Source organism: Streptomyces sp. NPDC008092 (assembly GCF_042957285.1).
GTDB lineage: Bacteria > Actinomycetota > Actinomycetes > Streptomycetales > Streptomycetaceae > Streptomyces.
Window position 1 is genome coordinate 56556 of the sequence record NZ_JBIBHY010000021.1, and the last position, 98523, is coordinate 155078.

General features: G+C 71.9%; 76 protein-coding genes and 4 pseudogenes (1 of these 80 cut by a window edge). 55 read left to right on the top strand and 25 right to left on the bottom strand.

The genetic code is table 11. The features are described from left to right. Nucleotides 1-606: the beginning of an oxaloacetate-decarboxylating malate dehydrogenase gene (locus ACFZB3_RS44710; protein WP_391388421.1), read on the bottom strand. The gene continues 1098 nt to the left of window position 1, outside the view; only the first 606 of its 1704 coding nucleotides appear in the window; it begins with the start codon at nt 604-606; its stop codon lies beyond the left edge, outside the window. Between the two features lie 96 nt (nt 607-702). Further along, the gene (locus ACFZB3_RS44715) at nt 703-1179 is read right to left on the bottom strand and encodes a MarR family transcriptional regulator (protein WP_391388422.1); all 477 of its coding nucleotides are present in this window, start codon (nt 1177-1179) and stop codon (nt 703-705) included. Between the two features lie 357 nt (nt 1180-1536). Between ACFZB3_RS44715 and ACFZB3_RS44720 the strand changes: the two genes are divergently transcribed. The 3 genes from ACFZB3_RS44720 to ACFZB3_RS44730 all read left to right on the top strand — a co-directional run bounded on the left by ACFZB3_RS44720 (nt 1537) and on the right by ACFZB3_RS44730 (nt 4019). Continuing rightward, nucleotides 1537-2637 (top strand): MBL fold metallo-hydrolase, encoded by a 1101-nt coding sequence (locus ACFZB3_RS44720; protein WP_391388424.1) that lies wholly within the window; start codon nt 1537-1539, stop codon nt 2635-2637. A 164-nt stretch (nt 2638-2801) separates the two neighbouring features. Next, nucleotides 2802-3503 carry an SDR family oxidoreductase gene (locus tag ACFZB3_RS44725; protein ID WP_391388427.1) on the top strand — a complete coding sequence of 234 codons (702 nt, stop codon included), beginning with the start codon at nt 2802-2804 and terminating at the stop codon, nt 3501-3503. Between the two features lie 99 nt (nt 3504-3602). Then, nucleotides 3603-4019 (top strand): nuclear transport factor 2 family protein, encoded by a 417-nt coding sequence (locus ACFZB3_RS44730; RefSeq protein WP_391388429.1) that lies wholly within the window; start codon nt 3603-3605, stop codon nt 4017-4019. A 15-nt stretch (nt 4020-4034) separates the two neighbouring features. Here ACFZB3_RS44730 and ACFZB3_RS44735 read toward each other — a convergent pair whose 3' ends face one another. The 6 genes from ACFZB3_RS44735 to ACFZB3_RS44760 all read right to left on the bottom strand — a co-directional run bounded on the left by ACFZB3_RS44735 (nt 4035) and on the right by ACFZB3_RS44760 (nt 10040). Then, nucleotides 4035-4763: a LuxR C-terminal-related transcriptional regulator gene (locus tag ACFZB3_RS44735; RefSeq protein WP_391388432.1), complete on the bottom strand. Its 729-nt coding sequence runs from the start codon at nt 4761-4763 to the stop codon at nt 4035-4037. 79 nt (nt 4764-4842) lie between these two features. Further along, nucleotides 4843-5502, bottom strand: coding sequence for a response regulator (locus ACFZB3_RS44740; protein WP_391388435.1), 660 nt, complete (start codon nt 5500-5502; stop codon nt 4843-4845). After that, on the bottom strand, nt 5499-6875 hold the full coding sequence (locus tag ACFZB3_RS44745; protein WP_391388438.1) for a histidine kinase: 1377 nt from the start codon (nt 6873-6875) through the stop codon (nt 5499-5501). Before ACFZB3_RS44745 ends, ACFZB3_RS44740 begins: the two co-directional genes overlap by 4 nt. Before the next feature lie 49 nt (nt 6876-6924). Continuing rightward, the gene (locus ACFZB3_RS44750; RefSeq protein ID WP_391388441.1) at nt 6925-7749 is read right to left on the bottom strand and encodes an ABC transporter permease; all 825 of its coding nucleotides are present in this window, start codon (nt 7747-7749) and stop codon (nt 6925-6927) included. Beyond that, nucleotides 7749-8678, bottom strand: a complete 930-nt coding sequence (locus ACFZB3_RS44755; RefSeq protein ID WP_391388443.1) for an ATP-binding cassette domain-containing protein — start codon at nt 8676-8678, stop codon at nt 7749-7751. Before ACFZB3_RS44755 ends, ACFZB3_RS44750 begins: the two co-directional genes overlap by 1 nt. 195 nt (nt 8679-8873) lie before the next feature. Further along, the gene (locus tag ACFZB3_RS44760; RefSeq protein ID WP_391388446.1) at nt 8874-10040 is read right to left on the bottom strand and encodes a serine hydrolase; all 1167 of its coding nucleotides are present in this window, start codon (nt 10038-10040) and stop codon (nt 8874-8876) included. Nucleotides 10041-10342: 302 nt separating this feature from the next. Between ACFZB3_RS44760 and ACFZB3_RS44765 the strand changes: the two genes are divergently transcribed. After that, nucleotides 10343-12043 (top strand): sigma-70 family RNA polymerase sigma factor, encoded by a 1701-nt coding sequence (locus ACFZB3_RS44765; RefSeq protein ID WP_391388449.1) that lies wholly within the window; start codon nt 10343-10345, stop codon nt 12041-12043. Here ACFZB3_RS44765 and ACFZB3_RS44770 read toward each other — a convergent pair. Together ACFZB3_RS44770 and ACFZB3_RS44775 are read right to left on the bottom strand one after the other, a co-directional pair. Beyond that, complete coding sequence (locus ACFZB3_RS44770; protein ID WP_391388452.1) at nt 12025-12720, bottom strand: glycerophosphodiester phosphodiesterase family protein; 696 nt, start codon at nt 12718-12720, stop codon at nt 12025-12027. The two genes, ACFZB3_RS44765 and ACFZB3_RS44770, sit on opposite strands and share 19 nt — an antisense overlap. Before the next feature lie 22 nt (nt 12721-12742). Further along, a pseudogene (locus ACFZB3_RS44775) lies at nt 12743-13966 on the bottom strand (adenosine deaminase). Between the two features lie 26 nt (nt 13967-13992). Between ACFZB3_RS44775 and ACFZB3_RS44780 the strand changes: the two are divergent. Beyond that, nucleotides 13993-14733, top strand: coding sequence for a DUF4190 domain-containing protein (locus tag ACFZB3_RS44780; protein WP_391388455.1), 741 nt, complete (start codon nt 13993-13995; stop codon nt 14731-14733). A gap of 60 nt (nt 14734-14793) precedes the next feature. Here ACFZB3_RS44780 and ACFZB3_RS44785 read toward each other — a convergent pair whose 3' ends face one another. Further along, nucleotides 14794-15366: an NADAR domain-containing protein gene (locus tag ACFZB3_RS44785; protein ID WP_391388457.1), complete on the bottom strand. Its 573-nt coding sequence runs from the start codon at nt 15364-15366 to the stop codon at nt 14794-14796. Nucleotides 15367-15574: 208 nt separating this feature from the next. On the opposite strand from ACFZB3_RS44785, the gene ACFZB3_RS44790 reads away from it, so the two are divergent. The 8 genes from ACFZB3_RS44790 (at nt 15575) to ACFZB3_RS44825 (ending at nt 25340) form a co-directional block, all read left to right on the top strand. Continuing rightward, on the top strand, nt 15575-17110 hold the full coding sequence (locus tag ACFZB3_RS44790) for an aminobutyraldehyde dehydrogenase (protein WP_391388460.1): 1536 nt from the start codon (nt 15575-15577) through the stop codon (nt 17108-17110). Between the two features lie 52 nt (nt 17111-17162). Next, a complete protein-coding gene (locus tag ACFZB3_RS44795) occupies nt 17163-18398 on the top strand; it encodes an extracellular solute-binding protein (RefSeq protein WP_391388463.1) in 1236 nt (411 codons plus the stop codon). Between the two features lie 7 nt (nt 18399-18405). Then, the gene (locus ACFZB3_RS44800) at nt 18406-19551 is read left to right on the top strand and encodes a polyamine ABC transporter ATP-binding protein (RefSeq protein ID WP_391388466.1); all 1146 of its coding nucleotides are present in this window, start codon (nt 18406-18408) and stop codon (nt 19549-19551) included. Continuing rightward, on the top strand, nt 19551-20483 hold the full coding sequence (locus tag ACFZB3_RS44805; protein ID WP_391388469.1) for an ABC transporter permease subunit: 933 nt from the start codon (nt 19551-19553) through the stop codon (nt 20481-20483). Before ACFZB3_RS44800 ends, ACFZB3_RS44805 begins: the two co-directional genes overlap by 1 nt. After that, nucleotides 20484-21284 carry an ABC transporter permease subunit gene (locus tag ACFZB3_RS44810; protein ID WP_391388471.1) on the top strand — a complete coding sequence of 267 codons (801 nt, stop codon included), beginning with the start codon at nt 20484-20486 and terminating at the stop codon, nt 21282-21284. 32 nt (nt 21285-21316) lie between these two features. Further along, the gene (locus ACFZB3_RS44815) at nt 21317-22744 is read left to right on the top strand and encodes an FAD-dependent oxidoreductase (RefSeq protein ID WP_391388473.1); all 1428 of its coding nucleotides are present in this window, start codon (nt 21317-21319) and stop codon (nt 22742-22744) included. A 157-nt stretch (nt 22745-22901) separates the two neighbouring features. Further along, the gene (locus ACFZB3_RS44820; RefSeq protein ID WP_391388475.1) at nt 22902-23348 is read left to right on the top strand and encodes a hypothetical protein; all 447 of its coding nucleotides are present in this window, start codon (nt 22902-22904) and stop codon (nt 23346-23348) included. A 216-nt stretch (nt 23349-23564) separates the two neighbouring features. Continuing rightward, entirely contained in the window at nt 23565-25340 is a 1776-nt protein-coding gene (locus tag ACFZB3_RS44825) for a carbohydrate binding domain-containing protein (RefSeq protein WP_391388619.1), read from the top strand. Here the strand turns inward: ACFZB3_RS44825 and ACFZB3_RS44830 are convergent. After that, nucleotides 25279-26136 carry a phosphatase PAP2 family protein gene (locus tag ACFZB3_RS44830; protein ID WP_391388478.1) on the bottom strand — a complete coding sequence of 286 codons (858 nt, stop codon included), beginning with the start codon at nt 26134-26136 and terminating at the stop codon, nt 25279-25281. The two genes, ACFZB3_RS44825 and ACFZB3_RS44830, sit on opposite strands and share 62 nt — an antisense overlap. 222 nt (nt 26137-26358) lie before the next feature. Beyond that, a complete protein-coding gene (gabT, locus tag ACFZB3_RS44835; RefSeq protein ID WP_391388481.1) occupies nt 26359-27693 on the bottom strand; it encodes a 4-aminobutyrate--2-oxoglutarate transaminase in 1335 nt (444 codons plus the stop codon). Nucleotides 27694-27998: 305 nt separating this feature from the next. Here gabT and ACFZB3_RS44840 point away from each other — a divergent pair, with 305 nt between their 5' ends. The 3 genes from ACFZB3_RS44840 to ACFZB3_RS44850 all read left to right on the top strand — a co-directional run bounded on the left by ACFZB3_RS44840 (nt 27999) and on the right by ACFZB3_RS44850 (nt 33495). Then, a complete protein-coding gene (locus ACFZB3_RS44840) occupies nt 27999-30176 on the top strand; it encodes an ATP-binding protein (RefSeq protein WP_391388484.1) in 2178 nt (725 codons plus the stop codon). A gap of 149 nt (nt 30177-30325) precedes the next feature. Further along, nucleotides 30326-31894, top strand: a complete 1569-nt coding sequence (locus ACFZB3_RS44845) for a PucR family transcriptional regulator ligand-binding domain-containing protein (RefSeq protein ID WP_391388487.1) — start codon at nt 30326-30328, stop codon at nt 31892-31894. 152 nt (nt 31895-32046) lie between these two features. Continuing rightward, on the top strand, nt 32047-33495 hold the full coding sequence (locus ACFZB3_RS44850) for an aldehyde dehydrogenase family protein (protein WP_391388490.1): 1449 nt from the start codon (nt 32047-32049) through the stop codon (nt 33493-33495). Nucleotides 33496-33664: 169 nt separating this feature from the next. Here the strand turns inward: ACFZB3_RS44850 and ACFZB3_RS44855 are convergent, their stop codons facing one another. Then, a complete protein-coding gene (locus ACFZB3_RS44855; protein WP_391388494.1) occupies nt 33665-36508 on the bottom strand; it encodes a glycoside hydrolase family 3 C-terminal domain-containing protein in 2844 nt (947 codons plus the stop codon). Between the two features lie 363 nt (nt 36509-36871). Here ACFZB3_RS44855 and ACFZB3_RS44860 point away from each other — a divergent pair, with 363 nt between their 5' ends. The 7 genes from ACFZB3_RS44860 to ACFZB3_RS44890 all read left to right on the top strand — a co-directional run bounded on the left by ACFZB3_RS44860 (nt 36872) and on the right by ACFZB3_RS44890 (nt 48043). After that, nucleotides 36872-38563: an extracellular solute-binding protein gene (locus ACFZB3_RS44860; RefSeq protein WP_391388498.1), complete on the top strand. Its 1692-nt coding sequence runs from the start codon at nt 36872-36874 to the stop codon at nt 38561-38563. A gap of 28 nt (nt 38564-38591) precedes the next feature. After that, nucleotides 38592-39629, top strand: a complete 1038-nt coding sequence (locus tag ACFZB3_RS44865) for an ABC transporter permease subunit (RefSeq protein WP_391388500.1) — start codon at nt 38592-38594, stop codon at nt 39627-39629. Further along, complete coding sequence (locus ACFZB3_RS44870) at nt 39626-40570, top strand: ABC transporter permease subunit (RefSeq protein WP_391388503.1); 945 nt, start codon at nt 39626-39628, stop codon at nt 40568-40570. Before ACFZB3_RS44865 ends, ACFZB3_RS44870 begins: the two co-directional genes overlap by 4 nt. Nucleotides 40571-40899: 329 nt before the next feature. Next, a complete protein-coding gene (locus ACFZB3_RS44875) occupies nt 40900-43095 on the top strand; it encodes a 1,4-beta-glucanase (protein ID WP_391388506.1) in 2196 nt (731 codons plus the stop codon). Then, the gene (locus ACFZB3_RS44880) at nt 43092-45077 is read left to right on the top strand and encodes a beta-galactosidase (protein WP_391388508.1); all 1986 of its coding nucleotides are present in this window, start codon (nt 43092-43094) and stop codon (nt 45075-45077) included. Before ACFZB3_RS44875 ends, ACFZB3_RS44880 begins: the two co-directional genes overlap by 4 nt. Then, nucleotides 45074-47293, top strand: coding sequence for a glycoside hydrolase N-terminal domain-containing protein (locus ACFZB3_RS44885; protein ID WP_391388511.1), 2220 nt, complete (start codon nt 45074-45076; stop codon nt 47291-47293). The genes ACFZB3_RS44880 and ACFZB3_RS44885 overlap by 4 nt, the downstream gene beginning before the upstream one ends. A gap of 36 nt (nt 47294-47329) precedes the next feature. Beyond that, the gene (locus tag ACFZB3_RS44890) at nt 47330-48043 is read left to right on the top strand and encodes a hypothetical protein (RefSeq protein WP_391388513.1); all 714 of its coding nucleotides are present in this window, start codon (nt 47330-47332) and stop codon (nt 48041-48043) included. Nucleotides 48044-48088: 45 nt separating this feature from the next. Here the strand turns inward: ACFZB3_RS44890 and ACFZB3_RS44895 are convergent, their stop codons facing one another. From ACFZB3_RS44895 to ACFZB3_RS44905, 3 genes are all read right to left on the bottom strand, one after another. Next, on the bottom strand, nt 48089-49276 hold the full coding sequence (locus ACFZB3_RS44895) for a sulfotransferase (RefSeq protein WP_391388515.1): 1188 nt from the start codon (nt 49274-49276) through the stop codon (nt 48089-48091). Between the two features lie 127 nt (nt 49277-49403). Further along, a complete protein-coding gene (locus ACFZB3_RS44900; protein ID WP_391388520.1) occupies nt 49404-51458 on the bottom strand; it encodes a TIM-barrel domain-containing protein in 2055 nt (684 codons plus the stop codon). Between the two features lie 66 nt (nt 51459-51524). Next, nucleotides 51525-52538 (bottom strand): substrate-binding domain-containing protein, encoded by a 1014-nt coding sequence (locus ACFZB3_RS44905; protein WP_391388523.1) that lies wholly within the window; start codon nt 52536-52538, stop codon nt 51525-51527. A 234-nt stretch (nt 52539-52772) separates the two neighbouring features. On the opposite strand from ACFZB3_RS44905, the gene ACFZB3_RS44910 reads away from it, so the two are divergent. Beyond that, the gene (locus tag ACFZB3_RS44910; RefSeq protein ID WP_391388525.1) at nt 52773-53582 is read left to right on the top strand and encodes an endo-1,4-beta-glucanase; all 810 of its coding nucleotides are present in this window, start codon (nt 52773-52775) and stop codon (nt 53580-53582) included. A gap of 144 nt (nt 53583-53726) precedes the next feature. Further along, nucleotides 53727-55661 carry an acyl-CoA dehydrogenase family protein gene (locus ACFZB3_RS44915; RefSeq protein ID WP_391388528.1) on the top strand — a complete coding sequence of 645 codons (1935 nt, stop codon included), beginning with the start codon at nt 53727-53729 and terminating at the stop codon, nt 55659-55661. 47 nt (nt 55662-55708) lie between these two features. On the opposite strand, the gene ACFZB3_RS44920 is transcribed toward ACFZB3_RS44915, so the two are convergent. Continuing rightward, nucleotides 55709-56167: a lamin tail domain-containing protein gene (locus ACFZB3_RS44920; protein ID WP_391388531.1), complete on the bottom strand. Its 459-nt coding sequence runs from the start codon at nt 56165-56167 to the stop codon at nt 55709-55711. A 190-nt stretch (nt 56168-56357) separates the two neighbouring features. On the opposite strand from ACFZB3_RS44920, the gene dxr reads away from it, so the two are divergent. The 11 genes from dxr to ACFZB3_RS44975 all read left to right on the top strand — a co-directional run bounded on the left by dxr (nt 56358) and on the right by ACFZB3_RS44975 (nt 67456). After that, on the top strand, nt 56358-57629 hold the full coding sequence (gene dxr, locus ACFZB3_RS44925) for a 1-deoxy-D-xylulose-5-phosphate reductoisomerase (RefSeq protein ID WP_391388534.1): 1272 nt from the start codon (nt 56358-56360) through the stop codon (nt 57627-57629). Nucleotides 57630-57637: 8 nt separating this feature from the next. Beyond that, nucleotides 57638-58930 (top strand): site-2 protease family protein, encoded by a 1293-nt coding sequence (locus tag ACFZB3_RS44930; RefSeq protein ID WP_391388622.1) that lies wholly within the window; start codon nt 57638-57640, stop codon nt 58928-58930. A 170-nt stretch (nt 58931-59100) separates the two neighbouring features. Then, complete coding sequence (gene ispG, locus ACFZB3_RS44935; protein ID WP_391388538.1) at nt 59101-60258, top strand: flavodoxin-dependent (E)-4-hydroxy-3-methylbut-2-enyl-diphosphate synthase; 1158 nt, start codon at nt 59101-59103, stop codon at nt 60256-60258. Between the two features lie 364 nt (nt 60259-60622). Further along, on the top strand, nt 60623-61471 hold the full coding sequence (locus ACFZB3_RS44940; protein WP_391388539.1) for a GNAT family N-acetyltransferase: 849 nt from the start codon (nt 60623-60625) through the stop codon (nt 61469-61471). Between the two features lie 107 nt (nt 61472-61578). Beyond that, nucleotides 61579-62109: a GNAT family N-acetyltransferase gene (locus tag ACFZB3_RS44945; protein ID WP_391388541.1), complete on the top strand. Its 531-nt coding sequence runs from the start codon at nt 61579-61581 to the stop codon at nt 62107-62109. Between the two features lie 87 nt (nt 62110-62196). Further along, complete coding sequence (locus ACFZB3_RS44950) at nt 62197-63903, top strand: proline--tRNA ligase (RefSeq protein WP_391388546.1); 1707 nt, start codon at nt 62197-62199, stop codon at nt 63901-63903. Between the two features lie 168 nt (nt 63904-64071). Continuing rightward, the gene (locus ACFZB3_RS44955; RefSeq protein WP_391388549.1) at nt 64072-64497 is read left to right on the top strand and encodes a hypothetical protein; all 426 of its coding nucleotides are present in this window, start codon (nt 64072-64074) and stop codon (nt 64495-64497) included. Continuing rightward, entirely contained in the window at nt 64494-65465 is a 972-nt protein-coding gene (locus ACFZB3_RS44960; protein ID WP_391388552.1) for an FAD:protein FMN transferase, read from the top strand. Before ACFZB3_RS44955 ends, ACFZB3_RS44960 begins: the two co-directional genes overlap by 4 nt. Continuing rightward, nucleotides 65462-66037, top strand: a complete 576-nt coding sequence (locus ACFZB3_RS44965; protein WP_391388555.1) for a ferric reductase-like transmembrane domain-containing protein — start codon at nt 65462-65464, stop codon at nt 66035-66037. Before ACFZB3_RS44960 ends, ACFZB3_RS44965 begins: the two co-directional genes overlap by 4 nt. Next, entirely contained in the window at nt 66037-67254 is a 1218-nt protein-coding gene (locus ACFZB3_RS44970; RefSeq protein WP_391388558.1) for an NADH-ubiquinone oxidoreductase-F iron-sulfur binding region domain-containing protein, read from the top strand. The genes ACFZB3_RS44965 and ACFZB3_RS44970 overlap by 1 nt, the downstream gene beginning before the upstream one ends. Nucleotide 67255: 1 nt before the next feature. After that, nucleotides 67256-67456 (top strand): ferredoxin, encoded by a 201-nt coding sequence (locus ACFZB3_RS44975; protein WP_217554884.1) that lies wholly within the window; start codon nt 67256-67258, stop codon nt 67454-67456. An 89-nt stretch (nt 67457-67545) separates the two neighbouring features. Here ACFZB3_RS44975 and ACFZB3_RS44980 read toward each other — a convergent pair whose 3' ends face one another. From ACFZB3_RS44980 to ACFZB3_RS44990, 3 genes are read right to left on the bottom strand one after another with little or no spacing between them, the layout of a single operon-like run. After that, a complete protein-coding gene (locus tag ACFZB3_RS44980) occupies nt 67546-68442 on the bottom strand; it encodes an aminoglycoside phosphotransferase family protein (protein ID WP_391388560.1) in 897 nt (298 codons plus the stop codon). 23 nt (nt 68443-68465) lie between these two features. After that, on the bottom strand, nt 68466-68996 hold the full coding sequence (locus tag ACFZB3_RS44985; protein ID WP_391388563.1) for a DUF4439 domain-containing protein: 531 nt from the start codon (nt 68994-68996) through the stop codon (nt 68466-68468). After that, on the bottom strand, nt 68993-69565 hold the full coding sequence (locus tag ACFZB3_RS44990) for a hypothetical protein (protein ID WP_391388566.1): 573 nt from the start codon (nt 69563-69565) through the stop codon (nt 68993-68995). Before ACFZB3_RS44990 ends, ACFZB3_RS44985 begins: the two co-directional genes overlap by 4 nt. Before the next feature lie 257 nt (nt 69566-69822). On the opposite strand from ACFZB3_RS44990, the gene rimP reads away from it, so the two are divergent. From rimP to ACFZB3_RS45035, 9 genes are all read left to right on the top strand, one after another. Continuing rightward, on the top strand, nt 69823-70332 hold the full coding sequence (gene rimP / locus ACFZB3_RS44995; RefSeq protein WP_391388569.1) for a ribosome maturation factor RimP: 510 nt from the start codon (nt 69823-69825) through the stop codon (nt 70330-70332). A 2-nt stretch (nt 70333-70334) separates the two neighbouring features. Then, a complete protein-coding gene (gene nusA, locus ACFZB3_RS45000; protein WP_391388571.1) occupies nt 70335-71321 on the top strand; it encodes a transcription termination factor NusA in 987 nt (328 codons plus the stop codon). 150 nt (nt 71322-71471) lie between these two features. After that, a complete protein-coding gene (locus tag ACFZB3_RS45005; protein WP_294004377.1) occupies nt 71472-71741 on the top strand; it encodes a YlxR family protein in 270 nt (89 codons plus the stop codon). 154 nt (nt 71742-71895) lie between these two features. Continuing rightward, nucleotides 71896-75042 carry a translation initiation factor IF-2 gene (gene infB / locus ACFZB3_RS45010; protein ID WP_391388576.1) on the top strand — a complete coding sequence of 1049 codons (3147 nt, stop codon included), beginning with the start codon at nt 71896-71898 and terminating at the stop codon, nt 75040-75042. A gap of 411 nt (nt 75043-75453) precedes the next feature. Continuing rightward, entirely contained in the window at nt 75454-75747 is a 294-nt protein-coding gene (locus tag ACFZB3_RS45015; protein WP_046732584.1) for a DUF503 domain-containing protein, read from the top strand. Nucleotides 75748-75793: 46 nt separating this feature from the next. Beyond that, the gene (rbfA, locus tag ACFZB3_RS45020; RefSeq protein ID WP_391388580.1) at nt 75794-76252 is read left to right on the top strand and encodes a 30S ribosome-binding factor RbfA; all 459 of its coding nucleotides are present in this window, start codon (nt 75794-75796) and stop codon (nt 76250-76252) included. Further along, nucleotides 76249-77154, top strand: coding sequence for a tRNA pseudouridine(55) synthase TruB (gene truB / locus ACFZB3_RS45025; protein WP_391388582.1), 906 nt, complete (start codon nt 76249-76251; stop codon nt 77152-77154). The genes rbfA and truB overlap by 4 nt, the downstream gene beginning before the upstream one ends. A 292-nt stretch (nt 77155-77446) precedes the next feature. Continuing rightward, nucleotides 77447-81223, top strand: coding sequence for a trypsin-like peptidase domain-containing protein (locus tag ACFZB3_RS45030; RefSeq protein ID WP_391388585.1), 3777 nt, complete (start codon nt 77447-77449; stop codon nt 81221-81223). 118 nt (nt 81224-81341) lie between these two features. Next, nucleotides 81342-82292: a bifunctional riboflavin kinase/FAD synthetase gene (locus tag ACFZB3_RS45035; protein WP_391388588.1), complete on the top strand. Its 951-nt coding sequence runs from the start codon at nt 81342-81344 to the stop codon at nt 82290-82292. Nucleotides 82293-82369: 77 nt separating this feature from the next. On the opposite strand, the gene ACFZB3_RS45040 is transcribed toward ACFZB3_RS45035, so the two are convergent. Continuing rightward, a complete protein-coding gene (locus tag ACFZB3_RS45040) occupies nt 82370-85894 on the bottom strand; it encodes an SCO5717 family growth-regulating ATPase (RefSeq protein WP_391388591.1) in 3525 nt (1174 codons plus the stop codon). Nucleotides 85895-86321: 427 nt separating this feature from the next. Next, entirely contained in the window at nt 86322-86615 is a 294-nt protein-coding gene (locus tag ACFZB3_RS45045) for a DUF397 domain-containing protein (RefSeq protein WP_181804473.1), read from the bottom strand. Nucleotides 86616-86884: 269 nt separating this feature from the next. On the opposite strand from ACFZB3_RS45045, the gene rpsO reads away from it, so the two are divergent. The 5 genes from rpsO to ACFZB3_RS45070 all read left to right on the top strand — a co-directional run bounded on the left by rpsO (nt 86885) and on the right by ACFZB3_RS45070 (nt 92350). Beyond that, nucleotides 86885-87172, top strand: a complete 288-nt coding sequence (gene rpsO / locus ACFZB3_RS45050) for a 30S ribosomal protein S15 (protein WP_004924725.1) — start codon at nt 86885-86887, stop codon at nt 87170-87172. Between the two features lie 327 nt (nt 87173-87499). Further along, nucleotides 87500-89725 (top strand): polyribonucleotide nucleotidyltransferase, encoded by a 2226-nt coding sequence (locus ACFZB3_RS45055; RefSeq protein ID WP_391388595.1) that lies wholly within the window; start codon nt 87500-87502, stop codon nt 89723-89725. Next, entirely contained in the window at nt 89722-91101 is a 1380-nt protein-coding gene (locus ACFZB3_RS45060; RefSeq protein ID WP_391388598.1) for an insulinase family protein, read from the top strand. The genes ACFZB3_RS45055 and ACFZB3_RS45060 overlap by 4 nt, the downstream gene beginning before the upstream one ends. A gap of 29 nt (nt 91102-91130) precedes the next feature. Next, a complete protein-coding gene (gene dapB / locus ACFZB3_RS45065; protein ID WP_391388601.1) occupies nt 91131-91883 on the top strand; it encodes a 4-hydroxy-tetrahydrodipicolinate reductase in 753 nt (250 codons plus the stop codon). A 14-nt stretch (nt 91884-91897) separates the two neighbouring features. Next, a complete protein-coding gene (locus tag ACFZB3_RS45070) occupies nt 91898-92350 on the top strand; it encodes a hypothetical protein (RefSeq protein ID WP_388923912.1) in 453 nt (150 codons plus the stop codon). Nucleotides 92351-92452: 102 nt separating this feature from the next. Here ACFZB3_RS45070 and ACFZB3_RS45075 read toward each other — a convergent pair whose 3' ends face one another. Then, on the bottom strand, nt 92453-93007 hold the full coding sequence (locus tag ACFZB3_RS45075; protein WP_391388604.1) for a hypothetical protein: 555 nt from the start codon (nt 93005-93007) through the stop codon (nt 92453-92455). A gap of 90 nt (nt 93008-93097) precedes the next feature. Continuing rightward, the gene (locus tag ACFZB3_RS45080; protein ID WP_391388607.1) at nt 93098-93334 is read right to left on the bottom strand and encodes a hypothetical protein; all 237 of its coding nucleotides are present in this window, start codon (nt 93332-93334) and stop codon (nt 93098-93100) included. Between the two features lie 214 nt (nt 93335-93548). Here ACFZB3_RS45080 and ACFZB3_RS45085 point away from each other — a divergent pair. From ACFZB3_RS45085 to ACFZB3_RS45105, 5 genes and pseudogenes are all read left to right on the top strand, one after another. Beyond that, nucleotides 93549-93839: pseudogene (locus ACFZB3_RS45085) on the top strand (FAD-dependent thymidylate synthase); the annotation flags it as partial. Next, nucleotides 93819-94745: pseudogene (locus tag ACFZB3_RS45090) on the top strand (HNH endonuclease); the annotation flags it as partial. The pseudogenes ACFZB3_RS45085 and ACFZB3_RS45090, both read left to right, overlap by 21 nt. Beyond that, nucleotides 94746-95198 (top strand): annotated as a pseudogene (thyX, locus tag ACFZB3_RS45095) (FAD-dependent thymidylate synthase); the annotation flags it as partial. Nucleotides 95199-95433: 235 nt separating this feature from the next. After that, nucleotides 95434-96333 (top strand): 4-hydroxy-tetrahydrodipicolinate synthase, encoded by a 900-nt coding sequence (dapA, locus tag ACFZB3_RS45100; protein ID WP_391388610.1) that lies wholly within the window; start codon nt 95434-95436, stop codon nt 96331-96333. A 163-nt stretch (nt 96334-96496) separates the two neighbouring features. Continuing rightward, on the top strand, nt 96497-98182 hold the full coding sequence (locus ACFZB3_RS45105) for an RNase J family beta-CASP ribonuclease (protein WP_391388613.1): 1686 nt from the start codon (nt 96497-96499) through the stop codon (nt 98180-98182). The last annotated feature ends 341 nt before the right edge of the window (nt 98183-98523 follow it).

The window sequence follows — 98523 nt, forward strand, 5'->3', positions numbered from 1 at the left end:
GGTGCCGACGTCCAGCATGACCGCCAGGGTGCGGTTCGGGTCGATGCCGGCGGCGGCGGTGTAGACGGCGAGCTTGCCCACCGAGATGTCGATGCCGCCCACCCCCCAGTCGCCGATGCCGAGGATCGCCTCGCCGTCCGTGGCCACGATCAGGTCGACGTCGTCCGGGCCCAGACCGGCGGCCGACAGCGCGCCCTCGATCTCCTCCGGGGCGTCCACCGACAGGTACACGCCGGCCGGGCGCCGGTACTCGTTGCTGTAGTGCTGGATCGCCTTGCCGACGGTCGGGGTGTAGACGATGGGCAGCATCTCGTCGAGGTGGTCGCAGAGCAGGCGGTAGAAGAGCACCTGGTTGCGGTCGTGCAGCGCGGTGAGGTTGACGTTCTTGGCCAGGTCGGTCGGCTGTGCCGCGTACTGCCGGTACGCCCGCTCGGCCTGCTGCTCCAGGGTCAGCACCGCCGGCGGCACGAGGCCCACCAGGCCCAGCATCCGCCGTTCCTCGGGGGTGAAGGCAGTGCCCCGGTTGAGGCGGGGCTGGGACAGTACGGCACGGCCGCGGGCGGTGGTCTCGATGTGCCCCTCGCCGGCATTCCACTGGGTCGTCATGATCGGCTCCTTGCCGTTTCCGGATCGCTTCCAGGATCGCCTGCGGGACGCTACGGGTCGCTCCGGGGGCGCTAAGGGTCGCTTCCGGGGAGCCGGTCAGCCGCGGCGGGCCGTGGCGTAGGCGCGTTCGAGTTCCGCGACCGTGCTGAGGAAGTCGGCGCCCTTGAGCCGGTGCAGGGTCTCGGTGGCGAGGCGGTCCAGGGTGGTCCAGAGGTCGGCGAGCGGCTCGCGCAGCGCTTCGCCGCCGGCGGTGAGCGAGACGATGAAGGCCCGGCGGTCGTGCTCGGCGCGGGCCCGGGCGACCAGTCCGGCGTCCTCCATGCGGCGGATCGACCGCGAGACCGTGGAGTGGTCGAGCCCGACCGCCTGCTGCAGCTCGGCCTGCGTCTGGCCGTCCCGGTCGAAGAGCCGCATCAGGATCAGTTCCTGGCCGGGGTGCAGGCCGAGCTTCAGGAGCAGCTCGGCGCCGTAGCCGTGCAGTTCCCGGGAGAGCGCGAAGAGCCCGAAGCTGACCGGGGCACGCTCGACGAGGCTGGGCCGAGGCATCACCGGGTCGGGCTTCGCGGCAGGCATGGCGCTCCTCTTCTGGCGGGCGATGTCGGGCACTGGCGAACCGTGGCGTGCGTGCGTGCGTGCGGGCGTGCGGGCGTGCGGGCGTGCGGGCGACGGCGGCGATGCGGGCGGCGGGCGGTGGGAACTCGCCGCCAGGCTGCTGCCGGGGCTGGGAATACCTTAGTCGCAGCGGGTGTTGAGGGCCGGTTCTGCCCCGCTCCTCCCAGGGGTGCCGCATGTCCCGGGCGCCGCGAGCGCCAGAAACAAGTTGCTTGCTTAGGCAAGCTATTCGCCGTTACGGTGAACGCGTTGCGCCGGGCGGGAGCCGACGGGGTGGACCGCCCTGCCCTGCCCGGAACCGTTCCGAAAGGAATCGACATGTCATCCAGCTCCGCATCCGGAACCGACCGCCGTTCGTTCCTCGCCAGAGTCGCCGCGGCCACCGCCGTACCGGCGGCCGCGGCCCTGGTCGCCGGCGGTGCCGCGGCGCCGGCCTCGGCGGCCGCGCCGCACGCCTCGGCCGCCGGATCCGCCGGCGCCGGCCTGCCGGACTACGCGCCGGTGCCCGCGGGCTCCCTCGGTCCGGCGGTGAACAGCCAGGGCTACTACGTCGGCCGGGTCGAGGACAATCTCTACTGGGTGACCGACGGCGACTACCAGGCCGCCTTCCTCACCACCCGGGACGGGGTCGTGCTGTTCGACGCCCCGCCGACCATCGGCCACAACCTGCAGCGCGCGGTCGACGAGATCGCCGCCGCCAACGGCACCAGCAACAAGGTCACCCACATCGTCCACTCCCACCACCACTCCGACCACGTCGGCGCGTCCGGGCTCTTCGGCAAGCACGTGGTCCGGATCGGGCACGAGGAGAACCGCCGGCTGCTGCGGCGCGACAACGACCCGAACAAGCCCGCGCCCGACGTCACCTTCGCCGACCGCTACACCCTGCACGTCGGCGGCGAGCGGGTCGAACTCGCCCACCACGGCAGCAACCACGCGCCGGACAACATCTACATCCGGTTCCCGCACCACGACACGCTGATGCTGGTCGACATCACCATCCCGGGCTGGGCCCCCTTCGGCGCCCTCAACTACAGCGAGGACATCCAGGGTTACCTCGCCGCCCCGGCCAAGGCGCTGTCGTACCCGTGGAAGCACCACATCGCCGGTCACATGGGACGCCTCGGCACCCGGGCCGACGTCACCGTGCACCAGCAGTACATCGACGACCTGACCGCCTCGATCAAGCAGGCCCTCGGGACCGTCGACTACGGCGTCTTCGCGGCCAGGTACGGGAACAACATCTGGGCCGTCGTCAAGACCTGGCTCGACGAGGTCTGCCGGCAGGCGGCGGCCCCGGTCGCGGCCAAGTACACCGGCACCCTCGCCGCCGCCGACGTCTTCACCGAGAGCAGCGCCTTCTCGCTGGTGGAGTCCCTCCGGCTGGACCTCGGCCTGGGCAGCGCCATCCATGACTGACGGGGTTGCGCATCCCTAAGTAATTGCTCGCGCGAGCAATAAAAAACCAAGAGTGCTGCGGTACGCCGACGGTCAGGGGCAGCCGTCGGCGTACCGCACCGGCGCGACCGCCGCCGTCCGCCGTCCTCCGTCCGCCCCACCCCCACCATGATCGGGAGCGCTTGATGCCTGAGAACCCCACCAGCCCCAGGGTCGCCGTCGTCGTGGGCGGCGCCGGGGCCATCGGCGGCGCCGTCGTGCGCGAACTGGCCGCGCGCGGCCATGTCGTACGGGTCCTGGACCGGGCCGGCGACATCGTCTGCGACCTGTCCGACGCCGAGGACGTACGGGCGGCCGCGCGCCGCGTGCTGGCCGAGAACGGGCGGTGCGACGTGCTGGTGCACGCGGCCGCAGCGACCGACCTGATGGACGTGGAGAGCGTGGACCTGGACGCCTGGCGCCGGGTCCAGGCGGTCAACGTCGAGTCCGCGGTGCTGCTCGCGCAGGCCTTCGTGCCCGGGATGCGGGAGCGCGGCTTCGGCCGGATCGTGCACGTCGTCTCCGACACCTTCTGGAAGCCGCCGAGCCCGGACCTCCTCGCCTACGTGACCAGCAAGGGCGCGCTGGTCGCCGTCACCCGGTCGCTCGCGGCCGCGCTCGGGCGGCACGGGATCGCGGTGACCGCGGTGGCGCCCGGCCTGACCCGGACCGCCTCCACCGCGTACCAGCCGGACGCCGCCTTCGAGGCCTCGCGGGCCGGCCAGGCGCTGCCCCGCGCGCTGACGCCCGAGGACGTGTCGGCGACGGTCGGCTTCCTGGCGAGCGACGCCGCCGAGGCGCTGACCGGCCAGATCCTGACCGTGGACGGCGGCGGCGTCTTCGCCTGAGCCGCCGGACCGCTTGACTTATGTGGCTAGCCAAGTAATTATTTGGCTAGCCACATAAATTCGTGGCCCACTGCGGAACGCGATGAGAACGGACGAATCATGACCGAGACCCTTACGGCCGCCGACCTGGTGCGGCGCAGCCTCGACATCTTCCTCGCCAAGGACATGAAGGCCTGGGCGGACCAGTGCGACGAGAACGTCGTCGTCGAGTTCCCCTTCGCCCCGGAGGGCAGCCCCGCCCGGCTGGAGGGCCGGGCGGCCGTCTACGAGTACCTGAAGGGCTACCCCGACCTCATCGACGTGCACCGGATCACGTCGGCGACCGTCCACGCCACCGACGACCCGGACACGGCCGTCGCCGACTGGTCCGTCACCGGCCGGGTGCTCGCCAACGGGAACCCGTACGACATGAGTTACGCGACCTTCGTGACGTTCAAGGACGGAAAGATCGTCAAGTACCGCGAGTACTGGAACCCGCTGGCGTTCCTCAAGGCGCTCGGCGGCGAGAGCTTCTGAGCGTTCCGCTGCCGCTCAGGCCGCCGGCCGGATCAGCCCCGACTCGTAGGCGAAGGCCACCGCCTGCACCCGGGCGCGGGCGCCGATCTTCGCGAGGACGTTGCTGACGTGGGTCTTCACGGTGGTCGGGGCGATGGACAGCCACTGCGCGATCTCGGCGTTGGTCCAGCCCGAGGCGACCGCGATCAGGACGTCGCGCTCGCGGTGGGTGAGGGTGCCGAGCCCCGAGGTGCGGGGCAGGGGGCGGACGGTGTGCTGCTGGCGGACGGCGTCGATGAGCGCGCGGGTCAGACCGGGCGTGATGACGGCGTCGCCGGCGGCCACCACCCGGATGGCCGCGGTCAGTTCGGCCGGGTCGGCGTCGTTGAGCAGGAAGCCGCCGGCCCCCGCCCGCAGGGCCGCCCAGGCGTCCGCCTCCTGCTCGGCCGCGGTCAGCATCAGCACCCGGGAGGTGCGGGAGGCGGCCGCCGCCTCGCCGGTGAAGCCGGGTGCGGGGGTGCGGGTCCGGGCGGCGGGGCGGGCGATGCGCCGGATGGTGTCGATGGCGTCCGCCCGGGACGGCTGGCTGTCCATGAGGACGACGTCGGGACGGAGCGCGGCGCTCGCACGGATCGCCTCGTCCCCGTCCGCCGCCTCCCCGACGACCGTCAGCCCGGGCTCGGCGGCGAGGAGCATGCGCAGGGCGAGCCGCTGGAGGGATTGGTCGTTGACGACGAGTACGGAGACCGTGCCTGTCTTCTCCATGCGAGGTCCGTTCCGTGAACGAAACTGTTTCGTTCACATGCTACGCCTGGAGCCGCCGCACCGGGAGAGGGGGGTCCGACTACTTGGCCCGGACCAGTCCGGCGTCGTACGCCGTGATCACGGCCTGGATCCGGTCGCGCGCCCCGATCTTGGCGAGGACCCGGCCGACGTGCTTCTTCACGGTCGACTCGGTGAGGACGAGGCGCTCGGCGATCTCGGTGTTGTTCCAGCCCAGGCCGATGGCGACCAGCACCTCGCGCTCGCGGTCGGTCAGCGAGCGCAGCCTGGGGTCCTCGTCGGGGGCGGCGGGCGCCAGGACCCGGTGGGCGTAGGCGTCCAGGAGACGCCGGGTCAGCGAGGGGGCCACCACGGCCTCGCCGCTCGCCACCGCGTGGATGCCCGCGACCAGCTCCTCCGGGCGGGCGTCCTTGAGCAGGAAGCCGCTGGCCCCGGCGCGCAGCCCGTCGTACGCGTATTCGTCGAGGTCGAAGGTGGTCACGATGAGGACGCGGGTGCGGCCGCCGGTGGCGACGATCCGCCGGGTCGCCTCCAGGCCGTCCATGCCGGGCATCCGGATGTCCATGAGGACGACGTCGGGCCGCAGTTCGGCGGCGAGCCGTACCGCCGCCGCGCCGTGCTCCGCCTCGCCGACCGGCTCCAGACCGGGGGTGCCCTCCAGCAGCATCCGCACGCCCATCCGCTGCAGGGGCTGGTCGTCGGCGATCAGTACGGTCGTCACAGCTGCTCTCCCGGAGCCGACGGGGCGGGTGGTACGGGCGGAACGGGTGGTACGGACGGTCCCGAGGGCACGTCGAGGACGACGTCGACCAGCCAGCCGGGGCCGCCCCCGCGCGGCCCGGCGACGACCGTGCCGCCGTACATCGCGGCCCGCTGCCGGATGCCGACCAGGCCGTGGCCGGCGGTCTCGTCGGACCGCTCCGGCTCCGGCGCCGTGCCGGTGTCCGCGACCCGGACCCGCACCTCGCCCGGCGCCACGGCCACCGTCACCTCGGCCGACGCGCCCGGCCCCGCGTGCTTGAGGGTGTTGGTCAGCGACTCCTGGACGATCCGGTAGACGGTGAGCTGGACACCGTCGCCCAGCGCGTCCGGGTCGCCCACCGTCCGGTACGTCACCGGCAGCCCCGCCGCCCGGACCCGGGCCAGCAGCGGGTCCAGGTCCCCGACGCCCGGCTGCGGCGCGAGCGGCCGTTCGTCGTCGGCGCCCTCGCGCAGCACGCCGAGGACCCGGCGCAGCTCGCTCATCGCCTGCCGGCCGGTGTCGCCGAGGATCCGCAGGGCCTCCGCGGACCGCTCGCCCCGGTTGCCGGCGAGGACCGCCGCGCCGTCGGCGACGCTGACCATCACGGAGAGGTTGTGGCCGACGATGTCGTGCATCTCCCGGGCGACCCTGGAGCGCTCGGCGGCGGCGGTGAGCCGCACCCGCTGCTCCTGTTCGACCTCCAGCTGCCGGGCGCGGTCCTCCAGGGCCGCGAGGTACAGCCCGCGGATCCGCACCGTCAGGCCGACGGCGACCGCCGCGGTCATCGTGCCCAGCAGGAAGAACGCGCCGAGCAGCGGATGCTCGATCGGGGCCAGGGCGTAGACGGCCAGCGCCAGCGAGCCGACGCTCAGCCCGACCGCCCAGCCCAGCACGCGCAGGGAGCCGTTGCGGGCCAGGGTGTACAGGGCGACGAGGGTGGCGGTGCCCGCCCGCAGCCAGACCCCCGCCGACCACTCGACGAGGTTCACCGCGAGGATCGTGAAGTACACGGTGGCCGGGGCCCGGCGCCGCCACCACAGCGGAACGACCAGCGCGGCGACGAAGGCGTACAGCACAGCGGGCCGCAGCGCGTCCCGGGCGGCCTCGTCCCCGAAGGGCGACCCGTGGTCGACCATCAGCAGGTCGGGCAGGCTGACCAGCAGCATGAACAGCACCGTCGCGGTGTCGAGCAGCCACGGATGCCGCCGGTCCAGCTGCCGCCGGCGGCTGCGGTCGCGCAGCATCCGGCCCAGCAGCGGATGCGCCCAGGCCGCGTCGAACCCGGGGGACGGCGTGCTCGCCGTCCCCCGGGCGGTGTCCCCGGCGGCTGCCGCGCGGTGCGGCGGACTCATGCCGTCCATTGTCCTCGGTCGCCGTCGTCGTCCGGTGCGCCGGCCCGGGTCAGACGTCGGTCCTGACCAGCCGGTACGCCGCCCCGGCCAGGGTCAGGGCCACCCAGCCGGCGAAGACGGCGATGCCCGCGCCGGGCGACAGGGCGTCGGAGGACTGGTGCAGGGCGTACACCGCCTGGCCCGCGTTGCTCGGGAAGTACGGGCTGAGGGTGTCGTACCAGGAGTCGGGCAGCAGCGAGGCCAGACCGGGCAGGATCAGCAGGATGCCGACCAGGGAGGCGATGGCCCCGGCGGAGTTGCGCAGCAGCACGCCCAGGGCCACGCCGAAGACGGCGACCAGACCGAGGTAGAGGCCCGCCCCGGCCAGGCTGCGCAGCACCCCGTCGTCGCCGAGCGACAGGGAGATCTTCTCCCCGTCCAGGCCCGGCGAGCCGAGACCGAACGCGGCCAGCGCGCCGAGCGTGGCGAGGACCAGCGCGATCGGGCCGATCACGGCGGCCTTCGACCACAGCACCGGCAGCCGGCGCGGGACGGCGGTGAGCGTGGACCGGATCATGCCGGTGCTGTACTCGCCGGCCGACAGCAGCACCCCGAGCACGCCCACGGCCAGCGACGCGAACGTCACCCCGGTCAGGGCCAGGCTGACCGCGTCGCTGTCGCCGGTGTTCCGGCCGGGCGGGCCGCCCGCCGCGGCGCCCGCGGTGTAGGTGTAGCTGGCGATCGTCCCGAACAGGACCAGCAGGAACACGGCGACCGCGAGGGTGATCCAACTGGAGCGCAGCGACCAGAACTTGGCCCACTCCGAGCGCAGCACCCGGCCGCCGGAGACCTTGTACGCCGTCGGGCGGGCGGGGGTGATGCTGGTGACGGTCATCAGGCGGCCTTTCGTGCGGTGCCGGCCGGAGCGCTCTGGTACTCGACCACGTCCCGGGTGAGGTCCATGAACGCCGTCTCCAGGGAGACGGCCTGCGGGGTGAGTTCGTACAGCGGTACGCCGTGCAGGGCGGCGAGCGTGCCGATCTCCCGGGCCTCCCGGCCCGCGACCAGCAGCTCCTCGGCGGACGAGGAGGTGATCGTGACGTCGGGCCCGGCCAGCAGCGAGCGCAGCTTCGCGGGCTCGCCGGTGACGACCTTCACGCCACCGCCGCCCGCCTCCCGGGTGAAGTCCTCGACCGTGGTGTCCGCGAGCAGCCTGCCCCGGCCGATGATCACCAGGTGGTCGGCGATCAGCGCGGTCTCGCTCATCAGGTGCGAGGAGAGCATCACGGCCCGCCCCTCGTCGGCCAGTTGGCGCAGCAGGTTGCGGACCCAGAGCACGCCCTCGGGGTCGAGGCCGTTGACGGGTTCGTCGAGCATGACTATCGCCGGGTCGCCGAGCAGCGCGGAGGCGATGCCGAGCCGCTGGCCCATGCCGAGCGAGAAGGCACCGACCCGCTTGCCGGCCACGCTCGTCAGCCCGGCCAGCTCGATGACCTCCTCGACCCGGCTGCGCGGGATGCCGTGCGTGTACGCGAGCGCCATCAGGTGGTTGACCGCGCTGCGCCCCGGGTGGACGGACTTGGCCTCCAGGAGGGTGCCGATCTCGTGCAGGGGCGCCGAGTGCCGGGCGTAGGAACGGCCGTTGACGGTGACCGAGCCGTGCGTGGGGGCGTCCAGGCCGACGATCATCCGCATGGTGGTGGACTTGCCGGCGCCGTTGGGGCCGAGGAAGCCGGTCACCTCGCCCGGCTTCACGGTGAAGCTCAGCCGGTCGACGACGGTCTTGTCGCCGTAGCGCTTCGTCAGTTCGCGCGCTTCGATCATGGATCTGGGCCTTCCTGCCTCGCACTCGGCCGCGGCCGGTCCCGGCGCGGTGTCCGTTGTCGACGGTAGGAGCGGGCAGGCCCCGGGCCCTGGGACCCCGGGGGAATCTTCGGCGGGGGACTGGTACCGGGGTACCAGGGCGGCGTCCTCACTGCGGCGGACGGTGCGCCGCTTCCCCCGGCACCCCGGCCCGGCCTACTTGAGCGCGGCCAGCGCTATCCGCTCGGCGACCGGGTTGGTGTCCTCGCCCTTCGCGTCGGTCGCGTTCACGGAGTAGACGAGGGTCCGGCTCAGGTCCCGGGTCCCGGCGACGACCGCGCTGTAGCCGTACCGGGAGCCCGACTTGACCCAGTACACCCGGCCGCCGTAGGCGAAGCGCTGGAGCCCGGCGCTGTAGGTGGCGCCCTCGATGCCCGCCGGGACCGTGAACATCTCCTCCAGCTGCGGTCCCGGCGGCACGATCCGTCCCCGGAAGAGGGAGGTGAGCAGCCGCTCCAGGTCCGCGGTGGTGGAGATCATGTCCCCGGCCGCGAACCGGTCCGCCTGGTTCCACTCGGTGACGTCCAGGAACGCCGTCGTCCCGTCGGCCTTCGTCACCTTCTGGTAGCCGTGGTTGTGCGGGCCGCGGATCCGCGGATCGGTGCCCGGGAAGTAGGTGTCCCGCATCCCGGCGGGCCGCAGGACCAGCCGCTCGGCCACCGAGGCGTACGACCGCCCGGTCACCTTCTCGATCAGCAGCCCCAGCACGGTGTAGTTGATGTTGAGGTAGTCCTGCTGCGTTCCCGGCGCGAACTCCGGCCCCTTCGCCACCGCCGACCGCACGACCTGCTCCGGCGTGAGCGTGTCGAAGCGGTGCGCGTACTGCGCCTCGAAGGAGTCGCCCCAGCCGTCGCCCGCCCGGATGCCGCTGGTGTGGTTCAGCAACTGCCGTACGGTGATGGGCCGGAAGGCCCGGGTGAACAGGCCGGGCAGGTAGCGCTGGACGGGCCGGTCGAGGTCGATGCGCCCCTGCGCCGCCAGTTCCAGCACGGTGGCCGCGGTCACCACCTTCGTCGTGGAACCGGCCCGGAAGCGGGCGTCCGGGTCGGCCGGCCGGCCGCTCGCCAGGTCGTGCACGCCGGCGCTGCCGCGCCAGACACCGTCGGTGCCCCCGACCCGCACCAGCGCGGCGGTGGCGTCCGCGTCGGGCAGCCCGGCGAGAGCGGCGCGCAGCGCGTCCGCGTCCGGGCCGGTGCCGTCCGGGGCGGTGGCGGGGGCGGCGGCGGGGACCGATGCCGCGACGGCGGGGACCGCCAGCGGTCCGGCCGCGAGGGCCAGCACGAGCGAGGCGGCGAGGACGGTACTCCGGGTACGGACACGCATGCGCGGGCTCCAGGGGAGAGGAGGAAAGGGGCAGGGGGGGAGAGCACGGGTGGGGGGACCCGGCCATCCTCCGGGGGCACGGAGGCCGGCCGGATCGTCGGTGAGGAGGGCGTGCGCCCCTGAGACGTCACCCATCAACTGCTCCTGAAAATAGGGGAGTTAATGGGGGCGGCCCCTAGGGGGAAGGAGTCGGTGCGAGAACCGGGGCGAAAAAAAGTGTTATCGCGGAGCCCCGTACTCCGTCTCCACACTGTGATCCCCGACATTGCCAAGGCCGCCGCTCCGGCTGAGAGGGTGCGGTCATGAGGACGGACGTGCCGGTGTCACGGCAGTGGCGGGCCACGGTCGCGGCCGCGCAGGCCGGCGACCGGCGCGCGCTGGACGAACTGGTCGAGGGCTGGCTGCCGTTGGTCTACAACGTGGTCGGCCGCGCCCTCAACGGCCATGCCGACGTCGACGACGTCGTCCAGGAGACCATGCTGCGCGCCGTCGACAACCTCGGCACCCTGCGCGACCCGGACAGCTTCCGCTCCTGGCTGGTGGCCATCGCCATGCGGCAGATCCGGGACCGGGCGCGCCGCAGACAGGACCGGAAACTGGACGAGGCGGTCCCGGACGGTGCCGCCGACTTCGCCGAACTCACCGTGCTGCGGCTCCAGTTGGAGGGCCAGCGGCGGGAGGTCGCGGAGGCCGTGCGCTGGCTGGACGCCGAGGACCGGCAGCTGGTGTCGCTGTGGTGGCTGGAGGTCTCGGGCGAACTCACCCGCCGCGAACTGGCCGCGGCCGTCGGCATCAGCCGGCAGCACGCCGCCGTGCGCGTCCAGCGCATGAAGGAGCGGCTGGAGACCTCGCGGGGGATCGTGCGCGCGCTGGACGGGGCCTGCCCCGCACTGCGCGAGCTGACCGGCCGCTGGGACGGGCGGCCCGACTCCGTCTGGCGCAAGCGGCTGGCCCGGCACATCCGCGGCTGCGGCTACTGCGGCGACGCCCGCGGCTCCGTCGTACCGGCGGAACGCCTGCTGGTCGGGATCGCCCTGGTGCCGGTCCCGGCCGGTTTCGTCCTGTCGCCGGCGCTCGGCGCGAAGACGGCGGCCGCGGCCGCGGGCGGTTCCGCGTCCGCCGGCTGGTCGGCGAAGGTGCTGGGCGCGCTGGCCAAGCCTGCGGTGGCGGTGACCGCCGGGGCGACGATCGTGGCGGGCGGCGCGTACGTCGTCGTACGGACGCCGCACGACCCGGCGCCGCGGGCCGCGGTGTCGCCGACGGCGGCGGGCACGCGCGCGGTGCCGCAGGCCCCGGTCACCGCGCCCTCGCCGTCCCCTTCCACTCCGCCGTCCGCGCCCGCGTCCGCGTCCCCGTCGGCTTCGGCGAGCGCGGGGGTCTACGGCTCGGTCGTCGACGCGGTCGACCCGGCGCCGGACCCGGACGCGAAGCCCGGTGCGCTGCCGCATCGGCCGGAGGCCGGGATCACCAGCACGGGCGGGGCGCACGCCGTCCTGAACCACCGCGGGGACAACGTCACCCTCTCCGGTCAGGGCTATGTGCTGGTCCGCTGGCAGATCTCACCGCAGTACCGGTCCGGGAGCCTGGTCGTGCCGAGCTGGACCGGGCTGAAGGGGAGGATCTTCCATGTGGCGTCGGGAGGCGGGCGGCGGATGGACGACCGGGTGAGTTCGACGGACACGTCCGCGACGGGGATGGGCAGCTCGGCGACCGGGTACGACGTGCTGCCCGCCGGCGCCCAGCAGATGTGGCAGAACGAGTACTACTACGTGGACGGCAGCGTGACGCTCACCGTGAACGAGCGGGGGGCCGACTACGGGGTGAGCGTCTTCCCGTCCTCCTGGGACGCGGTGGAGAAGGACGTGCTGTCCGGGCCTCCGGAGGGGGCGATCCGGTACGGGCTGGTGCGGGACGACGGGACGGATGCGGCGCCGGTTCCGCAGTATGTGACGCGGGAGACGCCGGACGATCCGGCGACGGTGCCTCAGAAGTCGGTCGTGTAGCCGCGCACGGCGTTGAGCACGTCCACCCGGTTCGTGGTGATCGAGTCGACGCCCATGTCCAGCAGGCGGCGCATCGAACGGCGGGTGTCCGGGGTCCAGCAGGAGACCAGGCAGCCGCTGCGGTGGACGTGTTCGGTCAGGGCGCGGTCGAGCAGGGCGAAGCGGTAGTTCAGGTAACGGGGGCGGATCACGTCCAGGAGCGCGGGGCGGACCGGTGCCAGGGTCTTGCGGGTCAGGGCGATCTCGGCGGACGGGGCGGCCGCCCGGACCGCCAGCATCGCGACGGCGTCCCCCGTGTAGTAGACGCGGTCCGTCGCGTCGCACTCCCGGGCCACGGCCACGATCCTCGCCACCGCCCGCTCGCCCGGGTCGCCGGGCAGGTCGAGCATCACCCGGCTGCCCTCCGTCGCCGCCAGCGCCTCGGCGAGGGTCGGGACACCGCCCGCGGTGAGGCCGCGCACCTCGTCGGCCGACAGGGAGCGCAGCGGGCGGTCGTGCTCCCACAGACGCTTGAGCGTGTCGTCGTGCAGGAGGACGGGAACGCCGTCACGGGTGAGGCGGACGTCGGTCTCCACCGCGTCCGCGCCCCGGCGGAGCGCGGAACGCAGGGAGTCGAGCGTGTTCTCGCGGAAGCGGTAGGGGTCGCCGCGGTGGGCCACGGCGGTCACGGTCTGCATGAGCCCATGGTCTCAGGGCTCGTCAGGGGGCGAGCCACGCCTTCGTGTAGGCGTCGATCTCGGCCGAGATCCTCGCCTTGCCCGCGAGGTCCAGGAACGACGCCTCCACCGCGTTCTTCGCGAGGTCCGCGAGGCCGCGCTCGTCGAGGGCGAGGAGACGGGCGGCGACCGCGTACTCGTTGTCGAGGTCGGTACCGAACATCGGCGGGTCGTCGGAGTTGACCGTGACCAGCACACCGGCGGCCACGAAGTCCTTGATCGGGTGCTCTTCGAGGGTGCGGACCGCGCGGGTGGCGATGTTGGAGGTCGGGCACACCTCAAGGGCGATGCGGTGCTCGGCGAGGTGGGCGAGGAGCTTCGGGTCCTGCGCGGAGCTGGTGCCGTGGCCGATGCGCTCGGCGCGCAGGTGGGTCAGCGCGTCCCAGACCGTGCCGGGGCCGGTGGTCTCGCCCGCGTGCGGGACGGAGCGCAGGCCGGCCGCGATCGCCCGGTCGAAGTACGGCTTGAACTGCGGCCGGGGCACGCCGATCTCGGGGCCGCCGAGACCGAACGAGACCAGGCCCTCCGGGCGCAGCCGGTCGTCGGTCGCCAGCCGGACCGTCTCCTCGGCGGCCTCCAGACCCGCCTCGCCCGGGATGTCGAAGCACCAGCGCAGCACCGTGCCGAACTCGGCCTCCGCCGCCTTCCGCGCGTCCTCGATCGCGTCCATGAAGGCCCGCGCGTCGATCCCGCGCCGGGTGGAGGAGAACGGGGTGACCGTCAGCTCGGCGTAGCGCACCTGCTGGCGGGCGAGGTCGCGGGCCACCTCGTAGGTGAGCAGCCGTACGTCCTCGGGCGTGCGGATCAGGTCGACCACCGACAGGTAGACCTCGATGAAGTGGGCGAAGTCGGTGAACGTGAAGTAGTCGGCCAGGGCCTCGGGGTCGGTCGGGACCCTGGAGTCGGGGTGCCGGGCGGCCAGTTCCGAGACGATGCGGGGGGAGGCGGAGCCGACGTGGTGGACGTGCAGTTCGGCCTTGGGCAGTCCGGCGATGAAGGCGTGCACATCGTTCGTGCCGCGTGCGTCGCGCAGGACGGCGGGGTCGGTGTGGCGGTCGGTCAAGGGTTCCTCCCCGGAACGGCGCGGGCCGCCCACGGCGGGGTACGGCCGTGGGGTCCGACGCGGTGATCGGCTGATCGGTGATGCGAGGTCATCGTAGGCCGGACCGGAGTTCGACAGGACAGAGCCGTAGCATGACGGCGGCATGCGGTCGGGAGAGGGGACATCGCGAGATGGCTGACGAAGCGCCGGAGACTCCGCAGGTACGGCTGGACAAGGGGGAGGGAGCCGGGGAGGGGGCCGGGCCGGAGGCGCCGGTGGTACCGCCGTCGGTCCATGACCAGCGGACGGTCGCGGCGGTCCCGGGGCCGGACGGCTCCGCAGGCGCGGCGCCGCAGGGCTGGGCCAACCCCTTCGCCGCGCCCTCCGACACACCCCCGGCTCCGCCGGTGAACCCCTTCGCGGCGCCGGACCCCGCCGGACCGCCGCCCAACCCCTACGCCCCGCCGGCACCGCAGCGGCCGCAGAGCGCGGCGGTCCCGCCACCGCCGATCGCCCCGAACGGGCCGGGACCGGTCCCGTACGGCTACCCCGGCGCCGCCGCGCCCGGCGCCCCGGTGCCGGGGTACGGCTATCCCGGGCAGCCGCTGCCGTCCTATCCGGCCGGGCCCGGAGGCTACGGGGGGTACGGCGGCTGGGCCGGGATGCAGCCGATGCCGAACAACGGGCTGGGGACGGCCGGCATGGTGACCGGGATCATCAGCGCGATCGGGTTCTGCCTGGCGCCGGTGGCCCTGGTGATGGGAGTGCTGGCGATCGTCTTCGGGTCGATCGGGCGGGCCCGGGTGAAGCGGGGGGAGGCGACGAACGGCGGACAGGCGCTGGCCGGGATCATCTGCGGGTCGGCGGGGCTGGTGCTCGCGGGCGCGTTCATCACGCTGATCGTGGTGGCGGGGAGCCAGGGGAACCAATAGAGGCCGTCGTCCGGGTGCGGGTGCGGGTGCCTGGGGGTCGGGCACAGGCCCCCGCGCCTCTCAGACGGAACCAGTCCCCTCTCTCACCAACCGCTCCCGCGCCTCCATCAACGCGAATCCCAGCAGGTTCAGCCCCCGCCACCGCTCCGGATCCTCCGCCCCCGCGTCCTTCGCCGCCAGGCCGATCCCCCACACCCGGTCCACCGGGCTCGCCTCCACCAGGACCCGGTCGCGGGTCGCCAGCAGAAAGTCGCGCAGACCGGCCGCGGCGGCGAACTTGTGGACGCTGCCCTCGGTGACGATGCCGAAGCGCTCCCGCTGCCATGTCGCCTCGTCGAAGCCCCGGACCAGTCGGCCCGCCTTCTTCGCCTCGGCGGGGTGTCCCGCCGCCAGGACCGCGCGCTCCGCCTCCGCGTCCCCGAAGAGCCGGGCCTTTCCCGCCATCATCCAGTGCTCGGCAGTCGCGTACTCCACACCGTCGACCACGAAGGGTGACGGCCACCACTGGCTCAGGCAGCTCGCCGAGACCTGCCCGTCCGGCCTCGGCCGGTGTCCCCAGAAGTGCAGGTACCTGATCCTGGCCCCCGCCCGGACCGCCCTGATCAGGGCCTCCACAGAATCGATCTCCGCCATGCACGCCAGTCTGGCAGCCACCACTGACACTCCGTCCTGCCTTTTCACTGCCGACTCGACACCTGGTCGACAGATTCCGTCGCGTAACCAAAAGGCAACAACGGAATCACTTGTTGGTCGCCCCCTGCTCTGTCAGGATCGGCAGTCAAATCGAGCTGGAGCTACGCCACCCGCCTCTCGGACGGGGTGACGGCGGAGGAGAAGCGACATGGACAACCCGGGCACCGCCACCCCGGAGACCTTCCCCGCGCAGGAGCGGCTCGCGGGCGGCGCGCAGTACATCGCGGGCCGGTTCGCCAAGGGCACGTCAGGCCGTACGCACGCCGTCGTCGACCCCGCCACCGGCGCGGAGGTGTACACGTACGAGCTGGCCGGCACCGAGGACGTCGACCGGGCCGTGGCCGCCGCACGGGAGGCCTTTCCGGGCTGGGCCGCGACGACCCCCGGCGACCGGTCCGACGCGCTGCACCGGTTCGCCGCCGTGCTCGCCGACCGCGCCGAGGAATTCGCCCGCGCCGAGTCCCTCCAGTGCGGCAAGCCGCTGAAGCTCACCCGCGAGTTCGACGTGCCCGGGACCATCGACAACACCGCCTTCTTCGCGGGTGCCGCCCGGCATCTGCAGGGCCAGGCCGCCGCCGAGTACTCCGGCGACCACACGTCGTACATCCGCCGTGAGCCCATCGGTGTCGTCGGTTCCATCGCGCCCTGGAACTATCCGCTCCAGATGGCCGCCTGGAAGATCCTCCCGGCGATCGCCGCCGGCAACACCATCGTGCTCAAGCCGGCCGAGCTCACCCCGCTCACCTCGCTGCTCTTCGCCGAGGCCGCCACCCTCGCCGGTATCCCGGACGGTGTGATCAACATCGTCACGGGGACGGGCAAGGAGGCCGGTGAGCACCTCGTCGGGCACCCCGACGTCGCCATGACCTCCTTCACCGGGTCCACCGGTGTCGGCAAGCGGGTCGCCGAGGTCGCCACCGCGACCGTCAAGCGGCTCCACCTGGAGCTCGGCGGCAAGGCGCCCTTCGTGGTCTTCGACGACGCGGATCTGGAGGCGGCCGTCAACGGGGCCGTCGCCGGTTCGCTCATCAACACCGGGCAGGACTGCACCGCCGCCACGCGCGCGTACGTGCAGCGGCCGCTCTACGAGGCCTTCGTGGAGCGGACGGCCGCCCTGATGGAGACCGTGCGGCTCGGGGACCCGTTCGCGCCCGGCACCGACCTCGGACCGCTGATCTCGCACGCCCAGCGGGACCGGGTCGCCGGATTCGTCGAGCGGGCGCGCGGCTACGCGCGCGTGGTGACCGGCGGGGAGGCTCCCGGAGGGGAGCTGAAGGCCGGCGCGTACTACCGGCCGACCCTGGTCGCCGACGCGCCGCAGGACAGCGAGATCGTCCAGTCCGAGATCTTCGGACCGGTGCTGGTCGTTCTGCCGTTCGACAGTGATGATGAGGGGATCCGGCTGGCCAACGACACCCCGTACGGTCTGGCCGCCTCCGCGTGGACCGGTGGCGTCTACCGGGCGAACCGCGCGACCCGAGAGATCAAGGCGGGGTGCGTGTGGGTCAACGACCACATCCCGATCATCAGCGAGATGCCGCACGGCGGCTACAAGGCGTCCGGCTTCGGCAAGGACATGTCGGCGTACTCGTTCGAGGAGTACACCCAGGTCAAGCACGTTATGTTCGACAATACGGCGGTGTCGCGGAAGGACTGGCACCGCACGATCTTCGGGGACCGATAGTCACAGCTCCGGCCGCTGACCCCGGCCACCTTCCCGAAAGGGCATCAAGCGTATGAGGCAGTACGAGCCCGACCGCCTGACACCGGTCGAAGTGACCGCCATGCGGCGCAGTCTCCGTCATGGCAGGGCCGCCCTGGCCCGCCGGTCGTTCCTGGGCGGCGCGCTCGCGGTGGGCGGCGCCGGGGCGCTGAGCGCCTGCGGCATCCCCGCGGCCGGCAAGTCCCAGGGCGGGGTCTCCGCCGACGACCACTCGGCCACGGAGAAGGTCGTCAACTTCTCCAACTGGCCCGAGTACATCGACGTCGACGACAGCGGGAAGAACCATCCGACCCTCGACGCGTTCCGCAAGCGGACCGGGATCACGGTCAAGTACACCGAGGACATCAACGACAACGACGAGTTCTTCGGCAAGATCCAGCCGCAGCTCGCCGCCGGCCAGGACACCGGCCGGGACCTGATCGTCCTCACCGACTGGCTGGCCGCCCGCATGATCCGGCTCGGCTACGTCCAGAAGCTGGACGCGTCCAACCTGCCGCACGCCTTCGCCAACCTGTCGGACCAGTTCCGCAGCCCCGACTGGGACCCGGGCCGCGCCTACTCGTACGTGTGGCAGGGCATCTCCACGGTCGTCGCCTTCAACAAGAAGGCGCTGAACGGCGTCGAGGTGAAGTCGGTCTCCGACCTGCTCGACAACCCCGCGCTCAAGGGCCGGGTCGGCCTGCTGACCGAGATGCGCGACACCGTCGGCATGACCATGCTCGACATGGGCATCGACCCGGCGAAGTTCACCGACGACAACTACGACGCGGTGATCGCCCGCCTCCAGAAGGCCGTCGACAAGGGCCAGATCCGCCGCTTCACCGGCAACGACTACACCTCGGACCTCAGCAAGGGCGACCTGGCCGCCTGTGTCGCCTGGGGCGGCGACATCGTGCAGCTCCAGGCCGACAACCCGGACGTCTCCTACGTCATCCCGGACAGCGGCTACATGACGTCGACCGACAACCTGCTGATCCCCAACAAGGCGCGCCACAAGACGAACGCCGAGCGGCTCATCGACTACTACTACGAGCCCGAGCAGGCCGCGGAACTCGCCGCCTACATCAACTACGTCAGTCCGGTCGCGGACGTGCAGCCGTACCTTGCCAAGATCGACAAGACGGCGGCGACCAACCCGCTGATCGTTCCCGACAAGGCCATGCAGGCCAAGTCCCGTGCCTTCCGCTCCCTGAGCTCGAAGGAAGAGACGGCCTACCAGCAGAAGTTCGCGAAGCTCACAGGGGCGTGACGACACCATGACGACAGACAGCAGCGGCGACGTCCGCCTCACCGGCATCGGCAAGACCTACGACAACGGCTTCACCGCCGTACAGCCGATGGACCTGACCGTGCCGCAGGGCTCCTTCTTCGCCCTCCTCGGCGCCTCCGGCTGCGGCAAGACCACCACCCTGCGCATGATCGCGGGGCTGGAGGAGCCGACCACCGGCACCGTGCACCTCGGCGACCAGGACGTGACCCATCTGCCGCCGTACAAGAGGCCGGTGAACACGGTCTTCCAGTCCTACGCCCTCTTCCCGCACCTCGACATCTTCGAGAACGTCGCCTTCGGCCTGCGCCGGCGCGGCATCAAGAGCGTGAAGAAGCAGGTCGAGGACATGCTGGAGCTGGTCCAGCTCGGCGAGCAGGCGCGCAAGAAGCCGCACCAGCTCTCCGGCGGCCAGCAGCAGCGGGTCGCGGTGGCCCGGGCGCTGATCAACCACCCCAAGGTGCTCCTCCTTGACGAGCCGCTCGGCGCCCTCGACCTCAAGCTGCGCCGCCAGATGCAGCTGGAGCTCAAGCGGATCCAGACCGAGGTCGGCATCACCTTCGTGCACGTCACGCACGACCAGGAGGAGGCCATGACCATGGCCGACACGGTCGCCGTGATGAACGCGGGACGCGTCGAGCAGCTCGGCTCGCCGGCCGACCTCTACGAGAACCCCAACACCACGTTCGTCGCCAACTTCCTCGGCACCTCGAACCTGATCGAGGCCGAGGTCGACACGAAGAACGGCGACGACATCATCCTGAAGGCGGGCGGCGGCAAGCTGGTGCTGCCCGAGGCGCGATGTTCGGCGCCGACCGCGACCGGCGGCAAGGTGCTGGTCGGGGTCCGGCCGGAGAAGATCTCCCTCACGCACGCGGACGACGCGGGCTCCATCCCCGAGGGCCGCAACCGCATCACCGGCAAGGTCGCCGACGCCAGCTTCATCGGCGTCTCCACGCAGTACGTCATCGACAGCGCGGTCTGCCCCGAGTTCGCGGTGTACGTGCAGAACGTCGAGCGCGACGGGCGGCTCGTCCCCGGTGCCGACGTCGTCCTGCACTGGAGCCCGGCCCACACCTTCGGCCTCGACGCAGCCCAGGACATCGACGCCGGCACCGAGGAGGAGGCCGCCTGATGGCCACGCTCTCCGAGGCGCCCCCGCCGCCGGCGGTCGCCGAACCCGAGACGAAGAAGGCCCCGCGCAGGCGCGGCAAATGGACTCCCTACTGGCTGCTGCTGCCCGGCATCCTCTGGCTGGTCGTCTTCTTCGCGCTGCCGATGATCTACCAGGGGTCCACGTCCATCCAGACGGGCTCCCTGGAAGAGGGCTACAAGGTCACCTGGCACTTCGCGACCTACTGGGACGCGCTGAGCGAGTACTGGCCGCAGTTCCTCAGGTCCGTCTTCTACGCCGCCGCGGCCACGGTCCTGTGCCTGGTGCTCGGCTACCCGCTGGCCTACCTCATCGCCTTCCGCGCGGGGCGCTGGCGGAACCTGATCATGATCCTGGTGATCGCGCCGTTCTTCACCAGCTTCCTGATCCGCACCCTGGCCTGGAAGACGATCCTCGCCGACAACGGTGTGGTCGTGCACACGCTGAACTCGCTGCACATCCTGGACCTCACCAACTTCCTCGGCTGGACGGCCGGTGACCGGGTCCTCGCCACCCCGCTCGCGGTGGTCTGCGGCCTGACCTACAACTTCCTGCCGTTCATGATCCTGCCGCTCTACACCTCGCTGGAGCGGATCGACGGACGGCTCCACGAGGCCGCCGGCGACCTGTACGCCAAGCCGTGGACGACGTTCCGGAAGGTCACCTTCCCGCTGTCGATGCCGGGCGTGGTCTCCGGCACGCTGCTCACCTTCATCCCGGCCGCCGGTGACTACGTCAACGCCGAACTCCTCGGCTCGACCGACACCCGCATGATCGGAAACGTGATCCAGACGCAGTTCCTGCGCATTCTCGACTACCCGACGGCCGCCGCGCTCTCCTTCATCCTCATGGCCGCGATCCTCGCCATGGTCACCCTCTACATCCGCCGGTCCGGGACGGAGGATCTGGTCTAAATGCCCTTCGTCAAGTGGTTCAAGAAGAATCTCGTCGTCATCGCGGGAATCCTCACCCTCGGATATCTCCTGCTGCCGAACGTCGTCGTCACGGTGTTCTCCTTCAACAAACCGAAGGGGCGCTTCAACTACGAATGGCAGCAGTTCTCGCTGGACGCCTGGAAGCAGCCGTGCGGGGTCGCCGACATGTGCGGCTCGCTCTCCATCAGCCTCCGGATCGCCGCCCTGGCGACGATCGGCGCCACCGTCCTCGGCACGATGATCGCCTTCGCACTGGTCCGCTACCGGTTCCGCGCCCGCGGCGCCGTGAACTCGCTGATCTTCCTGCCGATGGCCATGCCCGAGGTCGTCATGGCCGCCTCGCTGCTCACCCTGTTCCTCAACATGGGCGCCCAGCTGGGCTTCTACACCATCCTGATCGCCCACATCATGTTTTGCCTCAGCTTCGTCGTCACCGCGGTCAAGGCGCGTGTGATGTCGATGGACCCGCGCCTTGAGGAGGCGGCCCGCGACCTCTACGCCGGACCGGTGCAGACGTTCGTCAGGGTCACCCTCCCCATCGCGGCCCCCGGAATCGCGGCGGGCGCGCTGCTGTCCTTCGCGCTCTCCTTCGACGATTTCATCATCACCAATTTCAACGCGGGCTCCACCGTCACCTTCCCCATGTTCGTCTGGGGTTCGGCACAGCGCGGCACGCCCGTCCAGATCAACGTCATCGGTACGGCCATGTTCCTGGTCGCCGTACTGTTCGTCCTGGCATCCATGCTCATCAACAACCGCCGCAACAGGCAAAAGGCATAACCCTTAGTTGACTCTGTAGGGAGTTGAAAATCATGGCCCCAAGCGCCATGAGCCGTCAGGCAGATTGGACCAAGTCTCTTTCCGAAGCACAGCCGGTCCCGTACTGGCTGGAAGACCCCGGCAAGCCCCACCCCGAGCCCGCGCTGACCGGCGCCGACACCTGCGACCTGCTGGTCGTCGGCGGCGGCTACAGCGGGCTGTGGACCGCGCTCAACGCCAAGGAGCGCGACCCCGGGCGCGAGGTCGTCCTGCTGGAAGGCCACGAGGTGGGCTGGGCCGCCTCGGGACGCAACGGCGGCTTCTGCGCCGCCTCCCTCACCCACGGGCTGCCCAACGGGCTCGCCCGCTGGCCCGAGGAGATCCACCGGCTGCAGGAGCTGGGCCGGCGCAACCTCGACGAGATCGAGGCCGCCGTCGCCCGGCACGGCATCGACTGCGAGTTCGAGCGCACCGGCGAGATCGACGTCGCCACCGAGACCTACCAGGCGTGGGAACTCCGCGACTGGCACAAGCAGCTGGAGCAGCGGGGCCTCGCGGACGGCATCGAGTTCCTCGACGCCGACGCGGTCCGCGAGCAGGTCGCCTCGCCCACCTTCGAGGCGGGCCTGTACGACCGGCGCGGCGTGGCCATGCTGCACCCGGCCAAGCTCGCCTGGGGCCTCAAGCAGGCCTGCCTCGCGCTCGGCGTCCGGGTGTACGAGCACACGCCCGCCCTCGCCCTGAAGGCCTACGGCGCCGGCATGGCCGTACGCACCCCGTACGGGGCGGTCCGCGCCCGGCAGGTCGCGCTCGCCACCAACATCTTCCCGAACCTGCTCAAGCGGGTCCGCGCCTACACCGTCCCGGTCTACGACTACGCCCTGATGACCGAACCGCTCACCGCCGAGCAGCTCGGCGCGATCGGCTGGAAGAACCGGCAGGGCCTCGGCGACTCCGCCAACCAGTTCCACTACTTCCGGCTGTCCGCCGACAACCGCATCCTGTGGGGCGGTTACGACGCCGTCCACCACTACGGCGGCCGGGTGCGCCGGGAGTACGACGACCGTCCGGAGACCTACGCCAAGCTCGCGGGGCACTTCTTCACCTGCTTCCCGCAGCTGGAGGGCGTCCGCTTCACGCACGCGTGGGGCGGCGCGATCGACACCTGCTCCCGCTTCTCGGCGTTCTTCGGCACCGCGCACCAGGGACGGGTCGCGTACGCGGCCGGGTACACCGGCCTGGGCGTCGGCGCCAGCCGGTTCGGCGCCGACGTGATGCTGGACCTGCTGGCCGGGGAGGAGACCGAGCGCACCCGCCTGGAGATGGTCCGCAAGAAACCGCTGCCGTTCCCGCCCGAGCCGTTCGCCTGGACCGGCATCGCCCTCACCAAGTGGTCCCTGGCCCGCGCCGACGCGCACGGCGGCCGCCGCAACCTGTGGCTGCGGACGATGGACCGGCTGGGGCTGGGCTTCGACAGCTGAGCCCGGCAGAGTGGTCCGGTCCGGCCGCGGTCCGGGCCGGAGTGTGATCCAGTTCACTCCAACGGGGCGGGGAAACCCGCGTAATGCCCCCGGAAGACCTCCCTCTCTCCTCGTGACGCGAAGCCCGCGTCGACGACTGAGATGGGGAGGTCTTCTGATGACTGGGGCGAAGACGGCGGTCGAGTGGCTGGTATCCGTGGCGCCGGATCCCGAGGCCTGCCGCTGGGAATGGGAGCGCAACCCGCGAGGGGTCGCGCTGCTGCCCGCCGGCAGGGCCTGGGACGTACTGATCCTGCCGGGCGAGCTCGGCTATCCGACCCTCGACGTGCTCACCCGCGTCCTCGACCAGCCGGGGCCCGTCCTGGCCGACTTCGGGGACAACCGGGTGGGCTTCTTCGTGCCGCCCGGCACGGCCGCCCGCTGGCTCGGCACCGGGATCCGCACGGCGGGCGCCGGCACCTGGATCGTCGTGCCGTATCCCGGGCGGTCGACCCAGGGGGTGCGATGGCTGGTGGCGCCGGACGGGTCGGGGACGCTGACGGATCCGGCGTTGCTGGAGCTGGCGATGCATGAGGCTGCCGCCGGCTTGGCCGACGGTGACTAGGCGCCGTTCGTGTCCGGGCCGGTGGGTGGGTGCGGCGCCGTTGTGGCTGGTCGCGCAGTTCCCCGCGCCCCTGAAGGGGCGCGCTGTCTCCGGGCGGTTGTAAAGAGCCGCAGCTCTTGACAGGTGAATTGGTCTGGACCAAGTTGAGTGCGCACCCCACCTCCAAATCCCCCATCCCCGGAGGCACTTGTGGTTCGCGCGAGACCTGTCCTCACCATGCTCACGGCCGCGTTGCTGGCCGTGCCCGGTATCACCGCGCTCTCGTCGGCCGCCCGTGCGGCCGACGCGGACCTCGCCGTCAACGGCGGGTTCGAGGCGGGCCTGTCCGGCTGGACCTGTACGGCGGGCAGCGGTACGGCGGTCAACTCACCCGTGCACAGCGGGGCTTCTGCGCTGCAGGCGACCCCGGCCGGCAGTGACAACGCCCAGTGCGCGCAGACCGTGACCGTCAAGCCGAGCTCGCAGTACACGCTGTCCGGTTACGTCCGCGGCTCCTACGTCTACCTCGGCGCGAGCGGCACCGGCACCACCGACGTCTCCACCTGGACCCAGTCCGCCCCCGACTGGCAGAAGCTCACGACCACCTTCACCACTGGCGCCTCGACCTCCAAGGTCACCATCTACACCCACGGCTGGTACGGCACCGGCGCCTACTACGCCGACGACGTGTCGCTGGTCGGGCCGGGCGCCTCCGCGGGCCAGCCGCCGGCCGCGCCCACCGGCCTCACCGCCGGCACGGTCACCTCCTCCAGCGTGGCCCTCGCCTGGACCGCGGTCACCGGCGCGACGAGCTACGCGGTCTACCGGGACGGGGTGAAAGTCCAGACGGCGACCGGGACCTCGGCCACCGTGGCCGGGCTGAACCCGTCGACGGCGTACAGCTTCCAGGTCACCGCCGTGAACGACGCCGGCGAGTCCGCGAAGTCGGCCGCGGTGACGGCCACCACGACCGCCGGCTCCTCCGGGGGCTCGGGCAGCCTGCCCACGCACGCCCTGGTCGGCTACCTGCACGCCTCCTTCGCCAACGGTGCCGGGTACACCCGGCTCGCCGACGTCCCCGACAGCTGGGACGTCATCGACCTGGCCTTCGGTGAACCGACCTCGGCCACCTCCGGGGACATCCGCTTCAACCGCTGCCCGGTCACCGAGTGCGCGAACGTGGAGAGCGACGCCGACTTCAAGGCGGCGATCAAGGCCAAGCAGGCGGCCGGCAAGAAGGTGCTGATATCCATCGGCGGCGCCAACGGCCAGGTGCAGCTGACCACCGCGGCCGCGCGGGACACCTTCGTCTCCTCCGTCTCGAACATCATCGACACCTACGGCCTGGACGGCCTGGACATCGACTTCGAGGGCCACTCCCTGTCGCTGGACGCGAGCGACACCGACTTCAAGAACCCGACGACCCCGGTGATCGTCAACCTCATCTCCGCGCTCAAGACCCTGAAGGCCAAGTACGGGTCGAAGTTCGTGCTGTCGATGGCGCCCGAGACGTTCTTCGTGCAGATGGGCTACCAGTACTACGGCACCGGCAAGTGGGGCGGCCAGGACCCGCGCTGCGGGGCGTACCTCCCGGTCATCTACGCCCTGCGCGACGACCTGACCCTGCTGCACGTCCAGGACTACAACTCGGGCTCGATCATGGGCCTGGACAACCAGTACCACTCCATGGGCGGCGCCGACTTCCACATTGCCATGACCGACATGCTGCTGACCGGCTTCCCGGTGGCGGGCGACGCCAACAACGTCTTCCCGCCGCTGCGCCCCGACCAGATCGCGATCGGCATGCCGGCGTCGACCAACGCGGGCAACGGCTACGTGGCCCCGTCCGAGGTCACCAAGGCCCTGGACTGCCTGACGAAGAAGACCAACTGCGGGTCGTACGCCACCCACGGCACCTGGCCGGCCCTGCGCGGCCTGATGACCTGGTCGATCAACTGGGACCGGTTCTCGAACTGGGAGTTCCAGAAGAACTTCGACGCGTACTTCGGCTGAGCAGCAGCCGCAGGGACGTCAGCAGGACGGTGGCCAGGCACCAGCTGGCCACCACGTCCAGCGGCCAGTGGTAGCCGCGGCGGACCAGGCCGTAGGAGACGCCGAGGACCAGGGCCGCGCAGACGGCGACGGTGGTCCGGCGGGCGGCGGCGGACGTGAGCCAGGGGAGGAGGAGCAGGGTCGCGGAGCCGTACGCGATCGCCGCCGTCGCCGTGTGGCCGGAGGGGAAGTAGCCGACCGCCGGGGGGACGACAGGGGTCCCCGGGCGGGCCGTCCAGTCCTTCACCGGCACGATGATCGCCGGGACCACGGCCATCAGGACGGCGGCGGCCGTGGGCGGCAGCCACCAGCGGTCTGTACCAGTGGCGCGGCCGCGCCGGGCGGCGTACGCGATGACGAGCACCAGGACCGGGACCGCGACCTGCACGTTCCCGAGGTCGGAGAGGAGCTCGGAGAACCGGTCCGGGTGGACGAGTGCGCTGCTCAGGCGGCTGTCCAGGCGGAGCAGCGGGCCATGGGCCACGACCTGCCAGGTGATCAGCGCGAAGAGGAGGGCCGGCAGGCCCAGAAGTCCCAGGAGTCCCAGGAGGGGAAAGCGAAGGAAGGAGGTCGGCCGCCCCGGAACAGGGGGGGTGGTTCCGGGGCGGCCGTCCGGATCGGAACGCCGCGCGCCCCGGGGGGTTTGGGGCGGGCGACCGTCCGATCGGTGAGGAGATCCGGAGCCGGTGGCCCCGGTTGTGTGCGCGAGGGCACGACCAGGTCGAAGCTGGGGAGGCCCCGGCCTGAAATCGCCCACAGTCCCCTGTGGGCGGGGTGTATCTCTCATCTGAGTAGAACCTACGGCAGGGTCCGGTGCGGCGACAGGCGGATTCGCGTCCCGTCATGCACCTCGCACACCTTCTTCACACGGCCTGACGGGGGCCGCCCCAGCCTCCCGTATCACGCCAGGTGGGAGGGGCGGGGCGGCGGTGGCACACGGGTTCGAGACCCTTTGCGCGCGCTGTGGGAAGCCTGTGGCTCAGATCCGCGCGAAAGCCTGCTCGATGATGTCGAGGCCCTCGTTGAGGAGGTCCTCGCCGATGACCAGCGGGGGCAGGAAGCGGAGCACGTTGCCGTAGGTGCCACAGGTCAGGACCAGCAGTCCCTCCTGGTGGCAGGCCTTGGCGAGGGCCGCGGTGGCCTCCGGGTTCGGCTCCTTGGTGGTGCGGTCCTTGACCAGCTCGATGGCGATCATCGCGCCCCGGCCGCGGACGTCGCCGATGACGTCGAACTTCTCGGCCATGGCGGTCAGCCGCGGCTTCATGATCGACTCGATGTGCTTCGCCTTGGCGTTGAGGTCGAGCTCCTTCATCGTCTCGATGGCCCCGAGCGCACCGGCGCAGGCGACCGGGTTGCCGCCGTAGGTGCCGCCCAGGCCACCGGCGTGCGCGGCGTCCATGATCTCGGCACGGCCGGTCACGGCGGCCAGCGGCAGACCGCCGGCGATGCCCTTGGCGGTGGTGATCAGGTCCGGGACGATGCCCTCGTCCTCGCACGCGAACCACTGGCCCGTACGGCAGAACCCGGACTGGATCTCGTCCGCGACGAAGACGATCCCGTTGTCCTCGGCGAACCGGCTGATCGCCGGCAGGAAGCCCTTGGCCGGCTCGATGAAGCCGCCCTCGCCGAGCACCGGCTCGATGATGATCGCGGCGACGTTGTCGGCGCCGATCTGCTTGCTGATCTGGTCGATGGCCTGGGCGGCGGCCTCCGGCCCCGCGTTCTCCGGGCCGGTGAGCCAGCGGTAGGCGTAGGCGACCGGGACGCGGTAGACCTCGGGGGCGAACGGACCGAAGCCGTTCTTGTACGGCATGTTCTTCGAGGTCAGCGCCATCGTGAGGTTGGTGCGGCCGTGGTAGCCGTGGTCGAAGACGACGACGGCCTGGCGCTTGGTGTAGGCGCGCGCGATCTTCACGGCGTTCTCGACGGCCTCGGCGCCGGAGTTGAACAGCGCGGACTTCTTCGCGTGGTCACCCGGGGTGAGCTCCGCGAGGGCCTCGGCGACCTCCACGTAGCCCTCGTACGGGGTGACCATGAAACAGGTGTGGGTGAAGTCGGCCAGCTGGGCGCTCGCGCGGCGTACGACGGCCTCAGCGGAGGCACCGACGGAGGTCACGGCGATGCCGGAACCGAAGTCGATGAGACGGTTGCCGTCGACGTCCTCGATGATCCCGCCACCCGCGCGCGCGGTGAAGACGGGCAGCACCGAGCCCACACCCTGCGCCACCGCGGCGAGACGGCGGGCCTGCAGTTCCTGCGACTTCGGGCCGGGGATGGCGGTGACGACGCGGCGCTCCTGCGGAAGTGCGGTCATGAGGGCTCCCTGATGAGTGGTGCGAACCGATGCGTGCCGGGCGCGTCCCGTCCGGTTGCTCCGGTGGTGCGTTTTCGGACGCTTTCCTTCTTTCTTCGCAGGCTAGGGCCGGGTGTGGGAGGTGGGCATGCTCCATGTGGGCGTTGTCGGAGAGTGACGTTGTCCGCGGTGGACATAGTGCGGGCGGGGGGCCGGTGCCCGGCCGGACGGCTCCTCGGCCGCGTAAGCGGTGAACTCCCCTTGCGAGGGCGTTAGATTGGCCGCTGACGGTGGACGGAAGAACGGCTGGTCAGGGAGCGAGAGCGATGGACAGCGACGGGACGCGGGACACGCGGCGTACGCATGCGAATCCTGTACCGCGTCCGGCGGGACCGCAGGACGCGGACGCGGTGCCTGTCGAGGCGCCCGCGGTGCCGCCCCGGCCCACGGCACCGCCGTCGGCGGTGCCGCCGCTGCCGGACGGCTCCGCCTTCCTGACCTGGCTGCGGGCGCCCAGGCCGGAGGCGGCGCCGGGGGTGTGGCGGTTCGGGTACCGGCCCCGGGCGGAGCAGGAACCCGAGGAGCTGCCCACCCGGCAACTGCTCAGCGGCGCCCTGATCGCCTTCCTGGTGGGGTGGCTGGTCTGGTCGCTGCTGACGCACGGGTACCTGGGAGCGTGGTGGGGGCTGCCGCTCCAGCTGCTCCTCCCCGCCTCGTGGCAGGGCGCGAACGCGACGATCTCACCGACCGCGACCCGCTTCATCTACGAGGGATACACCTACCTCGTCGCCCTCACCATCATGCTCGTGGTGGGCAAGCTGGGCCGCTGGGGTGAGGTGTGGCGGCGGTTCGTGGCGCCCCGGTTCAGGGCCGCGGCGTCCGCGGGGTCCCGCCAGGAGGCTCCGGCGCCGTCGGACGACCCCGCCCAGTGGCCCCACCTCCGGGCCGCCGGGGCCGACGCCGCCGCCGACCGGCTCGCCGGTGAGGCGCGCAGCGGGCTGATGCGGGACGTGGACCACGCCCGGATCGCCCGCGCCTGGCAGGGCGTACGCAGCGGCCGGCACAGCATGGCCACCTTCACCACCGCCGTCGTCAAGGACGGCGCCGCCGCCTGCCTGCACCCTTCCGGCGAACGCGACCTGCCCGCCCGGCACGCCCGCCACGACCTGGTCACCGGCCAGGTCCGGCTCGGCACCACCGCCGACGACCCCCGCAATCCCTACCGGTACCGGGGCACCGGCCTCGCCCTCGGCCCCGAACTGCTCGGCACCTCGCTGCTCGCCGTCGGCCCGGCCGGCTCCGGCAAGACCGGCTCCCTGGTCCGCCCGCTCGCCGAGTCGCTCTGCCTGCACGCGCTCGCCGGCCGCGCCTCCGTGGTCGTCGTCGGCGCGGCCGGCGCCGGCCTCGGACCCGCCGACGCCTACGACGTCGTCATCCGCATCGCCCACCCCGAGTCCGTCTACGACCTCGACCTGTACGGCGGCACCACCGACCCCGACGAGGCCGCCGCCATACTCGCCGAGGCGCTCGCCGGCGACCTCGCCGACCCGCACCCCGGCAGCGACAGCCGCCGCTCCACCACCGTCCTCGCCCAGCTGCTCGGCCCGTTCCGGGCGGTCCACGGCCGCTTCCCCTCCGTCCCCGAACTCCGCCGGCTCCTCGACGGCGCCCCCGGCCCGCTCGCCGCGCTCCGCAAGGCGCTCACGACCACCGGCCACGAGTCGCTGCTGCGCGAACTCGACGCACGGGAACGCCAGATGGGACACCCGGGCGACGTCGGCGCGGTGCTGGCCGACCGCATCGCGCTCCTCGACCGCCCGGCCTTCGCCGGCTTCTTCGACACCTCAGGCCAGTCCCGCCCCTTCTCCCTCAAGGCCCTCGACCACCCGGTCCGGGTCCGCATCGACCTGCCCGAGCGCGGCCACGCGGACGCCTCCCGCATCCTGGCCCGCCTGGTCCTCGCCCAGTTCACGGCGAGCGTCGCGGTACGGGACGACCGCTCGCTCTTCTCCTGCCTGCTCCTGGACGACGCGACGGGCGTGGTGACCCCGGAGGCGGTCCGTGCCGTCCAGCGCCTGCGCTCGGCCAACGCGGGCGTGGTGCTGACCCTGCGCACCCTGGACGACGTCCCCCGCCCGCTCCGCGGCCCGCTGCTCGGCGCCACCGGCTGCCGGATGGCCTTCGCCGGGCTCACCCCCTGGGACGGGCAGGACTTCGCCGAGGTCTGGGGCAAGGAGTGGACCGAGACCCGGGACGTCACCGACCGCCAGATCATCGCGGAGACCCCGGCGGGCAAGGCGCTGCACGTGGTACGCCGGGTGATCACCGGCAAGGCGCCCACGGCACGGGCGGTCACCGTCCGGCAGGTGGAGCGCGAGCGCTGGTCGGCCTCGGAACTGGCCCACGGGGTGCCGCCGGGCCACGCGGTCCTCTCCCTGACGACGGTCAAGGGCGAGTACGCGCCCCCGCTGCTGGTGGACCTGAGGGCCGGCGGCCGGGGCTGAACACGGAGGCGCGAGCGACCGTACAGTGAGGCAGAATCGACAGAGGCCGTTCATACGGCACGGCCAAAGACGGTTCCCCTTGCCGACGACGCCTACGGCGCCCACGACGCCCACGGTGCCTACGACCCAAGAGAAGATCTGACGGCCTGATGCCACCGACGCTCGCCTCGCTCGTCCACCACTCCGCGCTCAAACTGACCGTGCGCGCGGGCGAGGACCGCCTCGACGTGCCCGTGCGCTGGGCACACGTCAGCGAACTCGCCGACCCGGTGCCGTACATGGAGGGCGGGGAACTGCTCCTGATCACCGCGCTGAAGCTGGACGCGGAGGATCCGGAGGCGATGCGGAAGTACGTGAAACGGCTGGTCGGAGCCGGTGTGGTGGGCCTCGGCTTCGCCGTCGGCGTCAATTACGACGAGATCCCCAAGGCCCTGGTCGACGCCGCCGAGCACGAGGGCCTGCCCCTCCTTGAGGTCCCGCGCCGCACCCCCTTCCTCGCCATCAGCAAGGCGGTCTCGGCGGCGATCGCGGCCGACCAGTACCGGGCGGTGACCGCGGGCTTCGCCGCCCAGCGCGAACTGACCAGGCAGGCGCTGACCGCGGGCCCGGAGGGCCTGCTCACCGCCCTCGCGGCGCAGGTGGACGGCTGGGCGGCGCTGTACGACGCGTCGGGCGCGGTGGTCGCGACGGCACCGGAGTGGGCGGGGCGCCGGGCGGCGCGCCTGACGGCGGACGTGGAGCGGCTGCGGGAACGCCCGGCACCGGCCTCCTCGGTGGTCGGCGGCCCCGACAACGAGGACCGGGTGGAACTGCACTCGCTCGGCACCGGCCGCCGCTCGCGAGGGGCCCTGGCGGTCGGCACGGCCTCGGCGCTCGGCACGGCGGAGCGCTACGCCGTCCACTCCGCGATCGCCCTCCTCACCCTCACGACGGAACGCTCCCGTTCGCTGCACGCCGCCGAGCAGCGGGTCGGGGCGGCGGTGCTGCGCATGCTGCTCGCCGGGCAGCCGGACCATGCGCGCGGGGTCGCCGGGGACCTGTACGGCGGGCTGCTCGACGCCCCGTTCCGGATGATCGTCGCGGACACCACGGGCGAGCAGTCGGCCGGTCTCACGGAGGCGGTGGAGTCGGCCGCGGCCCGTGCCGGGGAGGCGGTGCTGGTGGTGCCCGAGGGGGAGCGGCTGGTGGTGCTGGCCGCGGACGGGGGCGCGGCGGTGGCGGCGTGCGTGGAGTACGCGGCGGCGCGGGAGGCGGCTCGGGCGGTGCCGGCGGAGCAGGGCGGCGGCGAGGACGACGAACTGGTCGTGGGCCTCTCCGCCCCGTCCGGCCCGATCGCGGCGGCGGCCGCCTACAAACAGGCCGAGCAGGCGCTGTCCGTGGCCCGGCGCCGGGGCCGGGTCCTGGTCGAGCACGACCAGCTGGCGTCCGGCTCGGTCCTTCCGCTCCTCGCCGACGACGCGGTGAAGGCGTTCGCCGACGGTCTGCTCAGGGCGCTGTACGAGCACGACGCGACCGGCCGGGGAGACCTCGTGGCCTCCCTCCGGGCCTGGCTCTCCCGGCACGGCCAGTGGGACGCGGCAGCGGCAGACCTCGGCGTCCACCGCCACACGCTCCGCTACCGGATGCGCAGGGTGGAGGAGATCCTGGGCCGCTCCCTGGACGACCCGGACGTCCGGATGGAGCTGTGGCTGGCGCTGAAGGCGACGTCGGCGGACTGAACGGTTCCCACTCGCCTGCCATCGTGCCAATCCGGCGCACCCCCCGCCCCCACCACTACACCCCGGACAAACGCACCCCCGCCCCCGCCGACCTACCGTGGACCCGAACACCCTGCACACCCACCCCCAACGCGGAAGGGCCGGGACTCGCAATGACCGCCACCCACGCCTTCTGGCTCGCCGGCCGCCAGGCCACCGGCGAGGACACCTTCGACGTCACCAACCCGTGGGACGCCCGTCTCGTCGGCAAGGTCAGCGTGCCCACCGACGCCCAGGTCGAGGAAGCCGTCGCCGCCGCGTACGCCGTACGGGACGAGTTCGCCGCCACCCCGGCCCACGTACGCGCCGCCGCCCTGGACCACGTCAGCCGCCGCCTCGCCGAGCGCACCGAGGACATAGCCCGGCTGATCTCCGCCGAGAACGGCAAGCCGATCAAGTGGGCCCGCGGGGAGGTCGGCCGTGCCGTCTCCGTGTTCCGGTTCGCCGCCGAAGAGGCCCGCCGCTTCAACAGCGGCGAGGCCCAGCGCCTCGACACCGACCTCGGCGGCCAGGGCCGGCTCGCGCTGACCCGCCGCTTCCCGAAGGGCGTCGTCCTCGGCATCGCGCCGTTCAACTTCCCGCTGAACCTGTGCGCCCACAAGATCGCCCCGGCGATCGCGGCCGGCGTGCCGATCATCCTGAAGCCGGCGCCCGCGACCCCGCTCTCCGGCCTGATCATCGGCGACCTGCTCGCCGAGACGACCGGCCTGCCGGCCGGCTCCTGGTCGGTCCTCCCGGTCGCCAACGACAAGATGGCCGCCCTCGTCCAGGACGAGCGCCTCCCGGTCATCTCCTTCACCGGTTCCGAGAAGGTCGGCTACTCGATCATGGACTCGGTGCCCCGCAAGCACTGCACCCTGGAGCTCGGCGGCAACGGCGCGGCCGTCGTCCTCGGCGACTACGCCTCCGACGCCGACCTGGACTGGGCCGCGACCCGCATCGCGACCTTCTCCAACTACCAGGGCGGCCAGTCCTGCATCTCCGTGCAGCGGGTCATCGTCGACGCCGCCGTCTACGACCGTCTGCTCCCGCGCATCGTCGCCGCCGTCGAGGCCCAGGTCACCGGCGACCCCGCCGACGACAGGACCGACGTCGGCCCGCTGGTCAGCGAGGCGGCGGCCGAGCGGGTCGAGGCGTGGGTGAAGGAGGCCGTCGAGGACGGCGCCACCCTGGTCACCGGCGGCGACCGCGACGGCGCCAGCTACGCGCCGACCGTCCTCACCGACGTCCCGGCCGAGGCCACGATCTCCTGCGAGGAGGTCTTCGGCCCCGTCCTCACCGTGCAGAAGGTGAACGGCGAGGACGAGGCCTTCGCCGCCGTCAACGCCTCCAAGTACGGCCTGCAGGCAGGCGTGTTCACCCACGACCTCCAGCTCGCCTTCCGCGCCCACCGCGCCCTTGAGGTCGGCGGCGTCGTCATCGGCGACGTCCCCTCCTACCGCGCCGACCAGATGCCGTACGGCGGCGTCAAGCAGTCCGGCGTCGGCCGCGAGGGCGTCAGGTTCGCGATGGACGACTACACCTACGAGCGCGTCCTGGTCCTCACCGGCCTCGCCCTCTGACCCACCCCGGTTCACACACCACGGCCGGAGCCCGCTGTGCGGGGGCTCCGGCCGTGGTGTACCCGCCGCCCGTGTCTGCTGCCCTGACAGGTAGCCACTCCTTCGGAGGGGCCCGGCACCGATGCCTACCGGTGCCGGGCCCCTCCTCCGTGCCGGCCTCCCCGGACCCTCAACCGAAGAAGCCGACGTGCGCGAGCCGCAGCGGGCCGCGCAGTCCCAGGTGGAGGTCGTGTACGCCGTCCGTGGTGAGGGGAGCGGTGAGCGAGGTGTAGGTGTACGCGTCGGTGGTCGGTCCGTCGAGGGTCAGTACGGCGAGCGGCGGGGCGCCGTCGAGGGACAGTTCCAGGGTGCCCCGGCCCGCCACCCTGGCCGTGACCTCCGTCGTGCCGGTGCCGAAGTCGCAGTTCCGGTAGACGAGTTCGGCCGTACTGTCGTCCGCCGGGGTGACCGCGTCGCCTTCCGTCCGGGTGCGGTCCACGATCGCGATGCCCGACTGCTCGTCGAAGCCCGCCGGTTCCAGGCCCGACGCGGAGGTGACGGGCCGCGGCGCCGCGGGCTCGCCGTCGAGGACCACCGTCGTCCGCAGGCGGACGTCCGCGCTGGACGCACCGGCGAAGAGGTCGTACGGCCCCGGTTCGCGGCGCCGGCCACCTCGCGCCACGTCCCAGAACTCGAAGGCGGAGAGCGGGACTTCGAAGGTGAGAGCGGTCCGTTCGCCGGGGCGCAGGGTGAGCCGGCGGTGGGCGAGGAGTTCGCGGCGCGGGCGGGCCGTCGACGGTTCGGCGGCCCGGGTGTAGAGCTGGGCCACCTCGTCCGCCGGCACGTCGCCGGTGTTGGCGACCGTGAAGGAGACGCGGAGCGCGCCGTCCGCCACCTCGGCCGTCAGGTCCGCGTAGGAGAAGGACGCGTAGGACAGGCCGTGGCCGAACGGGAAGAGCGGGGTGCCCTCGAAGTAGAGGTAGGTCTGGCGGGCGCCGAGCACGTCGTAGTCGAGCAGGTCGGGGAGGTCGGCGTCGGCCGCGTACCAGGTCTGCGGGAGCCGGCCCGCGGGGGAGACGTCGCCGGCCAGGACGCGGGCGAGGGCGGTGCCGGCCGCCTGGCCGCCGTGCGCCGTCCAGAGCAGGGCGGGCAGCCGGGCCGTGTCCACCGCGTACGGGTACGACGACACCAGCGCCAGCACCGTGCCCGGGTTCGCCGCGCGGGCGGCACGCAGCAGGCGCTCCTGGTGCGGGGGCAGGGCCAGGGTCGTACGGTCCTCGGTCTCACGGCCGTTGATGTGCGGGTCGTTGCCCGCGACCACCAGGACCGCGTCGGCCGCGGCGGCCACCCTGGCGACGGCGTCCGTACCGCGTTCGACGATGATCAACTCGAAGATGGAGGCGTTCCCGGCGGCAACCTTCACGCCGTCGGCGGCGACAGAGACGTGGCGACCCGTGCCGAGGTGCCGGAGGAGGTGACCGTTCTCGTGGGGTTCCAGGCGGAACGTCTCCTGGACGACCCAGCCGCCGGGCTGGTCCGCGGCGGCGCGGACGAAGCCGTCCTCGGCGACGGACAGGTAACGGCCGTCCGGGGCACGGAGGGTGAGGACACCCTCGCCCCAGTCGGCGAGGGCGAACTCGGTGCCGGTGGCGTCGGTGGTGAGCGGCGGGAGGTCGGTGCGGCCCGCGAGCAGCGCCGGGTCCAGGGCGCCCGCCGCGCCGCGCACCTCCTCGGCGGCCTCGGGGGCGGGGGCCACGTGCAGGAAGGTGCCGTCCGCGAGCCGCAGCCGGACCCGGTCCACCCCCTCCGCGAACTCCACGCGCTCCGCGCCGAACCGCTCGTACAGGCCCTCCAGGGGAGTGGAGCGGTGGATCAGGGTGCCGCTGTACCAGTCGAGTTTGCACTCGTCGGCGAGCAGACCGACCACGGCGATCCGGGCGTCGGGCGCGAGCGGCAGCAGGTCGCCGTCGTTCTTGAGGAGCACGACCGCCTGCTCGGCCGCCTCCCGGGCGAGGACGCGGTGCGCCGGGGTGTCGAACTCGGCGGTCCCCGTGTGCGGGTCGTCGTGCGGGTCGAACTCGCCGAGGCGGAAGCGGACCGAGAGCTGGCGGCGGACCGCCGTGTCGACGTCCTTCTCCGTCAGCAGCCCCTGGGCCAGCGCCCCGGCGACCCGGGCGATGATCTGCGTGCTGTCCGTGCCGTGGTCGGTGAAGCTGTCGACGCCGGCGAGCAGGGCGGCCGCCGTGGCTTCCTCGTGCGTGGCGAAGTAGTGCTCGTGGTCGACCAGGTTGCTGGGCGCGCCGGCGTCCGAGCAGACCAGCAGCTCCTCGTCCGTCCAGGTCCGCAACTGCTCGCGCAGGTACGGGGAGACGTGGTTGGGGCGGCCGTTGACCAGGTTGTACGCGGGCATCACCCCGGCCACCGCGCCCGCCTCCACGGTCTCCCGGAAGGCGCGCAGGTCGTACTCGTGCAGGACCCGCGGGCGGACCGAGGAGGAGGAAGTGGCCCGGTCCGTCTCGTTGTTGTGGGCCAGCCAGTGCTTCAGGACGGGGGCCGTGCGCCAGTACACCGGGTGGTCGCCGCGCAGCCCCCGGGTGTAGGCGGTGGCGATGGCGGAGGTCAGCTTCGGGTCCTCGGAGTAGCCCTCCTCGTTACGGCCCCACAGCGGGTGGCGCAGCAGGTTCACCGTCGGCGCCCAGACGTTGAGGCCGACGCGCTCGTCGCGGGCGCGCATCGCCCGGACCTCCTTGGAGACCGCCTCGCCGACCCGTCGGACGAGGTCGGTGTTCCAGGTCGCGCCCAGGCCCACCGCCTGCGGGAACACGGTCGCCGGACCCATCCAGGCCACGCCGTGCAGGGCCTCCTGGCCGGTACGGAAGGCGGCGAGGCCGAGGCGTTCCACGGCGGGTGCGAACTGGTGCAGGAAGGAGACCTTCTCGTCCAGGGTGAGCCGGGCCAGCAGATCGTCGATGCGCTTCGCGAGCGGCAGCTGCGGATCGCGGAAAGGTGGCGCGGGCGGCGTTTTTGCGGTCACGTGCGGTTCCCCTTGCGATGGAGCGACGAGGAGCTTTCGAAGCGCTTCGATGCTCATTCGACGCGGGGGTGGGTGTCAAGGGATGTTCGGCGATATTTCAAGTGGCGCATACGAAGAGGTCAACCCCTATACCTCGGAGGAATCTTGGAAGCGACCCTTGTGCACCCCCGGGTGTTCACTTAACCTCGCAGCAACATCGAAGCGCTTCGACTATCCGGTCCGCCCCAGGAGCACGCGACATCCCAGGGGCACGCGACATGGGTCGCGGGCCGGAGGGCCGCTTCCGCTCAGCCAGTTCCACTCAAGACACCGCAGCCGACGGCCACCGCCGGGTGTCCTGGTGCGCCACGAAGGGTTGACGCAATGACGCCGAACGCCGCTTCCGCCCCCTCCGGGCCGAGCCGGAGAACTTTCCTCGCCTCCACGGCAGTCGCCACCGCAGCGGTGGCGGGCGGGATGCCGCTGCTCGCCGCCTGCGGGGCGTCGGACAGCGGGTCGGGAGGGGGTTCCTCCTCGGGCAAGGACGCGAAGAAGCTGTTGCCGTCGTACGTCGCCGGCAACGTGGTGACCCCGGACATCCCCTCGAAGTACGGCTCGTCGATCGGCTTCACCGGCAAGCTCGACCTCGCGACCCTGAAGACCTCGGTCCCGAAGAAGCTCGGCAAGGGCGGCAAGGTCACCGTCATGTCGCCGTTCTGGGGGTCCCCGCCCAAGCAGGACAACCCCTACTACCACGCGATGAACGACATGATCGGCGTCGACGTCGAGTGGCAGAACCAGGACGGCAACACCTACGACCAGAAGCTCGGCGCGGTCCTCGCCTCCAGCGACGTGCCGGACGTCGTCGTCATCCCGAACTGGAACATGGGCGGCAAGATACCCACCGCCATCATCAGCAAGTTCGCCGACCTCGGTCCGTACCTGTCCGGCGACAAGGTCAAGGACTACCCGAACCTCGCCGCCGTCCCGACCGACGCCTGGCGGCGCTGCATCTTCGGCGGCAAGCTGCGCGGGCTGCCGATGCCGTCCTCGTACGTCACCAACATCGTGCCCTTCTACCGCAAGGACATCTTCGACAAGGAGGGCTACGACGTCCCGCGCTCGGCGGACGAGTTCCTGTCCCTCGCCAAGGAGATCACCAACGCCAAGGCCAAGCGCTGGGCCTGCATGGACATGAAGTGGACGGCCTGGCAGATGTTCGGCGTGCTGTCCGGCAGCGAGAAACCGCTCGGCTGGAACCTCGTCGACGGCAAGCTGATCAACCGCATCGAGACCGACGAGTACCTCGAAGCACTGGAGTGGACCCGCAAGCTCTTCGCCGCCGACGTCGTGCACCCCGACGCCATGCTCGGCAAGAACGCCCCGGACGCGGGCCCCAAGTTCGCGGCCGGCGAGTTCCTGATCTACCCCAACGACATCAGCCAGTGGTGGAGCCGCACCGCCGAACAGGCCACCCAGAACCCGGACTACAAGATCTGGGGCATGGACGTCTACGGCCACGACGGCGGAAACCCGCAGGTCTGGGCCGAACAGCCGGCCGGCATCTTCGCCTTCGTCAACAGGAAGGCCTCCGAGTCCGTCGTCCGCGACGTGCTGGCCGTCGCCAACACCACCGCCGCGCCGTACGGCACCAAGGAGTACATGGCCACCAACTACGGCGTCGAGGGCACCCACTACACCGTCAAGAACGGCGTGCCCACCAAGACCACCCGGGGCAACAACGAGGTCCTCAACGCCTACGTCATGATCGCGAGCCCCGCCGCCACCATCGCCCACCCCGACTTCCCCGACGTCGCCAAGGCGCAGGTGGAGTGGCAGCAGCGGATGGGCTCCTTCACCCGGAAGTCCAGCTTCTTCGGCCAGATGATCACCGAGCCGTCCCGCTACACCAACCTCATGGACGACTTCGAGACGCTGGAGGACGACATCACCCGCGGCCGCAAGAAGATCAGCGACATGCAGCAGGCCGTCGCCGAATGGAAGAGCAAGGGCGGCGACAAGCTGCGCGACTGGTACCAGAAGCTGCTCGACGACAACGGTTCGACGGCGAGCTGACCCGGCACCGAGGCAAGGGAGAACGGCCGTGTCCCACAGCACGGTGCCTCGCAGCAGAGCCGAGGCAGACGACGACGGTACGGGGCGGACTCCGGTGACGACCGGCGCCGCCGCAACCACGAAGAAGGCGAACACCGGGAAGCTCGGCCTGCGCCTCAGGTTCAGACGCGACCGCGCCCTGATCCTGATGACCCTGCCGGCGGTCCTGCTGCTCCTGGTCTTCAACTACCTGCCGATCCTCGGCAACATCGTCGCCTTCCAGGACTACGACCCGTACGTCAGCGACAACGGCGTCGTCTCCATGCTGCACAGCGCATGGGTGGGCCTGGAGAACTTCCAGCAGATCTTCGCCGACTCCGCCTTCTGGAACGCGGTGAAGAACACCCTGGTGCTGTTCTTCCTGCAACTCGTGCTGTTCTTCCCGATCCCGATCGCCCTCGCGCTGCTCATCAACAGCGTGCTCCGGCCCCGGGTACGGGCGATCGCCCAGGCGGTCCTGTACCTCCCGCACTTCTTCTCCTGGGTGCTGGTCATCTCCGTCTTCCAGCAGCTCTTCGGCGGCGCGGGCCTGCTGTCCCAACTGCTGCGGCAGCACGGCTACGACGGCCTCGACATCATGACCGACCCGTCGACCTTCAAGTTCCTGGTCACGGCGGAGGGCGTCTGGAAGGACGCGGGCTGGGGGATCATCGTCTTCCTGGCGGCGCTGGCCTCCGTGAGCCCGGACCTCTACGAGGCCGCCGCGATGGACGGCGCGGGCCGCTGGCGCCGCATCTGGCACGTCACGCTCCCCGCCCTGCGCCCGGTCATCGCACTGCTGCTGGTCCTGCGGGTCGGCGACGCGCTGACCGTCGGCTTCGAACAGATCCTCCTCCAGCGCGACGCCGTCGGACCAGGAGCCTCGGAGGTCCTCGACACCTTCGTCTGGTGGAACGGCGTCCGCAACCAGGACTTCGGCTACGCGGCCGCCGCGGGCCTCATCAAGGGCGTGGTCAGCCTCGGCCTGGTCCTCGCCGCCAACAAGGTGGCCCATCTCATGGGCGAGCAGGGGGTGTACAAGAAATGACCGCCGTCATCGACGAACCGCCCGCACGGGAACGGCCGCCGTCCCGGTGGGCCGCGCCGGCCCGCCCGGTCTGGGAGGAGGAACCGAGCACGGCCGGCGTCGCCGGCAAGGGCCTGGTCCTGACCCTGGCCTGCCTCGCCGTCCTCTTCCCGCTCTGGATCGTGGTCGTCACCAGCCTGTCCTCCCGGAAGACCATCGACGAGGCCGGCGGCCTGGTGATGATCCCCAAGGGCATCACCTTCGTCGCCTACCGGGAGTTGCTGAGCGGCGGCCAGGTCACCCGGGCCACGGTCATCAGCATCCTGATCACCCTCGTCGGCACGGCGTTCTCGATGACCGTGTCGGTCCTGTGCGCCTACGGCCTCTCGCGCATCGGCTCGCTCGGCCACCGCTGGTTCCTGTTGCTGCTGATGGCGACGATGTTCTTCAGCGCCGGCCTGATCCCCACCTACCTGCTGGTCCAGTCCCTCGGTCTCACCGACAGCTATCTCGCGCTGATCCTGCCGAGCGCGGTGAGCGTCTTCAACATCCTCGTCCTGCGCGGGTTCTTCATGGGCATCTCGCAGGAACTGACCGACAGCGCGCGCATCGACGGCGCCGGCGACTTCCGGATCCTGTGGCAGATCGTCATGCCGCTGTCCCGGGCGGTCCTCGCGGTCATCACCCTCTTCTACGCGGTCGGGTACTGGAGCGCCTGGTTCAACGCGTCCCTGTACCTCAACGACCAGGACAAGATGCCGCTGCAGAACGTCATGATCCAACTGGTGCAGAAACAGCAGGCCCCGGTGGGCCTGGGACAGGCGATCAAGACGGGCGAGCTGTCGTACCTCTCCGTCCAGATGGCGGTGATGGTGATGGCGCTGCTGCCGGTGGCGGTGCTCTCGCCCTTCGTCCAGAAGCACTTCAAGAAGGGGATGCTGACGGGGGCGGTGAAGGGGTGACGGTCGCCTTCTGAAGGGGGTGGCGGGGGAGCGTCGGCGGCCGCGGGTGCGTGGGGGCTGATCGCGCAGTTCCTCCCCCAGCCTTCGGCCGGGGGACCCCCAGCGCCCCTTACGGGGCGCTGTCCAGTCGCCCCTCGTCAAACGCCACCCAGCTGCGCCCCATCGAGCCACCCAGCTGCGGGCAGGCGTGCCGCAGGGCGGCACGGGTGGGCGCTGGGGGTCCCCCCCGGCCGAAGGCTGGGGGAGGCACCCTGCAAGCGCCGGTAAGCGACCCCCCCCCGCCCCCACCCCGGCCCACCCACCCAACCCACGCTCACCGAAGGTTCCCCATGCCCACCCTGAGCCGCAGAGCCGTTCTCGCCGCCACCGCGGCAACCGCCACCCTCACCGCCCTCCCCGTCCCCACCGCCCACGCGGCCGCCCCCCAGCCGCAGGCGCCCCCCTACCGCTGGCGCAACGCAGTGATCGGCGGCACCGGATTCGTCACCGGCGTCCTCTTCCACCCCACCACCCCCGGCCTCGCCTACGCCCGCACCGACATCGGCGGCGCCTACCGCTGGGACGCCCGCACCGCCCGCTGGACCCCCCTCACCGACCACCTCGGCTGGGACGACTGGAACCTCCTCGGTGTGGAGGCGATGGCCGTCGACCCCGCCCACCCCGACCGGCTCTACCTCGCCCTCGGCACCTACGCCCAGTCCTGGGCCGGAAACGGCGCGGTCCTGCGCTCGGACGACCGCGGCACCACCTGGACCCGCACCGACCTCACCGTCAAACTCGGCGCCAACGAGGACGGCCGGGGCATGGGCGAACGCCTCCTCGTCGACCCGCGGGACAGCGACACCCTGTGGCTGGGGACGAGACACGACGGACTCCTCAGGTCCGCGGACCGCGGGGCCACCTGGGCGGCAGCCCCCGGCTTCCCGCCCGCCCCCTCCGCCTCCGGCCAGGGCGTCAGCCTCCTCGTCGCCGCAGGCCGTGCCGTCTACGCCGGGTGGGCGGACGGCGACGGCGGCGCGACCGCCGCCGGCCTGTACCGCACCACCGACGGGACCACGTGGGAGGCCGTGCCCGGGCAGCCCACCGGCACCGCCGCCAGGATCCCGGTCCGCGCCGCCCACGACCGGCACACCCGCGAGCTGTACGTGACGTACGCCGACGCCCCCGGCCCCAACGGCCAGGCCGACGGCAGCGTGCACAAGCTCGCCACCGGCACCGGCAGGTGGACGGAGGTCACGCCCGCCGCACCCGGCGGCAGCGACACCTTCGGCTACGGCGGGGTCGCCGTCGACGCCCGCCGGCCCGGCACCGTCGTCGTCTCGACGAACAACCGGTGGACGGCCGTGGACACCCTCTACCGGACCACCGACGGCGGCCGCACCTGGACGTCCCTCAAGGACTCCGCCGTCTTCGACGTGGCAGAGACCCCCTTCCTCAAGTGGGGCGGCGACCAGCCGAAGTTCGGGTGGTGGATCCAGGCCGTCGCCGTCGATCCGTACGACTCGGAGCACGTCGTCTACGGCACCGGCGCCACCCTCTACGGCACCCGCGACCTCGTCCACTGGGCACCGCAGATCCGCGGCCTGGAGGAGACGTCGGTGCTGCAGCTGGTGTCGCCCCCGGTCGGGGAGGCGCACCTGCTGAGCGGCTCGGGGGACATCGGCGTGCTGTACCACGAGCGGCTCACCGCGTCTCCGTCCCGCGGTATGGCCACGAACCCCGTGTCCGGGTCGGCGACGGGGCTCGCGCAGGCCGCGGGCAGGCCGGCGTACGTGGTCCGCACCGGCTGGGGCGACCACGGCAACGGCGCCTTCTCGGACGACGGGGGCCGGACCTGGGCGCCCTTCGCCGCCCAGCCCTCCCTCGCCCACGACGTGCCGGGACCGATCGCCGCCAACGCCGACGGCAGCGTGCTGCTGTGGTCCTTCGTGCACTGGGACGGGACCAGGTACCCCGCCCACCGGTCGGACGACAACGGCGCCACCTGGACCGAGATCTCCTCCTTCCCGAAGGGCGCCACGCCGGTCGCCGACCCGGCCGACCCGACGCTCTTCTACGCGTACGACACCGACACAGGAACGCTACAAGCCAGCACTGACAGTGGCCGGACGTTCACGGCGCGTGCGTCCGGGCTGCCCGCCGGGGACAGCCAGTTCCAGCTGGTCGCGGCCCCCGGCAGGTCCGGTGACCTGTGGCTCAGTGTCAAGTGGAACGGGCTGTACCGGTCCACCGACGGGGGCGTGAGCTTCGCCAAGGTCGCCGGCTGCCGGGCCGCCTACACCCTCGGCTTCGGCAAGGCCGCCGACGGCGCCGAGTACCCCGCCATCTTCCTGGTCGGCTCCACCGAGGCCGTCACCGCCGTCTACCGTTCCGACGACGAGGCCGCGACCTGGACCCGGATCAACGACGACCGGCACCAGTGGGGCTGGACCGGGCAGGCCGTCACCGGCGACCCGCGCATCCACGGCCGGGTCTACCTGGCCACCAACGGCCGCGGCATCCAGTACGGGGACCCCGTCCGATGACCGCCCGACGAGAGCCGCCGAACCTCTCCGACGCCACCCGGGGCCGCATCCTCTTCGGCGGCGACTACAACCCCGAGCAGTGGCCCGAGGAGACCTGGCAGGAGGACGTCCGGCTGATGACGGCCGCCGGCGTCAACTCCGTGACCATGGGCGTCTTCTCCTGGGCCCGGCTCGAACCGCGGCCGGGGGAGCGGGACTTCGGCTGGCTGGACCGGCTCATGGACCTGATGCACGGCCACGGCATCGGCGTCGTCCTCGCCACCCCCACCGCCTCGCCGCCGCCGTGGCTGGGGCGGCTGCACCCGGACACCCTGCCCCGGGACGCCGACGGCCGCACCGAGTGGTGGGGCGGCCGCCAGCACTTCTCGCACTCCAGCGCCACCTACCGCCGCCACGCCGCCGCCATCACCGAGGACCTCGCCGCCCGCTACGCCGGCCACCCCGCCCTCACGATGTGGCACATCAACAACGAGTACTGCACCTTCGACCACGGCGACGAGGCCGCCGCCGCGTTCCGGCGCTGGCTGCGCGAGCGCTACGGCACCCTCGATGCCCTCAACACCGCCTGGGGCACGGCGTTCTGGAGCCAGGGCTACGACACCTGGGACGGCATCCTGCCGCCGCGCCACACCCACTACCTGAAGAACCCCACCCAGGTCCTGGACTTCCGCCGCTTCACCTCCGACATGCTCCTGGAGTGCTACACGGCCGAACGGGACATCGTCGCCCGGCACACCCCGCACATCCCGGTGACCACCAACTTCATGCCGCTCTGGATCGGCCAGGACGCCTGGCGCTGGGCCGCCGAGGAGGACGTCGTCTCCGTCGACCTCTACCCCGACCCGCGGGATCCCCTGGGCGCCCAGCACGGCGCGCTCGTCCACGACCTCACCCGCTCCCAGGCGCGCGGCCCCTGGATGCTCATGGAGCAGGCCGCCGGGCCGGTCAACTGGCGCGGGGTCAACCACCCCAAGCCCCGCGGCCTCAACCGCCAGTGGTCCCTCCAGGCGGTGGCCCGGGGCGCGGACGCCGTCTGCTACTTCCAGTGGCGGCAGTCGAGGCAGGGCGCCGAGAAGTTCCACTCCGGGATGGTCAGCCACGCGGGGGCGGAGGGCCGTACGTACCAGGAGGTCAAGCAGCTCGGCTCCGAACTGGCCGCCGTCGCCGCGGAGGTGACCGGCCGCCGGATCGGGGCGGACATCGCGATCCTCCACGACTGGCACTCCTGGTGGGCCGGTGCCCACGAAGGCCGGCTCTCCACCGAGGTGGACCTCCCCGACGTCCTGCACGCCTGGCACCGGGCCCTGTGGGAGTCGAACCTCACCACCGACTTCGCCCACCCCGAACACGACCTGTCCTCCTACCGGCTGGTCGTCGTCCCGCAGCTCTACCTCCTCACCGACGCCGCGATCGGCAACCTCCTCGGCTACGTCCGCGGCGGCGGCACCCTGGTCAGCGGCTTCCTGACCGGGATCGCCGACGAGGACGACCGGATCCGCCCCGGCGGCATGGACGCACGGCTGCGCGAGCTGTTCGGCATCCGCGTCCTGCACGAGTGGTGGCCGCTGGACGCCGGGGAGACCGTCGCGTGCGGGACCTTCCGGGGCACCCTGTGGTCGGAGGAGATCGAGGCCGCGCCCGCGGTCTCCGAGACCGTGCCGTACCGGGGCGGTGAACTCGACGGGCGGCCGGCCGTGCTGCGCAACGGGCGCGCCTGGTACGTCTCCACGCTCCCGGAGCCGGAGGCGCTGCGCGAGCTGCTCGGCCGGATCGCGGCGGACGCGGGGGTGCGCCCGGTGCTCGACGGTCTGCCCGCGGGCGTCGAGGCGGTCCGCCGGGGTGAGCTGCTGTTCCTGTTCAACCACGGGCGCGATGAGGTGAAGATCTCCCTCATGGGAACACATCGAGATCTGCTGACCGGTACGACCGTCACCGGCGAGACCACGCTCGGCCGCTACGGCGTGGCGGTGCTCAAGCCATGACCGTCACCGGTACGACCGAAGAAGCCACCGGCCCCGTCCACGGCACCTGGGAGCCGGCCCCCGCCGCCCGCTGGGAGGACGCCTTCCTGAGCGGCAACGGCCACCACGGCACCCTCGTGTTCGGCGATCCGAACGACGACCGTGTCATCGTCACCCATCACACCCTCGTCCGCCCGAACGGCGGCGAACACGCCCGCCCGCCCCGCCTGGCGGCCGGACTCGCCGACGTGCAGGACAGGTTGCTCGCCGGGGAGTCGGCAGCCGCGGAGAGCTTCACCGACGGCCGCCCGCTCCAGTGGGTGCAGCCCTTCCACCCCGCCTTCCGGATCCGGCTGCGCAGGCCGCACGGACCGACCGACGGCTACCGCCGTTCCGTCGACTTCACCACCGGCGAGGTCACCGCCACCGCCGCCGACTGGACCAGCAGGGTCTTCGTCTCCCGCGCGGACGACGTGATCGTGCAGCAGGTCGTGGGCGCGGCCGCCCTCGACATCGCCCTCGACCACCGGCTCCCCGGCGCCCCGTCCGGCCTGGGCGTCGGCCACGGCGCGCTGCGCACCCCCGAGGGCGCCCTGCTCAGCCTCCGCGCCCGCTACCCCGGCAGCGACCGCGCCTACACCGGCGTCACCCTGGTCGCCGTCACCGGCGGCAGCACCGGACTCGTCCCGCCGGGCGTCCGCGTCACCGGCGCCGAGTCCGTCCTCCTCCTGACCCGGGTCCGCCGCCACACCGGCGAACTCGACGTGACCGCCGAGACGCGGGAGCTGAGCGACCTGCTCGCCGACCAGGAGAGCTACGACGCGCTGCTCGCCCGCCACCTGGTCCCGCACCGCACCGCCTACACCCGCGTCACCCTCGACCTAGCCGCCTCCGAGGCCGAACGCGCGCTGCCGGGCTCCGAGTTGCTCAAGCGGCCCGCCGAAGCGGCGCTCCTGGAGCGGCTCTTCGCCGCCGGCCGCTACCACCTGCTCTCCGCCTCCGGCCTCAACCCGCCCCGCCTGACCGGCCTGTGGACCGGCGACTGGGACACCGCCTGGTCGGGCGCGTTCACCACCAACGCCAACCTCAACCTCCAGACCGCCTCGGCGGCGGCCGCGGCCCTGCCCGAGGTCACCGCGGCACACGCGGCGCTGATCCACCGCCAGTTGCCGCACTGGCGGGAGAACGCCCGTGCCGTCTTCGGCGCCCGGGGCGTCGTCGCGCCCACTCACACCGACGGCGAGTCCGGGTACTCGTACCACTTCGACCGCGAGTATCCGCACCAGCTGTGGACGGCCGGCGCCGACTGGCTGCTCAAGCCGCTGGTCGACCACGACGAGACCCGCGGCGAGCGCGATCCCTGTACGGCGGCGGTGCTGGCCGAAGTCGCCCGGTTCTACGAGGACTTCCTCACCCGGACCGACGCCGACGGCCACCTCGTGATCGTCCCCTCCTACTCGCCCGAGAACCGCCCGGCGAACGCGAGCTGGGGTGCGGTCAACGCGGCGATGGACCTCTCCGCCGCCCGGCACGCCCTGCGCACCGCGGCCGACTACCACCCCGGGCCGGACGGCGACCGCTGGCGGGCCCTCGCCGACCGGCTGCCCCCGCACCGGACCAACGCCGACGGCGCGCTCGCCGAATGGGCCCGGCCCGGCCTCGACGACACCTACGACCACCGCCACCTCAGCCACCTCTACGGCGTCTGGCCGCTGGACGAGATCACCCCGTACGACACCCCGGAACTCGCGGCGGCCGCGCACCGCGCGCTCGAACTGCGCGGCGCCGAGAACGACTCGGCCCACGGCCACCTCCACCACGCGCTCGTTGCGGCCCGGCTGCGGGACGGTGACCGGGTCGCAGCGGCCCTGGCCAACGTCCTGGACGGCGACTTCTTCCACGCCTCCCTGATGAGCGCCCACTACCCGGACCGCGACGTCTACAACGCCGACGCCGCGCACACCCTGCCCGCGGTGCTCGTCGAGGCCCTCGTCCAGTCCACCCCGGACCGCCTGGTCCTGCTGCCGGCCGTGCCGGCCGCCCTGGGAACAGGCCGGCTCCGCGGCATCCGCACCCGCTTCGGCGCCGGACTCGACCTCGACTGGACCCCCGACGGCGCGCGAGCCGTCCTCAGACCGCACCGGACGCTCCGCGTCGACCTGCGGACTTCCTCCGGCAGTCGGCCGCTCGACCTCGTCGCCGGAGAAGACCACGTCCTCACCCTGGGGACGTGGTAGCCACCCGCACCTCCCCCCACCCATGGAAGGGACACCATGGCAACACGCACGTATCGCAGGGTCGCCAAGGCCCTGATCGCCCCCGCGCTCGCCCTCGGCGCCACCGTCGGCCTCGCCTCCGCGCCCGCCTCGGCGGCCGTCTGGAGCTCCTGCGACCAGTGGGGCAACACCACGCTGAACGGCTACACCCTCTACAACAACATCTGGGGCTCCGGCGCCGGCAGCCAGTGCATCTGGGCCAACTCCGGCACCAACTGGGGTGTCAACGCCAACCACCCCAACACCGGCGGCATCAAGTCGTACCCCAACGCCAAGAAGGTCATCAACAAGACGATCACCTCGCTGACCTCGCTCACCAGCAGCTACAACGTGACCGTCCCGTCGTCCGGCGCGTACAACACGTCGTACGACATCTGGGACACCGGGTACGCCAACGAGATCATGCTCTGGGTCAACAAGACCGGCGCCGTCGGCCCGCTCGGCACCTCGCAGGGCACTCTCACGCTGGGCAGCAACACCTGGACCGTCTACAAGGGCAACAACGGCTCGAACAACGTCTATTCGTTCATCCGGAGCTCCAACTCGACCTCCGGCACGATCGACATCCTGCCGATCCTGAAGTGGATCAAGGACACCAAGGGCTGGTTCGGCAACGTCACCATCGGTGACCTGCAGTTCGGCTTCGAGATCACGTCCTCGTCCGGCGGGCTGGACTTCACCGTCAACAGCGAGAGCGTCAGCAGCAGCTGAGCCACCGGGGCGGCCCTGCCACAGGCGGGGCCGCCCCTCGTGCCGTCAGGCCCGGTCGGCCTCGGCGCGCAGTGCGTTGTAGTCCGCGAAGGCCGTGTCGACGTCCGCGCGGGTCAGGCCGTAGCGGGCCAGGTCGTAGCTGTGCACGCGGGTCCCCCTGGGGCGGGCGGCGACGGCCGGGAGGCGGGCCGCGTCGGCCTCGGTCCAGCGGGCGCCGACGGCCGCGTAGAGCTTCGGGGCGCCCGCGGCCGGGTCGGCGCCCAGCCAGGAGTACGGCACGTCGACGAGGGACTCGCGGGGGATGCGGGCGCGGGACGCGAGGCCGCGGGCGGCGGAGCGGGCCAGCAGCCCCAGCCAGGTGGCGCCGAGCCGGTGCAGGTCGAGGGGGCGGGTGTTCACCGCCATGCCGTGCTCGACCAGGCTGCAGAACGAGGCCACGGCGGTGGCCGGATCGCGGTGCGTCCACACGATCGTGGCGTCCGGGAAGACCGCGCGCAGCGCGTCCAGGTTCTCCAGGTGCAGCGGCGACTTCAGCACCCAGCGGCGGCGCGGGCGGCCGTACTGGAGCACCTGGTAGATCTGCTTGAGGTAGCGGTAGTCGGCGCCGAAGTCGTGCGTCTCGTGCCAGGGCAGGTACTCGGGGATCACCGCCTGGGACAGCGGCATCACCGTGTGCGGCAGCGCGAAGGTGCACTCCTCCGGGCCCTCGGGCCGCAGGTTGTGGATGTGCCGGAAGCGCGGGGAGAAGAGGTTGATGCCGCCGACCAGCCGGCGGGCGGTGGTGACCGCCTTCTCCCGTTCCTCCGGCGGGAGTTCCAGGTCCGGGGTGAGCAGCTCCCAGAGCAGCGGGCAGCGGTGGTCCGCGGAGAGGGAGAGGATCCCGTGGGTGAGCGTGGTGGCGGTGCGCGGCAGGCCCACCACGAACACCGGCCGCTCGACCGGCTCCCGCTCGATCTCGGGATGTGCGGCGAGCAGCCGGCGGATCCGGGCCCGGTTGGCGAGATGCCGGCCGACGTGCCCGCGCGCGGACAGCCAGCCGACCGGGGTGAGGTGTTCGGCGCCCGCCCAACATCGCAGCAGGTGACGGAAGCCGTCGGTGAACCGCTCGTCGTCCTCCGCGGTCCCGGCCGCGTCGAGCAGCCGGTCGAAGGCCCGGTCCGGCGTGCGGCGGGCGCGGAAGCCGGGTCTGAGCAGCAGGTTGGCGAGCGTGAGGGGGAACGGACCTGAGGGCACGGCTGCGGGACCCTTCGTGGGGGGGGACAGGGGAGGGGATACTGACTACCCCCTCCAACTGCCCGACCACACCGCCGAGTTGAGACATTTACCGGCCGGTAACGAGAGGCGTCGCAATCCGGCCGCGTTACTCCGCGACCGGTAGCTCCGCCCCGTCGCGCAGGAACAGCGGGATGCGGTCCAGCGGCGCGTCCACCGTCACCGCCGCACCGCCCTCGTACGACTGGCCCGTCCACGCGTCCGTCCACCGGGCGCCCGCCGGCAGATACGCCGTCCGGGCCGTGGCGCCCGCCGTCAGCACCGGCGCCACCAGGAGGTCCCGGCCGAAGAGGTACGCGTCGTCGACCGCCCACGCCGCCGGGTCCCCGGGGAACTCCAGGAACAGCGGCCGCAGCACCGGCAGGCCCTCCTCGTGGGCCTCCCGCATGACCTCCAGGACGTACGGCTTCAGGCGCTCGCGCAGCCGCAGGTACTTCTCCAGGATCGCGCCGGCCTCCGTGCCGTACGACCACACCTCGTTCGGGCCGCCGGTCATGTCGGGGCCCAGCGGCATGCCCGGGTCGCGGAAGCCGTGCAGGCGCATCAGCGGGGAGAGCGCGCCGAACTGGAACCAGCGGACCATCACCTCGCGGTAGGCCGGGTCGTCCGGGTCGCCGCCATGGAAGCCGCCGATGTCGGTGTTCCACCAGGGGATGCCGGACAGGGCGGTGTTGAGGCCGGCCGCGATCTGGTGGCGCAGGGCCGTGAAGTCGGTGCCGATGTCGCCGGACCACAGCGCGGCGCCGTAGCGCTGACTGCCCGCCCACGCGGAGCGGTTGAGCGTGACGACCTCCTCGCCCCCGGCCCGCAGGCCCTCGTAGAAGGTCTGGGAGTTCTCGGCGGGGTAGCTGTTGCCGACCTCCAGGCCGGGGCCCGTCCAGTAGCGCAGGTTCTCCTGGAAACCCGGCTTCAGCTCGGGCTCGCAGGCGTCCAGCCAGAAGGCCGTGATGCCGTACGGGTCCAGGTAGTTCTCCTTCACCTTCGACCACACGAACTCCCGGGCGTCCGGGTTGGTGGCGTCGTAGAAGGCGACCTGGACGGTCGACGCCACCCCCTTGTCCGGCCAGTCGGCGTGCGCCGTCGGGCCGTACTGGGTGCCGATGAAGTAGCCGCGCTGCTCCATCACCGGGTGGTTCTCGCTCAGCGGGGACACCGACGGCCACACGCTCACCACCAGCTTGACGCCCAGCTCGTCCAGTTCGCGGACCATCGCGGCCGGGTCGGGCCACTCCGCCGGGTCGAACTTCCAGTCGCCCAGGTGGGTCCAGTGGAAGAAGTCGCAGACGATCGCGGAGAGCGGCAGGCCGCGGCGCCTGTACTCGCGGGCCACGGCGAGGAGTTCGTCCTGGGTGCGGTAGCGCAGCTTGCACTGCCAGAAGCCCGCCGCCCACTCCGGCAGCATCGGTGAACGCCCGCTGACCGCAGTGTAGTTGCGCTGGCCGTCGGCCGGATCGCCGACGGTGATCCAGTAGTCGAGCTGGCGGGCCGAGTCGGCCACCCAGCGGGTGCCGTTGCCCGCCAGCTCGACGCGGCCGATCGCCGGGTTGTTCCAGAGCAGGGTGTAGCCGCGGCTGGAGACCAGGACCGGGACCGAGACCTCGGCGTTGCGCTGGACCAGGTCCAGGACCAGGCCCTTCTGGTCGAGGCGCCCGTGCTGGTGCTGGCCCAGACCGAACAGCCGCTCGTCCTCGTAGGCGGCGAACCGCTGCTCCAGGCGGTGGTGGCCGTTGCCGACCGCGGTGTACAGGCGCGAGCCGGGCCACCAGAAATGGGCGCGCTCCTCGGCCAGCACCTCCGAGCGGTCGTCGGTGCGCAGGAACCGGACCAGGCCCTCGGCGGACACCTCGACGGTCAGGTCCCCGACCGTCAACTGCGCTTCGCCGTCACCGATCTTGACGGCCGACCCGGTGGCGGGCGGCTCGTCGAGCAGGGCCCCCGGCAGGCCTTCGAGGATCGGCCCGCCGAGCCGGGCACGCACCCGGACCGCGTCCGGCCCCCAGGGCTCGATCCGCAGCGTCTCCTGACGGCCGCTCCACTCCAGGGCACCGTCCCGCTCCCGGAACGTGCCGACGGTGGGGGAGGACTGCGCGAGGCTGACCTTGGGCTGGTCGTCCGCGGACTGGATTCGGGCAGACTGATTCATGTCACGTGCTCCTGAAGGAGTGCAGACAGGGGAGTGCCCCGGCACGGCGGGGCACTGCAAAGGGGGTCAGGCCCCGGCCGGCGCCGGTCCCGTGCTCGCCCGTACCGTCAGCTCGGGTGCGATCAGCACGACTTCGTCACCGCCCCGGCCGTCCAGCTTGGCGACCAGGTGCTCCACGGCGTACCGGCCCATCTCCTGTGCGGGGATGGCGACCGAGGTCAGCCGCACCGAGGCCTGGACGGCGACCTGGTCCGGGCAGACCGCGACCACGGAGACGTCCTCCGGCACCGCCCGGCCCTGCTGGCGCAGCAGCGCGAGCAGCGGCTCCACCGCGGACTCGTTCTGGACGACGAAGCCCGTGGTGCCCGGGCGCTCGTCGAAGATCCGGGCCAGCGTGGCGGCCATCGCGTCGTACCCGCCCTCGCACGGCCGGTGCAGCACCCGCAGGCCCAACTCCCGGGCCCGGGAGCGGAGTCCGTCCAGGGTGCGCTCGGCGAAGCCGGTGTGCCGTTCGTAGACGGCCGGGGCCTCGCCGATGACAGCGATGTCACGGTGACCGAGCTTCGCGAGGTGCTCCACACACAGGGCGCCGGTCGCCCCGAAGTCGAGGTCGACACAGGTCAGCCCCGAGGTGGAGGCCGGCAGACCGATGAGCACGGAGGGCTGGTCGGTCTGCCTCAGCAGCGGCAGCCGCTCGTCCTCCAGCTCCACGTCCATCAGGATCATGGCGTCGGCGAGCCCGCTGCCGGTGACCCGGCGCACCGCGTCCGGACCCTCCTCGCCGGTGAGCAGCAGGACGTCGTAGCCGTGCAGACGGGCCGTGGTGGCCACCGCGATCGCGATCTCCATCATCACCGGCACGTACATGTCCGTACGCAGCGGGATCATCAGCGCGATGATGTTCGACCGGCTGCTGGCCAGGGCGCGGGCGCCCGCGTTCGGGTGGTAGCCCAGCTCGCGGATGCTCTGCTCGACCCGCTGCCGGGTGGTGGTGGAGATGGACCGCTTGCCGCTGAGGACATAGCTCACCGTGCTCGCCGAGACTCCGGCGTGCTGGGCGACCTCGGCGAGGGTGACCATCCAGCTCTCCAAGCTTTGTGAAGCGCTTCGACAGTGCGCATTGCTGACAGGTGGCGAGTGAGGGTGGTTTGACATTAGCCTCAGTGCGGGTGGGTGTCCATAGGTTGTCGAAGCGCTTCGACAGCGAATTGCCGAGACGCCATCGGCAACCTTTCCAGGGGGCGGCGGCCACAAAGAGGTCGTACGGCCGTCCGACGGGTCGTACCACGAACCGTCCCCCGGAAGGACCCCTCGATGCAACACCGCAGACCGCGCCTGTCCAGGGCGGCGAAGGCGCTGCTGGCCGCCTCGGCCGCGCTCGCCGCCGCCGCGGGCGTCACCGTGGCGCAGGCCGGCGAGCCGAGCAGGAAGTGCACCGCCTTCGACACCGTCACGCTCGGCAAGTATTACGTGAACAACAACCTCTGGGGGCAGGACAAGGGAACCGGCACCCAGTGCGTCTGGGACAACTCGGCGTCCGGCTCGACCATCTCCTGGGGGACGTCCTACACCTGGGCGAACAACAGCAAGGGCACCGACGCGGACGTCAAGTCGTACGCGAGCACGGTGCTCGGCTGGCACTGGGGCTGGAAGGCCGACAAGGCGGCCACCGGCCTGCCGATCCGGGTCGGCGACCGCAAGAAGGTCACCGCCAAGTGGAACTTCACCCTCAGCTCCAGTCCCGGAACGCTGGACGTGGCCTACGACCTCTGGCTGCACGCCAAGAACACCGCGGACTGGCAGGACCAGCCCACCGACGAGATCATGATCTGGCTCAACCGCCAGGGCGGTGCCGGCCCGCTCGGCACCAAATACGGCAGCGTCAGCCTCGGCGGCGCGATGTGGGACATCTACCGGGGCGACATCGGCTGGAACGTCTACTCCTTCGTGCGCCGGGCCAACACCACGAGTGCCACGCTGAACATCGACGACTTCACCCAGGCCCTGGTCCGCCGCAAGCTGCTCGGCAACGACAAGTACCTCTCCGGCATCGAGTCCGGCACCGAGGTCTTCAAGGGCTCGGGGCGGCTGGACACCACGTCGTACTCCGTCGACATCGGCTGAGAAACGGGTCGGGGCGGTCGGTCCGTCAGCCGATCGGACCGCGAGGGCTGGTAGGTACGGCCCGTTTCGGGTACCAACGATCCAGTAGCACTGGTCGGTAACGAACGGTCCTCAACAACCCCTTTCGTGGCGAGGTGAGCCTCAATGTCCGCCCCCACCACCAAGAAACCCACCGTCACCGAGCGGGAGGCCCGCCAGGTGGCGGAGGCCGCCCGGGAACAGGACTGGCGCAAGCCCAGCTTCGCCAAGGAACTGTTCCTCGGGCGCTTCCGGCTCGACCTCATCCACCCGCATCCGCTCCCGGCGGACGACGACGTGCAGCGTGGCGAGGAGTTCCTGGCGCGGCTGCACGAGTTCTGCGAGACGAAGATCGACTCGGCGCTCATCGAGCGCGAGGCACGCATCCCGGACGAGGTGATCGCCGGCCTCAAGGAGATCGGCGCCCTCGGCATGAAGATCGACACCAAGTACGGCGGCCTCGGCCTCACCCAGGTCTACTACAACCGGGCCCTGTCCCTGGTCGGCTCCGCCAACCCGGCGGTCGGCGCGCTGCTCTCCGCCCACCAGTCCATCGGCGTGCCGCAACCGCTGAAGATCTTCGGCACCCAGCAGCAGAAGGACGCCTTCCTGCCGCGCTGCGCCCGCACCGACATCTCGGCGTTCCTGCTCACCGAGCCGGACGTCGGCTCGGACCCGGCCCGCCTCGCCACCACCGCCGTACCGGACGGGGACGACTACGTCCTCGACGGCGTGAAGCTGTGGACCACCAACGGCGTGGTCGCCGACCTCCTCGTGGTCATGGCCCGCGTGCCGAAGACCGAGGACAGCAAGGGCGGCATCACCGCCTTCGTCGTCGAGGCGGACTCGCCGGGCATCACCGTCGAGAACCGCAACGCCTTCATGGGCCTGCGCGGCATCGAGAACGGCGTCACCCGCTTCCACCAGGTCCGGGTCCCGGCCGCCAACCGCATCGGCGCCGAGGGCGCGGGCCTCAAGATCGCCCTCACCACCCTCAACACCGGGCGGCTCTCGCTGCCCGCGATGTGCGTGGGCGCCGGCAAGTGGTGCCTGAAGATCGCCCGCGAGTGGTCGGCGGTCCGCGAGCAGTGGGGCAAGCCGGTCGCGCTGCACGAGGCGGTCGGCTCCAAGATCAGCTTCATCGCGGCCACCACCTTCGCCCTGGAGGCGGTCGTCGACCTGTCCTCGCAGATGGCCGACGAGAACCGCAACGACATCCGCATCGAGGCCGCCCTCGCCAAGCTCTACGGCTCCGAGATGGCCTGCCTGATGGCCGACGAGCTGGTCCAGATCCGGGGCGGCCGCGGCTTCGAGACGGCCGAGTCGCTGGCGGCCCGCGGCGAGCGCGCCGTCCCCGCCGAACAGCTCCTGCGCGACCTGCGCATCAACCGCATCTTCGAGGGCTCCACCGAGATCATGCACCTGCTGATCGCGCGCGAGGCCGTCGACGCCCACCTCTCGGTCGCCGGGGACCTCATCGACCCCGACAAGTCCCTCCAGGACAAGGCGCGGGCGGGCGCGAACGCGGGCGTCTTCTACGCCAAGTGGCTGCCGAAGCTGGTCGCGGGCCCGGGCCAGCTCCCGACGTCGTACGGCGACTTCAAGCACGGCGTGGACCTCGCCCCGCACCTGCGGTACGTGGAGCGGCACGCCCGCAAGCTGGCCCGGTCCACCTTCTACGCCATGTCCCGCTGGCAGGGCCGGATGGAGACCAAGCAGGGCTTCCTGGGCCGGGTCGTGGACATCGGCGCCGAGCTGTTCGCGATGAGCGCGGCCTGCGTCCGTGCCGAACTGCTGCGCCGCCAGGGCGACCACGGCCGCGAGGCCTACCTGCTCGCCGACGCGTTCTGCAGGCAGGCCCGCATCCGCGTCGACGAGCTGTTCAACCGCCTCTGGTCGAACACCGACGACCTGGACCGCAAGGTCGTCAAGGGCGTGCTCGGCGGCTCCTTCGAATGGCTGGAGCAGGGCATCGTCGACCCGTCGGGCGAGGGCCCGTGGATCGCCGACGCGACCCCGGGACCGTCCGAGCGGGACAACGTCCGCCGCCCCTTCAAGTGAGACCCCTTCAGCGGGGCCGCCTCGGACGAGGCTGCTGAAGTAGCGATTCAGCAGTACTTGTCGCTGGGATCCCGCGTCGTCCAGGAGCAGGAGTCGACCTTGGCGCCGCCCGCCTTGGTCAGCGTCGCCGTGTCGCTGGTGTTGTTCCACACGTAGGCATGGCGGTTCTGGTACTTGTTCGACGCGGTGTCCGTGCCGCTGCCGGTGTGCACCTTCATCGTCTTGTGGGCGCCGATCTTGATGTTCTTGAAGACGTACCGGTGGTTGGAGACGTCCTTCAGGACCCAGCCCTTGAGCGAGACGGCCGAGCCACCGGTGTTCTTGATCTGCACCCACTCGGCGTTGAGGCTGGCGTTGGAGCGGTTGTCCGTGCCCGGGCTGTCGAACCAGACGTGGTAGATGGTCACGCCCCCGGCCGCCTGGGCCGGGGTGCTGAGCAGGGTGCCGGTGAGCAGTGCGGCGCCCGCGAGCGCGGGCAGGGCAGCACGTATGGGCAGAGTACGCATGGAGAGATCCCCCCAGGATGTCGTCCAGTCGGGTCGACCATCCCTGCCGACCCGACAGAAGTGTTATCACATGATCTTCACGTGAACCTCACAAAGGGAATTCCGCTCCATACGACACCAAGAACTGATAAGGCACCTGCGTGAGGGACGCGGCGTCCTCCCGGCCACCGGATGCGGCCACAATGGGGGGATGACCGACAGCCCCGCCAGTCCGGCGCCCCTCGCCGACCCGCACCTCGTGTACGACCCGCTCGTGGGCGACGGCCCGAAGGACGTGGTGATCCTCGGCTCCACCGGATCCATCGGCACCCAGGCCATCGACCTCGTCCTGCGCCACCCCGACCGCTTCCGGGTCACCGCGCTGTCCGCCCACGGCGGCCGGGTCCCGCTCCTCGCCGAGCAGGCGCACCGGCTGCGGGTACGGACCGTCGCGGTCGCCCGCGAGGACGTCGTACCGGCGCTGCGCGAGGCGCTGACGGCGCTCTACGGCCCCGGTGAGCCGCTCCCCGAGATCCTCGCCGGACCCGACGCGGCCACCCAGGTCGCCGCCTCCGACTGCCACACCGTCCTCAACGGCATCACCGGCTCCATCGGCCTCGCGCCCACCCTCGCCGCCCTGGAAGCGGGCCGCACCCTCGCGCTCGCCAACAAGGAGTCGCTGATCGTCGGCGGCCCGCTGGTCAAGGCGCTGGCCAGGCCCGGCCAGATCATCCCGGTCGACTCCGAGCACGCGGCGCTCTTCCAGTCGCTGGCGGCGGGGACCCGGGCCGACGTCCGCAAGCTGGTCGTCACGGCGTCCGGCGGCCCCTTCCGCGGCCGCACCAAGGCCGACCTGGCACACGTCACCGTCGAGGACGCCCTCGCGCACCCCACCTGGGCGATGGGGCCGGTCATCACGATCAACTCCGCGACCCTGGTCAACAAGGGGCTGGAAGTCATCGAGGCGCACCTCCTCTACGACATTCCCTTCGACCGCATTGAGGTGGTCGTGCATCCCCAGTCGTATGTCCACTCGATGGTCGAGTTCACGGACGGATCCACGATCGCGCAGGCGACGCCCCCCGACATGCGGGGGCCGATCGCCGTCGGTCTCGGCTGGCCCGAACGGGTCCCGGACGCGGCGCCCGCCTTCGACTGGAGCAAGGCCTCGACCTGGGAGTTCTTCCCGCTGGACAACGAGGCCTTCCCGTCCGTGAACCTGGCCCGGCACGTCGGTGAGCTCGCGGGCACCGCCCCGGCGGTGTTCAATGCGGCCAACGAGGAGTGCGTCGAGGCCTTCCGTGCCGGTCTGCTGCCTTTCAACGGCATCATGGAGACCGTGACCCGGGTGGTCGAGGAGCACGGCACCCCTCGTACGGGAACTTCGCTCACCGTGCCGGACGTCCTTGAAGCGGAGACCTGGGCACGGGTCCGGGCCCGGGAACTGACAGTGCAGAAGGCGACCGCGGAGGCGCGTGCATGACAGCCCTGATGATGATCCTCGGCATAGTCGTCTTCGTGATCGGCCTGCTGGTCTCGATCGCCTGGCACGAGCTGGGGCATCTCTCCACCGCCAAGCTCTTCGGCATCCGCGTCCCGCAGTACATGGTCGGCTTCGGCCCGACCATCTGGTCGCGGCGCAAGGGCGACACGGAGTACGGCATCAAGGCCGTCCCGCTGGGCGGCTACATCCGCATGATCGGCATGTTCCCGCCGGGTGCCGACGGCCGGGTCACCGCCCGGTCCACCTCGCCCTGGCGCAGCATGATCGAGGACGCCCGCTCGGCCGCCTTCGAGGAGCTCCAGCCCGGCGACGAGACCCGCCTCTTCTACACGCGCGCCCCCTGGAAGCGCGTGATCGTGATGTTCGCGGGCCCCTTCATGAACCTGATCCTGGCGGTGGCGCTCTTCCTCACCGTCCTGATGGGCTTCGGCATCAGCCAGCAGACCACCACGGTCAGCTCGGTCTCCCAGTGCGTGATCGCCCAGAGCGAGAACCGCGACACCTGCAAGAACACCGACGCCGCCGCCCCGGCCGCCGCCGCGGGCCTCAAGGCGGGCGACAAGATCCTCTCCTTCAACGGGGTGCAGACGACCAGCTGGAACCAGCTCTCCGACCTGATCCGGTCCACCCCCGGCAAGGAGGTCGCGATCGTCGTCGAGCGCAAGGGCCAGGACGTCACCCTGCACGCGAAGATCGCCACCAACCAGGTCGCCAAGAAGGACTCCAGCGGCCAGATCGTCACCGGCCAGTACGTCACCGCCGGCTTCCTCGGCTTCAGCGCCGCCACCGGCATCGTCCGCCAGGACTTCGGCGACTCGCTGACCTGGATGGGCGACCGCCTCGGCGAGGCCGTCGACTCCATCGCGAGCCTGCCCGGCAAGATCCCGGCCCTGTGGGACGCGGCCTTCGACGGCGCCCCCCGCCAGCCGGACTCCCCGATGGGCGTGGTCGGCGCGGCCCGGGTCGGCGGCGAGATCTTCACCCTGGACATCCCGCCCACCGAGCAGCTGGCCATGGCACTGATGCTGGTGGCCGGCTTCAACCTCTCCCTGTTCCTCTTCAACATGCTCCCGCTGCTGCCGCTGGACGGCGGGCACATCGCGGGCGCCCTGTGGGAGTCGCTGCGCCGCAACCTGGCCAAGGTGCTGCGCCGCCCGGACCCGGGTCCGTTCGACGTGGCGAAGCTGATGCCGGTGGCCTACGTGGTGGCCGGGGTCTTCATCTGCTTCACCGTCCTCGTCCTGATCGCCGACGTGGTTAACCCGGTGAAAATCTCCTAGCCACACAGCGTTCGAGGCGGCCCGGAACACTGTGTTCCGGGCCGCTTCCATCGAGTGGGTTTACGGGTGGGGGATGTGCTCGCTCCTGTGCCGGTGCCGTAATCTCGAAGCCTGGAACCCGCTCACGACGGGACCTGGACCTAGATCCACGACTTGGGGTTGCACAGCAGATGACTGCGATTTCTCTCGGCATGCCGTCCGTTCCGACCAAGCTCGCCGAGCGCCGGAAGAGCCGGCAGATCCAGGTCGGCTCCGTGGCGGTCGGCGGGGACGCCCCGGTCTCGGTCCAGTCGATGACCACGACCCGTACGTCCGACATCGGCGCCACCCTCCAGCAGATCGCCGAGCTGACGGCCTCCGGCTGCCAGATCGTGCGGGTGGCGTGCCCGACGCAGGACGACGCGGACGCCCTGGCGACCATCGCCAGGAAGTCCCAGATCCCGGTGATCGCGGACATCCACTTCCAGCCGAAGTACGTCTTCGAGGCCATCGAGGCCGGCTGCGCGGCGGTCCGGGTCAACCCCGGCAACATCAAGCAGTTCGACGACAAGGTCAAGGAGATCGCGGCGGCCGCCAAGGACCACGGCACCCCGATCCGCATCGGCGTCAACGCCGGTTCCCTGGACCGCCGGCTGCTCCAGAAGTACGGCAAGGCGACCCCCGAGGCCCTGGTCGAGTCCGCCCTGTGGGAGGCGTCCCTCTTCGAGGAGCACGACTTCCGGGACATCAAGATCTCCGTCAAGCACAACGACCCGGTCGTGATGATCGAGGCGTACCGGCAGCTCGCCGCCCAGTGCGACTACCCCCTGCACCTCGGCGTCACCGAGGCCGGCCCGGCCTTCCAGGGCACGATCAAGTCGGCAGTGGCCTTCGGCGCCCTGCTGAGCCAGGGCATCGGCGACACGATCCGCGTCTCCCTCTCCGCGCCGCCGGTCGAGGAGGTCAAGGTCGGCAACCAGATCCTGGAGTCCCTCAACCTCAAGCAGCGCGGCCTGGAGATCGTCTCCTGCCCGTCCTGCGGCCGTGCCCAGGTCGACGTCTACAAGCTCGCCGAAGAGGTCACCGCCGGCCTCACCGGGATGGAGGTGCCGCTCCGCGTCGCCGTCATGGGCTGCGTGGTGAACGGCCCCGGCGAGGCCCGCGAGGCCGACCTCGGCGTCGCCTCCGGCAACGGCAAGGGCCAGATCTTCGTCAAGGGCGAGGTCATCAAGACGGTCCCCGAGTCGAAGATCGTGGAGACCCTCATCGAGGAGGCCATGAAGCTGGCCGAGCAGATGGAGGCGGACGGCACGGAGCCGGGCGAGCCGTCGGTGTCGGTGGCCGGCTGAGGCCGTCCGCGGGCGGAGGGCGGGATTTTCTCGCCCCCGCCGCCCCTACCCGTCCCATCCTCAAGAGGCACAGCCCTCGACACCCCCGTCCAGGGGCTCCGCCCCTGGACCCCGCTCCTCAAACGCCGGAGGGGCTGAAATTCTCAGCCCCCCCATTGTTTGAGGACGCGGCCGAACCACCACGATCCAGCCTGTCCGGCGTTTGAGGACGAGGCCGGAGGCCGATGCGGGGGTCTGGGGGCGGCAGCCCCCAGGGACCGGAACCCCCGCCGGCGGCCACTTCACAGCATGCGGGGCGGCACGGCCAAGCTTCCGCAGGTACAGTGCGGAGATCAGCAGAACCCCTCAGCGTGAGGCCCCGCACGTGTTGACGCAGACCACCTCACGGGTGCTCGAACCGAGTGACCTGGACGCCGCGCTCGCCGTACTCGGCCGCGAGCCGGTCGCGAACGCCTTCGTGACCTCACGTGTCCAGGTGGCCGGCCTCGACCCCTGGCGCCTCGGCGGCGAGATGTGGGGCTGGTACGAGGACGGCATGCTCACGTCCCTCTGCTACGCCGGCGCCAACCTGGTCCCGATCTGCGCCACTCCGCGCGCCGTCCGCGCCTTCGCCGACCGCGCCCGCCGGGCCGGCCGCCGCTGCTCCTCGATCGTCGGCCCCGCCGAGGCCACCGCCCAGCTGTGGCGCCTCCTGGAACCGCACTGGGGTCCGGCCCGCGAGGTGCGCGGCCACCAGCCCCTGATGGTCACCGACCGCATGCCCGCCGACATCGCCCCGGACCCGTACGTCCGCCGCATCCGCAAGGACGAGATGGAGGCGATCATGCCGGCGTGCGTCGCGATGTTCACCGAGGAGGTGGGCGTCTCCCCGATGGCCGGCGACGGCGGCCTCCTCTACCAGGCGAGGGTCGCCGAACTCGTCGGCTCCGGACGCTCGTTCGCCCGGCTCGACGACAACGGCAAGGTCGTCTTCAAGGCGGAGATCGGCGCGGCCACGGCCGCGGCCTGCCAGATCCAGGGCGTGTGGGTCGCCCCCGAGTACCGCGGCATGGGCCTGGCGGCCCCCGGCATGGCGGCGGTCCTGCGCTACGCGCTCGACGACGTGGCCCCGGTGGTCAGCCTCTACGTCAACGACTTCAACACGGCGGCGCGACGGACGTATCTGCGGGTGGGCTTCCAGGAGGTCGGCGCGTTCATGAGCGTGCTCTTCTAGGGCCGACGGCCGGGTCACGCGCCCCCAAAGAGGCGCGGGGAACTGCGCGAGCAACCACGTGGAGCCCGCACTCGGACGACAACCGGAACCCCCTGTACCCTCCCCACATGACCCTCGTGATCGGCCCCCTGGACCTCCCCTCCCACGTGGACGAGGCCCTGGCAGTCCAGGCCATCGCCTTCGGCCTCGGCCCCGACGAGGTAGCCGTCCGCCGCCAGATCGTCCTCCGCCACATGCAGTACCCGGGGGCGAGGGCCCTCGGCGCCACGGCCGAAGGCCGCCTCGTCGGATTCGTCTACGGGATGCCGAACTCCCGCACCCACTGGTGGTCCACCGTCGTGGAGCCCTACCTCCGCGCCCAGGACAACGCCGACTGGCTCGACGACTCCTTCGTCATCACCGAACTGCACGTGCACCCCAGCCACCAGAACCGCGGCATCGGCCGCCGGCTGATCACGCTCATCACCGACGGCGCCCCCGAGCCCCGGTCGATCCTCTCGGCGATCGACACCGACAGCCCGGCCCGCGGCCTGTACCACTCCCTCGGCTACGTCGACCTGGCCCGCCGGGTGAACTTTCCCAGCGCTCCGAAGCCGTACGCCGTGATGGGTGCGCCCCTGCCGCTCCGCCGTAAGTGACCCGCCGCCGCTAACCGATTTCCACCGGCACAGCGTGCCCGGCTAACCTCCTAGCCATCAACCTTTTCCGGCAGGAGTACGAGAACCATGGCGAACGCACCGGTCCAACGCATGTCCCAGTTGATGGCGAAGACGCTGCGTGACGACCCGGCGGACGCCGAGGTCCTCAGCCACAAGCTCCTCGTCCGGGCCGGCTACGTCCGCCGTACCGCGGCCGGTATCTGGTCCTGGCTGCCGCTCGGCCTGAAGGTGCTGTCCAACATCGAGCGGATCGTCCGCGAGGAGATGGACGCGATCGGTGCCCAGGAGGTGCTGCTCCCGGCCCTCCTGCCCCGGGAGCCGTACGAGGCGACCGGCCGCTGGGACGAGTACGGCCAGGAGCTGTTCCGCCTCCAGGACCGCAAGGGCGGCGACTACCTCCTCGGCCCCACCCACGAGGAGATCTTCACCCTCCTGGTGAAGGACCAGGCGTCCTCCTACAAGGACCTGCCGGTCATCCTCTACCAGATCCAGAACAAGTACCGGGACGAGGCCCGTCCGCGGGCCGGCATCCTGCGCGGCCGTGAGTTCCTGATGAAGGACTCCTACTCCTTCGACCTGGACGAGGACGGCCTCGCCAGGTCGTACGCCCTGCACCGCGAGGCGTACCAGCGGATCTTCGAGCGCCTCGGTCTCGACTACCGCATCGTCGCCGCCACCGCCGGCGCCATGGGCGGCTCGAAGTCGGAGGAGTTCCTGGCCCCGGCGGAGGCCGGCGAGGACACCTTCGCCGACTGCCCGAACTGCGACTTCGCCGCGAACACCGAGGCGATCTCGTACCCGCTGAAGGCGGTGGACGCCTCCGACGTGCCCGCGCTGGAGGAGATCCCCACTCCGGACACCCCGACCATCGAGTCCCTCGCCGCGTACCTCGGCGTCCCGGCCTCCGCCACCCTGAAGAACCTGCTGGTGAAGGTCGACGGCGAGATCGTGGCCGTGGGCGTGCCGGGCGACCGCGAGGTCGACATGGGCAAGGTCGAGGAGCACTTCGCCCCGGCCGCCGTCGAGTTGGTCACCGAGTCCGACTTCGCCGGCCGTCCCGACCTGGTCCGCGGCTACGTCGGCCCGCAGGGCCTCGGCGAGAAGGTGAAGTACATCGCCGACCCGCGCATCGCCCCCGGCACGGCCTGGATCACCGGCGCCAACAAGGCGGGCACGCACGCCAAGAACGTCGTGGCGGACCGTGACTTCACGGTCGACGAGTACGTCGACGTCGTCGTCGTGCTGGAGGGCGACCCCTGCCCGAAGTGCGGCACCGGTCTCAAGCTGGACCGCGCCATCGAGATCGGCCACATCTTCCAGCTGGGCCAGAAGTACACCAACGCGCTCAAGCTCGACGTCCTCGGCCAGAACGGCAAGCCGGTCCGGGTGACCATGGGCTCCTACGGCATCGGCGTCTCCCGCGCCGTCGCCGCCCTCGCCGAGCAGACCGCCGACGAGAAGGGCCTGGTCTGGTCGCGTGAGGTCGCCCCGGCCGACGTGCACGTCGTCGCGGCCGGCAAGGCCCTGCAGACCGAACTCGCCCTGGACGTCTCGGAGAAGCTGCGGGCGGCCGGTCTGCGCGTCCTGGTCGACGACCGCGCCGGGGTCTCCCCGGGCGTGAAGTTCACGGACGCCGAGCTGATCGGCGTGCCGCAGATCCTGATCGCGGGCCGCCGCTCCGGCGAGGGCGTCCTGGAGCTCAAGGACCGCAGGACGGGCGAGCGCGAGGAGCTGACGGTGGACGAGGCGATCGCCCGCCTGACCTCCAGCTGAGCCTCAACTCCCGTCGCGGCGGCCCCCGGTGACACACCGGGGGCCGCCGCGGCTTTTCAGGAACGTCTCAGACAGTTCTTCCGCTCCGTATGGGAGCCTCACAGACTTCTCTCAGGCCGATACCCGAACGTAATGCGTGACAGAGAGTCACGCAGGAGGGGATCGGTCATGACCGAGAGAGTGCACGGCGAAAAGTCCGGGGAAAGGGGCGCGGCCGCGGCGGTCCGCCGGGGGACCCGGCGCACGGCGGCCCTGGCGGCGGCGGTCACGCTCGCCGCGGCGGCCGGGGTGTTCGCCCTGGTCGGCACGATGCAGTCGGACGCCGAGACGACGGCGAGCAGCGGCAGCGGTACGACGTCGAGCTCCAGCAGCTCCAGCAGCTCCGACTCGACCTCGGACACGGACAGTTCCTCGTCCTCCAAGTCGACCGACTCGTCCGGCTCGTCCAGCTCGTCCAGCTCCTCCGGCTCGTCCAGCTCCTCCGACTCGTCCAGCTCCTCCGACTCGTCGTCCTCGGACCTCCAGTCCTCCTCCGACGGCCTCACCTCCGGCAGCGGATCGGGTTCCGCCGACTCCACCTCGGGGGCGTCATGACCGCCGCCCGCGCCCCGCGCCCGACGGCCGCCGCCGAGTGGCGGGCCCTCGGCACCACCGTCCGCCTGGTCGTCACCGACCCGGCCCTGCTGGACTCCTGCAACCTGCTCCTCGCCCGGCAGCTCGCCGAGGTCGACGCGGCCTGCAGCAGGTTCCGCACCGACTCCGAACTGGCCGCCCTCGACACCGCCCACGGCCGCCCGGTCCGGGTCAGTCCGCTGCTCGCCGAGGCCCTCGCCGTCGCCCTGCGCGCGGCCGCGGCGACCGACGGCGCGGTGGACCCGACCGTCGGCTCGGCGATGGACGCGATCGGCTACGACCGCGACTTCACCCTGGTCCGCGAGGACGACCGCCCCGTCTCCCTGCGGGTGCGCCGCGCCCCGGGCTGGCGCAAGGTCGGCCTGGACCCGGCGACCGGCACGGTCACCGTCCCCGAGGGCGTCCGCCTCGACCTGGGCGCCACGGCCAAGGCCTGGGCCGCAGACCGGGCCGCGCGGCTGCTGGCCGACACGGCCGGCTGCGGAGTGCTGGTGAGCCTCGGCGGCGACACCGCCGTCGCCGGCGAGCCCCCGGCGGGCGGCTGGCAGATCCGCGTCCAGGACATCACCGGACCGGTGGACGAGACGCCCGCGCAGGGGTCGTACGACACCGTCGGCCTGCGCTCCGGCGGCCTCGCCACCTCCGGCACCGGCGCCCGCCGCTGGCAGCGCGGCGGCTACGACCTGCACCACATCGTCGACCCGCGCACCGGACTGCCGGTCCGCTCCCCGTGGCGCACGGTCTCGGTGGCCGCGGCCGACTGCGCCGACGCCAACGCGGCCACCACGGCGGCCCTGGTCAAGGGCGCGGGCGCGGCACGCTGGCTGACCCGCCTCGGGCTGCCCGCCCGCCTGGTCACGCACAACGGCACCGTCGTCACCACACCCGGTTGGCCCGCCCCCCGCACGGCACTGGAGGCGGCGGCATGACCTCCGAGACCCTCTGGTACGCCAACCGGGCCACCGGTGCCGTCTGCCTGGTCCTGTTCACCGTGGTCGTCCTCCTCGGCATCGCCGTCCGCCTCCGCGCCCGCCTCCCCGGCCTGCCGCGGTTCGGCACCATGGGCCTGCACCGCACGCTCTCCCTCTCCGCCACCGCCTTCCTGGCCCTGCACATCACCACCGCGGTCGTCGACGGCTACGTGAACATCACGGTGCTGGACGCCCTCGTCCCCTTCGTCTCCGACTACCAGCCGCTCTGGCTCGGCCTCGGCACGGTCGCCTTCGACCTGATGCTCGCGGTCCTCGTCACCAGCCTCCTCCGCGACCGCCTGGGCCACCGCACCTGGCGGGCCGTGCACTGGCTGGCGTACGCCTCCTGGCCGGTCGCCCTCGTCCACGGCATCGGCATCGGCACGGACGCCGGCACCGACTGGATGACCTGGCTGACCGTGGCGTGCGTCGCGACGGTGGTCACCGCCTTCGCCCTGCGCACCGCACAGGCCGTCCGAGCCGCCCGCCAGACCCCCGCCGCACTGCTGCACACCGAAGGGGCCCACTGATGACCACGCTCTTCACCGACGTCTACATGTCCCCGCGCCTGCTGGCCCCCGGCGGCACCCCGGCCGACCTCACCACGCACGAACAGCGCTACGGCCCGCTCGCGTACGGCGATCCGGCGGCCCTGCTGCGCACCCTGGCCGAATCCGGGCTCACCGGGCGCGGCGGGGCGGGCTTCCCGGCGTACCGGAAGTTCGTCGCGGTCGCCGACGCGGCCCGCCGCGGCGAGCGTGCCCCGGTCGTCGTCGCGAACGGCGCGGAGAGCGAACCGGCCAGCCACAAGGACCGGACCCTGCTCCGGCTGTCGCCCCATCTGGTCCTGGACGGACTGCAGTTGGCGGCCGAGGCGGTCGGCGTGGCGGAGGCGTACCTCGCCGTCGAGGACGGCGCCTCCTACCTGGAGTCGGCCCTCGCCCAGCGTCGCGACCCGGTCCGCGTGCAGGTCGTACGCCTCCCCGCACGCTTCCTCTCCGGCCAGGCCTCGGCCCTGGTCCAGTACCTCTCCGGCGGCCCCGCCCGCCCCACCCACCCGGTCCCGCCGGTCCGCGAACGCGGGGTGCGCCGCGCCCCCACCCTGGTCCAGAACGTGGAGACGCTGGCCCACCTGGCGCTGATCGCCCGCTACGGCGCCGTCTGGTTCCGCTCGGCGGGCACCCCCGCCGAACCGGGCAGCACCCTCTGCACCGTGCACGCGCCGGGCCGTGAAGTCCGGGTCGTGGAAGCCCCGTTCGGCATGCCCGTCGGCCGGCTCCTGCCGCTGGAGGGCACGTCCGCGGTCCTGGTCGGCGGCTACCACGGCACCTGGATCCCGGCCGCCGAGGCCGCCCAGGTCCCGCTCTCCTCCGCCTACTTGGGCGCGGGCGTACTGGCCGCCCTGCCCGCCGACCGCTGCGGACCGGCCGAAACCGCCCGCGTCCTCCGCTACCTGGCGCTGCAGTCGGCGGGCCAGTGCGGCCCCTGCCTCAACGGCCTCCCGCGCATCGCCGCCGCCTTCCAGACCCTGGCCACCCCCGGCCCCCAGGGCCGCACCCGCACGGACATCTCCCGCTGGGCGGGCCTGGTGGAGGGCAGAGGTGCCTGCCACCACCCCGACGGCACGATCCGCCTGGTCCGCAGTGCCCTCACCACCTTCGCCACCGAACTCGACGCCCACGCCCACGGCCACTGCACCGCGACCGACCACACCCCGCTGCTCCCCGTACCGGCGGAAGGGATCTGACATGGACCAGCACATCACCATCGACTGGACGTCCTGCCAGGGCCACGGCCTGTGCGCCGAGCTGCTCCCCGAGCACATCACCCTCGACGAATGGGGCTACCCACTGGTCGACGGCCGCCCCATACCCCCGCGCACGAGGAAACGAGCCCGCAGAGCGGCGGCTGACTGTCCGGTCCTGGCCTTGAAACTGAGGGAGGACTGAGCGCCCCTTCAGGGGCGCGGGGCCGTATCGGATGTGCGGCTCCGCCGCGTGGGCGCGACCGGCCCCCACCGGGCCCGCGGCCGAAGTCGTCAAACCCACCCCGCGAATTCAAGCAACAGCTCCGCATCCCTCGGCCGCCCCACCCGAAGCGCCCGCACACCCGACTCCACCGCCCGGAACAGCGTCCACCCCCGCAACCGCTCCTGGTCGACCTCCAAGGACTCCGCGAGCCGCTTGATCCGCCGCCGGGTGATGGTCGCCCCCGAGGGCGAGGCGATCAGGTCCTCCACCCGGTCCCGCACCAGCCGCGCCAGATCGAACGCGCACTCCCCGACCACCGGATCCGGTCCCACCGCCAGCCACGGCATCCGCTCCCCGGCCAGCACCTTGCTCTGCCGGAACGTGCCGTGCAGCAGCCGCTGCTCGGGCGGCGCGGTCACCAGTTCCTCCCGGGCCGCGACCGCCGCCGCCACCAACGGCGCCGCCTCGGAGTCACCGGCCGCCCAGGCCATCGCCGCGGCCTGCCGCCCCGTCCGCCCGGCCACGGTCTCGAAGACGTGCTCCTTGGGCGGCGGCACCCAGAGCCGCCGGAGCGTCCCCGCCGCCTCCAGCAACGCCTTCGCCTCGGGCAGCGAGCGCACCGACACCTCCGGATGCAGCCGCTCCAGGAGCAGCACGCCCGCGGGTCCGTCGGCCTCCAGCACCTGCACCGAACCGAGCCCGCCCCAGTGCGCCAGCGCCGCCGCCTCGCTCTCCGGCCTGGCCCGCCGCGGCGCCAGCTTCAGCACGGCAGGCGTGCCGTCCGCCCGCCGCACCAGCAGCACCACACTGCTGCGGCCGCCGGGCACCTGCACCCGCTCCACGGTCAACTCGCGTAGCGCGACGGCGTGTTCCACCGCGCCCGGCAGCTTCTCCAGCCACTCGTCACCGTCCGGCGCCGTCTCACCGAGCGCCCTCACCAGGCGCCGCGGCGGTTCGAAAGCCATACGCGAGTCGTTCCTTTCCAGCTCTAGGGAGTCACCGAAGCCGATGCCGAAGCAGAAACCGGAGCGGAAACCGAGGGCGACGCCGACCCACCGGCCGCCGCCCCCGAACCCGCCCCGGCACCCGCCCGCTCGGCGAGCCCAGGGAAGGCTACGCTCTCCCCGCTCCAGCGCACCGCCCGCACCGCGGCCTCGCGCAGCGCCGCGGCCGCCGAGCCGCGCCCCTCGCCCGAGGCGGCCCGGACCAGGTCGGAGTAGACGTCGGCCACCCGCTGCTCCAACTCGGCCGCGAGCCGTACGGCCGTCGCGGTGTCCGTGACCGCGAACGGCAGCGCGTACGCGGCGCTCGCGGCGACCGGCGCACCACCCAGATCCCGGACCTCGCGGACCAGCGCGTCCCGGCCGGCCCGGTGCGCGTCGTACGCCGAGCGTGCCTCGGCCAGCCGCTGCGCCCCGATCCGGCCGCCGACGACGCCGTAGCCGTACACCGCCGCGTGCTCGGCCGCCAGCGCCGCCTGGAGCGCCTTGAGGACGCCCGCCTCCGCCTCGTCGCTCACCGGTCACCCTTCGTCAGCAGGTACGCGTGCCCGGCCCCGGCCGCCGCCACCCCGGCCAGCAGCCGGGCCAGTTCGCCCGGCACGTCCAGCAGTGCCTTGGCCCGCTGGTCGGCAAGGCTCCGCTCGGCGGCGGCCAGCGAGGCGAGCGCGGACTTCTCGTCGGCGGGCACGGTCGGCGAGGCCGCCGCGGACGAGGGAGAGCCCGTCGCCGTGCGGGAGGGAGAGCCCGTCGCCGTAGGGGAGGCGGTGCCCTCCTCGAACGCCGCCGCATGCGCGGCCACCTCCGCCCGCAACGGCCGCAACCGTTCCGCGAGCGCGGGATGAACGGCGAGGACGGCGTCGTACTGCCGCAACAGCCCCCGGCTGTCCCGTGCCGCACGCGCGCGTGCCCGCGCGGACGGTGACGTACTCCCGTTCCCACCGTTCCCGGCGGAGTCCGAACCGGAGGAGCAGCCCGTCAGCACGGCAGCCGAGGCCACCGAGACCATCAGGCTCCTTCTGCGCAACAGGGAGGGCAACGACACGGCAGACGTCCTCAAGGGGGCTCGTACGAACACACGGGCGGACATCCACCCGACCGTGATCACGGTACCCGTGTCCCCCTCGAACTCATGTCACCGGCTCGACGGCCGACCCAAGGGGCGCGGGGAACCGCGAGACCAGCCACGAACAGCCCGCACCCGCCCGCAAACCAGAGCCCCCACCCCCGTAGGCGCCCGGCCCCCCGCCGCACGCACCCGGACGCAACACCCCCCGCGACCCGATACCCTTTGACCAGACACGCGACCCATCCCACAACAGCACACGCGGCCGAGGAGTCACCCGGATGAGCACCACCCAGAGCGAGAGGCTGCGAGAGCTCCTGGAACCGCTCGTCACCTCCCAGGGACTGGATCTCGAAGAGATCGCCGTGGACTCCGTCGGACGCAAGCGTGTGCTGCGTGTCGTCGTCGACTCCGACACCGGGGCGGACCTGGACCAGATCGCCGATGTGAGCCGTGAGCTCTCGGCGAAGCTCGACGAGACGGACGCGATGGGCGAGGGGGAGTACACCCTGGAGGTGGGCACCCCCGGCGCGGAGCGCCAGCTCACCGAGCACCGCCACTACCTGCGCGCCGTGGACCGCCTGGTGCGGTTCCAGCTGGCCGAGGGCGGGGAACTGGTCGCCAGGATCCTGGACGTCGACGACGAGGGCCTCGACCTGGAGGTGCCCGGTGTCAAGGGCCGCAAGGCCACCGGCCGCAGGCTCGGGTTCGCCGACATCGACAAGGCGCGTGTGCAGGTCGAGTTCAACCGCAAGGACAAGAAGGACATGACGGAAGAAGAGGAGGCGTAGCCGTGGACATCGACATGAGCGCCCTGCGGGGCTTGGTTCGGGAGAAGGAGATCTCCTTCGACCTGCTGGTCGGGGCGATCGAGTCGGCCCTCCTCATCGCCTACCACCGCACCGAGGGAAGCCGCCGCCACGCGCGCGTGGTGCTCGACCGGAACACCGGGCACGTGACCGTGTGGGCGAAGGAGGACCCCGAGGACCTGGAGGAGGGGCAGGAGGCGCGCGAGTTCGACGACACCCCGTCGGACTTCGGGCGGATCGCCGCCACCACCGCCAAGCAGGTGATCCTGCAGCGGCTGCGCGACGCCGAGGACGACGCCACGCTCGGCGAGTACGCCGGCCGCGAGGGCGACATCGTCACCGGCGTGGTCCAGCAGGGCCGCGACCCGAAGAACGTGCTCGTCGACATCGGCAAGCTGGAGGCCATCCTGCCGGTGCAGGAGCAGGTCCCCGGCGAGACCTACCCGCACGGGCTGCGGCTGCGGTCGTACGTCGTACGGGTGGCGAAGGGCGTCCGCGGCCCCTCCGTCACGCTCTCCCGTACCCACCCGAACCTCGTGAAGAAGCTCTTCGCGCTGGAGGTGCCGGAGATCGCCGACGGGTCCGTCGAGATCGCCGCCATCGCCCGCGAGGCCGGTCACCGTACGAAGATCGCGGTCCGTTCCACCCGTTCGGGTCTGAACGCCAAGGGCGCCTGTATCGGCCCCATGGGCGGCCGGGTCCGCAACGTCATGGGCGAGCTGAACGGCGAGAAGATCGACATCGTCGACTGGTCGGACGACCCGGCCGAGATGGTGGCGAACGCGCTGTCCCCGGCCCGCGTCTCCAAGGTCGAGGTCGTGGACCTGGCGTCCCGGTCCGCCCGGGTGACCGTGCCGGACTACCAGCTGTCGCTGGCGATCGGCAAAGAGGGGCAGAACGCCCGGCTCGCCGCCCGCCTCACCGGCTGGCGGATCGACATCCGCCCGGACACCGAACAGGCGCCCGAGTAGATCACCCGACGGGGCTCCCGCCCGGGCCCCCGCCGGGGTTCACTCGGACGAGGGGAATAGTTCCAAGCCGCAGGTCGCTTGGATTACGACAACGGGCGTTCGATCTTTGCCCCGAAGGGGTGAGGTCGGTCCGGGGAGGTAGACTTAGTCGTGTCTGGCCGGACGCATGCCCGCGCATGCCCTGAGCGCACCTGTGTGGGGTGCAGGCAGCGAGCGGCCAAGACCGAACTGCTGCGGATCGTGGCGGTCGAGGACGAATGCGTCCCCGATCCTCGCGGTACGCTGCCCGGCCGGGGTGCATATGTGCACCCCGCCCAGGTCTGTCTGGACCAGGCGGTGCGCCGCCGGGCACTCCCGCGGGCGCTGCGCGCCCCGGGTCCGCTGGACGTAAAGGCGTTGCGCCGGTACGTCGAGCAGTAACACCGTAAGAAGCGTCGTTCGGAACGTCCGTGCGGCTCTGGTACCCCGCGAGTTGGAAGTAGGTCGAGATTGCGATGAGCACTCGATGAGCACGCGATGAGTACGCCCATGAAGTAGCGACGGTCCGGACGCACCCGGACCTAAAAGGAGCGAAGTGGCTAAGGTCCGGGTATACGAACTCGCCAAGGAGTTCGGGGTTGAGAGCAAGGTCGTCATGGCCAAGCTCCAGGAACTCGGTGAATTCGTCCGTTCGGCGTCCTCGACGATCGAGGCGCCCGTTGTACGCAAGCTGACCGACGCCTTCCAGGGCGGCGGCAAGCCCGCCCCCCGCAAGGCGGCCCCCAGGCCCGGCGCGCCCTCCCCGGCGCAGTCGGCCCGTCCGGGTGCCCCGAAGCCCGGCGCCCCGCGTCCGGCCGCCCCGCAGCCGCCGGCCGCGCCCGCGGCTCCGGTGGCGCCTGCGGCTTCGGCTCCGGTCACCCCCGCGCCGGTCTCGCCTGCGCCGGTCACCCCCGCGCCGGCCGCCTCCGGCCCGCGTCCGGGTCCCAAGCCCGCCCCGCGTCCGGCTCCCGCCGTGCCCGAGTTCACGGCTCCGCCGGCGCCTCCGGCCGCCGCGGCACCGAGCCCGGCCGCCGCGCAGGGTCCGCGTCCGCAGGCCGGCCCGCGTCCGGGCCAGGGCCAGGGCCAGGGCCAGGGCGCTCCGCGTCCCGGCGGTCGTCCCGCCCCCGGTCAGGGCCAGGCCCGTCCGGGCCAGGGCGGCCAGCGTCCCGGTGGCGAGCGCGCCCCCCGTCCGGGCGGTGCCCGTCCGGCCGGTCCGCGTCCCGGTAACAACCCCTTCACGTCCGGTGGCTCCACCGGCATGGCCCGTCCGCAGGCCCCGCGCCCGCAGGGCGGTCCGCGCCCGGGTGGCCCCGGTGCCCCCGGTGGCGGTCCCCGTCCGCAGGCGCCCGGCGCCCAGGGCGGCGGTCCGCGTCCGCAGGCTCCCGGCGGTTCCCGTCCGAGCCCGTCCGGCATGCCCCGTCCGCAGGGCGGTCCGCGTCCCGGCGGCGGCTCCGCGGGTCCGCGTCCGAACCCCGGCATGATGCCGCAGCGTCCCGCTGCCGGCCCGCGTCCCGGCCCCGGTGGCGGCGGTCGCGGTCCCGGCGGTGCGGGTCGTCCCGGCGGCGCCGGTCGTCCCGGTGGCGGCGGCGGCTTCGCCGGTCGTCCCGGTGGTGGCGGCGGTGGCGCCCGTCCGGGCGGTGGCGGCGGCTTCGCCGGCCGTCCCGGCGGTGCCCCCGGCGGCGGTGGCGGCGGCTTCGGCGGCGGTCCCGGTGGCGGTGGCGGCGGTGGTCGTCCCGGCTTCGGCGGTCGTCCCGGCGGTCCCGGTGGCCGTGGTGGCACGCAGGGCGCCTTCGGCCGTCCCGGCGGTCCGGCGCGTCGCGGTCGCAAGTCGAAGCGGCAGCGTCGCCAGGAGTACGAGGCCATGCAGGCCCCGAGCGTCGGCGGCGTGATGCTGCCGCGCGGCAACGGCGAGACCATCCGTCTCTCCCGCGGCGCGTCGCTCACCGACTTCGCGGAGAAGATCAACGCCAACCCGGCGTCGCTCGTCGCGGTCATGATGAACCTCGGCGAGATGGTCACGGCCACGCAGTCCGTCTCCGACGAGACGCTGCAGCTCCTCGCGGGCGAGATGAACTACGCGGTTCAGATCGTCAGCCCCGAGGAGGAGGACCGCGAGCTGCTGGAGTCCTTCGACATCGAGTTCGGCGAGGACGAGGGCGACGAGGACGACCTGGTGGTCCGTCCCCCGGTCGTCACCGTCATGGGTCACGTCGACCACGGTAAGACCCGACTGCTCGACGCCATCCGCAAGACGAACGTCATCGCGGGCGAGGCCGGCGGCATCACCCAGCACATCGGTGCCTACCAGGTCTCGACCCTGGTCAACGACGAGGACCGCGCGATCACCTTCATCGACACCCCGGGTCACGAGGCGTTCACCGCCATGCGTGCCCGTGGTGCCCGGTCGACGGACATCGCGATCCTGGTCGTCGCGGCCAACGACGGCGTCATGCCGCAGACGGTCGAGGCGCTCAACCACGCCAAGGCGGCCGACGTCCCGATCGTCGTCGCGGTCAACAAGATCGACGTCGAGGGTGCCGACCCGACCAAGGTGCGCGGTCAGCTGACCGAGTACGGCCTGGTGGCCGAGGAGTACGGCGGCGACACCATGTTCGTCGACATCTCCGCCAAGCAGGGTCTGCACATTGACTCGCTGCTGGAGGCCGTGGTCCTCACCGCGGACGCCTCGCTCGACCTGCGGGCCAACCCGCACCAGGACGCGCAGGGCATCTCCATCGAGTCCCGTCTCGACCGCGGCCGCGGTGCCGTGGCGACGGTCCTCGTCCAGCGAGGCACCCTGCGGGTCGGCGACACGATGGTCGTGGGCGACGCCTACGGTCGCGTCCGTGCCATGCTCGACGACAACGGCAACAACGTCGCCGAGGCCGGTCCCTCCACGCCGGTGCAGGTCCTGGGTCTCACCAACGTCCCGGGTGCCGGCGACAACTTCCTCGTGGTCGAGGAGGACCGTACGGCCCGCCAGATCGCGGAGAAGCGTGCGGCGCGCGAGCGCAACGCGGCCTTCGCGAAGCGCACGCGCCGCGTGTCCCTGGAGGACCTGGACAAGGTGCTCAAGGCCGGCGAGATCCAGCAGCTCAACCTCATCATCAAGGGTGACGCTTCTGGTTCCGTCGAGGCCCTGGAGTCCTCCCTGCTCCAGCTGGACGTCGGCGAAGAGGTCGACATCCGCGTCCTGCACCGCGGCGTCGGTGCGGTCACGGAGTCCGACATCGACCTGGCGATGGGCTCCGACGCCATCGTGATCGGCTTCAACGTCCGCGCGGCCGGCCGCGCGGCGCAGATGGCCGAGCGCGAGGGTGTGGATGTCCGGTACTACTCGGTCATCTACCAGGCGATCGAGGAGATCGAGGCGGCCCTGAAGGGCATGCTCAAGCCGGAGTACGAGGAGGTCGAGCTCGGTACGGCGGAGATCCGCGAGGTCTTCAAGTCGTCCAAGCTGGGCAACATCGCCGGTGTCCTCATCCGCTCGGGCGAGGTCAAGCGCAACACGAAGGCCCGCCTCGTCCGCGACGGCAAGGTCATCGCGGAGAACCTCAACATCGAGGGCCTGCGCCGCTTCAAGGACGACGTCACCGAGATCCGCGAAGGCTACGAGGGCGGTATCAACCTCGGAAACTTCAACGACATCAAGATCGACGACGTCATCGCGACGTACGAGATGCGCGAGAAGCCGCGGGTGTAACGCCCGGGGTCGGTGCCGGCCGACGGGACTTCGGTTCCGTCGGCCGGTACGTTTCCCGCCGGGCGGCAACCGCCACGGGGCTCCGCCCCGGACCCCGGGCCTCCGCCCACCCACCACCCGACTCGGTCGGCCAGGAAGACACCGTCCCGGGCCGTCGAACAGGCGCCGCCCGAGGGGGCACCTGTTCAGCTCACCGAGTCGGGTGGTGGGTGGGCGAGGCCGGGGTCCGGGGCGGAGCCCCGTGGCGGGGCCTCTCAAGCCGACCGAGTCGGGTGGGCGGGTGGGAGACCACGGGGTCCTGCGCCGAGCCCCGTGACGGCTGGGGAAAGTCGGTCGAGCCCCCGGCAGGGACGGGGTACCGTTCCTGACAGGGCCATCGATCCCGTACCGGCGGGTTAACCGGATACATACATGTACGTGGGGACCCTGTCCTTCGACCTCCTCCTCGGCGACATCCACTCGCTCAAGGAGAAGCGCTCCGTCGTCCGCCCGATCGTCGCCGAACTCCAGCGGAAGTACGCCGTGAGTGCCGCCGAGGTGGACCACCTGGACCTTCACCGCAGGGCCGGTATCGGCCTCGCCATGGTCTCCGGAGACGCCGCGCACCTGACCGACGTACTCGACCGGTGCGAACGGCTGGTCGCCGGCCGCCCCGAGGTGGAGCTGCTGTCCGTCCGACGGCGCTTCCACGGCGACGACGACTAGACCTGAGACCTGAGAACGACAAGAAGAAAGAACGGGAGACGGACCAGTGGCCGACAACGCGCGGGCGAAAAGGCTGGCGGACCTCATTCGAGAGGTGGTGGCCCAGAAGCTGCAGCGCGGGATCAAGGACCCGCGGCTCGGTTCGCACGTCACCATCACGGACACCCGGGTCACGGGTGACCTCAGGGAGGCAACCGTCTTCTACACGGTGTACGGCGACGAGGAGGAGCGGAAGGCCGCCGCCGCCGGTCTGGAGAGCGCCAAGGGCATCCTCCGGTCCGAGGTCGGCCGGGCCGCCGGCGTGAAGTTCACGCCGACCCTCGCCTTCGTGGCGGACGCCCTTCCGGACACCGCCCGCAACATCGAGGACCTCCTCGACCGGGCGCGCCAGTCCGACGCGAAGGTCCGCGAGGCCTCCGCGGGCGCCGACTACGCCGGAGAGGCCGACCCGTACCGCAAGCCGGGCGAGGACTCCGCCGACGAGACGGACGACGCCGCCGAATGACCAGCAAGCCCACCCCGCCCGACGGCCTTGTCATCGTCGACAAGCCGTCGGGCTTCACCTCGCACGACGTCGTCGCCAAGATGCGGGGCATCGCCCGCACCCGGCGCGTCGGGCACGCCGGCACCCTCGACCCCATGGCCACGGGCGTCCTCGTCCTGGGCATCGAGAGGGCGACCAAGCTCCTCGGGCATCTCGCCCTCACCGAGAAGGAGTACCTGGGGACCATCCGCCTCGGGCAGAACACCGTCACGGACGACGCCGAGGGCGAGATCACCTCGTCCACCGACGCCTCCGAGGTCACCCGCGAGGCCGTCGACGCCGGCGTCGCCAAGCTGACCGGCGCCATCATGCAGGTCCCGTCCAAGGTCAGCGCCATCAAGATCGACGGTGTCCGGTCGTACAAGCGCGCCCGGGACGGCGAGGACTTCGACATCCCGGCCCGCCCGGTGACCGTCTCGTCGTTCGCCGTGTACGACGTCCGGGACGCCGTCGCCGAGGACGGCACCCCCGTCCTCGACCTGGTCGTCTCCGTCGTCTGCTCCTCCGGCACCTACATCCGCGCCCTCGCCCGCGACCTCGGCGCCGACCTGGGCGTCGGCGGCCACCTCACCGCGCTGCGCCGCACCCGCGTCGGGCCGTACAAGCTGGACTCCGCGCGCACCCTCGACCAGCTCCAGCAGGAGCTGACCGTGATGCCGATCGCGGAGGCCGCCGGGGCCGCGTTCCGCCGCTGGGACGTCGACGAACGGCGGGCCCGCCTGCTCACCAACGGCGTGCGCCTGGAGATGCCCGACGAGTACGCGGGCGCCGGCCCCGTCGCCGTGTTCGACCCCGAGGGCCGCTTCCTGGCGCTCGTCGAGGAGCAGAAGGGCAAGGCGAAGAGCCTCGCCGTCTTCACCTGAGCCCGCTTCACCTGAGCCCGCTGAGCCCGCAGGGCTCATAGGGCTCGCAGGGCTCTGCCCGTGGAGCGGCGGCCACGGGGTCTGGCGCCGCCGCCGCTCCACGGTCCCCCCTCGGTTCCCCCACCCCTAGGGTGTATCCACCCGCCCCGGGCTATTCACCCGACCGAGCAGGCGCTCGGAGTGAACCGGGGGAGCAGAGGGGGGCGCGTTCACCGCCCGCTCTGTCCCGCTGATCATTTCGCCCCTACGGTCGAAGACGAGGGCACGGATGTACGGGCGGGGAGGTTCGATCATGGCGGGACGGGGCCCGCGGACCGGGAGCGGTCGCCGGACGGCGGACGGTGCGCGGGAGGCGGAGAAGGAAACGGGACCGGGGCTCGACGAGCGGCTGGTCCGGATCCGCGACCTCGCCGGCCGGCCGTGCGGCACCGGCTTCCTGGCCGATCACCACGGCACGCTCATCACCAGTCACGAGGCCGTCGACGGCCTCGCCCGGATCGTGCTGCACGCGGCCGGGGACCGCACCTGCGTGGTCGGCTCGGACGCGGTCGTCCCGCTGCCCGCCCACGACCTTGCCCTGGTCCGCACCGAGGGCCTCGCCGTGGACCCGCTCCCGATCACCGTACGGGAGCGCATCCCGGCCGGCGCCTACGTACGCATCGCCGCCGACCGCTGGCGCGAGGCCAGGGTGCTGGCCGCGACCCAGGTCACGTACACCGCCACGGACCGCTTCCACCTCCTCGAAGACGCCCTGGAGCTGGCGATCGGCACGGCGGGCCGGGACGCGCTGCGACTGGGCGGCGGGGCGGCCGGCGGCCCGGTCCTGGACGCGGAGACCGGCGCGGTCCTGGCGGTCCTCGGCACCGCCCTCCAGTCCGGCCAGCGGGACGTGGGCTTCGCCGTCCCCCTCCACCACCCCGACAGCGGCCCCCTGGCCGAGGTCCTGGCCACCAACGCGGCCACGGTCCCGGCCTACGGCATCGACCTCAACCTGGCGGGCGTACTGGAACTGACGGCGACCTCGGTGGGCCAGGACGGCCCCCCAGGAGCCCTCGCCGGCTACGTGGGCCGCCCGACCCCCCGCATGTCAGCGCCCCGCACCGGGGCGCCCCGCACAGGAGCGCCCCAAAGGGGCGCGGGGAACTGCGCGACCAGCCACGACGCACTCGCGGCCGCGCCACCACCGTTCACGGCACTCGCAGGCGAACACATCGCCCCCGTACAGCCGGTAGAACGAGCCGTGATCGGAGAAGAGCTGTCGGCCTTCGCCGAAGGCACGGCGACCGCAAACACGACGGGAACCGTCTTGGCCCTGGTCGGCGCCCCCGGAACGGGCCGCACCACAGAACTCGCCGCACTCGCCACCCGCCGCACCCGCGAAGCGGCCCCCGCCCCCACCCTCTGGCTCCGCGGCGCCGACCTCAGGGACGCCGACGACTCCGTCGCCGACGCGGCCCGCCGCTCCCTGGAACGCGCGGTCCGGATCGTCGCCGCCTCGCGCTCCCAACTCCCGGGCGACCTGGGCGAGTTGACCGTGGAGCGGCTGACCCGGCTCGCCGCCCGCGCCGGCCGTCCGCTGCTCCTCCTGCTGGACGGCCCCGAGGAGATGCCCCCGGTCCTCGCCCACCGGCTCCCCGTCTGGACCGAGGGCACCGCGGACTGGCTGCGCGACACCGGCGCCCGCCTGCTCCTGGCCTGCCGCGAGGAGTACTGGGAGCGCGCCGGCGCCGAGTTCCCGCCCGACCTGCTGCACCAGGGCACCGGTGACCCCGCCTGCGTCCGGCTGACCGACCTCACCCCCGACGAGGCCCGCCGCGCCCGCGCCCGCTACGGCATCCCCGACGGCGCCCTCATCACCCGCGACGCCCGCCACCCCCTCGCCCTGCGGCTGCTCTCCGAGGTCCGCGCCGCCCTCCCGGACGCCCCGGCCGACGGCGACCCGCTCGACCGGCACGACGTCTTCGCCGCCTACCTCGACCTGATGTGCCTGCGCATCGCGGTCCGGCTGGCCGCCGAGAACGGCCTGCGCGGCACGGCCGTACGGCGGCTCGCCGCCCGCGTCTCCGGGCAGGTGCACGAGGCCGCCCGGCGCAGCCTCGGTCCCGGGCAGGGCGAACTGGACCGGGAGTCGTTCGAAGCGGTGTTCCCCTGGGGACCCGTCCCGGCCCACCTCGGCGGCGGCTCCGGCTGGGCCTCCGCCGTCCTCACCGAGGGCCTGCTGGTGCCGGCCGGCGGCGGTTACCGCTTCGCCCACGAAGAGCTCGCCGACTGGATCCAGGGCATGCACCTGGACCTGGACGAGGCCCTGCACGCCCTCGTCCACCGCCCCCGCACCTCCCTGGGCGCCCACCCCCTGCCCGTCCCGCGCCACCGGGTCGGCCCGGTCGTGCAAGCGCTGCTGCTGCTCGACCGCGAGTACGGGCCCACCCAACTCACGCCGCGACTCGACGAATTGATGCGCGCCCTCGACCTGGACCCCGGCTCCTGGTGGGCCGCGCGCCTGCTCACCCAGACCCTGCTGCGACTGCCCGACGCGAGCCCGTACACCGGGGTGCTGCGGCTGCTCGCCGACCGCGTCGTAGGCCGGCAGCGCACCGCGCCCGCCGGGTTCGGACCCGACTTCGGATCCGGGCTCGGACCCGATTTCGGGCCGGAATTCTGGACCGCGCTCGCCCTCCCGGCCGCCGACCGCTTCGATCTGCTGCGCAGACTCGTCCTCGCCGACGAGCCGGTGCCGGAGGCGGAGCGGGACACCGCGGGCCTCGGCCGCTTCGGAGCCCGGCCGACCCGGCTGGCCCGGCCGACCCGGCCGAGCCGGCCGCCGGTCCGGCCGACGACGGAGGAGCCCGAGGGCGCGGCCCCCCGCTACCTGGACGCCGTGGCCCGGCTGCTGGCCGCCGACCCCACCTCCGTACAGCCGTGTCTCACCCGGTGGTTCGACGACGAGCGGCCGTTGCCCGCGATGCCGCACGCCACCGTGGCGACGGCCGCCCAGGCGCTGCTGCACACCCACCGGCACCGGGCCCTGGACGAGCTGACCGAGGTGCTGGTGGACGCGGCCCACCGGCGCGGCGACGAACTGCTCGCCGTACTCGCCGAGGACGAGCCGTCGGCGGTGTGCCGGGCCGTGGACCGCTGGGCACACGACGAGCGCCCGGCCCGCCGGGTGGCCGCCATGGCCCACGGGCTGCGCACCGCCCCGCACGTGCACAGCGAACCCGACCGCGAACTGCTCCGCTACGCCGCGCTCGCCCTGCTCGCCCGCCCCGCCGACTGCACCCTGCACGGCGGCGCCCTCGCCCTGCTGGTCCGCGACCCGGCGACCCGCGCCCGCCATCTCCCGCAGGCGCTGACGCACTTCGCCACCGGCGACCACCAGCTCACCCCCGCCGCCCTGATGCCCGCCCTGGTCAGCCACCCCGAGGAGGTCCTGGAGGCCTTCCGCGTCCGGCTGCGCGGACCGGACGCCGCACAGGTGCTGCGCACCCTCGCCCACGTCACCACGCCCACGCTCGCCCAGCGGGTCACCGAACTGGTCCTGGAGGCCGCCGAGCTGCGGCCGGAGCTCGCCGGGCAGGTGGCCGGGTTCGTGGAGCGCCGCCTCGACCAGGGCGCCGAGGCCCGTGCCGTTCTCCTGCCCCTGGTCACCGAGCTGCTCGACGACGGCCCCGAGCCGGTCCGGGCGGCCCTCGCGACCGTACTCGGCGCGGCCGGCACCCCCGCCTCGCGACCGCTGCGCCGGGAACTCCTGGAGTTCCTGCTGGACCGCGAACGCGACCCCGGCGTCCTCGACGCGCTGCTGCACGCGGCCGCCGCACAGCGCGGGGCCGACGCCGACGGCGACGGGATGCGCGAGCTGGTCAGGCGCACCGGGCTGCTGCTGGTCCGCACTCCGGACGGTGCCACCCGGTTCGACCGCGGACTGGTCGACCTCGGCCGGCACGTCCCCGGATTCGCCGCCCTGATGGCCCGCTGGCTCACCGACACCCCGCAGGAGTGGGCCGCGGTGGTCGGGCCCAGCACCCGCCGCATGCTGGGAAACCTGGCGGGCGTCCGGGTCCCGGCGTGAGCGCGGACACGTGCGCCCGGTCACAGCGACCGTGCCGGTGTGAGACGGGTCCGGCAAACATGGCACCCTTAGACCTGCGTAAGACGGACAACGGACACAGGTTCGAGGAGCGGACACAGTGCAGCGCTGGCGTGGCTTGGAGGACATCCCCGAGGGCTGGGGGCGCAGCGTCGTCACCATCGGGTCCTACGACGGGGTGCACCGCGGTCACCAGCTGATCATCAGGCATGCCGTGGACCGCGCCCGAGAGCTGGGCATCCCGGCCGTCGTCGTCACCTTCGACCCGCACCCCAGCGAGGTCGTCCGCCCCGGCAGCCACCCCCCGCTGCTCGCCCCGCACCACACCCGCGCCGAGCTGATGGCGGACCTGGGCGTGGACGCGGTGCTGATCCTCCCCTTCACCACCGAGTTCTCGAAGCTGTCGGCCGCCGACTTCGTGGTGAAGGTCCTGGTCGACAAGTTGCACGCCAGGGCCGTCGTCGAGGGCCCCAACTTCCGCTTCGGCCACAAGGCCGCGGGCAACGTCGAGTTCCTCATCGAGCAGGGCAGGGTGTACGACTTCGAGGTCGAGGTCGTCGACCTGTTCGTGCGCGGAGAGGCGGGCGGCGGGGAGCCGTTCTCCTCGACCCTGACCCGGCGCCTGGTCGCCGAGGGCGACATGGCGGGCGCCCGGGAGATCCTGGGCCGCCCGCACCGGGTGGAGGGCGTGGTCGTGCGCGGCGCCCAGCGCGGCCGCGAGCTGGGCTTCCCCACCGCCAACGTGGAGACGCTCCCGCACACCGCCATCCCCGCCGACGGCGTCTACGCCGGCTTCCTGCACGCCCAGGGCGAGGTGATGCCGGCCGCGATCTCCGTCGGCACCAACCCGCAGTTCGACGGCACCGAGCGCACGGTGGAGGCGTACGCCATCGACCGCGTGGGTCTCGACCTGTACGGCCTGCACGTCGCCGTCGACTTCCTGGCCTACGTCCGCGGCCAGGCCAAGTTCGACTCGCTCGACGCCCTGCTGGAGCAGATGGCCGAGGACGTCAAGCGCTGCCGGGAGCTGGTGGCGGCCGAGCAGGCCTGACCGGGCAGCAGAAGGCTCAGCAGTACGCCGAAGGGCGGCCGGTGCGGCAAGGCACCGGCCGCCCTTCGGCGTTCCTGCTACTGCTGCGGCGGCTGGTCCTGCGGGGCCTGCGGCGGCTGCGGGGGCTGCTGCGGGTAGCCGTATCCCGGCTGCTGCGGGGGCTGCTGCGGGTAGGGCTGGGCGCCGGGCTGCGGCTGGCCGTACAGCTCCTGCTGCGGATAGGGCTGCTGCTGCGGGTACTGCGGCGGCTGCTGAGGATACGGCTGTCCCGGCGGCGCGTACGGCTGCGGCTGCGGCTGACCAGGTGCGTACGGCTGCTGCTGGCCCGGTGCGTAGTACTGCTGACCGGGCAGGGGCTGGCCGGGCATCGGCGGGGCGGCCACCGGCGGCGGGTTGCCGTCGTTGGTCCACAGGCCGTGCATCTGCTGGTGCCGGACGAAGTCCTCGGCGACCATCGCCGCGAGGTTGAAGTACGCCTCCCGCACCTTCGGCCGCATCATGTCGAGGTCGACCTCGGCACCGGCGGACAGGTGCTCGTCGAAGGGGACGACCACGACGCCCCGGCAGCGCGTCTCGAAGTGCTGCACGATGTCCTCGACCTTGATCATCTTTCCGGTCTCACGGACCCCCGAGATCACGGTGATGGACCGCGACACGAGGTCGGCGTAGCCGTGCGCGGACAGCCAGTCCAGCGTCGTGCTCGCGCTGCTCGCCCCGTCCACCGACGGCGTCGAGATGATGATCAGCTGGTCGGCGAGGTCGAGCACCCCGCGCATGGCGCTGTACAGCAGACCGGTGCCGGAGTCGGTGAGGATGACCGGGTACTGCTTGCCCAGCACGTCGATCGCGCGCCGGTAGTCCTCGTCGTTGAACGTGGTCGAGACGGCCGGGTCGACGTCGTTGGCGATGATCTCCAGGCCGGACGGGGCCTGCGAGGTGAACCGCCTGATGTCCATGTAGGAGTTGAGGTACGGGATCGCCTGGACCAGGTCGCGGATGGTGGCGCCGGTCTCGCGGCGCACGCGGCGGCCGAGCGTGCCGGCGTCCGGGTTGGCGTCGATGGCGAGGATCTTGTCCTGGCGCTCGGTGGCGAGCGTGGAGCCGAGCGCGGTGGTCGTGGTGGTCTTGCCGACACCGCCCTTGAGGCTGATCACCGCTATCCGGTAGCAGGAGAGCACGGGCGTGCGGATCAGCTCCAGCTTCCGCTGCCGCTCGGCCTCCTCCTTCTTCCCGCCGAGCTTGAACCGGGAGGACGCGGCGGCGGGCCGGCCGCTCTTCGCCTTCTGCTTCTTGTTGTTGAGCAGCCGGTCGGAGGACAGCTCCACGGCGGCGGTGTAACCCAGTGGCGCGGCACCGGGGTTGGTCATCTGCCGCTGGTCGTGCTGGATGGGCTGCGGCCAGGCGGCACCGGCCCGGGGGTCGACGGGCGGCTGGGGCTGCGCGGCCTGCGGCTCGGCCGCCTGCGGGCTCTGCGGCTGCTGCGGCGGTGCCGGCTGCGGTGCCTGTGCGGCGCGCGGGTCCTGCGGGGCGGCCGGCTGCGGCTGGGGCTGCTGCGGCTGGCCCGGCTGGGGGAACCCGTAACCGCCGGGCTGGAGCGGGGCCTGCTGCTGCCCGGGCTGCGGGAAACCGTAGCCGCCCGGTGCCTGCGGAGGCAGGACGGGGGCGCCCGGCTGCGGGAAGCCGTAGCCGCCCTGCGCGTCGGGCTGCGGGGCGTACGGCTGCGGCTGTCCGGGCTGCGGGGGCGCGGGCTGGTTCCAGGCGGCGGGCGCGGGCTGCGGCGCCTGCGGAGCTTGCGGTGCCTGCGGGGGCTGGAACGGCTGCGGACCCGGTGCGGTGGCGGGCTGGGGCTGCGGCTGACCGGGCGCGGACTCCGGTGCCGCCGGCTGGACCGGCCACTGGGCGGCGGGCGCGGGGGCCGCGGGCTGGTACGACGGCGGCAGCGGCGGAACCACCGTAGGAGGCGTCGGCGGGGGAGCCCAGGCGGTGGGCACGATGTCCTCGGGAGCCGGGGGCGCGTCCTGCGGCGGGGCCGGAGGCGCGGGGACGGCGGCGGGGGGCTCGACGGGGCCGACGTCTACGGCGTCGCCGGCCTCGGCGCGGGTCCCGGCGCCGTTGTCGTTGCCGTCGTCATGGGCGTCCACATCGGCATCGGCCGCGTCCTGGAACTCGCCCTCGTCCGTGTCGTCCGCCGGGACGGCCTCCTGCACGTGCTCGTCCGTCCGGGCCGTCTGGGCCGTACCGTCGGCATCAGCATCAGCATCAGCATCAGCATCAGCATCAGCATCAGCATCGGCATCGGCGTGCGCATCGGCATCCGCATCCGCATCGGCGGCGACGGCCTCGGACTCGTCGCTCGGATCACCGTCCTCGGCTGCCTCCCCGTCGGTGTCGCCGTCGGTGTCCTCGGCGTCCGCGTCGGAGCCCGCCGGGAGCACGGCGGCCGCGGCCTCCGATCCGGCCTCCTCATCTCCCTCCGCATCTCCCTCCGCGGCGGCAGCGGGCTCGGCTTCCGCGGCCGTCTCGCGCTTCAACGCGACGGGGGAGAACCGGATCGTCGAACCGCTCTCCAGGTCACCGTCGTCCTCCCCGGACTCCGGCGCCGAGTCCTCGGCGGTGGCCGACTGCGGCTCGAAACCGACCGGCAGCTGCGGTACGGCGGCCGGACCGGCGACGGGCGGCACGGCAGGAGCAGGAGCCGGAGCCGGAGCCTGGGCCGGGGTGAAGGGGGCGATGGGCGGGGCGGCCGGCGCCCCGGCGTCCGCGCTCGGCGCCGGCGGTGTGAACGGCGCACCCGGAGTGGCGGCGGGCGGAGGGGTGAACGGAGCCCCTGGCGTTGACGCGGGGGCGGGGGTGAACGGCGCCCCGGGAGTCGACGCGGGCGGCGCGGTGAACGGCGCACCCGGCCCCGAAGCGGGCGGCGGTGTGGCCGGCGCACCCGGCGTCGGCGCACCCGGCACCGGAGCCGCCGGAGGCGTGAAGGGCGCCCCGGGCGTCGCGGCGGGCGGCGGAGTGAACGGCGTGCCCGGAGTTGACGCGGGCGGGGGAGTGAATGGAGCCCCTGGCGTTGACGCGGGGGCGGGGGTGAACGGCGCACCTGGAGCCGACACGGGTGCCGGGGTGAACGGCGCACCCGGCCCCGAAGCGGGCGGCGGTGTGAACGGCGCCCCCGGAGCGGACGTCGGCGCAGCAGACGGCGGCGGCGGAGTGAAGGGCACCCCCGGACCCGGCCTCCCGCCCCCCTGCTGGGCGTGCGGGGGAGGGGTCAGCCCGGGGATCGGCGCCCCCGGCGGGAACGGCGACCGAGGCTGAGCGGCACGCCCGGAACCGGCAGCCGCAGCCGCCCCACCCGGACCCGCACCCGCTCCACCCGGACCCGCACCGGCGCCCGGACGGCTCTGCGCGTCGGACGGACCCGCGGGTCCCGGGCCGCCCGGTCCGCCGGTCGCCGGACCGGAACCGTCGGCCGCGTTCTGCGTGTACCAGGCGGGCGGTGCGTAGTCGATCGTGAACTCGCCCGTCATCTCGTTGAGGGACTCCGCGTCGGGCTGGTCATCGCCGGGTGTGGCCCAGCCCCCGCGGATCCCGTCCCGATCGCTGCTCACAGTTCCTCCTGGTGTGGTCGAGCACCCTCATGCCGTGCCGGCGCGACGACCATGTCGTGTCGTTCTCAGCATCCGTATTCGTGTGAGGTAGTCCGATCCACCGGCTCTCCCCCTCGGGACCCCGACGCCGTATTCACGGTCCGGACGTCGTGCCCCCCTCCCAGCCTAATCACCGCGAGCCGCACCTCGGCAGGCCCGTCCGCCTCTCGCCGGAGGTCCGCCTGGTCACACCCTGCCCGGAAGTGGTGTGCAGAGCCTTCGAATTGCCGAACAACCGATGAACAAAACGGGCAAGAACCGCCAGTTCGGGTGCCAGTTGGCGTCCGTCCCGCTGCCCGCCCTCGTCGGGGGTGGACGAACTGACCGGCGTGCGCGGGAAGACGAAGGGGCGGCACGCGTGCGTGCCGCCCCTCAACTCCGTGTCTGCCTACTGGGCGGCAAGCCCGCCGTTGCGCTCGTTCGGCTCCAGGTCGAACTCCCCGTCCCGGGCGCCCAGCACGAACGCCCGCCACTCCGCCTCCGTGTACCGCAGCACGGTGCCGTGGTCGAGGGAGGACCGCATGGCCACCGCACCCTCGGGCAGGTAGGCGATCTCGACCCGCTCCTCGTCCTGCTCGGTACCGGGCGCGCAGTGCCACTCGACGCCCGAGATGTCGAGCGCGTAGAGCTCGTCCCGTTCCCGCTCCTTGCGCGCCTTCATCTCCTCAGCCGTCTCGCTCATCCCGCAGCGACCCCTTCCCGTCATGCCTAGGCTGTGACCGTCACACTACTGGCGGTGGCACCGGCCCCGTACTTACTTCCGCGTCCCCGGGACGGAGCCCCCCACCGGCACTGGTACCCTTGACGACGGCCGTTTGTGTACGCACCCCCGGAGTCCCCCGCGGACCCTGGAGGCAGCGCCCAGCGGATCCCCGCCTCCCGAGTAACGGAAGCTCCCCCGAGACAAAGACCGGGGGCACTCGGCGGCCATTCAGACTACGAGGAGTACGAGTGTCGCTCGACGCCGCAGTGAAGAAGCAGATCATCTCCGAGTTCGGTACCAAGGAGGGCGACACCGGCTCCCCCGAGGTCCAGGTCGCTCTGCTGTCCCGTCGGATCTCCGACCTGACGGAGCACCTCAAGACCCACAAGCACGACCACCACTCCCGTCGTGGTCTGCTGATCCTGGTCGGTCAGCGCCGTCGCCTCCTGCAGTACCTGGCGAAGAAGGACATCCAGCGCTTCCGTGCGCTGGTCGACCGCCTGGGCATCCGCCGCGGTGCGGCGGGCGCCAAGTAGGACGCCGTGAAGGGAGCGGTTCCCGGAGAGACACCCCGGGGCCGCTCCCTTTGCCGTACGTGCGGAAACGTGCGGAGTGTCACTCACGCTTTGTAGTGTGGTAGCACAACGCAATACGCACGACACAGCAGGACAACGAAGAAGGAGAGGCGCACCCAAGCCGCCGCCGGTCCTCGGTAGTGGCCCCCGGGGGGAAGCGAGCCCCGGGTGCTTCGATCGAAGACCGGCCCGCACAGCACGGTGCGCATCTCCGCAACCGTCCCCCCGCCACACGGGCGGATCGGGACAAAAGACGTAACGCAGACGAAAGTAACGGAGAAAACGCTAGTGGAGAACGAGACCCACTACGCCGAGGCCGTCATCGACAACGGCGCCTTCGGCACCCGCACCATCCGCTTCGAGACGGGCCGCCTGGCCAAGCAGGCCGCCGGCTCCGCCGTGGCGTACCTGGACGACGACACCATGGTGCTGTCGGCCACCACCGCCTCCAAGAACCCCAAGGACCAGCTCGACTTCTTCCCCCTCACGGTGGACGTCGAGGAGCGGATGTACGCCGCCGGCAAGATCCCGGGTTCCTTCTTCCGCCGTGAGGGCCGGCCGAGCGAGGACGCGATCCTCACCTGCCGTCTGATCGACCGCCCGCTGCGCCCGTCCTTCAAGAAGGGCCTGCGCAACGAGATCCAGGTCGTCGCCACCATCATGGCGCTCAACCCCGACCACCTGTACGACGTCGTCGCGATCAACGCCGCGTCCGCGTCCACCCAGCTGGCCGGCCTGCCCTTCTCCGGCCCGATCGGCGGCGTCCGCGTCGCGCTGATCAACGGCCAGTGGGTCGCCTTCCCGACCCACACCGAGCTGGAGGACGCCGTCTTCGACATGGTCGTCGCCGGCCGTGTCCTGGAGGACGGCGACGTCGCGATCATGATGGTCGAGGCCGAGGCCACCGACAAGACCATCCAGCTGGTCAAGGGCGGCGCCGAGGCGCCGACCGAGGATGTCGTCGCCGCCGGTCTGGACGCCGCGAAGCCCTTCATCAAGGTGCTCTGCAAGGCCCAGGCCGACCTCGCCGCGAAGGCCGCCAAGCCGACCGGCGAGTTCCCGATCTTCCTCGACTACCAGGACGACGTCCTGGAGGCGCTGTCCGCCGCCGTCCGCCCGGAGCTGGCCTCCGCGCTGACCATCGCGGGCAAGCAGGAGCGCGAGGCCGAGCTGGACCGCGTCAAGGGTCTGGCCGCCGAGAAGCTGCTCCCGGAGTTCGAGGGCCGCGAGAAGGAGATCTCCGCCGCGTACCGCTCGCTCACCAAGCAGCTGGTCCGCGAGCGCGTGATCAAGGAGAAGAAGCGCATCGACGGCCGTGGCGTCACGGACATCCGTACGCTCGCCGCCGAGGTCGAGGCCATCCCGCGCGTGCACGGTTCGGCGCTGTTCGAGCGTGGCGAGACCCAGATCCTGGGCGTCACCACCCTGAACATGCTCCGGATGGAGCAGCAGCTGGACACCCTCTCCCCGGTGACCCGCAAGCGCTACATGCACAACTACAACTTCCCGCCGTACTCCACCGGCGAGACCGGCCGCGTCGGCTCCCCGAAGCGCCGCGAGATCGGCCACGGCGCCCTCGCCGAGCGCGCCCTGGTCCCGGTCCTGCCGACCCGCGAGGAGTTCCCCTACGCGATCCGCCAGGTGTCCGAGGCCCTCGGCTCCAACGGCTCGACGTCGATGGGTTCGGTCTGCGCCTCCACCATGTCGCTGCTGAACGCCGGTGTGCCGCTGAAGGCCCCCGTCGCCGGTATCGCCATGGGCCTGATCTCCCAGGAGATCGACGGCGAGACGCACTACGTCACCCTCACCGACATCCTCGGTGCGGAGGACGCCTTCGGTGACATGGACTTCAAGGTCGCCGGTACCAAGGAGTTCGTCACCGCCCTCCAGCTCGACACCAAGCTGGACGGCATCCCGGCCTCCGTCCTGGCCGCCGCCCTCAAGCAGGCCCGCGACGCCCGCCTCCACATCCTCGACGTGATGATGGAAGCGATCGACAAGCCGGACGAGATGTCCCCGAACGCCCCGCGGATCATCACCGTCAAGATCCCCGTGGACAAGATCGGTGAGGTCATCGGCCCCAAGGGCAAGATGATCAACCAGATCCAGGAGGACACCGGCGCCGAGATCACCATCGAGGACGACGGCACCATCTACATCGGTGCCGCCGACGGCCCGTCCGCCGAGGCCGCCCGCGCCACCATCAACGGCATCGCCAACCCGACGATGCCCGAGGTCGGCGAGCGCTACCTCGGTACGGTCGTGAAGACGACCACCTTCGGCGCGTTCGTCTCCCTGCTCCCCGGCAAGGACGGTCTGCTGCACATCTCGCAGATCCGCAAGCTGGCCGGCGGCAAGCGCGTGGAGAACGTCGAGGACGTCCTCGGCGTGGGCCAGAAGGTCCAGGTCGAGATCGCCGAGATCGACTCCCGCGGCAAGCTCTCCCTCATCCCCGTGATCGAGGGCGAGGAAGACGCCTCCTCCGAGGACGCAAAGGACGACACCGACAAGTGACGTCGAGCAGCTCTACGACGACGGCCCGCACCTCCTCGGAGGCGCGGGCCGTCGCCCGTACCCAAACCCTGATCAAGGGCGAGAACGGCATCGGTACGGTCCGCAAGACCACCCTCCCCGGCGGCCTGCGCATCGTCACCGAGACCCTGCCGTCGGTCCGCTCCGCGACCTTCGGCATCTGGGCCCACGTCGGCTCCCGCGACGAGACCCCCGCCCTGAACGGCGCCACCCACTACCTGGAGCACCTGCTCTTCAAGGGCACGACCCGGCGCAGCGCCCTGGACATCTCCTCCGCCATCGACGCGGTCGGCGGCGAGATGAACGCGTTCACGGCGAAGGAGTACACGTGCTACTACGCACGCGTGCTCGACACCGACCTGCCGCTCGCCATCGACGTCGTCTGCGACATGCTCACGGGCTCCCTGATCCTTGAGGACGACGTCAACGTCGAGCGCGGCGCGATCCTCGAAGAGATCGCGATGACCGAGGACGACCCGGGCGACTGCGTGCACGACCTGTTCGCGCACACCATGTTCGGCGACAACGCCCTCGGCCGTCCGGTCCTCGGCACGGTCGACACGGTCAACGCCCTGACCGCCGACCGCATCCGCCGCTTCTACAAGAAGCACTACGACCCCACCCACCTGGTGGTCGCGGCCGCCGGCAACATCGACCACAACAAGGTCGTACGACAGGTCCGCGCGGCCTTCGAGAAGGCCGGCGCCTTCAGGAACGCCGAGGCCGCCCCCATCGCCCCGCGCGACGGCAGCCGCACCATCCGCACCTCGGGCCGCGTCGAGCTCCTCGGCCGCAAGACCGAACAGGCGCACGTCGTCCTCGGCATGCCCGGCCTCGCCCGCACCGACGACCGCCGCTGGGCGCTCGGCGTGCTCAACACCGCCCTCGGCGGCGGCATGTCCTCCCGGCTCTTCCAGGAGGTCCGCGAGAAGCGCGGCCTGGCCTACAGCGTGTACTCGTACACCTCGGGCTTCGCCGACTGCGGCCTGTTCGGCGTCTACGCCGGCTGCCGGCCCTCGCAGGTGCACGACGTGCTCAAGATCTGCCGGGACGAACTCGACCAGGTCGCCGAGAACGGCCTGCCGGACGACGAGATTGGCCGTGCCATCGGCCAGCTCCAGGGCTCCACGGTCCTCGGCCTGGAGGACACCGGTGCGCTGATGAACCGTATCGGCAAGAGCGAACTGTGCTGGGGCGAGCAGATGTCCGTCGACGACATGCTGGCCCGGATAGCCGCCGTGACCCCGGACGAGGTCCGCTCGGTCGCCCGCGACATCCTGGGACAGCGCCCGTCGCTGTCGGTCATCGGCCCGCTCAAGGACAAGCAGGCCGCACGCCTGCACGACGCCGTCGCCTGACACACCACCGGTAAGGAACGAAGACGAAGATGAGCAAGCTGCGCGTGGCGGTCCTCGGCGCCAGGGGCCGGATCGGCTCGGAGGCGGTCAGGGCGGTCGAGGCCGCCGAGGACCTGGAGCTGGTCGCCGCCCTCGGCCGGGGCGACAAGCTGGAGGCACTGGAGGCGTCCGGCGCCCAGGTCGCCGTCGAACTCACCACCCCCGCCTCGGTGATGGGCAACCTCGACTTCTGCGTGCGCCACGGCATCCACGCCGTCGTCGGCACCACGGGCTGGACCGACGAACGCCTCGCGCAGCTGAAGGGCTGGCTCGCCCAGTCCCCGGAGACCGGCGTGCTCATCGCCCCGAACTTCTCCATCGGCGCCGTGCTCACGATGAAGTTCGCGCAGATCGCCGCGCCCTACTTCGAGTCGGTGGAGGTCGTCGAACTCCACCACCCGAACAAGGTGGACGCGCCGAGCGGCACGGCCACGCGCACGGCCCAGCTCATCGCCGAGGCCCGTCGCGCGGCCGGCACCGCCCCGGCCCCGGACGCCACGGTGACCGCCCTGGACGGCGCACGCGGCGCCAGCGTCGACGGCATCCCCGTCCACGCCGTCCGCCTCCGCGGCCTCCTGGCCCACCAGGAGGTCCTCCTCGGCGGCGAGGGCGAGACCCTCACCATCCGGCACGACTCCCTCCACCACAGCAGCTTCATGCCGGGCATCCTGCTCGGCGCCCGCCGCGTGGTGACCACTCCGGGCCTGACCTTCGGCCTGGAGAACTTCCTGGACCTGAGCTGAACCGGCCCGACGACATGCGCGCGAAGCTCTCCTACGCCCTCACGGCCGCCGTCCTCCTCTTCTACTTCGTCCTGGTCGGCAGCCGGGGCGTGATGCTCATCCAGACCGGCACGGTCCTCACCGTCACCTTCGGGGTGGCGGTACTGATCCTGCCGGTCATCGGCCTGTGGTTCCTGTGGAAGAACACCCAGTTCGTCCGCCGGGCCAACGCCCTCGCCGCGGAACTCGACGCCGAGGGCGGCCTGCCCGTGGACGAGCTGAAGCGCACGCCCGGCGGCCGCATCGACCGGGACTCCGCCGACGAGGTCTTCGCCAAGCGCAAGGCCGAGACCGAGGCCGCCCCCGACGACTGGCGCAGCTGGTTCCGCCTCGCCGTCGCCTACCACGACGCCCGCGACACCCCGCGCGCCCGCAAGGCGATGCAGCGCGCCATCGCCCTGCACGACGGCAGGCCGGTGGAGGCCTGAGCACCGCGCGCCCCGGCAGCGCCCCGTAAGGGGCGCGAGGAACTGCGCGACCAGCCACGACGGTGCCGCACTCGGCACATCGCGGCGGCCCTTCCAGCGGAGCTACCCGCGTCCGTACTCGGCCGCCCACGCCTCCACCACGTCCGCCGCACGGTCGAAGGCCGACGCCCGGCCCACGAAGTCCATCCCGTGGGTGGTCAGCAGCGGCTCGGTGTCCGACGGGGCGCGGTCCTTGCGCACCAGGGTCAGCGCCTGTCCCTGTACGGTCCGCGGCAGGCCCAGCCAGCGCACCGGCTGCTGCGCCGTACGCACCTCGACGACCCGCTTCCAGGGAACCGTCCGCGTGTACAGCAGACCCACCTGGCGCACGCCGTGCGCGCTCACCCACACGCCCATGCGCAGTATCCGCAGCGCCGCGGCGATGATCAGCAGGGCGATGCCGAGGACCGTCCCGGCGGAGCCGAGCGAGCCGGTCAGGGCCAGCGCGACCGCTGCGAACAGCACGAACGAGGCGAGCAGCAGCCACAGGGCGGCTCCGCCGACCCGCCACGGCCCGGGCCGGTAGGGGCGCCGCCAGCGGTCGCGGTCGTCGTGGGGCAGGGCGTTGTCGAGTGCCGCGTCATAGGTGCGGTCGGCCGTCAGGAAGGGCAGGGGCACGGCTGGTCCTCACTCAATCCATGCATGGGCTGTGCCCGGTGAGGCTATCCGCCCCTGTTCCCGCCCACCACTCACGGGGGTCCGGAAGAGTCAGCGCCCCTGGGAGGCCTGCGACTGCTGGGTCCCGGTGTCGGACGGCGTGGACAGCGCCGGCATGCCCAGCACCAGTGAGCCCACGAGCCCGGCCACGATGGTGAGCCCGAGCAGCCACCGCCCGGCTATCTGACTCACGGACGACCGCTGGCGGGGCGGGGGATCGATGTTGCTGCGGAACCTGTCGGTTTCGGCGAGGAAGGCGAACGGGACCGGTTCGCGCCGACCGGACATGGGCGGTGCATCCCCTCTCGGGATCGGATTTCGGGATCGAACGACTGTCTGTCATCTACACAGACGGGCGAGTGGCCCCGATGGTGCCCGGTTTCACCGAATTCACAGAAATTCGCTGCCGTATGTCGTGCCCCGGCACCGAAGGCCCGGTTGTCGCTGCCGGGCCGTAGAGTGGGCGCCGCCCGAGAGAAGTGATGGAAGGACCCTCCGAGCCGTGACCGACACCCCCGCCGACGACCTCAAGCCCAGCTTCCGGAGCGATGTCACCGTCGACCTGGTCAAGCACAGCGCGGCCGACTCCGACGTGCTGTGGGCCGCACGCGTCTCCACCGCCGGCGAGCAGTCCCTGGACGAGCTGAAGAAGGACCCGGAGCGGTCCAAGGGCCTCATCAACTACCTGATGCGGGACCGGCACGGCAGCCCCTTCGAGCACAACTCGATGACCTTCTTCATCAGCGCCCCGATCTTCGTCTTCCGCGAGTTCATGCGGCACCGGGTGGGGTGGTGCATCGCCGGGGACACGGAGATCACGCTGGAGAGCGAGGCCGGCCACCTGCGCCGGCACACCATCGCCGAGCTGTACAAGCTCTGGCACCTGGGTGTCGAGGACCGTCTGCCGCACTCGGCCGGCGGCGTGACCTGGCACAGCCGGGCGGGCAAGTGGACGGCTCAGGTGCGCCGCGGCGACACCGACCACTACCTCGGTCTGTACGAGAACCGCGAGGCGGCCGAGTCCGCCGTCGCGGAGTTCCGCGAGCTGCACCCCAGCACCCGCCTCCGCAAGCTCGAATCGGTGCGCCGCAACCACGTGCGCTGCTACGACGAGGAAACCCTGCTCGCCCAGCGGGCCAGGATCGTCGACGTGATCGAGTCGGGCGTGAAGCCGCTCGTCAAGATCACCACCGCCTCGGGCAAGACCCTCCGCTGCACGGTCGACCACGCCCTCTTCACTCCGGAGGGCTGGTGCAAGGCGGGAGAGCTCACCGTCGGGGACGCCGTCCTGGTCTCGGGCACGGCGCCCCGCCCGTCACAGGGGCCGGTCCCGCCGAGCCTGCGCCGCGGGATCGGCGTATGGACCTCGATGCAGCGTGAGCGGCTGATCAAGGAGACCGACACCTGCCACCTGTGCGGTCGGGACTTCCCCCGGGACCGGCTCGCCCTGGACCACGTCGTTCCGGTGGCCGGTGACCTGCTCCGGGCCCTCGACGAGAAGAACCTCGCTCCGGCCTGCGAGCCGTGCCACGCGACCAAGAGCGCGGGGGAACAGGCGGTGGCCCGGCGTGACGGCGAGATCGCCAAGGCGGTACCGGACCAGATCGTCGCCGTCGAGGCGGACGGCGAGGAGATGACGTACGACCTCTCCGTGGAAGGCCCCTGGCACAACTTCCTCGCGAACGATTTCGTCGTGCACAACTCGTACAACGAGGAGTCCGGCCGTTACAGGGAGCTGCAGCCCGTCTTCTACGTCCCGGGTGAGGACCGCAAGCTGGTGCAGCAGGGGCGTCCGGGCAAGTACGAGTTCGTGCCGGGTACCGAAGCCCAGCAGGAGATCGTGGAACGCTCGATGCAGGAGTCGTACATCCAGGCGTACGAGCGCTACCAGGAGATGCTCGCCGCCGGCGTCGCCCGCGAGGTCGCCCGTGCGGTGCTCCCCGTGGGCCTCTTCTCCTCGATGTACGCCACCTGCAACGCCCGCTCGCTGATGCACTTCCTCGGGCTGCGCACCCAGCACGAGCTGGCCAAGGTGCCGTCCTTCCCGCAGCGGGAGATCGAGATGGTCGGCGAGAAGATGGAGGCGGAGTGGGCCAGGCTCATGCCGCTCACCCACGCCGCCTTCAACGCCAACGGCCGGGTCGCACCGTAGTACGGCCGGTAGTGCGGCCCGTCGATCGCGCTTCCTGTCGGGCTCGGCACAGATGTACGGATCAGCCTCGCGAGGTGTCCGTATTGCGGCATTTAGAGAAGTTCATCTAGCCTGATCAAACGGACCCGGCACTGCTTGAACCCCCGAGCAGGCAGTGCCGGGCTCCGCATTTGTCCGGACTTTCCCCGCACCCCAAGGGCAGACCGCGCCGTGAGCACCGAGTAGCGTGTAACCCATGGCTCCGACCTCCACTCCGCAGACCCCCTTCGGGCGGGTCCTCACCGCCATGGTCACGCCCTTCACGGCGGACGGCGCGCTCGACCTCGACGGCGCACAGCGGCTCGCCACCCACCTGGTGGACGCAGGCAACGACGGCCTGATCATCAACGGGACCACCGGCGAGTCCCCCACCACCAGTGACGCGGAGAAATCGGACCTGGTACGAGCCGTACTGGAGGCGGTCGGCGACCGCGCCCACGTCGTGGCCGGAGTCGGCACCAACGACACCCACCACAGCGTCGAGCTGGCCCGCCAGGCCGAGCGCGACGGCGCACACGGCCTGCTGGTCGTCACGCCGTACTACAACAAGCCCCCTCAGGAGGGCCTGTACCGGCACTTCACCACGGTCGCCGACGCCACCGCCCTGCCGGTCATGCTCTACGACATCCCCGGCCGCAGCGGCGTCCCGATCAACACCGAGACGCTCGTCCGCCTCGCCGAGCACCCCAGGATCGTCGCCAACAAGGACGCCAAGGGCGACCTCGGCCGCGCCAGCTGGGCCATCGCGCGGTCCGGCCTCGCCTGGTACTCCGGCGACGACATGCTCAACCTGCCGCTGCTCTCCGTGGGCGCGGTCGGCTTCGTCTCGGTCGTCGGCCACCTGGTCACCCCCGACCTGCGGGCCCTCGTCGACGCCTACACCTCCGGTGACGTCGTCAAGGCCGCCGAGATCCACCAGAAGCTGCTCCCCGTCTACACCGGCATGTTCCGCACCCAGGGCGTCATGACCACCAAGGCCGCGCTCGCCCTCCAGGGACTGCCCGCAGGACCCCTGCGCGCACCCATGGTCGAGTGTTCGGCCGAGGAGATTGCCCAGCTCAAGATCGATCTTGCCGCCGGCGGGGTACAACTCTGACAACAGACTTCTGCGCGGCCGTCCGCGCAGCGACGCTTCACAACTGAAGAAGCGGGACCACCGGTGCCCGCACCCTGCAAGGACAACGACAACTGCTTATGCACGAACGTCACGCACGCCACGTGCCCGACCGGTACGTGGCGTGCGTGGTGAGGAGAGTCTTTTGAGTCATCCGCATCCTGAACTCGGCGCCCCGCCGCAGCTCCCCGAAGGCGCGCTCCGCGTCACCCCGCTCGGCGGGCTCGGGGAGATCGGCCGAAACATGACTGTCTTCGAGTACGACGGCCGCTTGCTGATCGTCGACTGCGGAGTGCTCTTCCCCGAGGAGGAGCAGCCCGGAATCGACCTGATCCTGCCGGACTTCTCGTCCATCCGGGACCGCCTCGACGACGTCGAGGGCATCGTCCTCACGCACGGCCACGAAGACCACATCGGCGGCGTCCCCTTCCTCCTCCGTGAGAAGCCGGACATCCCGCTCATCGGCTCCAAGCTGACCCTCGCCCTCATCGAGGCCAAGCTCCAGGAGCACCGCATCCGCCCCTACACCCTGGAAGTGGCGGAGGGGCAGCGCGAGCGCGTCGGTCCCTTCGACTGCGAGTTCATCGCCGTCAACCACTCCATCCCGGACGCCCTGGCCGTGGCCATCCGCACCCCGGCCGGCATGGCGGTCCACACCGGCGACTTCAAGATGGACCAGCTCCCGCTGGACGGCCGTCTGACGGATCTACACGCGTTCGCACGGCTGAGCGAGGAAGGCATCGACCTGCTCCTCGCCGACTCGACGAACGCCGAGGTCCCCGGATTCGTCCCGCCCGAGCGGGACATCTCCAACGTCCTGCGCCAGGTCTTCGCCAGTGCGCGCAAGCGGATCATCGTGGCGAGCTTCGCCAGCCACGTCCACCGCATCCAGCAGATTCTGGACACGGCCCACGAGTACGGCCGCCGGGTCGCCTTCGTCGGCCGCTCCATGGTCCGCAACATGGGCATCGCGAGGGACCTCGGCTACCTGAAGGTCCCGCCGGGCCTGGTCGTCGACGTCAAGACGCTCGACGACCTCCCCGACCACGAGGTGGTCCTGGTCTGCACGGGCTCGCAGGGCGAACCGATGGCCGCCCTGTCCCGGATGGCCAACCGCGACCACCAGATCCGTATCGTCGACGGCGACACGGTCATCCTGGCCTCGTCGCTCATCCCCGGAAACGAGAACGCGGTCTACCGCGTCATCAACGGCCTGACCCGCTGGGGCGCCAACGTCGTCCACAAGGGCAACGCCAAGGTGCACGTCTCCGGCCACGCCTCCGCCGGTGAACTGCTGTACTTCTACAACATCTGCCGGCCGAAGAACCTGATGCCGGTCCACGGCGAATGGCGCCACCTGCGCGCCAACGCCGAACTCGGCGCCCTCACCGGCGTCCCGCACGACCGCATCGTCATCGCCGAGGACGGCGTCGTCGTCGACCTCGTCGCGGGCAAGGCCAAGATCTCCGGCAAGGTCCAGGCGGGTTACGTCTACGTCGACGGCCTCTCGGTCGGCGACGTCGGCGAGCCGGCCCTCAAGGACCGCAAGATCCTCGGCGACGAGGGCATCATCTCGGTCTTCGTGGTCGTCGACTCGTCCACCGGCAAGATCACGGGCGGACCCCATGTCCAGGCCCGTGGCTCCGGCATCGACGACTCGGCGTTCGCCGACGTCATCCCGAAGATCGCGGAAGTCCTGGAACGCTCGGCCCAGGACGGCGTCGTGGAACCCCACCAGCTGCAGCAACTCATCCGCCGGACGCTGGGCAAGTGGGTCTCGGACACGTACCGGCGCAGGCCGATGATCCTCCCGGTGGTCGTGGAGGTCTGACGCGCGTACTGCATGCGTACGGCCTGTCGTACGCATGAACCTGGAGCGGGCCGCCTCGATTTGCATCGAGGCGGCCCGCTCCAGTACGTTTACGGCTCCGCCCAGCCGGGAACCCCGGTGCTTCATGCGCTGGATCCAGGCTCCCCGGACCGGGTGGAAATTCCGACTCAGAACTTCTGATAAAGTCGGAACCGCCGGAAAGGGAAACGCGAGAGCGGAAACCTGGAAAGCACCGAGGAAATCGGATCGAGAAAAGATCTGATAGAGTCGGAAACGCAAGACCGAAGGGAAGCCCGGAGGAAAGCCCGAGAGGGTGAGTACAAAGGAAGCGACCGTTCCTT

Coding starts and splice junctions, on each gene's coding strand:
- ACFZB3_RS44715 (WP_391388422.1), bottom strand. CDS start 1,179: ATGCCTGCCGCGAAGCCCGACCCGGTGATGCCTCGGCCCAGCCTCGTC.
- ACFZB3_RS44720 (WP_391388424.1), top strand. CDS start 1,537: ATGTCATCCAGCTCCGCATCCGGAACCGACCGCCGTTCGTTCCTCGCC.
- ACFZB3_RS44725 (WP_391388427.1), top strand. CDS start 2,802: ATGCCTGAGAACCCCACCAGCCCCAGGGTCGCCGTCGTCGTGGGCGGC.
- ACFZB3_RS44730 (WP_391388429.1), top strand. CDS start 3,603: ATGACCGAGACCCTTACGGCCGCCGACCTGGTGCGGCGCAGCCTCGAC.
- ACFZB3_RS44735 (WP_391388432.1), bottom strand. CDS start 4,763: ATGGAGAAGACAGGCACGGTCTCCGTACTCGTCGTCAACGACCAATCC.
- ACFZB3_RS44745 (WP_391388438.1), bottom strand. CDS start 6,875: ATGAGTCCGCCGCACCGCGCGGCAGCCGCCGGGGACACCGCCCGGGGG.
- ACFZB3_RS44750 (WP_391388441.1), bottom strand. CDS start 7,749: ATGACCGTCACCAGCATCACCCCCGCCCGCCCGACGGCGTACAAGGTC.
- ACFZB3_RS44755 (WP_391388443.1), bottom strand. CDS start 8,678: ATGATCGAAGCGCGCGAACTGACGAAGCGCTACGGCGACAAGACCGTC.
- ACFZB3_RS44760 (WP_391388446.1), bottom strand. CDS start 10,040: ATGCGTGTCCGTACCCGGAGTACCGTCCTCGCCGCCTCGCTCGTGCTG.
- ACFZB3_RS44765 (WP_391388449.1), top strand. CDS start 10,343: ATGAGGACGGACGTGCCGGTGTCACGGCAGTGGCGGGCCACGGTCGCG.
- ACFZB3_RS44770 (WP_391388452.1), bottom strand. CDS start 12,720: ATGCAGACCGTGACCGCCGTGGCCCACCGCGGCGACCCCTACCGCTTC.
- ACFZB3_RS44780 (WP_391388455.1), top strand. CDS start 13,993: ATGGCTGACGAAGCGCCGGAGACTCCGCAGGTACGGCTGGACAAGGGG.
- ACFZB3_RS44785 (WP_391388457.1), bottom strand. CDS start 15,366: ATGGCGGAGATCGATTCTGTGGAGGCCCTGATCAGGGCGGTCCGGGCG.
- ACFZB3_RS44790 (WP_391388460.1), top strand. CDS start 15,575: ATGGACAACCCGGGCACCGCCACCCCGGAGACCTTCCCCGCGCAGGAG.
- ACFZB3_RS44795 (WP_391388463.1), top strand. CDS start 17,163: ATGAGGCAGTACGAGCCCGACCGCCTGACACCGGTCGAAGTGACCGCC.
- ACFZB3_RS44800 (WP_391388466.1), top strand. CDS start 18,406: ATGACGACAGACAGCAGCGGCGACGTCCGCCTCACCGGCATCGGCAAG.
- ACFZB3_RS44805 (WP_391388469.1), top strand. CDS start 19,551: ATGGCCACGCTCTCCGAGGCGCCCCCGCCGCCGGCGGTCGCCGAACCC.
- ACFZB3_RS44810 (WP_391388471.1), top strand. CDS start 20,484: ATGCCCTTCGTCAAGTGGTTCAAGAAGAATCTCGTCGTCATCGCGGGA.
- ACFZB3_RS44815 (WP_391388473.1), top strand. CDS start 21,317: ATGGCCCCAAGCGCCATGAGCCGTCAGGCAGATTGGACCAAGTCTCTT.
- ACFZB3_RS44820 (WP_391388475.1), top strand. CDS start 22,902: ATGACTGGGGCGAAGACGGCGGTCGAGTGGCTGGTATCCGTGGCGCCG.
- ACFZB3_RS44825 (WP_391388619.1), top strand. CDS start 23,565: ATGCTCACGGCCGCGTTGCTGGCCGTGCCCGGTATCACCGCGCTCTCG.
- gabT (WP_391388481.1), bottom strand. CDS start 27,693: ATGACCGCACTTCCGCAGGAGCGCCGCGTCGTCACCGCCATCCCCGGC.
- ACFZB3_RS44840 (WP_391388484.1), top strand. CDS start 27,999: ATGGACAGCGACGGGACGCGGGACACGCGGCGTACGCATGCGAATCCT.
- ACFZB3_RS44845 (WP_391388487.1), top strand. CDS start 30,326: ATGCCACCGACGCTCGCCTCGCTCGTCCACCACTCCGCGCTCAAACTG.
- ACFZB3_RS44850 (WP_391388490.1), top strand. CDS start 32,047: ATGACCGCCACCCACGCCTTCTGGCTCGCCGGCCGCCAGGCCACCGGC.
- ACFZB3_RS44860 (WP_391388498.1), top strand. CDS start 36,872: ATGACGCCGAACGCCGCTTCCGCCCCCTCCGGGCCGAGCCGGAGAACT.
- ACFZB3_RS44870 (WP_391388503.1), top strand. CDS start 39,626: ATGACCGCCGTCATCGACGAACCGCCCGCACGGGAACGGCCGCCGTCC.
- ACFZB3_RS44875 (WP_391388506.1), top strand. CDS start 40,900: ATGCCCACCCTGAGCCGCAGAGCCGTTCTCGCCGCCACCGCGGCAACC.
- ACFZB3_RS44880 (WP_391388508.1), top strand. CDS start 43,092: ATGACCGCCCGACGAGAGCCGCCGAACCTCTCCGACGCCACCCGGGGC.
- ACFZB3_RS44885 (WP_391388511.1), top strand. CDS start 45,074: ATGACCGTCACCGGTACGACCGAAGAAGCCACCGGCCCCGTCCACGGC.
- ACFZB3_RS44890 (WP_391388513.1), top strand. CDS start 47,330: ATGGCAACACGCACGTATCGCAGGGTCGCCAAGGCCCTGATCGCCCCC.
- ACFZB3_RS44900 (WP_391388520.1), bottom strand. CDS start 51,458: ATGAATCAGTCTGCCCGAATCCAGTCCGCGGACGACCAGCCCAAGGTC.
- ACFZB3_RS44905 (WP_391388523.1), bottom strand. CDS start 52,538: ATGGTCACCCTCGCCGAGGTCGCCCAGCACGCCGGAGTCTCGGCGAGC.
- ACFZB3_RS44910 (WP_391388525.1), top strand. CDS start 52,773: ATGCAACACCGCAGACCGCGCCTGTCCAGGGCGGCGAAGGCGCTGCTG.
- ACFZB3_RS44915 (WP_391388528.1), top strand. CDS start 53,727: ATGTCCGCCCCCACCACCAAGAAACCCACCGTCACCGAGCGGGAGGCC.
- ACFZB3_RS44920 (WP_391388531.1), bottom strand. CDS start 56,167: ATGCGTACTCTGCCCATACGTGCTGCCCTGCCCGCGCTCGCGGGCGCC.
- dxr (WP_391388534.1), top strand. CDS start 56,358: ATGACCGACAGCCCCGCCAGTCCGGCGCCCCTCGCCGACCCGCACCTC.
- ACFZB3_RS44930 (WP_391388622.1), top strand. CDS start 57,638: ATGATGATCCTCGGCATAGTCGTCTTCGTGATCGGCCTGCTGGTCTCG.
- ispG (WP_391388538.1), top strand. CDS start 59,101: ATGACTGCGATTTCTCTCGGCATGCCGTCCGTTCCGACCAAGCTCGCC.
- ACFZB3_RS44945 (WP_391388541.1), top strand. CDS start 61,579: ATGACCCTCGTGATCGGCCCCCTGGACCTCCCCTCCCACGTGGACGAG.
- ACFZB3_RS44950 (WP_391388546.1), top strand. CDS start 62,197: ATGGCGAACGCACCGGTCCAACGCATGTCCCAGTTGATGGCGAAGACG.
- ACFZB3_RS44955 (WP_391388549.1), top strand. CDS start 64,072: ATGACCGAGAGAGTGCACGGCGAAAAGTCCGGGGAAAGGGGCGCGGCC.
- ACFZB3_RS44960 (WP_391388552.1), top strand. CDS start 64,494: ATGACCGCCGCCCGCGCCCCGCGCCCGACGGCCGCCGCCGAGTGGCGG.
- ACFZB3_RS44965 (WP_391388555.1), top strand. CDS start 65,462: ATGACCTCCGAGACCCTCTGGTACGCCAACCGGGCCACCGGTGCCGTC.
- ACFZB3_RS44970 (WP_391388558.1), top strand. CDS start 66,037: ATGACCACGCTCTTCACCGACGTCTACATGTCCCCGCGCCTGCTGGCC.
- ACFZB3_RS44975 (WP_217554884.1), top strand. CDS start 67,256: ATGGACCAGCACATCACCATCGACTGGACGTCCTGCCAGGGCCACGGC.
- ACFZB3_RS44980 (WP_391388560.1), bottom strand. CDS start 68,442: ATGGCTTTCGAACCGCCGCGGCGCCTGGTGAGGGCGCTCGGTGAGACG.
- ACFZB3_RS44990 (WP_391388566.1), bottom strand. CDS start 69,565: ATGTCCGCCCGTGTGTTCGTACGAGCCCCCTTGAGGACGTCTGCCGTG.
- rimP (WP_391388569.1), top strand. CDS start 69,823: ATGAGCACCACCCAGAGCGAGAGGCTGCGAGAGCTCCTGGAACCGCTC.
- ACFZB3_RS45015 (WP_046732584.1), top strand. CDS start 75,454: ATGTACGTGGGGACCCTGTCCTTCGACCTCCTCCTCGGCGACATCCAC.
- truB (WP_391388582.1), top strand. CDS start 76,249: ATGACCAGCAAGCCCACCCCGCCCGACGGCCTTGTCATCGTCGACAAG.
- ACFZB3_RS45030 (WP_391388585.1), top strand. CDS start 77,447: ATGGCGGGACGGGGCCCGCGGACCGGGAGCGGTCGCCGGACGGCGGAC.
- ACFZB3_RS45045 (WP_181804473.1), bottom strand. CDS start 86,615: ATGAGCGAGACGGCTGAGGAGATGAAGGCGCGCAAGGAGCGGGAACGG.
- dapB (WP_391388601.1), top strand. CDS start 91,131: ATGAGCAAGCTGCGCGTGGCGGTCCTCGGCGCCAGGGGCCGGATCGGC.
- ACFZB3_RS45070 (WP_388923912.1), top strand. CDS start 91,898: ATGCGCGCGAAGCTCTCCTACGCCCTCACGGCCGCCGTCCTCCTCTTC.
- ACFZB3_RS45080 (WP_391388607.1), bottom strand. CDS start 93,334: ATGTCCGGTCGGCGCGAACCGGTCCCGTTCGCCTTCCTCGCCGAAACC.
- dapA (WP_391388610.1), top strand. CDS start 95,434: ATGGCTCCGACCTCCACTCCGCAGACCCCCTTCGGGCGGGTCCTCACC.